At 61.6% G+C, this 113310-nt stretch carries 107 protein-coding genes and 2 tRNA genes (2 of these 109 running past the window's edge); 38 read left to right on the top strand and 71 right to left on the bottom strand.

Going from position 1 to position 113310, the window contains the following annotated elements; genetic code table 11:
• On the bottom strand, window positions 1-75 hold the 5' portion of the coding sequence (locus ACL9RI_RS04095; RefSeq protein ID WP_422725305.1) for a response regulator. It extends 666 nt beyond the left edge of the window; only the first 75 of its 741 coding nucleotides appear in the window; the start codon lies at window positions 73-75; its stop codon lies beyond the left edge, outside the window.
• Window positions 68-256: a hypothetical protein gene (locus tag ACL9RI_RS04090; RefSeq protein WP_422725304.1), complete on the bottom strand. Its 189-nt coding sequence runs from the start codon at window positions 254-256 to the stop codon at window positions 68-70. Before ACL9RI_RS04090 ends, ACL9RI_RS04095 begins: the two co-directional genes overlap by 8 nt.
• A 184-nt stretch (window positions 257-440) precedes the next feature.
• Here ACL9RI_RS04090 and ACL9RI_RS04085 point away from each other — a divergent pair, with 184 nt between their 5' ends.
• From ACL9RI_RS04085 to ACL9RI_RS04075, 3 genes are all read left to right on the top strand, one after another.
• Complete coding sequence (locus ACL9RI_RS04085; protein WP_422725303.1) at window positions 441-980, top strand: thioredoxin family protein; 540 nt, start codon at window positions 441-443, stop codon at window positions 978-980.
• Between the two features lie 131 nt (window positions 981-1111).
• Window positions 1112-1423, top strand: a complete 312-nt coding sequence (locus ACL9RI_RS04080; protein WP_422725302.1) for a type II toxin-antitoxin system MqsR family toxin — start codon at window positions 1112-1114, stop codon at window positions 1421-1423.
• On the top strand, window positions 1420-1821 hold the full coding sequence (locus tag ACL9RI_RS04075) for a type II toxin-antitoxin system MqsA family antitoxin (protein ID WP_422725301.1): 402 nt from the start codon (window positions 1420-1422) through the stop codon (window positions 1819-1821). The genes ACL9RI_RS04080 and ACL9RI_RS04075 overlap by 4 nt, the downstream gene beginning before the upstream one ends.
• 164 nt (window positions 1822-1985) lie before the next feature.
• Here ACL9RI_RS04075 and ACL9RI_RS04070 read toward each other — a convergent pair whose 3' ends face one another.
• A complete protein-coding gene (locus tag ACL9RI_RS04070) occupies window positions 1986-3197 on the bottom strand; it encodes an MFS transporter (protein WP_422725300.1) in 1212 nt (403 codons plus the stop codon).
• Window positions 3198-3326: 129 nt separating this feature from the next.
• Here ACL9RI_RS04070 and ACL9RI_RS04065 point away from each other — a divergent pair, with 129 nt between their 5' ends.
• Window positions 3327-4235: a LysR substrate-binding domain-containing protein gene (locus ACL9RI_RS04065; RefSeq protein WP_422725299.1), complete on the top strand. Its 909-nt coding sequence runs from the start codon at window positions 3327-3329 to the stop codon at window positions 4233-4235.
• A 548-nt stretch (window positions 4236-4783) separates the two neighbouring features.
• Window positions 4784-5284, top strand: a complete 501-nt coding sequence (locus ACL9RI_RS04060) for a VOC family protein (protein ID WP_422725298.1) — start codon at window positions 4784-4786, stop codon at window positions 5282-5284.
• A 65-nt stretch (window positions 5285-5349) separates the two neighbouring features.
• Here ACL9RI_RS04060 and ACL9RI_RS04055 read toward each other — a convergent pair whose 3' ends face one another.
• Complete coding sequence (locus ACL9RI_RS04055) at window positions 5350-7617, bottom strand: carboxy terminal-processing peptidase (protein WP_422725297.1); 2268 nt, start codon at window positions 7615-7617, stop codon at window positions 5350-5352.
• Window positions 7618-7950: 333 nt separating this feature from the next.
• Window positions 7951-8856, bottom strand: coding sequence for a LysR family transcriptional regulator (locus ACL9RI_RS04050; RefSeq protein WP_422725296.1), 906 nt, complete (start codon window positions 8854-8856; stop codon window positions 7951-7953).
• A 175-nt stretch (window positions 8857-9031) separates the two neighbouring features.
• Here ACL9RI_RS04050 and ACL9RI_RS04045 point away from each other — a divergent pair, with 175 nt between their 5' ends.
• Entirely contained in the window at window positions 9032-9688 is a 657-nt protein-coding gene (locus tag ACL9RI_RS04045; RefSeq protein WP_422725295.1) for a peroxiredoxin-like family protein, read from the top strand.
• Window position 9689: 1 nt separating this feature from the next.
• Here the strand turns inward: ACL9RI_RS04045 and ACL9RI_RS04040 are convergent, their stop codons facing one another.
• On the bottom strand, window positions 9690-10265 hold the full coding sequence (locus ACL9RI_RS04040; protein ID WP_422725294.1) for a hypothetical protein: 576 nt from the start codon (window positions 10263-10265) through the stop codon (window positions 9690-9692).
• A 118-nt stretch (window positions 10266-10383) separates the two neighbouring features.
• Here ACL9RI_RS04040 and ACL9RI_RS04035 point away from each other — a divergent pair, with 118 nt between their 5' ends.
• Complete coding sequence (locus tag ACL9RI_RS04035) at window positions 10384-10668, top strand: putative signal transducing protein (RefSeq protein WP_422725293.1); 285 nt, start codon at window positions 10384-10386, stop codon at window positions 10666-10668.
• Between the two features lie 13 nt (window positions 10669-10681).
• Here ACL9RI_RS04035 and ACL9RI_RS04030 read toward each other — a convergent pair whose 3' ends face one another.
• The 6 genes from ACL9RI_RS04030 to ACL9RI_RS04005 all read right to left on the bottom strand — a co-directional run bounded on the left by ACL9RI_RS04030 (window position 10682) and on the right by ACL9RI_RS04005 (window position 19743).
• A complete protein-coding gene (locus ACL9RI_RS04030) occupies window positions 10682-12130 on the bottom strand; it encodes an efflux transporter outer membrane subunit (RefSeq protein WP_422725292.1) in 1449 nt (482 codons plus the stop codon).
• Between the two features lies 1 nt (window position 12131).
• The gene (locus tag ACL9RI_RS04025) at window positions 12132-15302 is read right to left on the bottom strand and encodes an efflux RND transporter permease subunit (protein ID WP_422725291.1); all 3171 of its coding nucleotides are present in this window, start codon (window positions 15300-15302) and stop codon (window positions 12132-12134) included.
• Between the two features lie 70 nt (window positions 15303-15372).
• Window positions 15373-16458, bottom strand: coding sequence for an efflux RND transporter periplasmic adaptor subunit (locus tag ACL9RI_RS04020; RefSeq protein WP_422725290.1), 1086 nt, complete (start codon window positions 16456-16458; stop codon window positions 15373-15375).
• Window positions 16459-16734: 276 nt separating this feature from the next.
• On the bottom strand, window positions 16735-16965 hold the full coding sequence (locus ACL9RI_RS04015; protein ID WP_422725289.1) for a hypothetical protein: 231 nt from the start codon (window positions 16963-16965) through the stop codon (window positions 16735-16737).
• Window positions 16966-17063: 98 nt separating this feature from the next.
• Window positions 17064-18803, bottom strand: a complete 1740-nt coding sequence (locus ACL9RI_RS04010) for an outer membrane beta-barrel protein (protein WP_422725288.1) — start codon at window positions 18801-18803, stop codon at window positions 17064-17066.
• 388 nt (window positions 18804-19191) lie between these two features.
• Entirely contained in the window at window positions 19192-19743 is a 552-nt protein-coding gene (locus ACL9RI_RS04005) for a thymidine kinase (protein ID WP_422725287.1), read from the bottom strand.
• A gap of 318 nt (window positions 19744-20061) precedes the next feature.
• Between ACL9RI_RS04005 and ACL9RI_RS04000 the strand changes: the two genes are divergently transcribed.
• The gene (locus ACL9RI_RS04000) at window positions 20062-21453 is read left to right on the top strand and encodes a pyridoxal-phosphate dependent enzyme (RefSeq protein ID WP_422725286.1); all 1392 of its coding nucleotides are present in this window, start codon (window positions 20062-20064) and stop codon (window positions 21451-21453) included.
• Window positions 21450-22631 (top strand): trans-sulfuration enzyme family protein, encoded by a 1182-nt coding sequence (locus tag ACL9RI_RS03995; protein ID WP_300759672.1) that lies wholly within the window; start codon window positions 21450-21452, stop codon window positions 22629-22631. Before ACL9RI_RS04000 ends, ACL9RI_RS03995 begins: the two co-directional genes overlap by 4 nt.
• Before the next feature lie 58 nt (window positions 22632-22689).
• Here ACL9RI_RS03995 and ACL9RI_RS03990 read toward each other — a convergent pair whose 3' ends face one another.
• The gene (locus ACL9RI_RS03990; RefSeq protein ID WP_422725285.1) at window positions 22690-24897 is read right to left on the bottom strand and encodes an acylase; all 2208 of its coding nucleotides are present in this window, start codon (window positions 24895-24897) and stop codon (window positions 22690-22692) included.
• A 39-nt stretch (window positions 24898-24936) separates the two neighbouring features.
• Window positions 24937-25773 carry a hypothetical protein gene (locus tag ACL9RI_RS03985; protein WP_422725284.1) on the bottom strand — a complete coding sequence of 279 codons (837 nt, stop codon included), beginning with the start codon at window positions 25771-25773 and terminating at the stop codon, window positions 24937-24939.
• 117 nt (window positions 25774-25890) lie between these two features.
• Between ACL9RI_RS03985 and ACL9RI_RS03980 the strand changes: the two genes are divergently transcribed.
• From ACL9RI_RS03980 to ACL9RI_RS03970, 3 genes are all read left to right on the top strand, one after another.
• Window positions 25891-26334 carry a DUF2939 domain-containing protein gene (locus tag ACL9RI_RS03980; protein WP_422725283.1) on the top strand — a complete coding sequence of 148 codons (444 nt, stop codon included), beginning with the start codon at window positions 25891-25893 and terminating at the stop codon, window positions 26332-26334.
• A gap of 141 nt (window positions 26335-26475) precedes the next feature.
• On the top strand, window positions 26476-26991 hold the full coding sequence (locus ACL9RI_RS03975; protein WP_422725282.1) for a DUF2939 domain-containing protein: 516 nt from the start codon (window positions 26476-26478) through the stop codon (window positions 26989-26991).
• A 53-nt stretch (window positions 26992-27044) separates the two neighbouring features.
• Window positions 27045-27257, top strand: coding sequence for a hypothetical protein (locus ACL9RI_RS03970; RefSeq protein ID WP_422725281.1), 213 nt, complete (start codon window positions 27045-27047; stop codon window positions 27255-27257).
• Between the two features lie 4 nt (window positions 27258-27261).
• Here the strand turns inward: ACL9RI_RS03970 and ACL9RI_RS03965 are convergent, their stop codons facing one another.
• Window positions 27262-28668, bottom strand: coding sequence for an HD-GYP domain-containing protein (locus ACL9RI_RS03965; RefSeq protein WP_422725280.1), 1407 nt, complete (start codon window positions 28666-28668; stop codon window positions 27262-27264).
• A gap of 506 nt (window positions 28669-29174) precedes the next feature.
• Here ACL9RI_RS03965 and ACL9RI_RS03960 point away from each other — a divergent pair.
• Window positions 29175-31481: a TonB-dependent receptor gene (locus ACL9RI_RS03960; RefSeq protein WP_422725279.1), complete on the top strand. Its 2307-nt coding sequence runs from the start codon at window positions 29175-29177 to the stop codon at window positions 31479-31481.
• A 17-nt stretch (window positions 31482-31498) separates the two neighbouring features.
• Here the strand turns inward: ACL9RI_RS03960 and yqhD are convergent, their stop codons facing one another.
• The 3 genes from yqhD to ACL9RI_RS03945 are packed head-to-tail and all read right to left on the bottom strand — an operon-like array spanning window position 31499 to window position 37011.
• A complete protein-coding gene (gene yqhD / locus ACL9RI_RS03955; protein WP_422725278.1) occupies window positions 31499-32662 on the bottom strand; it encodes an alcohol dehydrogenase in 1164 nt (387 codons plus the stop codon).
• A 12-nt stretch (window positions 32663-32674) separates the two neighbouring features.
• Complete coding sequence (locus ACL9RI_RS03950) at window positions 32675-35845, bottom strand: efflux RND transporter permease subunit (protein WP_422725277.1); 3171 nt, start codon at window positions 35843-35845, stop codon at window positions 32675-32677.
• Window positions 35842-37011 carry an efflux RND transporter periplasmic adaptor subunit gene (locus tag ACL9RI_RS03945; RefSeq protein ID WP_422725276.1) on the bottom strand — a complete coding sequence of 390 codons (1170 nt, stop codon included), beginning with the start codon at window positions 37009-37011 and terminating at the stop codon, window positions 35842-35844. Before ACL9RI_RS03945 ends, ACL9RI_RS03950 begins: the two co-directional genes overlap by 4 nt.
• Window positions 37012-37130: 119 nt before the next feature.
• On the opposite strand from ACL9RI_RS03945, the gene ACL9RI_RS03940 reads away from it, so the two are divergent.
• Together ACL9RI_RS03940 and ACL9RI_RS03935 are read left to right on the top strand one after the other, a co-directional pair.
• The gene (locus ACL9RI_RS03940) at window positions 37131-38024 is read left to right on the top strand and encodes a LysR family transcriptional regulator (RefSeq protein ID WP_422725275.1); all 894 of its coding nucleotides are present in this window, start codon (window positions 37131-37133) and stop codon (window positions 38022-38024) included.
• A gap of 19 nt (window positions 38025-38043) precedes the next feature.
• Window positions 38044-38373, top strand: coding sequence for a hypothetical protein (locus ACL9RI_RS03935; protein ID WP_422725274.1), 330 nt, complete (start codon window positions 38044-38046; stop codon window positions 38371-38373).
• 105 nt (window positions 38374-38478) lie between these two features.
• On the opposite strand, the gene ACL9RI_RS03930 is transcribed toward ACL9RI_RS03935, so the two are convergent.
• From ACL9RI_RS03930 to ACL9RI_RS03845, 18 genes are all read right to left on the bottom strand, one after another.
• Window positions 38479-38565, bottom strand: a tRNA-Leu gene (locus ACL9RI_RS03930).
• Between the two features lie 52 nt (window positions 38566-38617).
• Window positions 38618-38863: a hypothetical protein gene (locus tag ACL9RI_RS03925; protein WP_422725273.1), complete on the bottom strand. Its 246-nt coding sequence runs from the start codon at window positions 38861-38863 to the stop codon at window positions 38618-38620.
• Window positions 38860-39186: a hypothetical protein gene (locus ACL9RI_RS03920; RefSeq protein ID WP_422725272.1), complete on the bottom strand. Its 327-nt coding sequence runs from the start codon at window positions 39184-39186 to the stop codon at window positions 38860-38862. Before ACL9RI_RS03920 ends, ACL9RI_RS03925 begins: the two co-directional genes overlap by 4 nt.
• Entirely contained in the window at window positions 39183-39698 is a 516-nt protein-coding gene (locus tag ACL9RI_RS03915; protein WP_422725271.1) for a glycoside hydrolase family 19 protein, read from the bottom strand. The genes ACL9RI_RS03920 and ACL9RI_RS03915 overlap by 4 nt, the downstream gene beginning before the upstream one ends.
• Window positions 39695-40123: a hypothetical protein gene (locus ACL9RI_RS03910; RefSeq protein ID WP_183677333.1), complete on the bottom strand. Its 429-nt coding sequence runs from the start codon at window positions 40121-40123 to the stop codon at window positions 39695-39697. Before ACL9RI_RS03910 ends, ACL9RI_RS03915 begins: the two co-directional genes overlap by 4 nt.
• A gap of 73 nt (window positions 40124-40196) precedes the next feature.
• The gene (locus tag ACL9RI_RS03905; protein WP_422725270.1) at window positions 40197-42041 is read right to left on the bottom strand and encodes a hypothetical protein; all 1845 of its coding nucleotides are present in this window, start codon (window positions 42039-42041) and stop codon (window positions 40197-40199) included.
• The gene (locus ACL9RI_RS03900; RefSeq protein WP_422725269.1) at window positions 42041-42871 is read right to left on the bottom strand and encodes a hypothetical protein; all 831 of its coding nucleotides are present in this window, start codon (window positions 42869-42871) and stop codon (window positions 42041-42043) included. Before ACL9RI_RS03900 ends, ACL9RI_RS03905 begins: the two co-directional genes overlap by 1 nt.
• A 73-nt stretch (window positions 42872-42944) precedes the next feature.
• Entirely contained in the window at window positions 42945-43907 is a 963-nt protein-coding gene (locus ACL9RI_RS03895; RefSeq protein WP_422725268.1) for a tail fiber domain-containing protein, read from the bottom strand.
• Window positions 43908-44762 carry a hypothetical protein gene (locus tag ACL9RI_RS03890; protein WP_422725267.1) on the bottom strand — a complete coding sequence of 285 codons (855 nt, stop codon included), beginning with the start codon at window positions 44760-44762 and terminating at the stop codon, window positions 43908-43910.
• Window positions 44763-44770: 8 nt separating this feature from the next.
• Window positions 44771-45520 carry a hypothetical protein gene (locus tag ACL9RI_RS03885; protein ID WP_422725266.1) on the bottom strand — a complete coding sequence of 250 codons (750 nt, stop codon included), beginning with the start codon at window positions 45518-45520 and terminating at the stop codon, window positions 44771-44773.
• A gap of 274 nt (window positions 45521-45794) precedes the next feature.
• Window positions 45795-47354 (bottom strand): hypothetical protein, encoded by a 1560-nt coding sequence (locus ACL9RI_RS03880; RefSeq protein WP_422725265.1) that lies wholly within the window; start codon window positions 47352-47354, stop codon window positions 45795-45797.
• On the bottom strand, window positions 47351-48820 hold the full coding sequence (locus ACL9RI_RS03875) for a hypothetical protein (RefSeq protein ID WP_422725264.1): 1470 nt from the start codon (window positions 48818-48820) through the stop codon (window positions 47351-47353). Before ACL9RI_RS03875 ends, ACL9RI_RS03880 begins: the two co-directional genes overlap by 4 nt.
• Window positions 48817-53397: a phage tail length tape measure family protein gene (locus ACL9RI_RS03870; RefSeq protein WP_422725263.1), complete on the bottom strand. Its 4581-nt coding sequence runs from the start codon at window positions 53395-53397 to the stop codon at window positions 48817-48819. Before ACL9RI_RS03870 ends, ACL9RI_RS03875 begins: the two co-directional genes overlap by 4 nt.
• A 72-nt stretch (window positions 53398-53469) precedes the next feature.
• Complete coding sequence (locus tag ACL9RI_RS03865) at window positions 53470-53709, bottom strand: phage tail assembly chaperone (protein ID WP_422725262.1); 240 nt, start codon at window positions 53707-53709, stop codon at window positions 53470-53472.
• A gap of 104 nt (window positions 53710-53813) precedes the next feature.
• Complete coding sequence (locus ACL9RI_RS03860) at window positions 53814-54257, bottom strand: hypothetical protein (protein WP_183677321.1); 444 nt, start codon at window positions 54255-54257, stop codon at window positions 53814-53816.
• 85 nt (window positions 54258-54342) lie between these two features.
• The gene (locus ACL9RI_RS03855; RefSeq protein ID WP_422725261.1) at window positions 54343-55548 is read right to left on the bottom strand and encodes a phage tail tube protein; all 1206 of its coding nucleotides are present in this window, start codon (window positions 55546-55548) and stop codon (window positions 54343-54345) included.
• 308 nt (window positions 55549-55856) lie between these two features.
• Entirely contained in the window at window positions 55857-56390 is a 534-nt protein-coding gene (locus tag ACL9RI_RS03850) for a hypothetical protein (protein WP_422725260.1), read from the bottom strand.
• A gap of 20 nt (window positions 56391-56410) precedes the next feature.
• Window positions 56411-56809, bottom strand: coding sequence for a MarR family transcriptional regulator (locus ACL9RI_RS03845; protein ID WP_422725259.1), 399 nt, complete (start codon window positions 56807-56809; stop codon window positions 56411-56413).
• A gap of 186 nt (window positions 56810-56995) precedes the next feature.
• On the opposite strand from ACL9RI_RS03845, the gene ACL9RI_RS03840 reads away from it, so the two are divergent.
• The gene (locus tag ACL9RI_RS03840; protein WP_422725258.1) at window positions 56996-57718 is read left to right on the top strand and encodes a S24 family peptidase; all 723 of its coding nucleotides are present in this window, start codon (window positions 56996-56998) and stop codon (window positions 57716-57718) included.
• A 52-nt stretch (window positions 57719-57770) separates the two neighbouring features.
• Here ACL9RI_RS03840 and prpF read toward each other — a convergent pair whose 3' ends face one another.
• The 6 genes from prpF to ACL9RI_RS03810 form a co-directional block, all read right to left on the bottom strand.
• Window positions 57771-58973 (bottom strand): 2-methylaconitate cis-trans isomerase PrpF, encoded by a 1203-nt coding sequence (prpF, locus tag ACL9RI_RS03835; protein ID WP_422725257.1) that lies wholly within the window; start codon window positions 58971-58973, stop codon window positions 57771-57773.
• A 101-nt stretch (window positions 58974-59074) separates the two neighbouring features.
• Window positions 59075-61672 carry a Fe/S-dependent 2-methylisocitrate dehydratase AcnD gene (gene acnD, locus ACL9RI_RS03830; RefSeq protein WP_422725256.1) on the bottom strand — a complete coding sequence of 866 codons (2598 nt, stop codon included), beginning with the start codon at window positions 61670-61672 and terminating at the stop codon, window positions 59075-59077.
• 23 nt (window positions 61673-61695) lie between these two features.
• Window positions 61696-62850: a bifunctional 2-methylcitrate synthase/citrate synthase gene (gene prpC / locus ACL9RI_RS03825; protein WP_422725255.1), complete on the bottom strand. Its 1155-nt coding sequence runs from the start codon at window positions 62848-62850 to the stop codon at window positions 61696-61698.
• A 25-nt stretch (window positions 62851-62875) separates the two neighbouring features.
• The gene (gene prpB / locus ACL9RI_RS03820; protein ID WP_422725254.1) at window positions 62876-63763 is read right to left on the bottom strand and encodes a methylisocitrate lyase; all 888 of its coding nucleotides are present in this window, start codon (window positions 63761-63763) and stop codon (window positions 62876-62878) included.
• 349 nt (window positions 63764-64112) lie between these two features.
• Entirely contained in the window at window positions 64113-64361 is a 249-nt protein-coding gene (locus ACL9RI_RS03815) for a hypothetical protein (protein WP_183745449.1), read from the bottom strand.
• Window positions 64362-64484: 123 nt separating this feature from the next.
• Window positions 64485-64721: a hypothetical protein gene (locus tag ACL9RI_RS03810; protein ID WP_422725253.1), complete on the bottom strand. Its 237-nt coding sequence runs from the start codon at window positions 64719-64721 to the stop codon at window positions 64485-64487.
• 190 nt (window positions 64722-64911) lie between these two features.
• Between ACL9RI_RS03810 and ACL9RI_RS03805 the strand changes: the two genes are divergently transcribed.
• Window positions 64912-65769, top strand: a complete 858-nt coding sequence (locus tag ACL9RI_RS03805; RefSeq protein WP_422725252.1) for an MBL fold metallo-hydrolase — start codon at window positions 64912-64914, stop codon at window positions 65767-65769.
• 42 nt (window positions 65770-65811) lie between these two features.
• Here ACL9RI_RS03805 and ACL9RI_RS03800 read toward each other — a convergent pair whose 3' ends face one another.
• Both ACL9RI_RS03800 and ACL9RI_RS03795 read right to left on the bottom strand, forming a co-directional pair.
• A complete protein-coding gene (locus ACL9RI_RS03800; RefSeq protein ID WP_422725251.1) occupies window positions 65812-66036 on the bottom strand; it encodes a hypothetical protein in 225 nt (74 codons plus the stop codon).
• 89 nt (window positions 66037-66125) lie between these two features.
• Window positions 66126-67583, bottom strand: coding sequence for a M20/M25/M40 family metallo-hydrolase (locus tag ACL9RI_RS03795; protein WP_422725250.1), 1458 nt, complete (start codon window positions 67581-67583; stop codon window positions 66126-66128).
• A gap of 160 nt (window positions 67584-67743) precedes the next feature.
• Between ACL9RI_RS03795 and ACL9RI_RS03790 the strand changes: the two genes are divergently transcribed.
• The 3 genes from ACL9RI_RS03790 (at window position 67744) to ACL9RI_RS03780 (ending at window position 69932) form a co-directional block, all read left to right on the top strand.
• Entirely contained in the window at window positions 67744-68286 is a 543-nt protein-coding gene (locus tag ACL9RI_RS03790; RefSeq protein WP_422725249.1) for a GNAT family N-acetyltransferase, read from the top strand.
• A gap of 119 nt (window positions 68287-68405) precedes the next feature.
• The gene (locus tag ACL9RI_RS03785; protein ID WP_422725248.1) at window positions 68406-68840 is read left to right on the top strand and encodes a glycine zipper 2TM domain-containing protein; all 435 of its coding nucleotides are present in this window, start codon (window positions 68406-68408) and stop codon (window positions 68838-68840) included.
• Window positions 68841-68987: 147 nt separating this feature from the next.
• Window positions 68988-69932: a PP2C family protein-serine/threonine phosphatase gene (locus ACL9RI_RS03780; protein WP_422725247.1), complete on the top strand. Its 945-nt coding sequence runs from the start codon at window positions 68988-68990 to the stop codon at window positions 69930-69932.
• A 4-nt stretch (window positions 69933-69936) separates the two neighbouring features.
• Here ACL9RI_RS03780 and ACL9RI_RS03775 read toward each other — a convergent pair whose 3' ends face one another.
• Entirely contained in the window at window positions 69937-70377 is a 441-nt protein-coding gene (locus ACL9RI_RS03775) for a DUF2177 family protein (RefSeq protein ID WP_422725246.1), read from the bottom strand.
• Between the two features lie 40 nt (window positions 70378-70417).
• Window positions 70418-70708: a hypothetical protein gene (locus tag ACL9RI_RS03770; RefSeq protein WP_422725245.1), complete on the bottom strand. Its 291-nt coding sequence runs from the start codon at window positions 70706-70708 to the stop codon at window positions 70418-70420.
• Here ACL9RI_RS03770 and ACL9RI_RS03765 point away from each other — a divergent pair.
• From ACL9RI_RS03765 to ACL9RI_RS03745, 5 genes are all read left to right on the top strand, one after another.
• Window positions 70707-72260, top strand: coding sequence for an FHA domain-containing protein (locus ACL9RI_RS03765; RefSeq protein ID WP_422725244.1), 1554 nt, complete (start codon window positions 70707-70709; stop codon window positions 72258-72260). The two genes, ACL9RI_RS03770 and ACL9RI_RS03765, sit on opposite strands and share 2 nt — an antisense overlap.
• Window positions 72261-72620: 360 nt before the next feature.
• Window positions 72621-73214 carry a metal-dependent hydrolase gene (locus ACL9RI_RS03760; RefSeq protein ID WP_422725243.1) on the top strand — a complete coding sequence of 198 codons (594 nt, stop codon included), beginning with the start codon at window positions 72621-72623 and terminating at the stop codon, window positions 73212-73214.
• Window positions 73215-73342: 128 nt separating this feature from the next.
• A complete protein-coding gene (locus ACL9RI_RS03755) occupies window positions 73343-73846 on the top strand; it encodes a sigma-70 family RNA polymerase sigma factor (RefSeq protein ID WP_422725242.1) in 504 nt (167 codons plus the stop codon).
• On the top strand, window positions 73846-74811 hold the full coding sequence (locus ACL9RI_RS03750; protein WP_422725241.1) for a FecR domain-containing protein: 966 nt from the start codon (window positions 73846-73848) through the stop codon (window positions 74809-74811). Before ACL9RI_RS03755 ends, ACL9RI_RS03750 begins: the two co-directional genes overlap by 1 nt.
• A gap of 114 nt (window positions 74812-74925) precedes the next feature.
• Complete coding sequence (locus ACL9RI_RS03745) at window positions 74926-77346, top strand: TonB-dependent siderophore receptor (protein WP_422725240.1); 2421 nt, start codon at window positions 74926-74928, stop codon at window positions 77344-77346.
• A 4-nt stretch (window positions 77347-77350) separates the two neighbouring features.
• Here the strand turns inward: ACL9RI_RS03745 and ACL9RI_RS03740 are convergent, their stop codons facing one another.
• From ACL9RI_RS03740 to ACL9RI_RS03725, 4 genes are all read right to left on the bottom strand, one after another.
• Window positions 77351-78238, bottom strand: a complete 888-nt coding sequence (locus ACL9RI_RS03740; RefSeq protein ID WP_422725239.1) for a pirin family protein — start codon at window positions 78236-78238, stop codon at window positions 77351-77353.
• On the bottom strand, window positions 78235-78633 hold the full coding sequence (locus tag ACL9RI_RS03735) for an OsmC family protein (protein WP_422725238.1): 399 nt from the start codon (window positions 78631-78633) through the stop codon (window positions 78235-78237). The genes ACL9RI_RS03740 and ACL9RI_RS03735 overlap by 4 nt, the downstream gene beginning before the upstream one ends.
• Window positions 78634-78775: 142 nt before the next feature.
• Entirely contained in the window at window positions 78776-81070 is a 2295-nt protein-coding gene (locus ACL9RI_RS03730; protein ID WP_422725237.1) for an SUMF1/EgtB/PvdO family nonheme iron enzyme, read from the bottom strand.
• A 19-nt stretch (window positions 81071-81089) separates the two neighbouring features.
• Complete coding sequence (locus ACL9RI_RS03725; RefSeq protein ID WP_422725236.1) at window positions 81090-83300, bottom strand: hypothetical protein; 2211 nt, start codon at window positions 83298-83300, stop codon at window positions 81090-81092.
• Window positions 83301-83624: 324 nt separating this feature from the next.
• Here ACL9RI_RS03725 and ACL9RI_RS03720 point away from each other — a divergent pair, with 324 nt between their 5' ends.
• The 3 genes from ACL9RI_RS03720 to ACL9RI_RS03710 all read left to right on the top strand — a co-directional run bounded on the left by ACL9RI_RS03720 (window position 83625) and on the right by ACL9RI_RS03710 (window position 85756).
• Window positions 83625-83882 carry a hypothetical protein gene (locus tag ACL9RI_RS03720; protein ID WP_422725235.1) on the top strand — a complete coding sequence of 86 codons (258 nt, stop codon included), beginning with the start codon at window positions 83625-83627 and terminating at the stop codon, window positions 83880-83882.
• Between the two features lie 133 nt (window positions 83883-84015).
• Window positions 84016-84597: a YXWGXW repeat-containing protein gene (locus ACL9RI_RS03715; RefSeq protein WP_422725234.1), complete on the top strand. Its 582-nt coding sequence runs from the start codon at window positions 84016-84018 to the stop codon at window positions 84595-84597.
• Window positions 84598-84733: 136 nt separating this feature from the next.
• A complete protein-coding gene (locus tag ACL9RI_RS03710; protein WP_422725233.1) occupies window positions 84734-85756 on the top strand; it encodes a transporter in 1023 nt (340 codons plus the stop codon).
• A 50-nt stretch (window positions 85757-85806) separates the two neighbouring features.
• On the opposite strand, the gene rnk is transcribed toward ACL9RI_RS03710, so the two are convergent.
• Complete coding sequence (gene rnk, locus ACL9RI_RS03705) at window positions 85807-86214, bottom strand: nucleoside diphosphate kinase regulator (RefSeq protein WP_422725232.1); 408 nt, start codon at window positions 86212-86214, stop codon at window positions 85807-85809.
• Between the two features lie 93 nt (window positions 86215-86307).
• On the opposite strand from rnk, the gene ACL9RI_RS03700 reads away from it, so the two are divergent.
• Both ACL9RI_RS03700 and ACL9RI_RS03695 read left to right on the top strand, forming a co-directional pair.
• Window positions 86308-86721, top strand: coding sequence for a hypothetical protein (locus tag ACL9RI_RS03700; RefSeq protein WP_422725231.1), 414 nt, complete (start codon window positions 86308-86310; stop codon window positions 86719-86721).
• Window positions 86661-88610, top strand: a complete 1950-nt coding sequence (locus tag ACL9RI_RS03695; protein WP_422725230.1) for a putative bifunctional diguanylate cyclase/phosphodiesterase — start codon at window positions 86661-86663, stop codon at window positions 88608-88610. The genes ACL9RI_RS03700 and ACL9RI_RS03695 overlap by 61 nt, the downstream gene beginning before the upstream one ends.
• 95 nt (window positions 88611-88705) lie before the next feature.
• On the opposite strand, the gene ACL9RI_RS03690 is transcribed toward ACL9RI_RS03695, so the two are convergent.
• Window positions 88706-90364, bottom strand: a complete 1659-nt coding sequence (locus ACL9RI_RS03690) for a peptide chain release factor 3 (protein ID WP_422725726.1) — start codon at window positions 90362-90364, stop codon at window positions 88706-88708.
• Between the two features lie 214 nt (window positions 90365-90578).
• Here ACL9RI_RS03690 and ACL9RI_RS03685 point away from each other — a divergent pair, with 214 nt between their 5' ends.
• Window positions 90579-92624 (top strand): methyl-accepting chemotaxis protein, encoded by a 2046-nt coding sequence (locus tag ACL9RI_RS03685; RefSeq protein WP_422725229.1) that lies wholly within the window; start codon window positions 90579-90581, stop codon window positions 92622-92624.
• 213 nt (window positions 92625-92837) lie between these two features.
• Window positions 92838-93647, top strand: coding sequence for a Crp/Fnr family transcriptional regulator (locus tag ACL9RI_RS03680; protein WP_422725228.1), 810 nt, complete (start codon window positions 92838-92840; stop codon window positions 93645-93647).
• Window positions 93648-93714: 67 nt separating this feature from the next.
• On the opposite strand, the gene ACL9RI_RS03675 is transcribed toward ACL9RI_RS03680, so the two are convergent.
• From ACL9RI_RS03675 to ACL9RI_RS03625, 11 genes are all read right to left on the bottom strand, one after another.
• A complete protein-coding gene (locus ACL9RI_RS03675; RefSeq protein ID WP_422725227.1) occupies window positions 93715-95148 on the bottom strand; it encodes a CHASE3 domain-containing protein in 1434 nt (477 codons plus the stop codon).
• 156 nt (window positions 95149-95304) lie between these two features.
• A complete protein-coding gene (locus ACL9RI_RS03670; protein ID WP_183745563.1) occupies window positions 95305-95937 on the bottom strand; it encodes a response regulator in 633 nt (210 codons plus the stop codon).
• Between the two features lie 186 nt (window positions 95938-96123).
• Window positions 96124-96537, bottom strand: a complete 414-nt coding sequence (locus ACL9RI_RS03665) for a MerR family transcriptional regulator (RefSeq protein ID WP_183745566.1) — start codon at window positions 96535-96537, stop codon at window positions 96124-96126.
• Between the two features lie 10 nt (window positions 96538-96547).
• On the bottom strand, window positions 96548-96895 hold the full coding sequence (locus ACL9RI_RS03660; RefSeq protein WP_010399205.1) for an integration host factor subunit alpha: 348 nt from the start codon (window positions 96893-96895) through the stop codon (window positions 96548-96550).
• Window positions 96896-97066: 171 nt separating this feature from the next.
• Entirely contained in the window at window positions 97067-99493 is a 2427-nt protein-coding gene (gene pheT / locus ACL9RI_RS03655; RefSeq protein ID WP_422725226.1) for a phenylalanine--tRNA ligase subunit beta, read from the bottom strand.
• 74 nt (window positions 99494-99567) lie between these two features.
• Window positions 99568-100584, bottom strand: coding sequence for a phenylalanine--tRNA ligase subunit alpha (gene pheS / locus ACL9RI_RS03650; protein ID WP_183677287.1), 1017 nt, complete (start codon window positions 100582-100584; stop codon window positions 99568-99570).
• A gap of 149 nt (window positions 100585-100733) precedes the next feature.
• Window positions 100734-101093: a 50S ribosomal protein L20 gene (gene rplT, locus ACL9RI_RS03645; protein WP_010399214.1), complete on the bottom strand. Its 360-nt coding sequence runs from the start codon at window positions 101091-101093 to the stop codon at window positions 100734-100736.
• Window positions 101094-101119: 26 nt separating this feature from the next.
• Window positions 101120-101317 (bottom strand): 50S ribosomal protein L35, encoded by a 198-nt coding sequence (gene rpmI, locus ACL9RI_RS03640; RefSeq protein ID WP_183677286.1) that lies wholly within the window; start codon window positions 101315-101317, stop codon window positions 101120-101122.
• Window positions 101318-101545: 228 nt separating this feature from the next.
• Window positions 101546-102091 (bottom strand): translation initiation factor IF-3, encoded by a 546-nt coding sequence (gene infC, locus ACL9RI_RS03635; protein ID WP_254926743.1) that lies wholly within the window; start codon window positions 102089-102091, stop codon window positions 101546-101548.
• A gap of 27 nt (window positions 102092-102118) precedes the next feature.
• Window positions 102119-104026, bottom strand: coding sequence for a threonine--tRNA ligase (thrS, locus tag ACL9RI_RS03630; RefSeq protein WP_422725225.1), 1908 nt, complete (start codon window positions 104024-104026; stop codon window positions 102119-102121).
• A 221-nt stretch (window positions 104027-104247) separates the two neighbouring features.
• Window positions 104248-104324, bottom strand: a tRNA-Val gene (locus ACL9RI_RS03625).
• 137 nt (window positions 104325-104461) lie between these two features.
• On the opposite strand from ACL9RI_RS03625, the gene ACL9RI_RS03620 reads away from it, so the two are divergent.
• The gene (locus ACL9RI_RS03620) at window positions 104462-104944 is read left to right on the top strand and encodes a hypothetical protein (RefSeq protein WP_422725224.1); all 483 of its coding nucleotides are present in this window, start codon (window positions 104462-104464) and stop codon (window positions 104942-104944) included.
• On the opposite strand, the gene ACL9RI_RS03615 is transcribed toward ACL9RI_RS03620, so the two are convergent.
• On the bottom strand, window positions 104941-106053 hold the full coding sequence (locus ACL9RI_RS03615) for an acyltransferase family protein (RefSeq protein WP_422725223.1): 1113 nt from the start codon (window positions 106051-106053) through the stop codon (window positions 104941-104943). The genes ACL9RI_RS03620 and ACL9RI_RS03615 overlap by 4 nt on opposite strands.
• 145 nt (window positions 106054-106198) lie before the next feature.
• Between ACL9RI_RS03615 and ACL9RI_RS03610 the strand changes: the two genes are divergently transcribed.
• Entirely contained in the window at window positions 106199-107152 is a 954-nt protein-coding gene (locus ACL9RI_RS03610) for a succinylglutamate desuccinylase (RefSeq protein ID WP_422725222.1), read from the top strand.
• On the opposite strand, the gene ACL9RI_RS03605 is transcribed toward ACL9RI_RS03610, so the two are convergent.
• Both ACL9RI_RS03605 and sugE read right to left on the bottom strand, forming a co-directional pair.
• Complete coding sequence (locus tag ACL9RI_RS03605) at window positions 107153-107482, bottom strand: SMR family transporter (RefSeq protein ID WP_422725221.1); 330 nt, start codon at window positions 107480-107482, stop codon at window positions 107153-107155.
• Between the two features lie 8 nt (window positions 107483-107490).
• Window positions 107491-107811 (bottom strand): quaternary ammonium compound efflux SMR transporter SugE, encoded by a 321-nt coding sequence (sugE, locus tag ACL9RI_RS03600; RefSeq protein ID WP_422725220.1) that lies wholly within the window; start codon window positions 107809-107811, stop codon window positions 107491-107493.
• Window positions 107812-108030: 219 nt separating this feature from the next.
• On the opposite strand from sugE, the gene ACL9RI_RS03595 reads away from it, so the two are divergent.
• The 3 genes from ACL9RI_RS03595 to ACL9RI_RS03585 all read left to right on the top strand — a co-directional run bounded on the left by ACL9RI_RS03595 (window position 108031) and on the right by ACL9RI_RS03585 (window position 109963).
• Complete coding sequence (locus ACL9RI_RS03595) at window positions 108031-108390, top strand: DUF1304 domain-containing protein (protein ID WP_422725219.1); 360 nt, start codon at window positions 108031-108033, stop codon at window positions 108388-108390.
• 162 nt (window positions 108391-108552) lie between these two features.
• Window positions 108553-108849 (top strand): ArsR/SmtB family transcription factor, encoded by a 297-nt coding sequence (locus ACL9RI_RS03590; RefSeq protein WP_183677278.1) that lies wholly within the window; start codon window positions 108553-108555, stop codon window positions 108847-108849.
• A gap of 58 nt (window positions 108850-108907) precedes the next feature.
• Complete coding sequence (locus ACL9RI_RS03585; protein WP_422725218.1) at window positions 108908-109963, top strand: alkene reductase; 1056 nt, start codon at window positions 108908-108910, stop codon at window positions 109961-109963.
• Window positions 109964-110071: 108 nt separating this feature from the next.
• On the opposite strand, the gene ACL9RI_RS03580 is transcribed toward ACL9RI_RS03585, so the two are convergent.
• Window positions 110072-110314: a hypothetical protein gene (locus ACL9RI_RS03580; RefSeq protein WP_422725217.1), complete on the bottom strand. Its 243-nt coding sequence runs from the start codon at window positions 110312-110314 to the stop codon at window positions 110072-110074.
• Window positions 110315-110624: 310 nt separating this feature from the next.
• Here ACL9RI_RS03580 and ACL9RI_RS03575 point away from each other — a divergent pair, with 310 nt between their 5' ends.
• Entirely contained in the window at window positions 110625-111233 is a 609-nt protein-coding gene (locus tag ACL9RI_RS03575; protein ID WP_422725216.1) for a 1-acyl-sn-glycerol-3-phosphate acyltransferase, read from the top strand.
• On the opposite strand, the gene ACL9RI_RS03570 is transcribed toward ACL9RI_RS03575, so the two are convergent.
• The 4 genes in view from ACL9RI_RS03570 to ureE are tightly spaced (at most 19 nt apart) and all read right to left on the bottom strand, a layout consistent with a single transcriptional unit that may run on beyond the window.
• Window positions 111230-111787 carry a HupE/UreJ family protein gene (locus ACL9RI_RS03570; RefSeq protein ID WP_422725215.1) on the bottom strand — a complete coding sequence of 186 codons (558 nt, stop codon included), beginning with the start codon at window positions 111785-111787 and terminating at the stop codon, window positions 111230-111232. The genes ACL9RI_RS03575 and ACL9RI_RS03570 overlap by 4 nt on opposite strands.
• On the bottom strand, window positions 111784-112422 hold the full coding sequence (ureG, locus tag ACL9RI_RS03565; RefSeq protein ID WP_422725214.1) for an urease accessory protein UreG: 639 nt from the start codon (window positions 112420-112422) through the stop codon (window positions 111784-111786). Before ureG ends, ACL9RI_RS03570 begins: the two co-directional genes overlap by 4 nt.
• Window positions 112423-112441: 19 nt before the next feature.
• Window positions 112442-113122, bottom strand: a complete 681-nt coding sequence (locus ACL9RI_RS03560; RefSeq protein ID WP_422725725.1) for an urease accessory protein UreF — start codon at window positions 113120-113122, stop codon at window positions 112442-112444.
• On the bottom strand, window positions 113122-113310 hold the end of the coding sequence (gene ureE / locus ACL9RI_RS03555) for an urease accessory protein UreE (protein WP_422725213.1). The gene runs 321 nt beyond the window's last position; only the last 189 of its 510 coding nucleotides appear in the window; its start codon lies beyond the right edge, outside the window; its stop codon occupies window positions 113122-113124. The genes ACL9RI_RS03560 and ureE overlap by 1 nt, the downstream gene beginning before the upstream one ends.

Genomic DNA, 113310 nt, shown 5'->3' with positions numbered 1-113310 from the left:
GCGCAAATAACTGGAGAGCAGGTCGCGGATTTCATGGTCGTCATCGACGATCAGGATGTGGTCGGGTTTATCCATCGCGGCGCTTGCCCGGCCGCAGGCGCGGCCCGCTGGCGTGGATGGTGGAACAGTTGACGGGATGGCTCACTTCAAAACCGATGCCGCCCAGCAGGAAGACGGAAGTGGCAAAGATACGCTTCACCGTACGTTTCAAAAAGCCTGGCTTGTGTAGCGGCGGCGAGGGAAGTTCTGTATGCATGACGCGCTCTCTGCGTTGGAAAGGCTACTTTATAGCGGAAGTCTAGCAAAGATTTATGTCCGACTGTATCTGCCAGCGCCGCCGATACATTCCGCCGCATCGCCATGCACAGGACGACACACGCCCGATACGCGGAAGAGGCTCAATACGGTCATCCACGCTTCCCCACTGAAAGGACATGACCATGATCAGCACCATCAAGAAATTGCTCATCGCCGCCAGCATCGTTGCCGGCAGCAGCCTCGCCATCACCGCCCACGTCACGCAGGCAGCGCCCCTGCAAGACCTGGGGCCAGCGCCCGCCTTGAGCGGCATCGAACACTGGATCAACAGCCCGCCTTTGACCATCGAACAATTGCGGGGCAAGGTGGTGCTGGTCGATTTCTGGACTTACACCTGCATCAACTGCGTCAACACCCTGCCCTACGTCCAGCAATGGCACGACAAATACAAGGGCCAGGGCCTGACCGTGATCGGCGTGCACACGCCGGAATTTCCCTTCGAGCGCTCGACCGGCAATGTGGAAGCGGCCACCAAGCGCCTGGGCCTGACTTATCCGATCGCGCAAGACAACCGCTATGCCACCTGGCGCGCCTACCGCAACCAATATTGGCCCGCGTTTTACCTGATCGATAAAAAAGGCCGCATCGTCTACCAGCACTTTGGCGAAGGGGATTATGCGGAAACGGAAAACACCATACGGGCCTTGCTGGCACAGCCTTGAGCGCTGTTTACCATCTGGCGCAAAGTGTGCCCAGCAGCAGGCGGCTACGCTAACTCATTATCCACATATTTTCATTAACCTACTTGCCAAATTTAACCAAGTAGGTTAAATTGATGAATAAGGAGCGCCCCATGGCCAGTTTCCTCAAAGCGACGCACAATCTGGCGGACATGCTGGTGTTGATACGACAGGGGCGCTACAAAACGACCAAAGTCGCCCGCGAAGGCGCTACCCGGCTGGGACTTGGCCTGGACGGCATGATCGCCATCGTGCTGGACCTGCCCCATAGCGGCTTCTTTTATAAAACCATGGAATCGGAGAAAAATCCCGGCCACTGGATGGATGTGTATCACGCGGTCACACCGAACGATGAGGACGTGTATTTGAAATTAATGATACAGAATGGCGTGTTGATCGTGTCCTTCAAGGAGTTATCACCATGAAATGCGAAATCTGCGGTGCCGGCGAACTGGTGCAGGATGTACGGGACCTGCCCTACACCTACAAGGGCGAGACGACGATACTGCCGCACGTCGAAGGCGAATTTTGCACGGCGTGCGATGAATCCCTGCTGGGGCCGCAGGAATCGCGCCGCACCATGGACCTGATGCTGGCCTTCAACAAACAGGTCAATAGCGCATCGGTCGATCCCCAGTTTATCCTCAGCGTGCGCAAGAAGCTGAACCTGGACCAGCGCCAGGCGGCGGAAATCTTTGGCGGCGGCGTGAATGCCTTTTCGCGCTATGAGAATGGCAAAACCAAGCCGCCGCTGGCCACCGTCAAACTGTTGAAACTACTCAACAATCATCCCGAACTCTTGCCCGAAGTCATCGCGGCCTAAGATGGCCAGACAAAAAAAAGCCCGCTATGGGAGCGGGCTGAATCTATTTCCTGTGAGGAAGTAGAGGAGACAGAAACATTATGCTGCGTTGCGCCATATCATTCCACTTTATCTTCATGATGATAGAAATACAGCGTGGTGATAATGCTATGGCGCAGCCACATTCAGGCCGTGCGGCGCGCCATCACGGGCAATAATTCTCCCAGCCAGTACAGCAGCGCCACACCGGGGAAAGCCATGCCCATCAGCAAGGTCGCCTGCCATCCATAGCTGGCATAGACCCAGGCGCCCAGCGCCGAACCGGCCGCGCCGCCGGCAAAGAACAAGGCGAAATACAAACCGTTCAACCGTCCCCGCACTTCCGCGCCCAGGCTGAAAATGGCGCGCTGGCCCAATACCAGGTTGGCCGCCACGCCCATGTCGAGCACGATGGACGCGGCGACCAGCAGGCCCAGCGCCACATGCTTCGAGGCGGGCACGAACATCGGCAAGGCAAAGGCGGCGATACCGAGCAGCAGCGCAATCGCCGTGGCCGGCAAGGTATGGCCCGCGTCCGCCAGGCGGCCGGCGATGGGCGACGAAACGGCGCCCGCCATGCCGACCAGCGCAAAGATAGCGATGCCCGTTTGCGACAAGCCGAATGCGGGGCTGGCCAACACCAGCGGCGTGACGGTCCAGAACAGGCTGAAGGCGCCAAACAGGCCCGCATGATACGCAGCACGGCGGCGCAGTACAGGCGTGCCCAGCAGCAAATGCCACAGCGAAGCCATCAAGGCTGGATACGACATCGTCGAGACGGGCACGCGCAGCGGCAGCGCGCGCCGCAGTACGACCGACAGCACCAGCATCAGCACGGCGGCGCCGCCAAACACGAGATGCCAGCTGGCGTGTGCAGCCACCAGCGACGCTACCGGACGGGCCAGCATGATGCCCAGCAGCAAACCACTGACGACCTTGCCCACGGTTTGTCCTCGCGTGGCTTCTTTCGACAAATGCGCGGCGAACGGCACGATCACTTGCGCGGCCACCGAACCGAGGCCGATGGCCAGCGCGGCGGCCAAAAAGACCACGGCGCCCGTGCTGAAGGCAGCCACGGCCAGCGCCACGGCCGTCACCAGCAAGGCAGTAATGATCAGGCGACGGTTTTCCAGCAAATCGCCCAACGGCACGACAAATAACAGGCCGAGGGTGTAGCCCACTTGTGTCAGGGTCACGATCAGGCCGGCCGCCTTGGCCGACAAGCCCGTGGCGGCGCTGATGGGCCCGACCAGGGTCTGGGCGTAGTACAGGTTGGCGACAATCAGGCCGGATGCCACTGCCAGCAGCAGCACCATGCCAGACGAGATGTCCGATGATTCTTGAGAGGCCTTGTTCATATTATTTCCTCGGTGATATAGCGATAAATAACGATGACGCCATTGTAGGCAAACGCGAGGCAAAGATAATTAGGGCATAATCAGCCTATACTTTTCACATTATATGAACAATCATAAGGGAGTGCGGCGATGGACAAGATCAAGGCCATGCAAACCTTTGTGCGCATCGTCGAGGCCAACAGCTTTTCCAAGGCGGCCGAAACCCTGAACCTGCCGCGTGCCGCACTGACGGCCACCCTGCAGAAACTGGAAGCCTACCTGGGGACGCAGCTGCTGCAGCGCACCACCCGCAAGCTGTCGCTGACGCCCGATGGGGCCGAATATTTCCGCCATTGCACGGCCATCCTCGGCGCCGTCGATGCGTCGGAGCTGGCATTCCGGGGGCCGGAAGCGAATAGAGCCAGGGGTGTGCTGCGCGTCAACCTGCCCAATACGGCGGGCCGCCGGCTGGTGTTACCCCATATCGCGCAATTTCATGCCGCTTATCCGGAGGTGGAACTGTTCTTGAGCCTGTCGGACCGCCTGGTCGACCTGACGCAGGAAGGCACCGATTGCGCGCTGCGCGTGGGAGAGCTGCAGGATTCCGCGCTGATCGGCAAACAGCTGGGCCTGATGCGTTTCGTCACCTGCGCCTCCCCTGCCTATCTGGCGCGCCACGGCACGCCGCGCACGCTGGCCGACCTGGCATCGCATCAGGGCGTGATGCATTTTTCCGGCCGGACAGGACGCGCCTTCGACTGGGATTTTGTGCAGGGCGACAAAGTGGTGCGCGTGCCGATGACGGGCCCGATCGCCGTCAACGACGCCGACGCCAGCCTGGACTGCGCCTTGCAGGGACTGGGGCTGGCACAGTCGGGCCTGTATCAGGTGCGCCCCTACCTGGACAGCGGCGAACTGGTAACCGTGCTCGACGATTATCCGCCTACGCCCATGCCGATCTCGCTGCTGACGCCCCAGGGACGCTTGAGCGCGCCGAAGGTGCAGGCATTCGCCAACTGGATCAGCGCGCTGTTCGCCGCCGATACGACTTTGCAATAGCGAGCAATAGCAAACACCTGCATTGCAGGCAAAAAAAAGCCCGCTACAGGAGCGGGCTGAATCTATTTTCTTGGAGGAGAATAGAGGAGACGGATCAATTATGCTGCATTGCGACATAGCGATCCAATTGATTGTTGGAATGAGAGAAATACGCACCACGCATAACTGGGACATCCCACCCGTGCCGCAGTTGCTGCTTGACGTGCGGTCCATCCAGCGCTAGACTCGGTTCATTGCATCAAGCAATCGTAAGCGTTTACGTCAACCAACGCGCAACCTGAATCCGCCCGGCTTATTGCCTGGTTTGTTCATAGCGCGTGGGAACGTTATGCTTGCCTCAACCGCCATCCATCGTGGCCGCCTTCTGCTTGCGCAGAGACCAGATACCCCTTGCTCCTGTTGCGCCACCTTCAATGGCCATGCCTTCGGCTTGACTGTTGCCTGGCTGCAGCCGCTCGCACGTGCGCCTCCTGCTCCTCCCGCTGGACATCCCTACTACCGCCATGGCGCCGCCTGGCACGATCCAACGCCTTCGACAGGAAAAAATCATGCATACCAACACCAACCCAACCTCAGCCCAGGTACCGCTCGGCATCAACCATCTGGTCCTCAACGTGCGCGACATCGACGAATCGCACGACTTCTGGTCCAATCTGCTGGGCTTTCGCCACGTCGGCACTTTCCGTCCGACCACGCCAGGCGCCACGCCGCCCATGCGTTTCTACAGCGGCCAGCGCGACGGCAAGCTGCACCACCACGACATCGGCCTGTACCAGCCACCCGGATGGCAGGCAGGCGATGGGCAACTGCTCAACCATATCGCCATCGAATATGCCAGCCGCGACGCCTGGCTGGCACAGATCGATTTCCTGACGGCGCATGGCGTCAAACTGCATCGCCGCGTGGAGCGGGCCGCCACGCACAGCATTCACCTGTTCGACCCGAACGGCGTCGAGATCGAGCTGCTGTTCGAACTGCCCCGTGCACAGTGGGAAGGCGATATCGACGCGGCGCTCAACTTCCGCATCGAAAAACCCATCACAGGCTAAGCAGCCATAAAAAAACCTGGCTGGCCCCATCGGGACCAGCCAGGTTCATGCCGGGCCTGAAACGCTTACTTGGCCGTGGCAGCCGTGGCCGGCGCACCCTTGGTATCGGTGGCGTATGGCAAGACCTTGGCCGCCAGGCGGGTGTCGGCCTTGATCAGCGCGACTTCATCGGCCAGGATGCGCGCCGTTTCATTCAACAGCACGTCCTTGGCGCTCTTCGCCGCCGTTTCAGCGTCGAGTTCGGTGCTCAGCGCGCGCTCGTCGCCCTGCAAGCCATCGTCGGTGCGCAAGGCGCCCTTCACGGCAGCAATCTGCTGCTTGGCGGTCTTGGCGGCAGCGCTCTTCACGTCTTTCGGATCAGGAATCACCACCAGATCGTCGCTCGGATTGGAAATCTGCGCGATCAGGCGTTTTTCACGCGCCTTGGCACGCGCATCCTGGGCATCGCGCTCCTTGCGGCGCACGGCTTCGTTCAGCGACAGCTGGTTATCCTTGCGCTGCTTGACGACCAGGGCGATGTCATCCTGCAGATACTGGAAGTCCTTGTCCTTGGCGACGCGCGCTTCATGTTTCTTGTCGAGCAGCGGCACGATGTCCTTCAGGTCGCCCGTCGGCGTGTAGTTCGCCGGCTTGATGGAGACCCATGGCAAGGCATTGTCATAACTCGATTCGCCAAAGTTTTCCGTATCCGACATGGCGGGCAGCTTGATGTCGGGCGTCACGCCGCGCAATTGCGTGGTGCCGCCGTTGATGCGGAAGAATTGTGCCACCGTCATTTTCAGCTCGCCAAAGCGGGCCTTGTCGCTGCCGCCGAAACGGTTCAGGTCGATCAGGGTTTGCACGGTGCCCTTGCCGAAGCTGCCCTCACCGATCACCAGGCCACGGCCGTAATCCTGGATGGCGGCGGCGAAAATCTCGGAAGCGGAGGCCGAGCCACGATTGATCAGCACGCCCATCGGGCCATCCCAGGCCAGGCCGGCGTTGGTATCGCTCTCAGTATCGACCTTGCCTTCGGCATTGCGCTGCATCACCACCGGGCCCTTGTCGATGAACAAGCCCGTCAAATCGACGGCTTCGTTCAGCGAACCGCCGCCGTTGTTGCGCAAATCGATGAGGACGTTGTCAACCTTGTCTTTCTTCAACTCGCCCAGCAGGCGGGACACGTCGCGCGTGGCGCTCTTGAAGTCTTTGTCGCCACGGCGGCGCGCATCGAAGTCCTGGTAGAAGGTCGGCAGCGAGATCACGCCGATGCGGCGCTTGACGCCATTGTCGCGCACTTCGATGATCGATTTCTTCGCCGACTGCTCTTCCATGCTGATCTTCTTGCGCACCAGCGCCAGCACAGTATGCTTGGCGTCCGGGCCGGCATCGGCCGGCAGGATATCGAGGCGCACGGTGGAATCCTTGGCGCCGCGGATCAGCTGCACCACGTCGTCGATGCGCCAGCCCAGCACTTCGGTGATGGGACCGCTCTCGCCCTGCCCCACTCCGATGATGCGGTCGCCCACTTTCAGCTTGCCCGACAGGCCTGCCGGGCTGCCCGGCACGATTTCGCGCACCACCGTGTATTCGTCGCGCGTTTGCAGCACGGCGCCGATGCCTTCCAGCGACAGGCGCATGGCGATGTCAAAGTTTTCCGAAGCGCGCGGTCCCAGGTAATTGGTATGCGGCTCGATCGACATGGCGTAGGCATTCATGAAGATCTGGAACACATCTTCGCTATTGAGCTTGCGCGAACGCGTGACATAGCTTTCATAGCGCTTGTCCAGCGTTTCGCGGATGGACTTTTCATCCTTGCCGGCCAGTTTCAGGCGCAGCCAGTCATTCTTGACGCGCTTGCGCCACAGGTCGCGCACTTCCTCATCGTTCTTCGGCCAGGCGGCCTTTTCACGGTCCAGCTGATAGCTTTCGTCTTGCGTGAAGTCAAATTTGGTCTTCAGCAGTTCGCGCGCATAGGCCATGCGTTCTTCAAAGCGCTGCTGGTACAGATTGTAGATGGCAAATGGCGCGCTCAGGTCTTCGCCATTGATGGCGTCATCGAGCTTGGCGCGCACGGGCGCGAAACGGTCGATATCGGCTTGCACGAAGAACAGCTTTTCGGCATCGAGCGACTTGAAGTAGCGGTCGAAGATCTTTTCCGACATCGCATCGTCGAGCGGCATGGCCTTGTAATGGTAGCGCGACAGCACGCGCGACGCCCACAGGGCGGCCTGCGTTTGCTGGGCCAGCGGCTTCATGGGGGGCGGAGGAGCGGCACTCTTGTCCGTCTGCGCTGCACCAACCTGGGCTGACAGGGCGAGCACCAGGGTGACCAGCATCATTTGCTTCTTCATCGGCTTCTCCGAAAATTATATAAATCAGTTACCGCCGGCGCCGGGGAACCGGGCGCCAGCCAGCACAACACGAAAGGGGACTCTATGACTGGTCTGAATATTATTCTACAGGGAACCACAGGGATCGTGTCCCATGTAGCCGCAGTTTCTGCCCGCCAGCTTAAGCGCTGATTAAAGGCCATGTCTGAAACTTTACAAAATAAAACATCGTTGAAGCCAGGGAAATCAGGCCAGGTTTTTAACAACATCCATACTATTTTCGCCAAGTCATTGTATTAATTCATGTTTCCCTGTGCAAGCAGGACTTTCCTGAGAGCACGCATTCCCCCGTCCTCACCCCGCCAGCGCTGGCGGCGGCGTCACCAGCAGTTGCTCGACAAATTCAATAAAAGCACGCGCCTTGGCGCTGGCCATGCGTCCGCCCGGATACACTGCCCATAAATCCACCATCGGCAAGCGCCAGTCATCAAGCACGCTGCACACCTGGCCATCGCGCAATTCCGGGCTGAACATCCATTCCGATACGATAGTCAAGCCCATGCCGGCCAGCACGGCGGCGCGCACGCCTTCGGCCGCATTGACCCGTAGCTTGCCGGTCAGGGCCACCGATGCTTCTTCCCCGCCGTGCGTAAAAGTCCAGGCCGTACCGCCGCCGGGCTGGGCATACACGATGGCCCGGTGCAAGGCCAGATCAGCTGGACTGGCCGGCACGCCGGCACGCGCAAAGTAGGCTGGCGTGCCCAGTACCACCCGGCGCGTCTGGGCGATGCGCCGCGCCGTCATGCCCGAATCGTTCAAGCCGCCCATGCGCAAGGCCACGTCGATGCCATGCTCGAGCATATCGATATGGCGGTCATCGAGCACCACATCGATGCTGACATCAGGATGCTGATCAAGGAATAGCTGCAGATGCGGCAAAATATGCAGCCTTGCAAACGTCACGCCGGCGCAGATGCGCAGCAGCCCGGACAGGCTGGCGCCGGCGCCGCGCGCCGCCAGTTCCGCGGCATCGGCCTCGGCCACGGCGCGCCGTGCCCGCTCGTAAAAGCGCAGACCCGCCTCGGTCGCGGTCAAACGCCGGCTCGAACGCAGCAGCAGACGCACGCCCAGTTGCTGTTCCAGCTGGGCGATGGTTTTCGACACGGCCGGCTGGCCTATGCCGAGCAGCCGCGCCGCCGCCGAAAACGAACCGGCATCGACCACGGCGACAAAATTCTCCATTGCATTCAAGCGGTCCATAAAGTGGCTTTTCTATTCCATATCGAGATGAATCATAGCACTTGAGTGAAATTAAATCCCTCATCCATTCCCATCTGGAATAGCTTCTAGTCCATCAGCCTGCCTGTCCAAGCCTGATCCACGACCCAATAATGACTGCAGCAGTACCACCTCATTCATAGACAGGAGCAAGACCATGACACTGCAAGCCAAACTCGACGCTTTCCGGGCCGACTTTATCGCCGGCAAACCGCCGTACAACACGCCACCGGAAATCCATCCCATCATGGCCCGCGCCACCGCCGAACTGATCGCGTCAGGCCTGGCCGAGCAGTCCTTGCAAGTCGGCGACCGGGCGCCCGCCTTTACCTTGCACGATAGCGAGGGCAAGCCGGTGGCTTCAACAGAGTTACTGGCGCGCGGCCCGCTGATCGTCACCTTTTATCGCGGCGTCTGGTGCCCTTACTGCAATATGGAACTGCAAGCCCTGCAAGACGAATTGCCTGCCTTCATCGCCGCTGGCGCCAGCCTGGTCGCCATTTCGCCGCAACTAGCCGCCAGCAGCCGCAAGTCGCAGCGCACCCATCACCTGACCTTCCCGATCCTGCATGATGCGGGTAACGAGGTGGCTGCCGCCTTTGGCGTGCGCTACAGTTTGCCCGATTATCTGGTCGAGCTATATGCCTCGCGCAAGAACGACTTGCCAGCCACCAATGGCGACGATAGCTGGAGCTTGCCGATGCCTTCGCGCTACGTGATCGCCCAGGATGGCACGATCATCTACGCGGAAGTCAATCCCGACTACACGCGCCGGCCGGAACCGCACGACATGCTGGCCGTGCTGTCACGATAAGTCAGAGCGGCAGCAAACGCGCCAGTTCCAGCCACTCGGGCCGGAACTGGCGCAGCAGCAAGAACAGGCCGGCGATGACCGGCACATACGGCCAGGAACGGAGCGCGATCTTCCAGTCGATCAAGGATGGCCAGCACGCCAGGAATTGCGGCGCCACCAGAAACGCCAGCAGCACATCGATCCACTGGAAAGTCCAGTCCGGATGCGTGCGCCAGGCCGCCACCGCAAACGGCAGCGCCAGGATCAAAAACGGCGCCAGCGCGACAGGCGCCGCGTTATACCAGCGCACGCTGCGCAAGGTCACCGACCCCAGCTCCCAGCCCTGCCCCACCCGGCGCGGCACGATGCTGAACGAGCGCGGCTGCGCAGCCGTCAGCAAGCCCATGCCAAAATGCGCCAGTTCATGGCAGACCGTGCCAGCCAGCGCAAAGACAAAAAAGAAGGGATGGCGGCCCGACAGGAAGCGGATCAGCAGCGCCAGCAGCAGCGACGGCGCCAGATACAGGCCGATATCAAGGTAGCGGCACAGCAAGGGGGACGCCAGCGCATGGCAATGGCTGTGGAGGATGCTCATCATGGTAGTCTCGTCCTATTCTATCCATGCTGGCCGATAAAGGTGTGACGCAATGCTAAGATGGAGCGAAATCGATACAGCACCTGGCCAATACAGCACCTGGCCTGCCGACGGAGGAACGATGGATAGCAATAACGACTATTGCCTGCTTGCCAGGCTGATGATTCCCACCGACGCCCATGTGATACGTGGCTGCCTGGAAGCGGCCGGCATCCCCGTGATCCTGACGGACGACCAGCACATGCAGGCCAACCTGCTGCTGGCGCCCGCCATCGGTGGCGCGCGCATCCTGGTGCGTGAAAGCGACGTGGCCAGGGCGAATGACATCCTGGCCGCCTACGAGCGGGGCGACCTGGCCCTGCCGGAAGATGCGGACGTGGGGGTTGCGGAAGACGACGTCCAATGAAGATGGCCGTCGCCTACTCCGCTTCCCAGCCGCCGCCCAGCGCCTGGAACAGCGCGGCCGTATCCGTGTAGCGCGTTGCCTGCGCCTGGATGCGTGCAATGCTGGCTTGCTGATACGCTTGCTCGGCATTGAGCAAGGCCAGGGGATTGACAAAACCCAGTGCCAGTTGCTGTTGCGTCATGTCCAGCGTTTTCCTGGCCGCCACTTCGGCCGCCACGGAGGCAGATAGCGACTGCGCGTCGGCATCGAGCGCATACAAGGTATCGGCCACGTTCTGGAAGGCGCCCAGGACCACGCTGCGGTATTGCGCGGCAGCCTGGTCCAGCCCGGCATCGGCAGCGCGTTTGCGATGCAACAAGGCGCCGAAGTCAAACACGGTCTGCGTGACGTTGCCCGTGAGTCCCCAAAACTTGTTATCGTCGGCAAACATCTTGCTGAACTGCGTGGCGCTGCCGCCGTACAGGGCGGAAATCGACAACTGTGGCAAGCGGTTGGCGACCGCCACGCCCACCTGCGCGCTGGCTGCATGCATCTGCGCTTCGGCGGCACGCACATCGGGCCGCTGGTCTACCAGCTGCGATGGCAGGCTGACGGGCAAAGTGGATGGCAATTGCAAGGTCTCCAGGGCAATATCGTCCAGCCCGCCCTGGCTGGGGAAACTGCCCGTCAGCACGGCCAGCAAATTGCGCGTCTGCTCCAGCTGTTTCAACAGCGGCGGCAAGGATTGCTGTGCCTGCGCCAGTGCCGTCTCCTGCGCGGCCACGTCCAGCCCCGACGCAAAGCCCAGTTCCGCCTGGCGATGCAGGGCCGCCAGCGACTGGGTCGCGGCCGCAATCACGGCTTCGGTGGCGTGGATTTGCGCACCCAGGGCCGCTTGCTGGATGGCCGCAGCCACCACATTCGAAGCCAAGGTCAGATAAGTCGCCTGCAACTGGTAGCGCTGGGTTTCTTCCTGCGCCGCCAGCGATTCGACCGTGCGCCGGTTCAGGCCAAACACATCGGGCGCGTAACTGATGGATAGTTGTGCCGTATGCAAGGTGTACAGGGGCGCGCCTGATGTCAGGGTCGGGGAAATCGTGCCGACGGCGTTTTTCTGGCGGCTCGGTGCATAGCCGGCCTGGATGGTAGGGAAGTAACTGCCCCATTGCGCCGCCGTGCTTTCCTGCGCCTGGCGCAAGGCCGCCTGCGCGCTGGCGATGCTGGGATTGTGCTGGAAAGCACGTTCCACCAGCGCATTCAGGGCTGGCGCGCCAAACGCGGTCCACCATTGGCGCTCCACTTTCGCCGCTGCCGAGGTTTTTATGGCAGGCAAGGGAGCACGCGTATAACTGTCCACGGCAGGCGCCGCAGGCCGCTGGAAGTCAGGCCCGACGGCGCAGCCGGTGCAGGCCAGCGCTGCCAGCAAGGCGGCCACGTGGCAATAAGAACTCCCTCCTGCCCGCTTCACACTTGATTGCTTCATATCAGGCTTCCTTTTCGTTTGATGGCGCACCCGCCAGGACGGGGCGCTTGCGCGACCATCCCAAAACCATCACTTGCAGCGCCGGCGCCACGATCAACAACATGATTGGCCCCAGCAACATGCCGCCCACCACGACGACGGCCAGCGGCCGTTGCACCTGGCTGCCGATGCCGGTCGACAGGGCTGCCGGCAGCAGGCCGATGCAGGCGGACAAGGCCGTCATCAGCATCGGCCGCATGCGCTGCTCGGCGGCGTCGCGCATGGCTTCGAGCGGCGTCTTGCCTTCCACGATCAGGTGATTGAAATAACTGATCACCAGGATGCCATTCATCACGGATACCCCGAACAGCGAAACAAAGCCGATGGCTGCCGAAACGCTCAGCGGCAATCCCGAGAAATACAGCGCAACAATGCCGCCCGCAATCGCGAACGGAATCGCCGCCAGGGTCAGCAGGCTGTCGCGCAGGGAATTGAACAAGGTGTACAGCAAGATCAAAATGGCCATCAAAGCGATCGGCAGGACAATCACCATGCGCTGTTTGGCTTGCTGCAATTCCTCGAATTCGCCGGCCCAGATGATGCGGTAGCCATTCGGCAAGGCAACTTTGGCGGCGACGCGCGCTTGCGCTTCTTCCACGGTGCTGCCCAGGTCGCGGCCACGCACGCTGAACTTCACGGGAATGAAACGCTCGTTGCGTTCATGGAAGATATACGAGGCGCCCGTGTCGAGCGTGATCGTGGCCAGTTCACGCAGCGCAATATAGGCCGTGCCGCCGCCATTGGTGGCATAGCCGACCGGGATATTGCGGATGGCTTCCAGGTCGGCGCGGTATTGCGGCGCCAGCCGGACGGTCAGGGCAAACTGGCGGTCGCCTTCCAGCACCGTGGTGGCTTGCGTGCCACCGGCAGCCGCTTGCACCACCGCATTGATGTCGCCCGTATTCAAGCCATAGCGCGCCGCCTTGGCGCGGTCGATCGTGATATTGAAATTCGGCTGGCCCAGCACGCGGAACACGCCCAGGTCTTCCACCCCCTTGACCTGCTTCATTTCATGCAAGACCTGGTCCGACAGTTTTTCCAGCGTCGCCAGGTCGGGACCGATGATCTTCACGGAATTGGCGCCTTTGACGCCAGACAAACCTTCCTCGATATTGTCCTGGATATATTGCGAAAAATTGAACTCCACGCCAGGAAACTCGGCCGCGAACTGATTCTGTACCTCCTTGACCAGCATGTCCTTGGTATAACCCTTGCGCCATTCGTCGAAAGGCTTGAGCGGCACGAACAATTCCACGTTGTAAAAACCCGAGGCATCGCTGCCGTCGTCCGGCCGTCCATGCTGCGAGACCGCCGTGATCACTTCCGGATGGGCTTTCAAGATACGGCGCATGCGGTTGACCTTGTCCATGCCCGCTTCCAGCGAAGCGGTGGCCGGCATGGTGGCGCGTATCCACAGATTGCCCTCTTCCAGCGCGGGCAGGAATTCCGTGCCGATGCGCGGCAGCATCAGGCCGGCGATCAGCAAAAAGCCCAGGCCGATGGCCACCGTGGTCTTGCGCTTGGCCAAGGCCCAGGCCAATACCGGGGTGTACACGCGGCGGATGGCGCGCACGACCATGGTTTCCGTCTCTTCCACATGTTTTGGCAACAGGATGGAAGCGAGTACCGGCGTCACCGTGAAAGTGGCAAACAAGGCGCCGATCAGGGCGTAGGCATAGGTGCGCGCCATCGGGCTGAAGATTTGCCCTTCGACCCCTTGCATGGTGAACAGGGGGATAAACGCCGCCACCGTGATGGCCGAGGAAAACAGCACGGCGCGGTCGACCTGGATGGCACTGATATACAGCAGGCGCAAACGGAAGGACCAGGCTTGCAGCAAGCCAAAGTTTTGCTCTTCCATCAGATCCTGCTGCTGTGACTGGGTTTTCTGGAAATTGCGGAACACGTTTTCCACCAGGATCACGGCCGAATCGACAATGATGCCGAAATCGACGGCGCCCAGCGACAACAGATTGGCCGAATCGCCCAGCAAGACCAGGATGATGATGCTGAAGAACAAGGCAATCGGAATATTGGCGCTGACGATGATGGCGCTGCGCAAATCGCCGAGGAAGATCCACTGGATCAAAAACACCAGCAGGCAGCCAAAAATCAGGTTGTGCAGCACCGTATGCGTGGTGACATTGACCAGGGTCGAGCGGTCATAGAACGGCTCCATCTTCACGCCCGGCGGCAAGCTGCCGTCAGTGTTGACCTTCTCCACTTCGGTCTTGATGCGCGCCAATACCTCGTTGGTTTGCAAGGTGCGGTTCATTACCACGATGCCCGTCACCACGTCATCCTGGTCGTCACGGCCCGCCTTGCCCAGGCGCGGTGCGGCGCCGATCGTGACCTTGGCCACGTCGTTGACCAGCACCGGCACGCCGTTAGCCTGCGACAACACGATGTTGCCGATGTCCGCCGTGTCCCTGATCAGGCCGACACCGCGGATATTGACCGATTGCTGCCCGATATTGACGGTGCGGCCACCCACGTTGGTATTGGCGTTGCCCACGGCAGTAATCAGTTGTGGCAAGGTGACGCCGAAACCTTGCAGCTTGTGCAGGTCGGCCTCGACCTCATATTCCCTGGTGGTGCCGCCCCAGGTGACCACTTGCATCACGCCGGGCACGGTCATCAAACGGCGCGTGACGACCCAGTCCTGCAAGGTGCGCAAATTCGTCAATCCCGTGTGCGCCGGCCCCGTCAGCTGATAACGCAGCACTTCACCGACCAGGCTCGAGGCCTGGATTTGCGGTTGCACGCCATTGGGCAGGCTGACATTCTGCTGCAGGTTCAAGGCCGCCTGGGTTGATGCAAAATAATAGTCGACGCCATATTTAAACGTCACGCGCACGAAGGACAAGCCATAAAACGAGGTCGAACGGATATTGTCCACGCCCGGTGTCGTGGCCAGGCCCACTTCCATCGCCCGCGTGTAGGAGCGTTCCATCTCTTCGGCGGACAAGCCGGGCGCCTGCGCCGTAATTTCCAGGATCACGGGCGCCGGATTCGGGTAGGCTTCAATATTGAGTTTTGAATACGCAAACAGGCCGGCGACTATAAACACCAGCAAGGCCAGCAGCACGATGGGCCGGCGCGACAATGCGAACGTGATGAGACCTCTAAGCACGATGTGCCTTCTTTCTTTCGACAGGATGCAGGATGGGAGTGGCAGGCAGATAGTGTCTGGCGGCGAGCCGCTAGCGCGATTGCAGGGACAACATATTGCTGAGGAACAAGGCGCCGTCTGCGGCAACCTTTTCACCGGCGGCGAGACCACCGGTGATCTGCATCAAGCCATTTTGCTGCAGCCCCAGCGTGACCGGGCGCCGGGTAAATGTGCGGGCGTCTTGCGTGACGAACACGGTCATGCCGCCGTCGCCTTCGCGCACCACGCTATTGACGGGCAGCGCCATCGCGTGCTGCGCGGCGCCCGTATGAATCGCATAGGTGGCCAGCATCTGCGGATGCAGCTGGTGCTGTGCATCCTTGATCTCGGCACGCACGGCTGCTTTATGGGTATTGGGATCGACCGCGACAGCAATATTGCTGATTTCGCCCTTGAAAGTCTGTCCAGGGTAAGCCATCACCGTGACCTCGGCCTGCTGCCCCACTTTGAGCTGCGGCAAATCGTATTCGGAGACATTGGCGACCATCCACACGGTCGACAGGTCGGCCACCGTAAACGGCGCTGGCGCCGTGCCTGGCTGCAGCAGCAAGCCGGCGCTGACATTGCGCGCCGTCACCCGGCCCTGCAGCGGACTGGTGACGGTCAGCTCGCCATCGATCTTGCGGCTGGCGACGATCTGGTCGATCTGCGTCTCGGACTTGCCGAAGATGCGCACGGCATCGCGCGCGGCGCGGTAATTGCCATCGGCCGTCTGCTGGTCGGACATGGCTTGCTCGACATCTTTCTGGGCGCTGACCTGCACGTCGAGCATCTTTTTTGCGCGCTCGAGCACCCGGCTGTTCAAGGCCAGCAGGCCGGCGGTGGACACCAGGTTCGATTCCGCCTGCAGCAGGTCCGGACTATCGAGGGAAAACAGTGGCTGGCCCTTCCTGACATCGTCGCCGGCCTTCGCAAACACTTGCCGCACCCGTCCCTGATAGGGCGCAAACACGGGCACCGTGCGGTCTTGATTGAAATCGATATAACCGACGGCCTCGCTGTGTGGCGTGAAGTTGCCCGACTGCGCGGTGACGATGTTGATCTGTTTGGCTTGTACCTCGGTCAAGGTGACACTGTTCTGTGCATCCTTGGCAGGCGCCGCCGTTTCTGATGGCAATGATGGACTCTTGGTCACTTCATGCTCAGTCTTGCTCGCAGACACAGCAATGGCAGCCAGCAGCGCACATCCAGCCGTGGCGCCGATTGCCACGTATTTCTTATTTCCAAACATGATCTACCCAAGTTGACAATGCAAACAAAGACTCAAGTTGCCAGGCAATACAGCTGCGAAAAAAAGCAACCGAAAGTATGCGACAGGATACCGGCTTATCAGCAAGCCCGGCACTATTTTTAGCGCTTCAAACTCAAAAAAAAAGCTGCCGTAGGCATCTTCTTAACTTTTATCCTGGGCTGCCGGTTTCGCCTTTTCTGCGGCTGCGGCGGCAACTGCCGCCTGTTGCCGTTTTTGCTGGTTGACCCACGGCGTGACTTGCGCGTGCGGACCATGGTCGAGTGGCAATACTTGCTGTTTGGCTGGTTTGGTGGGGGTGTCTTGCGCCATGGCCAGGCTGGCGTGAGCCATGCTGCCGGCGGCGATCAGGGCGGAAACAATCAGGTTTTTCATGTCAGTGATCTCTGTTAAGTTTAGGGAAGGGAAAATATGCTGGCGCAATAGTCCGGTAACCATGCGCCAGCGTGTGACAGGCAAGCTTGCAAGCCAGTTTAGAAGTGGATCACCGCATCCATGGCGAACATGACCTGGTGTTTCGATCCCGATGTGACGGTCGCACCGCAGCCAGCCGTGCCGGCAACCGGGCATGGATTGTTGTAGGCAGCCAGACCAGCGTGTTCATAGCGGATCTCCGGGCGAATGGTGATCGCCTTGCCGATCCAGTGGTTCCAGCCCAGCAGGAACTCCGTGTACTTGGTCGGGAAGCCCGTGCGCTGGCCATTCACGTCGTCCAGTATTTCGGAACGCAGGGTGATGAAATCGCGTGCCGTCGGCTGGTACACGATGTAGTTCACGAACGCCCATTCTTTCGAGGTGCACGTGACGCCATCGTTGGGACCGCAGCCGCTGCCGCCCATGGCGCCAAACGGGCCACCGACCGAATTGGTGCCGGCAAAATACGAGTTCCACAAGCCCTGGCCATCGGCGTTTTGCATGTTCGGCGTATTTTTTTCATACATATACCAGCCCTCGGTAGACATATGCCATTTGTCATTGAACTTGTGGTACCAGGTCAGCACTTCATGCTGCACATTGTTCCAGCCGTAATTGCCCTTGTTGGAAATGCCGGTGCCACCGTTCATGCATGGATAGAGCGCGTCATTGCCCGAATCCGAGGTCCAGTTCACGCAGACGGCAGGCGTCAGTTGCGCGCCGATTTTCTGGCCGGCATTCGGATTGGCCACCGTGTTGCCAGCACCATTGATGTAGGTGGCAGGCACTTTCGGGTGGTACCAGAGCGCCACGTCATTGCCGCCCGAAATTTCGCCCTGGACGGTCCAGTTCTTGTTGAGTTTGATGGTGGCCACTACACCCTCTTGCGTGTAGGGATCGTAGGTATACAACAGCGAGTGACTGTAGGTATAGTTGTTTGGCGCCAGCTGGGCTTCGATATCGGGAATCGAAATATAACGGCCGACACGCACGTTCATGCCGTCGGCGACGCCAGGGAAATAACCTTCGACATACGCCATCGGAATGTCATAGCCGTTCTTGGCCACCTTGCCATTCGAATTCGTATATTGATTGCTCCACAAGCCGCGCGAGAACGTATATTTGGCGTCCGCGCCCCACACGCCTGCCAGGCGGAAACCCCAGTCGAAATGATCGGTCTGCACCACGTCTGGCGTACGCTCGACGTACAAGGCGACCTGGTCCATCTGCACGGTGTTGGGTGCATAGGAATAAGCGGCCGGGAAATTGCCGCCGGTACCGTTCTGCGTGTTGTAGCCCGTATGCGAAGAGCTGCGGTTCATGCCAGGATTAATCCAGCCATACACGGTGACGCGGCTATCTTTCCAGGCCTGGCCATTCGGGCCGCTATAAATGGCGTCCATCAAGGCGCCATAATAGGTGTTGTCATAGCCGATGGTTTCGGAGCCGCCCAGCGGCCAGCCCGTAAACGGCATCGGTGGCGACGATTCAGGCGGTGGCTGATAGCCCTTGCGCCAGGTGGGTGCGGCATCCGCAGGATCGCCATTCCAGCTCAGGTAATCCTTGTAGGTATTGACAAACCGGTCTGCAAAGGACAGGTTTTCCGATCCTGCTGGACTGCCTGCGGCCGCACCACCGGTCGCTGCCGGCGTGCTGCCAGCTGCCTCTTGCGCAAACGCAGGGTTCGCTGCCGTCATTGCGAGCAATCCGAGACTGGCGCATGCCAATGCAAGCTGGTGGCGCACAGTGTTGATCTTGGGCACGGTGTTGATCTTAGCCACGGTGTTGATCTTAGCCATACTGTTACTTCCCTTTTATGTTGAAAACCGATTTTTTTAGCGATTTCTACCGGGCATTCCCGGGGCCTGCTCAGGCTCCGTATGTCTGTTCAGGACACGCTGGAACACGCGTTGGAATACAGACAAAGCTTAGCGATTCGAGTATAAAAAAATCAGAAAAAGAGAATGGCGATGTGTAAATTTTTCGTAAAATAATGCAGCAAAAACAAGGAAAATCGGCCAAATATGGTCTATTTCACATGTGTCGTGCGGCGTCAGGCAGGCGGATTTCTGACGTTGGAAAAGTGTGGGTGAGCAGGATGGGAAGGAAAAAGCAGAAGCTGGCGGCAAGTAGTACCCAGGCCCGCGGGTGGGCCTGGGTCAGCCTGACAAGAAATGAAGACAGCAGTTATCTGGAATAAAAACACCGCCCGCAAGCCTGCCGGTAAGCTTCGTTGCCGCCGATACTGATCTGTTCGCCTTCGCGGATGCGGCGGCCCTGCTCGTCCACGCGGATATTCATGGTGGCTTTCTTGCCGCAGGTGCAGATGTTTTTCAGTTCTTCGATATCGTCTGCCAGCGCCAGCAGGTAGGCCGAACCGGGAAACGGTTCGCCCTTGAAATCGGTGCGCAAGCCGTAGCAAATCACGGGCACGCCCTTGACCTGCGCCAGCTGGTGCAATTGCTGCACCTGTCGGGTCGTGAGGAATTGCGCTTCATCGATCAGCAAGCAAGCCACTTTGGGTATCTCGGCCAGGAAATCCGTATCGGCATCGAAGATATCGACCTGGCGCTGCGGCCCCAGCCGCGAAGTGACCCGGCCTACGCCGTAGCGGCTGTCGATGGCGGCCGTGTACAAACGCACCTGCTGGCCCTGCTCTTCATAATTGTGCGCGACCTGCAGCAAGGCCGTCGACTTGCCCGCGTTCATCGCGGAATACCGGAAATAAAGTTTTGCCACTGTCGCCGCCCTGTCTGAATAATATTTTAATATTGTTTACTGCGTTTTTGAGGCGTGATTATAAAGGGCATTGCCTGCTTGAGACAGCGCAATTGCACGCGGAAGTCGTCGCAAGGCGCGCGGCAAGGCCGTCAAAAACGGTGCATACTGGCACGGCGAAACCCGCGCATCCACTGTGAGTTGATATGCACAAAATGTATAAGCAAGCACATAAACATTCGTTCGCGCAATCTGCCGACGCGCCTACACTCCGCCCTTTTGCGCGAAAAGCGGCCCGGGACACAATCCTGCGCGGCTGTTTCGATGACAGGAGCCACCATGAATGACCGAATGCCCTCCCCTGCCGAACCGGCAGCACTCTTCAAGCTGATCGGCAACACCCCGCTGGTCGAAGTGACCCGGCTCGACACGGGTCCGTGCCAGCTGTTCCTGAAACTGGAATCGCAGAATCCGGGCGGCTCCATCAAGGACCGCATCGGCCTGTCCATCATCGAGGCGGCCGAAGCCGATGGCCGCCTGCAGCCTGGTGGTGTGATCATCGAGGCGACGGCCGGCAATACCGGCATCGGCCTGGCTCTGGTCGGCCGCATCAAGGGCTACCGCGTGATCCTGGTCGTACCCGACAAGATGTCGACTGAAAAAGTGCTGCATTTAAAGGCGCTGGGCGCCGAAGTGCATACCACGCGCTCGGACGTGGGCAAGGGCCACCCGGAGTATTACCAGGATTACGCGGCGCGCCTGGCGCGCGAACTGCCAGGCGCCTTCTTCGCCGACCAGTTCAACAACCCGGCCAATCCGCTGGCGCACGAAACGACTACCGGTCCTGAAATCTGGGAGCAAAGCGGCCACGACGTGGACGCCATCGTGGTCGGCGTGGGGTCCTCGGGCACGCTGACGGGCCTGACGCGCTTTTTCCGCAAGGCGCAGCCGAAGCTGGAATTCGTGCTGGCCGACCCGCAAGGCTCCATCCTGACCGAATACATCGAGTCGGGCAAGGTCTCCGACACCAGCGGTTCGTGGGCAGTGGAAGGCATCGGCGAAGACTTTATTCCCTCGATCGCCGACATGGACGGCGTGCGCCGCGCGTTTACCATCAGCGACCAGGAAAGCTTTGACTCGGCGCGCGCCCTGCTGCGCGCCGAAGGCATCCTGGGCGGCTCGTCGACCGGCACGCTGCTGGCGGCCGCCCTGAAATACTGCCGCGAACAGACCACCCCAAAACGTGTCGTCACCTTTGTGTGCGACACCGGCACGCGCTACCTGTCGAAAGTGTATAACGATGGCTGGATGCGCGACCAGGGCCTGCTGCAGCGCGCAGTATCGGGCGACTTGCGCGACCTGATCGGCCGCCGCTACGACGAAGGCGACGTGGTCAGCGTGGCACCCGGCGACACCCTGCTGACGGCGTTCAACCGCATGCGCTCGAGCGACCTGGCGCAACTGCCCGTGATCGACGACGGCAAGCTGGTCGGTATCATCGACGAATCGGACCTGCTGCTGCAAGTGTCGGGCGACGCCGCGCATTTTGCATCCCTGGTGGGCGCCACCATGACCACCCAGCTGGAAACCCTGGCGCCATCCGCCGGATTGCCTGCGCTACGCGCCACCCTGGACCGCGGCTTGACTGCCGTGGTGGCCGACGATGCCGTATTCTATGGCCTGATCACGCGTTTCGACCTACTCAACCACTTACGCAGGACACTATCTTGAGCAATCCAACTTCCCGCAAGAGCCAACTCGCTACCCGCGTCATCCATGCAGGCCAGTCGCCCGATCCCTCGACGGGCGCCATCATGCCGCCGATTTATGCCACCTCCACCTTCGTGCAGGAAAGCCCGGGCGTACACAAGGGCCTGGACTATGGCCGCTCGCACAACCCCACGCGCTGGGCGCTGGAGCGCTGCGTGGCCGACCTCGAAGGCGGCAGCGCAGCATTTGCCTTCGCCTCGGGCCTGGCGGCCATTTCCAGCGTGCTCGAATTGCTGGACGCGGGCGCGCACATCATCGCCGGCGACGACATGTACGGCGGCACCTACCGTCTGTTCGAGCGCGTGCGCCGCCGGTCGGCCGGCCACCAGTTCACCTATGTCGATCTGACCAACCCGGAAAACCTGCTGGCCGCGATCCGCCCTGAAACCAAAATGGTGTGGGTGGAAACGCCGACCAATCCGATGCTGAAACTGGCCGACCTGCGCGCGATTGCCGACATCTGCCGCGAACGGGGCATCATCGCCGTGGCCGACAATACCTTCGCCAGCCCGCTGGTGCAGCGCCCGTTGGAACATGGCTTCGATATCGTGGTCCATTCGACCACCAAGTACCTGAACGGCCATTCGGACATCATCGGCGGCATCGCCATCGTGGGCGCCGAAGAACGCCAGGCGGAATGGCGCGAGCAGCTGGGCTTCTTGCAAAATTCGGTGGGCGCGATCGCCGGCCCGTTCGACAGCTTCCTGGCCCTGCGCGGCGTGAAAACCCTCGCCATCCGCATGCAGCGCCACTGCCAGAGCGCCCTGGCGCTGGCGCAATGGCTGGAACAGCAAAAGGAAGTGCGCAAGGTGTTTTATCCAGGCCTGGAATCGCACCCGCAACACGCGCTGGCCAAGCGCCAGATGGATGGTTTCGGCGGCATCATCTCGATCGACCTGGACACCGACCTGGCCGGCGCTCGCCGTTTCCTGGAACGCTGCGAAGTGTTCGCGCTGGCGGAAAGCCTGGGCGGCGTGGAAAGTCTGATCGAGCACCCGGCCCTGATGACGCATGCCAGCATCCCGGCTGAACAGCGCGCCAAGCTGGGCATCGGCGACGGCTTGATCCGCCTGTCGGTCGGCATCGAAGACATCGAAGACCTGCGCCACGATTTGCGTACGGCGCTCGACGCGATTTAAACTGACAGTACCGGATGACGCGGCATGCCGCCGCTGATCCGGCACTGCGCTGGCGCCATCACTCCCCTGGCCGGTACCTGCGCTCCAGGTGCCGGTCCACCTCTTCCGGATAAAACAGCACGTCCTTGAATTGCCCGCGCGCGTACATCGCCGCCTGGTCGTCGAAGTGCGGCGACTTGGGATCGCCGCTCTGGCCGCCCGCGAGGATGCTTTTGGCCCTGATGCGCGGGCCGAACTCCACTGCCGCCACGAAGCTGTTACCGCGTTCGCCATAGATCCTGCGCGTGCTGCTCTTGCTGCTCTGGCCATACGCGGCCAGCGCGCCCCAGTTACCCGACGCATAAGGCACGGCCAAGCTGGGCTTTGCATCATCGAATGGCTGCACCAGGTCACCAGTCAGGCGCTGGAAGCGGTTGATCTCGCCCCACGGCGTTTGCCAGCTGCCGAAATCGCGCTGCAGCTTGTCGGCCGCCGTCGCCAGCGCGGCCAGCCGCTGCTGCGCACTGACCTGGTTCGTCGCCATGACATCGACCACCGGCACACCCTGCCCGCGCGCCTGCGGGCCGGCCAGTTCGGCCAGCTCCTGCCCCCAGAAGACGGCCAAGGAGGTGGCCGTGGACGTGAGCGAATAGTGCCAGTCCCAGTCCCGCAGCAGCGCGATCTTGCCGGCCAGCGCCAGCTTTTGCGCATCATCGGCTGGCAACGCATCCCAGGCCGCGAACAGCGGCGGCAGCAGCGATTCGAACGCCGTCAGTTCGCTGTCGTAGGCAGCGGCGATCAGGCTGTCGAGCGTAAAGCCAGTCCTGTTCTGGAAGACCTTCACGGCATGCAGGCCGCGCGCGTTTTCGCCATACACGGACATATAGGCCGGATAGTCCTGCTGGCGCGGGCTGTTGGCCCCGGCCGCTGAAAACGGCCAGTTATTGGTGTTCTGTATCCAGCCATTCTTCGGATTGAACAGGGTGATGGTTTGCGCCACCGTATGCAAACCTTTCCATTCGGTGGCCGGGTAGCTGCCGTCGACCGGCTGCTTCCAGTTGAAACGCGGATCGCGCACGGGAATGAAATTGCCGTGGAAATAGGCGATATTGCCATCCGCATCCGCGTATACCGTATTGTTCGATGAATTGGTGCGCAGCTCCATGGTCTTGTAAAACGCCGCATAGTCGCGCGCCTTGGTGCGCGTGTACGATTGGGTCAAGGCTTTCAACGGTTCGTTCATCAGGCGCACGGCCACCCATTTGCCATCCTGCGCGCGCACGATGGGGCCATGGTGGCTGTAGTACACGGTGATGGTTTTCGTGCCCATGCCACCGCCGGCCAGCCTGTAGGGCAAACTGATCGGCACGGCCTTCAAGGGCCGCAAGGCGCCGTCGTAGCGGTAGAACCAGGCGCCGTCCTTCCCGACGACGCTTTCCAGGTACTCGTCGATGACGTCGCCGCCGCCCGACGTATGCATCCAGCCCAGGCGCTCGTTGAAACCCTGGTAGACAAAGAACTGGCCCCAGGTGACGGCGCCATATGCATTCAGGCCTTCGCCGCTGGTGACCTGCACTTCGGGGCGGAAGTAGAACGAGGTATGCGGATTGATCATCAGCAGTGCGTGGCCATTTTGCGTGATGGCGGGCGCGATGGCGAAGCCGTTCGAGCCGCTTGGCTCGGGATCGAGGCCAGTCTCCACGCTGGCCAGCGCGATGGTGGCCGGCTTGGACGGCTGGCCATAAAACGACTCGAGCCGGGCCAGGTCGACCGATTCGATATCGCCGCCGATGCTGCCTTCGCTGAAACTGAGGGCCATCCATGGCTCGAAATGCGTGATCAATCGCGGCTTGACCTGCGGGTGGGTGGCCAGGTAAAAATTGAGGCCATCGGCAAACGCCGTCATCAACTTTTGCAGCCAGGGCGGACTGGCGCGGTACTGCGCCTGCAAGTTCCCGGGATTGATGAAGAGCTTCATGCGCAGGTCGCGATACAGTTCCTGCTCGCCCTCCACTTCCGCCAGCCGTCCCATGGCGTTGATGTAATTGCGTTCGATACGGGGAAAATCGTCTTCCGCCTGCGCATACATCAGGCCAAACACGGCATCCGCATCGCTCTTGCCCGTCACGTGCGGCACGCCCCAGGTATCGCGCGCGATGCTGACATTGGCGGCCTGCGCCTGCCAGCGCGCCATCTCGGCCGCAGCAACGGCGGGAACGGCCAGCGCAGGGACACTGGCAACGACGCCGCAGGCGATGGCGGCAAACAAGACACTTCGAGCTGGCATGCAATACTCCCTTTCAGGTCACATCGTCGGGTCACATCGTCAGGACGCGTCGATCAGCGCAGCGATGCGCTGGTTCAGCTCCGCATTTTCCGCCTGCAGCTGCGCGTTACGCTGTTTCAGGCTGGCGATCTCGCCGCGCAGGCGCTCCACTTCAGATGGCGTTTGCGCTGCATTCTCGGCCCACAGTTCATTGCCCGTTTCCGGCGTATCCTGAGATACAGGCACTTTCGGCTCGCGTGGCGGACGGGTCGCGGCACGCTGTTCGCGGATTTCCTTGGCCGCCTGGCGCAATAACTTCTTGCCGCCGGCAACGGCGGCCACCTGCTCGGCCTGCGGCAAGGACGCCACGGTGGCGGCCGCGTTGATGGAAATCGTGCCCGAACGGACCGCCTCCACCAGTTCCGGCGTGGCCGCCTTCTGGATCTTTTCGATCTGGCTGATCTGGTTGCTGCTCAGGCGCGCCACCTTGGCCACTTCTTCGCGCGTGCTCAGGGCCGGTTTCGGCAGGCTTTCACCCTCGGGCGCATCGACGGCGCTGGCGGGCGCAGGGCTGCGCGCAGCGACGATTTCCTTCTTGCGCAAGGCCAGCACGCCGCGCTGGAAGTCCGACACGCTGCGCCGCGCCAGGTGATTGTCGATCATCCACAGCATCACGTCGTCGATCGATTCGAAGCTGGTGTTCTGGATGGTCTTGAAGGGAATGTCGTGCTTGCGGCAGATGGCGTAGCGATTGTGCCCGTCGATCAGCACATCGTTCCACAGCACCAGCGCGTCGCGGCAGCCTTCGTTCAGCAGGCTGCGCTCGAGCGCCGCGTATTCGCTGTCGGTGAGCGGATCGATATAAGCCTGCAGCACGGCATTGATAGTGATATTCATGGTTGTCCTCAATATTGCGGTGCGATGGTCCGCACCGGCACGCATGCTACACCATCTGATGGCGCTGGCCGGGTAAAATCACGGCAAACAGAGATAGATCTTTCAACATCAGAGACCATGAAAAGAAAACACGCCGTCGCCGCCATTTTTTGCGTTGCCGCCATCGGCTTTACCTGGGTCAGCCCGTATATTGCCATGTACCGCATCAGCATGGCCGCCAGGTCCGTCAGGATGGCGGGACTGGAACAGCAAGCCGACCTGGCTGCCGTGCGGGCCTCGGTGAGGCAGCAATTGCAGGCGGGCGGCCACGTCCACGATGCCGAAGAACTGGCCGCCATGGTCGACACCATCGTCTCGCCACCGGGCCTGACGGCGCTGATCATGCGCGGCAAGGAAGGCGCGGACGGCAAGCGCCACGACTTCGGCATGGCGTACCGCTCATGGAAGCAAGTGGTGCTGCGCCGCGACGGCGGCCAGGATGCGAGCCAGTTCGTGCTGCAACGGCACGGCGTGTGGGACTGGAAACTGATCGCCGTCACCCTGCCTGCGAAACTACTCTAGCCTTGCCAGGAAAGCAAATCTGAAGGCCAGATATTTGATCTGCGGCAATAATTGCCTAAAATTCTATATTGTTTTGAGGCAATAATCTGTAAGATGCCAAGATTTGCGGCGCATCTGGGCGCCAGCTTTTCAAGAGGTAGCATGATGAAAAGAGGCATCTTTTTTGCGATGATGGCAGTGTTCGCGCTGGCCGGCCTGTTCTTTGCCAGCCCCTATCTCGCCATGCAGCAGATACGCGCCGCCATCAAGGCGCAAGACAGCGCGGAATTGTCCACGCATATCGACCTGCCCCTGCTGCGCGGCAGCCTGGAGCAGCAACTGCACGCCCTGTTTGCGGCGCCCGAAGTAGCGGCCGATATCAGCCCGACCGTCATCGCTCCCCTGCTCGACACCATGCTCATGCCCGAAGGGCTGATCTCGCTGGTGCAACTGAACGCGCGTTATGAAAGCCCGGCCTCCAAGGTCAGCGATGTCAGTGGCCGGCAGCGCAACGGCCAGGCCGACTACGCGCTGCATTACACGGCGTGGGACAGCGTGGTGGTCCAGCGCGCCCACAGCAAGAGCCGCATCGGCGAACTGACCCTCACGCGTGACGGCCTGTGGCGCTGGAAACTGACATCGGTCGCGCTGCCGAAAAACCTGCTGAGCGATGCGTAAGCACGTTTGCCCTCCTGCTATGATGCAGACATCAATCTATCAACGGAGGCAGTATGTCGGACCTGGTACAACAAGCACTGGCCCACGCGGGCAAATCGGCCACCACGCCCTGGGTCGTGACCCTGGTCAATGGTGAAAAATTGACGGGTCCCATCACGCCGCTCAGCGACGGCGCTTACGCCATCGGCCTGGGGCAAATCAAATACTTTTCCAGCGACAAGGTCGCCAGCCTGAACGTGTCGGGCGCGGGCGCGTTTCCTATCTGAACGATCATGCAGCCAGCGACTGCTGGCCTAGTTCCGGCAAGCGGGCCAGCGCCGCCTTGAGCGCCTCGAAACATTCGGCATCGATGGCCGTGCCCACCGTCCCGGCCATGATGTCGAGCGCTTTCGGGATTGGAATCGGGCCGCGGTAGGGACGGTCGGCCGTGATGGCGTCAAAAATATCGGCGGTGGTGATGATGCGCGTTTCCAGGCTGATGCCGTCGGCCGTCAAGCCGCGCGGATAACCCTTGCCATCGAGCCGCTCATGGTGGGCCGCGGCCACGATGGCCAGTTCGGCAAAGGCAGCGATGCGCGACAAAATCGTTTCCGTGTACTGGGCGTGCAATTGCACGGCTTGCCATTCTTCCGTATCGAGCTTGCCTGCCTTGTCCAGCACGCTGTTGCTGACACCGAGTTTGCCCACGTCGTGCAGCAAGGCGCCCCGCTTGAGCCAGCGCCGCCGCTCGGGCGACACACCCATGGCTTCGGCAATCATGTCCGTGTACAGCGCCACGCGGGCGCTATGGCCGCTGGTGTACGGGCTTTTCGAATCGACCACCTGGCCGAACGCTTCGGCGATATCATCCAGGTAATCCTCATCGACAGGCACCACCTTGTTGGCCGGCTCCAGCGCCGCCACGGCCGCGCCTATCTCTTGCGAGCGCAGCATGGACCAGAAGGCGCCTGAGCCGGCCACCCGCTCGAACGCCTGCACCAGTTGCGGGTCGAACCAGCTGCCGGCACGCTGGCGCACCTCGGCACGCGCCGCCCGCGCGCCATCGGCCGTATGAAAAACGTCGATCACCTGCGCCATCAGGGCGATGCGCGCAAACAGGGGAATCGCCTCGCCGGCCAGCTTCTCCGGCTTGCCCTGCCCGTTGAAATGCTCGTCGAGGCTGTAGATGCCGGCCGCCACTTCTTCGGGAAAACGCAGCAGGCGGGCGATGTCGGCGCCGCGCTGGCAGCGCGTGGCGATCAGGTCCTGCGCAATCTGCGGGCCGTCGCGCAAGATCGTCATGACGGCGCGGAAACGTTCGGCCAGGCCCGCCTTCAGCCCAGTGTGCTTGAGCACGAACTTCAATACCTGCGGCAGGCTGTCGCCCACCGTCTTGAAATCCTGCTTGAAAGCCAGGTCGTCCGTCAAATACAGCTCGCAGATGCGCGCCGCATTGCTGCTGCAGCCCAGGTCCTTGAGCAGCAAGGTGTAATACAGGTTCCACAACTGCTCGTCCGGCATGCCGATCTCGCGGCCCACGTGCATGCCGATCCAGCAGCAGCGGATGCAGTGTCCTTCAGGTTGCCCCTCGGTGATGTCGAGCGCCTGGCTCAAGGCGGCGATCAGTTCGGACAGGCGGATGCTGGTGGCGGCAGATCCAGCGGGGGCAGCGCGTGGCGATGTAGGCGACGTTGTCATTGCAGAAATATAAATTTCCAATATGTAATGGTTTGTATTCTACGCGATACGCCGGAAGCGGAGACGGAAGAAATAGTTAAATTCCAGTAATGATGCCAGGCATGGCATGCGCCCCATGCCGGCGCCCTTGTCGCATCACAACAACAAGCAGGGAATAAAAAGAGACTAAACCATATGTTGTTTTTTTGCCGACAGGCGGTACTGGCGGATGCCGGGGAAATCCCTGCGGATACCAGGCAGTACCGCGCCAAGGGGGCTGGCGCAATGCGCCGGGGCAAGCACGGCGAGCGCCTGCGCTCCCCACTATGCATCGCCGTCGCACAACCGGCAAATACGATTTTGTTTGCCTATTTAGTCGAAATAGAAATGAATAGTTCGCCTGATCAAATGCCATTTCGACTAAAAATTTCCGTGCTAGCATGACTTTTCGTCTAGCTGACCAGCCTCGCGCTCACAGCAAAACACCAGGCCACCCACAACAAATTCTGACAATAGGAGCCGTTTCCATGATGACACTGCATGCTGGTATGGTGCGCCGCACATTGATTGCCCTGGCAGTAACTGCCGCCTTCCCCTTGCAGGCGATGGCAGACGATCCAGCCCCGGCGCCCGATGCGCAGGCGGCAACACAGACTGATACGCCTGCCGCCGCCCCGGCTGCCTCCGGTCCGGGCCAGCTGGAAACGGTGATCGTCACGGCCCAGCGCCGCGCTGAAAACATCAAGGACGTGCCGATGTCGATCGCCACCCTGAAAGGCGAAAAGCTCGACGTGCTGACGGCCGGCGGCCAGGATATCCGCTTCCTCAGCGGCCGCTCGCCCAGCGTCTCGGTGGAATCCGACTATGGCCGTACCTTTCCGCGCTTTTATATCCGTGGCCTGGGCAATACCGATTTCGACCTGAACGCCTCGCAGCCGGTGGGCCTGGTGATGGATGACGTGGTGCAGGAAAACGCCATGCTGAAGGGTTTTCCCGTGTTCGACGTGGACCAGGTGGAAGTGCTGCGCGGCCCGCAAGGCACCTTGTTCGGGCGCAATTCGCCGGCCGGCGTGATCAAGTTCGATTCGGCCAAACCCGTGTTCAATACAGAAGGTTATCTGAGCGGCGGCTTCGGCAAGGATGGCGTGAAAAACCTCGAGGGCGTCTTCAATGTGCCGCTCAGCGACACGGTCGCCCTGCGCTTTTCGGGGCAGACCCAGCGCCGCGACAACCGCGTGCACAATCCGCGCCCCACCGGCACGCGCGACTTCGAAGGTTATGAAGACAACGCCGCCCGCATCCAGTTGCTGGTCAAGCCCTCGCGCGACTTCAGCGCCCTGTTCAATGTGCATGCGCGCGACCTCGATGGCACCGCCACCCTGTTCCGCGCCAATATCCTGAAACAGGGCACGAATGACCTGGTCGACAATTTCGATTACGGCTCCTACCCCACCGACGGCATCAACCGCCAGCACCTGAAAACCAAGGGCGGCAGCATGCGCCTGAAATGGGACCTCGATGGCGTGACGGTGAACTCGATCACCGGCTACGAAAAACTGGACTTTTACAGCCGCGCCGACGTCGATGGCGGCTATGGCGCCGTGTATGCGCCGCCGATGGGCCCCGGCTTCATCCCCTTCGTGGTCGAAACGGCCGACGTGATCCCGAACCACAAGCAGATTTCACAGGAATTGCGCGCCGAGTCGAACAGCAAGGGCCCATGGCAATGGATCGCCGGCCTGTTCTACTTCAAGGAAGACATCCAGATCGACAGCATCAGCTTTGACAGCCTGTCGCCCGGCAATCCGCAGAACCCGTTTTACTCCACGCAGAACCAGAGCTCCACTTCTTATGCCGCTTTCGGCTCGCTGAACTACACGGTTTCCGACGCCTTGAAGCTGCGCGGCGGCCTGCGCTACACCAGCGACAAGAAGGACTTCTCGGCCAAGCGCGTGGAACTGACCACGGCCGGCCCGTTCAATATCGACAATACTTCGCACAACATCAGCTGGGACCTGAGCGGCACGTACATTTTGACGCCGGCAACGAATGTCTACGCGCGCGTCGCCACCGGCTACCGCGCGCCATCGATGCAGGGCCGCCTGAATGGCCTGTCCGACCGGCCGTCGTTTGCCGGCGCCGAAAAAGCGCTGTCGGTCGAAGCCGGCATCAAGCAAGACCTGTTCGACAAGCGCGCCCGCCTGAGCCTGGCCGTGTTCCAGTACAGGGTGAAGGACAAGCAGCTGACGGCCGGCAGCGGCGCCGTCAACATGAACCAGTTGATCAACGCCGACAAGGTCACCGGCCAGGGCGTGGAACTGGACTTCCAGGCCAACCTGAGCGACTCGCTCAGCATGACCCTGGGCGGCAGCTACAACCACACGGAAATCCAGGATAAAAACCTGTTCGTGCAAAGCTGCGGCAATGCCCTGAACAACCCGGCCAGCGGCTGCACCGTCACCAACCCGGTCGGCCCTTTTGTCGGCACCGCCTACATCAACGACAACCCGCTGCCGCGCGCGCCCGAATGGCAGGGCAACTTCACGCTGAAATACAGCATCCCCGTCGCCAGCGGTGAATTCTTCGCCTACACCGACTGGTCTTACCGCACCAGCTACAACTTCTTCCTGTATGAAGCGAAGGAATACAAGGCCAAGCCCCTGCTGGAAGGCGGCCTGCGCGCCGGCTACAAATGGGACCGCTACGAAATCGCCGCCTACAGCCGCAACATCACCAACCGTATCCAGGCCGTGGGCGCGATCGATTTCGACAACCTGACGGGCATCCTCAACGAGCCGCGTACCTACGGCGTGCAGTTCAAGGCGACCTTCTGACCAGGAGCAGCTGAAGATCAGCGCGCGCCGTCGAGGATGGCCGCGCAGTCTTCCAGCCTGATGCCGCGCCGCTCGCCCAGCGCCGTCATGCCATGCTCTTCCAGCTTGGCGATGACGGCAGGAATCGAACTGCCGTCCAGCCCATATCCGGACAAACGGGTCGGCATCCGCATGCGTTCGAAGAACTGCTCGGTGGCGCGGATGCCCGCCTCGATCCGCTCATCTTCGGTGCCAGCCGTGATACCCCACACGCGTCCGGCGTATTGCAGCAGCTTGGCGTGCTTGGCCTGGCGCTGGTGGCGCAGCAGCGATGGCAGCACCACGGCCAGGCTTTGCGCATGGTCGATGCCGTGCATGGCCGTCAGCTCATGGCCGATCATGTGGGTCGCCCAATCCTGCGGCACGCCAGCGCCGATGGTGCCGCCCAGGGCCATGGTGGCCGCCCACATCAGGTTGGCGCGCACCGCGTAATCGTCCGGTTCGGACAAGGCGCGCGGGCCGTCTTCGATCAATGTCAGCAGCAAGCCTTCGGCAAAGCGGTCCTGCACCTTGGCATCGACCGGATAGGTCAGGTATTGCTCGGTGGTGTGGACAAACGCGTCGACCACGCCGTTCGAGACCTGGCGCTCCGGCAGCGAATACGTGGTGGCCGGGTCCAGCACGGAAAACTGCGGGATCACGTTCGGCGAATGGAAGTCCAGCTTGTCGCCGGTGGAACGGCGGCTGATCACCGCGCCGGCATTGAACTCGGACCCGGTGGCCGGCAGGGTCAGCACGCAGCCAAACGGCACCGCGTCGAACACCAGCCGTTCGCGCCTGGCCAGGATATCCCACGCATCGCCCGCATAGCGCAGCGCGCCGGCGATGAACTTGGTGCCGTCGACCACCGACCCGCCACCGACGGCAAGGATGAAATCAATCTGTTCGGCGCGCGCCAGCGCCACCGCCTGCATCAGCGTTTCATACGAGGGATTCGGCTCGATGCCGCCGAACTCCACGTAAAAGCGGCCAGCCAGCGCCGCATGCACCTGGTCCAGCACACCGTTGCGCTTGATGCTGCCGCCGCCGTAGGTGATCATCAGCCGGGCATCCGCCGGGATTTCATCGGCGATGGCGGCGATCTGGCCTTCGCCGAACAGCAGACGGGTGGCGCGGTGATAGATAAAATTATGGATACTCATTCAAACTCCTCATCAAGTGGATGTGCTTGCCGCGCCATTGCGCAGCAGTGGCCGGTTGCCGCCAAAGGCGCGCAACAGCACATAAAAAACCGGGGTTAAAAACAAACCGAAAAAAGTCACGCCCAGCATGCCGGAAAATACCGTCACGCCCATCACGTGGCGCACTTCCGAGCCTGCGCCGCTGGCATACACGAGCGGCAGCACGCCCATGATGAAAGCGAGCGACGTCATCAGGATCGGCCGCAGGCGCAAACGGCACGCTTCCACTGCCGCCTGCCATGGCGTGCGGCCGCCAAACTCCAGCTCGCGGGCAAATTCGACGATCAGTATCGCGTTCTTGGCGGACAGGCCGACCAGCACCATCAGCCCGATCTGGGTGAAGACATTGTTGTCGCCGCGCGTGAGCCACACGCCGGCCAGCGCCGACAGCAGCGCCATCGGCACGATCAGGATGATGGAAAACGGCAGCGTCAGGCTTTCATACAGGGCTGCCAGCACCAGCAATACCAGCAGCACCGCCAGCGGGAACAGCAGCAGCGCAGAATTGCCGGCCAAAATCTCCTGGTATGTCAGGTCTGTCCACTCATAACTGACGCCGGCCGGCAGGGTTTGCGCCGCGATACGCTCGATGGCCTCGCGCGCCTGGCCGCTGGAATAGCCGGGCGCCGCCGCGCCGCTGACGTCCGCGCTCGGATAACCGTTGTAGCGCATCACGCGTTCCGGGCCAAAACCTGGCTGCACGGTCAGCAGCGCCGACAGCGGTATCATGGCGCCGCTGGACGAACGCACCTTGAGCGCGCCGACATCCTCCGCATGGCCGCGGAATGGCGCATCGGCCTGGGCGCGCACCGTGTAGGTACGGCCAAAGCGCGTGAAGTCATTGACATACAGGCTGCCCAGGTAAATCTGCAGGGTGCTGAAAATGTCGCTGACCGGCACGCCCAGCTGGCGCGCCTTGACCCGGTCCACTTCGGCGTGCAATTGCGGCACGTTGACCTGGAAGCTCGAATACATGCCGCTCAATTCCGGCGCCCTGGCAGCGGCGGCGATAAAACTCCTGGTGGCTGCATCCAGCGCAGGAAACCCCAGCGCGCCACGGTCTTCCAGCTGCAGGCGGAAGCCCCCCGTCGCGCCCAGGCCGCGCACCGGCGGTGGGCTGAAAATCACCACCCGCGCTTGCGGGATCGCCGCGGCGAAGCGGCGCGTCAGTTCGGCGCTGATGGCGCGCGCGCCATGCTGCTCGCCCTTGCGTTCGGCAAACGGTTTCAGGTTGATAAAGGCGATGCCGGCATTCGAGCTGTTGGTAAAACCGTTCACCGACATGCCGGGAAAGGCCAGCGACGCCAGCACGTCCGGATGCTGCAAGGCGATCTCGCTGACCTTGCGCACGACCTTTTCCGTGCGGTCCAGCGTGGCGCCGTCGGGCAACTGCACCACGGCCAGCACATAGGTGCGGTCTTGCGGCGGCACGAAGCCGGACGGCACGGTCTTGAACAGCCATACCGTCAGGCCAGCCAGCACCAGGTACACCAGCAGCATGGCGCCCTTGCGGCCAAGTACCCGCGTCACGCCAACGCCATACGCCTGCGAACCGCGCTGGAAAAGGCGGTTAAAAGCGTCAAAGAAAGACCCGAACAGCCAGTCCATGGCACGCGTCAGCCGGTCTTTCGGCGCGCCGTGCGGCTGCAGCAGCAAGGCCGCCAGGGCTGGCGACAGGGTCAGCGAATTGAAGGCGGAAATGATCGTCGATATGGCAATCGTCAGCGCGAACTGGCGGTAGAACTGGCCGGTCAGGCCGCTGCTGAACGCCAGCGGCACGAACACGGCCGACAGCACCAGCGCGATCGCGATGATGGGCCCCGACACTTCGCGCATCGCCTGGTAGCTCGCTTCACGGGGGCTGAGGCCAGCGGCGATATAGCGCTCGACGTTTTCCACCACCACGATGGCGTCATCGACGACGATGCCGATCGCCAGCACCAGCCCGAACAGGGTCAAGGTATTGATCGAAAAACCGCAGGCCAGCATCACCGCGAACGTGCCGATCACGGACACCGGCACCGCCAGCAGCGGGATCAGCGAGGCGCGCCAGGTTTGCAGGAACAGGATCACCACCAGCACTACCAGCGCCACCGCTTCGAGCAGCGTCGAGACCACGGAATGTATCGAAGTGGTGACAAACTGGGTCGGATCGAACACGATGCGGTAGTCGACGCCTTGCGGCATGTCTTTTTTCAGCTCCAGCATGGTCCGTCTTACCTGGTTGCCGATATCGACCGTGTTCGAACCGGGCGCCTGCAGCACGAACAGGGCCGCTGCCGGCTGGTTGTCCAGCAGCGCACGGGCTGCATATTCGGCGCTGCCCAATTCGATGCGCGACACGTCGCGCAGGGTCGTCACGGCGCCATCGGGCGCGGTGCGCACGACGATGCTGCCAAACTGTTCTTCGTCTTCCAGGCGGCCCTGGATACTGACCGACATCTGCGTGCTGACGTCGGCCCCACTGGGTCCGCCGCCAATGATGCCGGCCGCCGCCGCGACATTTTCCTGGCGCACTGCCGCCACCACGTCGCTGGCGGCCAGGCCCCGCTCGGCCAGTTTTTGCGGATCGAGCCACAGCCGCATCGCATACTCGCCACCGCCGCGCACCTGCACATTGCCCACGCCATTCAGGCGCGCCAGCCGGTCGCGCACATGCAGCACGGCGTAGTTGCTCAGGTAAGCCATGTCGTAGCGCCCGCCCGGCGAATACAGGTGCACCACCAGGGTCAGGTCGGGCGTGCTCTTGACGGTATTGACGCCCAGGCGCCGCACGTCGTCCGGCAGGCGCGATTCGGCTTGCGAGACGCGGTTCTGCACCAGTTGCTGCGCCAGGTTCGGGTCCATGCCCAGCTTGAAGGTGACGGTCAGCGTCAGCAAGCCATCGGTGGTGGCCTGGCTGCTCATGTAGAGCATGTCTTCCACGCCGTTGATGGACTCTTCCAGCGGCATCGCCACCGTTTGCGCGATCACTTCCGGACTGGCGCCGGGAAAACGCGCCGTGACGATCACCGTCGGCGGCACCACTTCCGGATATTCCGACACCGGCAGCAAGGGAATCGCCACCAGGCCGGCCACCAGGATCAGGGTCGACAGCACCCCGGCAAAGACCGGCCGGTCGATAAAGTAAGACGAAATAGTCATCGTGCGGCCACCACGGCAACAGGATTGACGATGGCGCCCGGTTTCACTCGCTCAAAACCATCGAGTATCACCCGTTCGCCGGCCACCAGGCCGGATGTCACGATGCGCATGCCGCCGGCCATGCCGCCGAGCGTGATGTCGCGGCGCATAGCCTGGTTCCGGGTATCGAGCAGCATCACGTAACGGCGATCCTGGTCGGTGCCGATGGCCCGCTCGTCGACCAGCAGCACCTGGGCACTGGCCGCCTGGCCCAGGCGCAAACGCGCGAACTGGCCCGGCGTCAGGCTGCCATCCGGATTCGGGAATACGGCGCGCACGCGGATCGTGCCGCTGCGCGCATCGACCTGGTTGTCGACCAGCTGCAGGTGCCCCTGCCGGGTTTGCAGGCCGGCTCCCGTATCGACTTCCATCTGCACCGGCACCGCCGATACATCGGCATGCGGCGGCAGGCCGGCCAGCGCGCGCCGCACCACCTGCTCTGCCGCGTCAAAACTGGCGTAGATGGGATCGACCGACACCAGCGTGGTCAGCACCGGGCTGTTGCTACCCGCATCGACCAGATTGCCGACGGTGACTTCGCGCCGCCCTACCCGGCCATCGACCGGCGCGCGGATGCTCGCGTGCTGCAGGTCCAGGCTGGCCCGCTGCAAGGCGGCGCGGGCAGCGGCCAGCGTGGCGTCAGCTTCGCGCGCGGCGCGGCCGCTTTCATCGACCTCGCGCCGGGCCACCGCCTGCGACGACCACAGCACGTTGGAGCGGTCCAGTTCAATATGCGCATGGCTGGCGTTCGACTGCGCGGCGGCCACTTGCGCCGTCAGGCGCGCCACTTCGGCCGCGTAGGGGGCCGGGTCAATGCTGACCAGCAGCTCGCCGCGCCGCACGCGCTGTCCTTCCGTGAAATGGATGGCGGCAATGGCGCCGGCCACGCGCGAGCGCAGCTCGACCCGCTCGACCGCTTCGAGCCGGCCTGAAAAGGCGTCCCAGATGCGCGCTTCATGCAGGGCCACGGTGACGGCAGTGACTTGCATCGGTGCCGTGGAGGCCGCCGGGCCGGCAGCCGGCGCCGCCTGCAGACGCTTGCCGATGGCGACCGCCAGGCCGGCCAGGATCAGCACGGACAGGATCAGCCACGGATTGTTTAGCCGCCTTACGCTAGGTTTCTTCATCAACGGTCCTGAAATAATCTCCTGCGCAAAGGGCGCCGGACGTGGACGTTAATGTACGTTGTCGCGATTGCTGTGATAATACCAATAATTTCACAAGGGCTTATGAGCCATATTCACAAATGAAACGCATCACCCCGGCCGAACTGGCGCAGTTTCTCAGCATCGCCAAGCACCGCAGTTTTAGCCGCGCCGCCATCGAACTGGGCCTGTCGCCATCCGCCCTCAGTCACGCGCTGCGCAACCTGGAAGAACAACTGGGCCTGCGCCTGCTGAACCGCACCACTCGCAGCGTGGCGCTGACGGAAGCGGGCGAACGGCTGCTGTCGCGCATCGCCCCGGCCTTCCGCGACATCGACGACGCGCTGGAAGACCTGAACCATTTTCGCGGCAAGCCTTCCGGTTCGCTGCGCATCAACGCGGGACGCTCGGCCACGCAACTGGTGCTGCTGCCGCTGGTGACGCGCTTCTTGAAGCTGTATCCGGAAATCAAGGTGGAGATCGACGACGACGATGCACTGGTCGATGTGGTTTCCAGCGGATTCGATGCGGGCGTGCGCTTCGGCGAGCGCATCGAGGCGGACATGGTGGCGATACGGCTCGGCCCCGAGATGCGCTCGGCGGTGGTCGCCACGCCCGACTTCCTGGCGCAGCACGGCGTCCCGCTCCATCCGCACGACTTGCCGGGCCTGCCCTGCATCCGCCACCGCTTCCCCAGCGGCGTCGTGTACCGCTGGGAACTGGAACGCGACGGCGTCAAGCTCGAAACCCAGGTCGACGGCCCCCTCACCCTGCACGACGTGCGCATGATGGTCGACGCCGCGCTGCAAGGCGCCGGCCTGGCCTTCGTCTTCGAAGACATGGCCGCCGAACACCTGGCCAGCGGCCGCCTGGTGCGCGTACTGGAAGACTGGTGCCCGGCGTATCCCGGCCTGTACCTGTACTACCCGAGCCGGCGCCAGGTACCGGCGGCGCTGCGCGCTTTTATTGATTTTGTGCGCGAACGGGAAATGTAGGCCGAGGCTGGCGATTGGCGTGGCTGAAGCAGGCCGGATCAATGCCATCGTGCATAATGCCTGGGGTGTGATGTGCCAGCTGTGTAGCCAGGCTACGATGCCCAGGCCAGCGGCGTCCTCTGATGGAACTGTTTTTCAATCCCGGTGCAGCATTATTAAAAAACAATTACTGGATATCGTCTCGAGATTCTTTGATGTCGAAAAATATCCTCCAGAGTCTCATCCAATTGCCGTACTTGAGAACATGGAAATCAAAGCGCCAGCGCGCGCAGTCCAAGGCCTGCGCATGGCCGTCAATGATTGCCTAGAAATGTGCTCGCATTGGAATGCGCAAAGGTTGCGGTTTTAGATGCTGAACTTGGCTGGTGTATTTTTTGCGGAACGCATCCAGTTTTGCGGAACTGGAAAAATTGAAAAGATAGTGAACACTATCTCTGTAAATCGCATATGCGCTTGGTGCCCGGAGCCGGAATCGAACCGGCACGCCCTTACAGGCGGGAGATTTTAAGTCTCCAGTGTCTACCAGTTTCACCATCCGGGCAGCGCGGCAAGATTCTAGCACAGGTGATGCACATTACACCACCTCGCTGTCGTCAGGAAGACCCACCCGCGCACGCATCGACCAGCGCCTCCAGTTCCTGCTCATACGCGGCGCGCAATTTGTCACGGGCCAGCAAGGCTTGTACCTGGGGATAGATGCCCATTGACGGCACTACCGGCAAGGATGGGGCGGCGGGACGGCTGCTGATGCAGGGCACGGCCAGCGGCAGCATTTCAGGAAGCGGTGCGCGCGCCGCACAGCCGGCCAGCATGCAAGCCAATAGCAAAGCCGTCCTCATGGCATCTCCCTGGCGATCAATGCCTCCGCCGCACGGCAGGCGTCGCCGTCGGGCTGCAACGCCAGGATGCGGGCGGCGGACTGTTCACTGGCGGCTCTGCCCTCACGGGCGCCAGCCAGCGCCTGCCTGGCCTGCGCGGCGCGGCGCGCGCCCTCTTCCCGCATCAGGGTCAAGGCCTGCTCCTGGCGCCGCAATGCTCCCTGCGCCTCGGCCAGTTGCGCGGCGCAGGCGGCGCGGCCCGTTTCCCTGCCCCAGCGCTGGGCGCAAAACAGGGCCGCGCCCACGAGCAGCAAACCGGCCAGCACGCTCAAAGACGGCTTCATGCCAGCACCTTGCGCGCCTTCTGGTACAAGGCCAGACGGTCGGCCAGGCCGTTCAGGCCGCCGTTGACTCGGCGCGTCACCCTTTCCTGGTCGCCCGCATCGGCCAGGGCGTTCAAGCCGCGCGACTGCCAGAACCAGCCGGCCGAGCGGCAGGCGTGGAGGGTTTGTTCCAGCAGTTCGGGCCTGGCCAGCAAGTCCAGGCGCAGCGCCACGCCGCAGGCGGCATAATTGGCGCGCCCCGTCACCTGCAGCAAGCCGCGTCCCTTGAAGCGCACGCCGTCACCGGCAATCACGTTGCCCAGGTCAGCCCGCCCTTCATACGCGGCGCCGCTGGCCAGTTCGCGCACATAGCGCAGCTGGCCCGACTCGTGGCCCACCTGCGCCAGGAACGCCGCCTGGCGCAGCGGCGTGTTGATGCCGAATTCCGCCATCGTGGCGTTCAGGGGCGCCAGGAACAAGGCGGCGCGCTGACCGGCGAACGGCATGATGGCCATCAATTGCGCAAGCGTCACAAGCCGCCCCGCACATCCTTGACGACGGCAGCCGCATCGAGCGCCAGTTCGCCGATATCCTTGCCGCGGCGCTTGTCGAACCAGCGCACGCAGGCGCCCAGCACCCACCAGGCGGGCAAGCCGGCCGCCACCATCAGGGGCGCGGCGATAAACAGAAAGCCGGTGGCCGGGTCGCCGCCATACAGGCTGGCCACGACTTTTGCGCTGTCGAACAGGCTGGGCCACCACGACAGCACGGCCGCCACCAGCAGCGGGCCGAGGAAGGTGGAAATGATGATGCTCGAGCAAAAGCGGATAAACGCTTCGCGGGTAGAGCGGGGCCACATGAACATGAAGCCCAGCGAAGTGGCGGCGGCGCCGGCCAGCACGGGCACGCCAAACAGCTTGATCAATGCGCCGCCGGCGGCGGTGGTTTCAATGGCCATGATTGCCTTTCTGTTGGAGAAATAAAAAAACCCGCCGTAGCGGGTTGGAGAAAGAACGACTGCGTGACGACAGCTACACGGCCTTGACCATCACATAAGCCCGGCCGTCCGCTTCGATCGCAATCACGCGCCCGACGGCGCGCAGATACTGCTTCATGCTCAGCGCATCTTCGTGCACGGCGATACCCTTGATGCCGGCGCCGTCCTGCACCGGCACGATATAGTCACCAGGCTGGGCGCCCAGCACGTTCACGGGGACGCGGCCGGCGATGGCGATGCGATCGACTTTCTGGCGTGCGGCTTCCAGCGCGGCGTCGAAAGCGGCCATGGCGTTGGCATCCTGCTGCGCAGCGATGTTGTAAGCAGTCAGGGCGTTGGCGTAAGCAGTTTGTTTTTCTGCCCATTCAGCGTCGCTGTCACCCGGCTGCGTCACCACGTCTTCGTATGCGACAGGGTTGCTGCCAACGACAGCACGCTGCTCGACCTCATCTGCACGACGAACAGGCCGGGATGGCGCTGCCCCAGCTTTTGCTGTTGGCCGGGGGCCGACACAGGCAGACCAGCTATCACCGCCCACGAACGATGGCGCCGTGGATTTAATGGCAAACATCACGGCATCGTTCCATTGATCGGTAATCTTGTTGTCGGACGTGATGCCGATGATCTGCCCTGGAATCACGTCAGAGCAGCCAGCCGCCTTGACAACGTATTCGGCATAATCATTGCCCTGGGTGTTGACGGTGCCCGAAGCGTTAATGCTACGTGCCGTATTGGAGTTCCTTCCCACATACATAACACTCAACGATGATCCCCACGAGACTGTACCGTCTGATGCCAGCACTGCCACACAGGGTATCGCGTCTGTGCTGCGAGTGAAGTAAATAATCTCCTCGGACATCGCCGTACCCATCGAAATATGATGGCGCCTTGAATTCAGGTCATCATTTCCAGCTTTCAGCACTGGCATGGTCACAATACCATCACCCCGTACTTTCAACAGGTCAGGCGACCAGTTTGCCGACCCTTGATCCCATGCTCGAATACGCAATGAGTAATCAGTATGGTACAACTTCTGGCCAGGAGTGGTCATAAAGCCAAAACGACCTGGGTAAACACTACCAGGAACGCCTGTTACTCCTAAACCAAGTACCTCCGCCATATTGGAGCTATTTGGCTTTGTTGCAGAATTAATAAATGAATCCGATAGCTGGCCCGTACCAGAAAACAGGGGGCCCCGAAAAATCGTCGCATAAGTATCCCCCTCAACGTACGCACCTTGATACCGGGGCGGAATATGCCCAGGGCTACCGTACTGCTGTCCGGTATCAAATACAATCTCCCCATCAGGGATCGTTGTGGTAATCACAGGTTCCGCAAAGGTAGCGGCATCCATCCCAACCAGATCAAAAGAGATACTGGCAAATGCAGTGGGGACAAAGTAGGCGTAGACATGATAACTACCGTCTGATTTTTTCGCGACGATAAAGCGGGAATTGCTGACACGTGCCCCATCCATCGTCCACTCGACATGGAAGCCACCCCGTACACCCATCAAGATATTCACTGCGCTGGTCGTTGATGCGCCCCAGTTATTATTCAGAATGCCACGAATCAGCAGATTTTCATGGCCACCCAAGTTTTCTTCGGGAATGCGTGCGATCCAGATGCAGATCGGGGTTGCTGCACCTTGCGCCAAATAACTGTAGCCATACTTGGCCGTTGGCCCCGAACAAATCCTGGCGTTCGATTGAATCGGCAAGTTTGGATCCAGCCATGCCGGTGTAATGCGTCCATTCGGCCCACCCAGCGGCGACATGCCCACCTTGGGCGCATACGACGCCACTACCGCACCGCGGCCTGCCAGTTCGTTCAAACGCTGGATCGTGTCCTTCTGGCCATAGTAAAAAAATTCACTCATTACAGCTCCTCTACTTCAATGTTGGTGGCATAGGCCTGGAAAGATGGGGTGGTGATGGCTGCCAAATTAGCCAGGCGCCCGTACACCTGGTGCGCCTGCTCCAGTTCGACGTCGTCGCTGTCCGGGTACAGGCTGACGAAAAGCGGACGCGACAGGCCGTTGCCGTGCACGATGCGCCACAGCTCCGCACGGTCCAGCGGCGTCATGTGATCGAGGGACAGCGACAGCTTGCGGTACACCGCGCCGCGCGCCACCTTTTGTCCACCCGCGTCACTGCGGTACTGGCTGCTGGTATCGACCGGCGTGATACCGGCTCCGTACGAGGCATTCTGTTCCGGGCTCCAGTAAGCGCCAGCGACCAGGCGTGTGGCTTCGATGCAGGCAGCCGGATTGTCAGGGTCCGCCAGGTCGATGACGAGCTTCTTGATGCTGCGCATGGGGACCCAGCAGCGGGCGTAGGTGCCGCCGCCATAGCTGAAGGCATTCACCCCCAGCGAGATCGCGCCCCAGTCCCACATCCCCAGGCGCGCGTATTCGCAGGCCGGCACGATGCCGCTATCGAACGCGGCAGCCGTGTCGGATGGCTCGACATAGCCGCGCACGCGTATCAGTGCCAATGGCGTCAGATTGCAAAATGGCAGCGCCACGCCGCCGATGATTTCCGGCGCCGGCCAAATGGCGGTGATAGTCAAATCCGTGCCAACCGAGCGCAACAAGGACGATTTTCCGTCGCGCTGCAAGTTGGCCGGCCCCAGCGCGCCAGCCTGGCTCGATGCGCTCAGCACCGCGCGGTCGGCCGCGTTGTCGTAAATGATGCGTAGATTAGGCATGGACTCCTCGGAGTTGTTACTAAAATAAAAAACCCGCCGTAGCGGGTTGTTGAATGATGCTCAGAACTCAGGATCAGGGAATAGCTTCCAGCGCCGCCAAGCGGGCTTCCTGGCCGGCCGCGATAAACATGGCCAGTTCATCGTAACGGAAGGCATAGCGATCACCGGCCTCCAGGATCACCTCGGTGTAGGCTGCGCGCGCCTCGATGGCCGGATGTTCGATGGTTTCCTGCTCCCATTCGTCATGGCAGATAAAGCCATAGTTGAATGGGTCCAGACCGTGCGACTGCATGATTTCGATGGCGCGCTGCACGGTCGGGCCGATGTGCTCGCGCGCGTCAGCCCCCTTGCAGTCGACCGCATCGCGCCAGCGGTAGATGCCGATAGCGCGGGCAATGTCACGGGCGGCGGCAATTTCGGCGACACTCAGGTCGCGGAAATCGCATTTCAGGCGGGCATCGGATGTGTTGATGGTGCCGGTGGCCGCGTACACCGTCTGGAACCGTCTCGCGGAGGTGCCAACCGTAAAGGAATTGTCGGCTTTGGGGAGAAAATCATTTCCTATCACGCTGCGAGCGACTGTCAGATCACCCACACCCGAAATCACCAGCAGAGGGGCCGTAGCGATGCTCGCCGGGCTGACGTCCACTGCTCGCAGCATCATTTGGTACGACGTTGCGTACAAGCTGCCCAGCGCACCACCCTGTGTCGCCCAGTAAAATCGCCCGCCAAATGCCACACCATTGACACCTGCCACGCCCATTGCCGCGACTTCATAGGCTTGCCCGGCCACGCCAGCCTGGCTGTCGTTCGGCGCGCGGATGGCGCTGGCGGAGTTGAAGTCCCCCGCCCCTGCAATCACCTGCCTCGGTGAGGTGAGAGTATCTGCCGTAATGCGCGCCGTACTCGCAACCGCGCCGGTCAGATTGCCGCCCGTCAGCGGCAGCGCGTTATACGGCCCTTTCTCAAACGCCGCATTCATCTTGTTCAGCTCTTCGTTGACGTTCGGCATGCCGTCATAAAATGTATCAGCCATTTAAATTCCTTCGATTTGCAGTGGTGCGGAATAGGTTTCAAAATACGGCGTGGCCACCGCGTCGATATTGCTGGCCTTGCCATACAGCATGTGATCTTGCTCCAGCAGCGGGTCGGCATTTTCTGGAAACAGGCTGAACAGCATGGCCTTGCCCTTGCCGTTTTCGCGCAGGATGCGCATCAGGCGCGCGCGGTCCATGGGCGTCAGGTGCGACAGGTTGATGCTCAGCTTGTCGCTGGTGCTGCCCCTGGCGGTTTTCAGGTCGCCGGCAGCCGTACGGTAATCCTCGCTGCTGTCTTGCACCAATAACTGGGCGCCGTAGTCCGCGTTGGATTCAGGCGACCAGTGGTTGCCCGCCACCAGGCGCGATATCTCCAGATAGCCTTCCGGACACTGTGGCGCCGATACCTCGATCACCAGCTTGCGCACCCTTACCGGGGCGAACCAGGCCACGCCATCGGCACCGCCGCCCCGCGACCAGGTATTCACGCCGCCCGCCTGGTAGGCGTTCCATCCCAGTGGCAGCGCACCCCAGGGAAACGAGCCGTGCACGGCGGCGCGGCAAGGAAAGACGTTGCCGGTATCGAGCACAGGCACGCTATCGCCAGGCTGGGCATAGCCGCGCACCTGCATACGGGCACTGCTGGTCATATTGGTGAAGATCAGCGCCACGCAGGCGATCGATTCCTGTGTCGGCCAGGTGGCGGTGATGGTTTGCACCGTACCGGTGGCGCGCAGCACGGTAGACTTGCCGTCGCGCTGCAGGTTGGCCGGGCCCAGTGCACCGGCCTGGCTCGATGCAGTCAGTGCAGCACGGTCGGCTGCGTTGTCGTGGAGGATGCGGAGATTGGGCATAGGTCTCTCTAATAGTCATTGCCTTCAATAATGTAGGTTCGATCAGCCGCCAGCGAATTCCAGGCCGCTGGGCCGTCATCCCAATACTGGTAAGCCTGCGTCGCACGCGTCAGCCGAGATAACTGACCGTCGAAGTAGGTCCAGCCAAGGGAATAGACGGTGATACGGTAATTTGCAATACCGTTGATCTTCGCCGAATTACGGGCCGTAATGCCGCTGCTTGAACACGACATCAGATAGGGCGCAGTGATACCTGTCATCGCCTGGCTTTGCACCGCTGGCCCCGTTGAAGCATCACGGTAGCCAGGCCAGTCCAGTTTTCGGCGGATCACCAGCATTTTTTCCGTACTATCCCAGGTACGATTGCCTTGTGCGTCGCGGATACGTATACCGACCAGACCGGATTGCCCCTGTCCGCTCAATCTGCAAAAGCATTTAACGATAGGAATGACCGTCCAGTTCGCCCCGCTGACAACGATTTCCCAACTCCCGCCGCCGAGGCTCCGGATGGAGCAAATGGCGAACCGCTGCGGCGACAGCATCTGTAGAAATGCCATGGGCGGATATGCGCAATTGATACGATAAATGTAGTATGGATTGTCCGTGCCTGGTGTCGGAGTGTCCCCGCTGTTGGTAAGATAGGCGATCGGCTTACGTTCTCCGGTAAATTCGGCATTTCCTACAAACACCAACCCGTACTGCTGATTCGAAATCACCACGCGCTGCGCTGAATTTCTAATGGAAACACCTGTAACCATCGCTACTCCCTTGTGATGAGAATCCAGGCAGGACGGTCAGCCTGTATCGATATGATTTTGTCCGCCCCACTATCGGAAATAGATACATTGGTAGAGCTGCCCATGCTGTTGACCCCCAGTACAGTGACGCGTAATTCCACGCCCGCCATACCTGGATATCTTTTGACAACAGTCTCTGCGCCGATCGTGAACTGATCCAGGAATAACAGCCCGAGATCGTCGGACGACAGCAAAACCCGCCCGGTAGCGGGGTCACGCAATCGAAATCCCACCGTCATAACAGGACACCTAACTCAACCACCGGTAATGCACTGGCGTCAGCATAAAAATATAAACCGGTACTTGTCAGGTCGTACCCTGCGCCAGTTCCCGTGGCGAGTCGCGCCGGGCTGCGTACCAGACCAAATGAACCGTTCACACCAGAAAGCAGACCGGAAAAAGTGGCATTTCCATTCATTATCGTCAGCCCCGGCATGGAAACATATCCGCCGGCATTGAGCTCGACATGGCTACCAGCGTGCGGATTACCAATCAATAATCCACGCTCACTGAGGTGGAAGCCGCTACCGCCGTTAGTGGGCCAGGCATACGTATTGCTTGGGTAGCCTGTGCCACCATGCAACGTCGTACCGTATAAGTCGCCAGCGGTGACATTGCCCAGGTTGGCAGACACGGCAGATAACTTGTCTACCGCCAGCGCCGTTGCTGCCACCGTGCCATCCACCAGCAGATTACCGTTCAATACGGTACCCAGCGCAAGCCAGGCACCATCGACAAAGAATTTCGTCACTGCATTTTTAGCGTCGTACAGCGTCACCGTATCGCGGTTGATCGGCGCGCCGTAGCCGGCACGCCCCAGTTCGTACACGGCCGACGCATCCGACCAGGCTGAGTAACCCGGCGCCGTCACCGTCACGGTGCCGCGCTGGCCTGCAGCGCCATCGGCAGCCAGGCGCGCAGCGGCGGCCCACTCGCCAGGCTCGATATCGTCGGTGACGTCGCGCCCTGCCGCTGTGGCGCCAGAAGTGAACAGATAGCCACCGCCCGTAGCTGGCACCTGGGTCGACCAGCCGCCATTCAGGCCGGCCAAGGCGCCGGTGGCAAAAGTGAAGGTGCACCTTGCCGTGGGCAGAGCGGGGGCAATGTTGGTGGTACCGCGCTGGTAAATGCGTACTGACGCCACGTTCAAGCCATCCGAGCCATCCTTGGCCAGTTGCACGGCCGCCGTCCATTCATTGCCGGCGATACTGTCCGTGGCGTTGCGCGAACTGGCCGACGCCACGCGCACGTACAGCGGCGCCGTCCCGGCCGGTATGGTCTTCGACCAGCCATTGGCCAGGTCATTGCCGGCCGGCGTCGTGATGGCGGCGCTGGCGAAGGTAAAGATCACTTCACCCGGTGTATCGCTGGGCGCAACTGCGGCGCGCTTGTAGGCAAATACCTGGGCAGTATTCAGGCCTGGCAGGCCGGTGTCGCCGGCCACGCCGTCGAAGACTTTGCTGATCTGATAATAGGCAATGTAATCGACGCCGAATTCACGGATGCGCGCCTGCACCAGGGCTGTATCAGTGCTCATGCCGGCAAAGTCGACCGTGGCCACATTGCCATTGACGCTTAATCGCGTGCCTGCCGATACCGTAAAGACGATGTCGCCCACCACGTTCACCGGCTTGGCAGTGATTGCGATCGATGCCGGCGAAGCTGCCCCGCTGGTATTGACGCGAAATATGGGCGTGGCGCCGGACATCAGGATCGCCTTGCCGTCGGCCGTGGTGCTGAAACGCTCCGCCGTTGCCTGCAACAGGCTGTCGCGCTCTCCGATAATCGCGCTCATACCATCACCCCCACCGTCACGCGGCCCGTCAGCCAGAAGCGCGACAGCAGCACCACCACGCCGGGCACGCCGTCCTGCAAACCGAAGCGTTCATTGCGCAGCAGCACGGGCTGCCCCAGTTCCAGCATCATCATCTCGGGCTCTCCATCGAATTCATAAATGGTGCGCGGCACCTGGTTCAGGGCCAGGCGCCGCGCCGCTTCCCCCCTGGCGTCGGCACGCGTCTTGAGGCAGGTCTCGATCTGCACCGGATCCACGTTCAAGCGGTGACGCGCCCGCACCGCCTCGTCGACCACCGTTTCAGTCAGCCATTCGGTGGCGTACAGGTCGGCATGCGCCGGCGGAATGCTGGTCGTCAGGCCCGCCTGCACGGTCCAGTTGCGGTCAAAGGCGATCTTCACGGCCGCCACCACCGGCAGGCGCGCACCGGGATGCAGCGAACGCTCCTTCATTTGCTCGGGGCCGACCTCCACCGGCACGCCGGGAGCCGGCAGCGCGATCTGCACCAAGCGCAACTTGCCGGTGCGCGACATCAACGCCTGAGCGCCCACGCTGGCCGCCAGTTGCTGGATCGCCTGCGCCTGGTTCGTGCGGTCGGCTACATACAGGCCCACCGGCTGCGGGTGGGCCGCGTCGAAGGCGGCCAGGTTGGCCAGGTCAAGGTCCGTTTCCGTAAAGCGGTCCTCGGCCTTGCCGTACGCGGTAGCGATACGCCGCACCAGCGGAGCAATACGTGGCGCATAGCCACTCCCTTTGTCCCCCTGCACGCTGGCCGTGATCGTGGTGGAAAACGGATCGGTCGTCAGATTGAAGCGGCCCGCCTGCTCATTCAAGGCCACGGCAATCGGCTTGCCGTTGGTGCGCACCTCGAAGACCGATTCCACGGCGCCCAGGAAACCATATTCCAGCGTGACCGGGTTGGTCAGCAGCGGCGCCACGTTGTGGCATTCGCCGAACGGTATCGGCAGGATCGCATCCTTGTTTTGCGTCGTGCCGCCCAGTTTTTCTTCGCTGATCGGCGTGTTCAGGCGCTGCAGCTTGTCGCGCAATACCAGGTTGACCGACTCGCGGCCCGCACTGGCCACGTCGGCAATGATGCCGTCGAAGACCAGCTGGAAGTCCATGCGCGGCCAGGCCGGGTCCCCCACCCAAACCTTGATGGGCCGGTTCATCCAGACATCGTCCAGCCAGCCATCGAGCGCGCCGTCGGCGTTATCGAGTTCGATATCGCCGCCCGACAGGCCCGCCTCGCCCGTCAGGCTGACCTGCTCGGTGAAGGCCAGGCCGCCGGTGGCCAGCGGCAGGTACTCGGTATTGGCCGGTACCTCCTGTGCGCCAGTGACATACGGCCGCGAAGCGATATAACGCGTGACCTCATTGCCGGCCACGTTCACCTGCGCCTCGATCAGCACCATGCGGATGGCAGATGAACTTTGCAGCCAAAACATCCATTGTTCATCGCTCATGCGTACTCTCCTTTCACTGTATTGGCCCAGGCCGAAGCCCGGGCCGATTGATCGACACCATCGACCACCATGCGCGCGGCATTGGTGTTCGATTCGATGGTGGCCTGGATGGTGGCGCCCGTCTGCGCCCGCTGATCGGCACGCAAGCCTTCCAGCTCTTCGCGCATGGCCTGGTTGTCCTGGCGCAGGCCGCGAATTTCAGCGACCAGGGCGTCGGAACCCAGGTTGGCCGCCGCCGAATAGCGCCCGGCGTCAAATACCGCCGGCGTGGCAGGACCGGCCAAGGCAGCCAGCGCCGAACCGGCAGGCGGATGACTGAACTGCACGCCCAGACCGGTGGCACCACCCATCGCCGCCTGCAAGTTGGCGATGGCCTGGGCCACTGTCAGCACGCTGTCGTTGACAGTGATCAGCCCTGATACCTGGGCATTGAGCGCATCGAGACTGGCTTGCTGCACGTCGACCTGCGCCGAGGCCCATTTCAGTGCCTCGCTGTTGGCCGCCATCACGCGGGCATAATCGGCCGCGTACCTGGCATCGGAGGCGTTGACCACCTGCGACGCCGCCAGGAATGCCTGCTCGGCGGCGGACAAGCCCGATTGCGCCGTGGTGTCGCCCGCATTCGCCGCCGCCAGGGTTTTCTCGAACTGGGCGCGCGCTTCGGCATACTTCTGCTCCGGCGTCAGCGTGGACTGGGCGCCCAGGAGCATGCTGGAATTGAGACCATTGAGCGTGGCGACCCACGATTTCGATTTATCCAGCGCCGTCTTCGTGGCCGCCGCTTCAGTCTCATAGGCCTTGGACAGCGCATCCTTGGCAGAGACCACCGCCTTGGCCGCCTGGATCTGGTCGAACAAGGACTTGTTGACGTCGGCAATGCCCGCGCGCTGGCTCGCCAGCAGTTCGGCCGAGCTCTTCGTCAGTTCGTTCAATTGCTGTTGCAGGTCCTTGTGCTCGCTGGCGATTTCACTGGCGGTCTTGCTGACTGTGGCCAGCTCGCCCGTGGCAGCGGCCAGTTGCGCCGCATAATCGGCTGCCGTCTTGAACGGCTCGGCCAGGGCCAGCAAGGATGCGTACAATTCCGCAGCGCCCTCCCGGCCCGTCGCCACGCCATCGGCGGCAGACAATACCGCCGCCTTGAAGCCATCCATGGTCGTCACGCCAGCCAGATTCAACTTGCCCATGGCGTCGTTGACCGACTTGGTGATCGGCCCCATGCGTTCGGCTTCGGTGAGGAAGTTCTGCACGAAAAAGCCGGTACCGCTGGTCAGCTTGTCAATGCCGCCAGCGACTTCAATCAGGTGTTCGCTCAGCTTCACCGCGCCCAGGCCCGTCGTACTGAACGACTTGCCCAACACCGCCAGCACATCCGTCACCTGCATATAGTTGTTGGCGACGCGGGCCAGGGTTTCCAGGTAGCCTTCGCCCACCTTCTGGTATTTTTCCAGGCCACCCACGCCAAACTTGGCCATGTCGTCGCCCAGCTTGGAGAACGCGGCTTCCAGCGCTTTCTGGATTTCGTCCCCCTTCAGGTCTTTCAAGCTGATCTTGCCAAGATTGACGACAAAACTATTTAATCGGTTGGTAAATGCGTCGCCGCCCAGTCCTAAAGAGTCGGCAGCCGATACGATGGTCGTACGCAATCCCAGAATGATTTTGGTGAACTGGTCATTCGTCTCGTTGCCAAGTCCCTTGAGATCCGTAGATTTCTTATCGCTGGAGAACCAGCCACCAGACTTCTTGAGATCGACATAAGAATTCACATTCAGATTCGATGTCTGGAGCGCCCCCAGTGTCGATACATTGGTGACAATGCCCGAATCCTGTACCGTCGTCTTGCCGCCAAAAATGCCGCTAACGACACTTCCCAGCAAGCCGCCACTGGCGCTACCTTTCGTGGCCAGTGCGGCAGTCAGCGTATCGGATCGCACCAGCAAGCTACCTAATCCACCAATACCGGAAACGATCTGCTTGAGCGAGAGGGCCATCGAAGAGGAGTAAGCCAGACCCAGGCCACTGTTTTTCTCCATGATTTCCAGCGATTTCGCGATCGAATCGCTTTTTGCGGATGAATCGCCCAATACCGTGCCGGTACCATTCGCAGCCTGCCGGTCCTTGGCCGTCGTATCGGCGCCGCCACCACTAAATGCGCCGCCCAGCACGGCGGCGATCGCAGCTGCCGCTGCCGCCATACCCCATGGTCCCATCGCACTCATGAACGACATGAATACCCCGGGAACCTTGGCCGCATTCTGCGTAGCCTGGCCAGCCACTACCGCACCCGTTTCAACAGCCTGCCCGGTGACCACACCAGCGGCCGATGCACTCGAGACAAACAGACTGGTTGCCAGCTTTTCCAGTTGCCCAGCGATTTCGACGGCACGAAAAGCTTTCTCGGCCCCTTCCATCAGCTTGTAGCCGGTACTGTTTTCCTTGAAAAATCCCTTGGCAGCACTAGCCATGGCACCGTAACCCTTAACCTTGACTTGCATGGAGTCGGAGTCAGCCTTCGCTCGCGCTTCGGCGATTTTAGTTTCGTCCCCTCCCGCATCTTTCGTCGCATTCACCAAGGTTTTTTGAATATCGCTCTGCGCCTTGTTGTAGTCAACCAGGGCCATGCCCAGCTTGCCGATTGACGCACCCATCTTGCCAAAGGCCCCCTCCAGCGCGTCGCCCATGGCCTTGGCCCCATCAACTGCCTCTTTCCAGTACTTTTCGTCTGCCGCCTTGGCATCCGTACGTTTTTTTTCCTCGGCTGCGGCCGCATCCGCCTCCCGCTTTTTCGCCGCCTCGGCCTTCTCCTGGCGGGCAGCTTCTTCCAACTGTGCCAGATCGGCATCGACCTGCTGCTGCACCCGTACTTGTGCCGCGCCTGCTTCGGCAATCTTGTTAATGTTTTCCTGGCGCCCCTGCGCTGTTTTTGCCTGGAATCCTTTCAGGACATCCGCCTGTTTCTGATACGCCTCGACCTCGGCTGCGCCGCGTTCGCGGATCGCAGCCCAGCGACTTTCAAAATAAGCGTCCTCGCTCAAGGAGCCGTTCTTACGGCGCATTTCATCAAGTTTGGCAACCTGGGCGTACCCTTCAGTTTTCACCTTCAGTTCACTTTGAATTGCCTGGAGTTCGCCGGCCAGCTTGGCCTCGCGCGGGTCGGAGCCTGCAGCCGGTGGTGCGGCCACCTTCGCCGGACCGGCAAACGAGGCTTGCACTTTCTTGCGCAGGTCTTTTTCTTCGGTAGCCGATATATTGGCGCCACCGGCTCGGGCATTTGCCAGGGAATCATCGAGCTTTTTGATTTCTGCTGCTTCGCGCTGCGCTCTCGTGACATAGCGCTTTTGCATTTCTTCCAGATCCTTGAGACCCTGCTTGGCGTCGGCATTGCGTTTGGACTCGGCCTGCTCAGCCTTGGCCTTTGCCTCCGTCTGGGCCTTCTTGTTCATCGCCACTTCCAATACCTTGGCCTGTTCCTGCTCAAATTGCTGCAGTTGCGCATCCGTCAGGCGCGCAGCGGGGTGCGTACCAGGCACAAGCTGCCTGGTCATGCGCACTTCGGCGGTTCGTTTATTTATCTTCTTGATCTCATCGTCCGGCGTCTCTTCGCGGCCTATGGAATGCATGCCATCCATAAAGCTGGACCAGAGATTCTTGCTGCCTTGCAGCAAGCTACCGATCATGCTGAGCTTTTCAGCACGTTGTTGCAAGCCGGCGTTAATCAGGTCGCTGGCCACTACCATGGCTTCCTGCGTCTTGCCCTCTTTTTCCAGCGCATCGATATGCTGATACTGGGCGGCGGTTAAAATGTTGTACTTGCTTTCATGGGTATCAACCCACTTGACGACACCATCGGCCATGGTGGCAAAGTCTGCGGCTACCGCAGCGGCCGACTGGCCATTCATTTGCGACATGGTGAGCGCCGCTGCGCCCACAGAAGTCAGCGATTCGCTGGTGAACTGACCGGTTTCCACCAAGGTCTGCAAGGCAACACGGGCATCGCCCAGCCCCCCTTGTCCCGACTCGGCAACCGAAGCGACCATGGTATTGAACTGCCCTTCGGTGATGCCAGCAGCATTGCCCGTCAGCTCCAGCGCGCGCGCGAACTTGTCCGACTCCAGCTGGCCCTGGACAAAGGCATCGGCGACAAACGCCGCCACATCAGCGGCCATCTGCAACGCCAGCAATGGTCCCTTGCCCAAACGCGTCAATGCCATTTCCGTCAAGCCTGAGGCATTGGCCATCTCGCCCAGGCCGTCCTTGATTTTTCCGATATCGGCGTTCAGTCCAGCTTGACCGACCTTGATCGATGCCTTGGCAAATTCATTAACTGCAGTGAGTCCCTTGAACAAGGCTTCTGATGCATCATTACTCTGCTCACCGAGAGCTTTGAGCGCCTCCGCTGCTGCCTTGCTTGCTTCGGCTTGCGCGCGCAACAGAAGTTCCGCCGTACGAATCTTGGAGTTGGCAATCTGGACTTGATTGCCAGCTCCTCCGCTGGCGTCGGCCAGATCATTCAGCGCCTGCGTGCCGGCCCTCACTTCCGTCATATTCACGACAACTAATATTTCCCGTATCTCTGGCATGGTTGGCCTATAAAAAAAGCCGCGCATGGCGGCCTGGTTGGAAAATGCCAGCGCGGACGCTGGCGGCGTGCGCTAGGCTTTGGCATGCTGGTGCGACAGGAACAGCGCGTCGAGCTGGTCCAGCAGTGCATGCTCGAAAGGCTCGATGGCGATGCCGTGGCGCGCCTGCCAGGCGAGGATTTCGGTGCTGGCGATGGGGTTGACGGCCATGCCGTTCTGGCGCTTGCCATTGAGCTGGGCAAACCATTGCCACACGTGGGCCAGTTCGAACGGCAGCGCTGGCGCCTCCTCCTCGGGCGGCGCGCGATACAAAGGATGGCGCCGGGCGGCATCGATATGCTCGCCCTTGGCATGGCCGTCGGCCGCGCGCGCACCGCGTTCGAACTGGTGGCCCGCGTAGCGCAGCAGGCTGGCCGTCAGAGTTTCAAAAAATTCGACTCGTTTTCCAGCGCGTTGGTGACTTTTTCCTGCCAGGTCGGATATTTTTCAAAGGCCGCTTCCAGCAGGGCTGCGTCGAGCGGCACCGGTGCGCCATTGCTGGTGAAACCGTACCAGCCCGTGACCACGGCCAGCGCCAGGCGTTTCTGGTTGCCGTCGATGGCTTGCACCAGCAGTTCGGCGCCTTCGTCGGTCGAGGCATCGATGGCCGTCTTGCGACGCGCCGATTTCTTGTAGCCTTCGGCGCGCACGGCGTTGTTCGCCACGCGATACTGTTCGCTGTTCTTGCCGACGATGGTCAGGCCGGCAACCGCTTCGCCGTCGGCGTCGAAAATGACGGGTACGTCGAAGGTGACGGGAGCGGCCACCGCGTTGATGTTGCCGATGTCGAAACCTGCCTGGATTTTTTGTGCGTTATTCATGTGGTGTGATGCTTTCTGATGGAGTGAAAATAAAAAGGCCGCCACGCGGGCGGCCCTGGAACTGCCTTGACGCTGCGTCAGCCGCTTACAGCGCGCTGTCCTGGATGGTCAAGGTGGTCGCTTCATGCTGCGCGTCTGCGCCCTGGTAGCGCAGCACGTCGAAGGCGCAGGTGACGATCTTGTTTTTCTCGCCGTCGTCGATCTTGGCCGAAGTGATCTTGATGCGGCCCATGGCCAGCGCCAGCACGTCGGCGGCAGGCGCCGTGCCCGACGCCATGGCGTAGGCCAGCGGGATTTCCGTCTCGGACTTGAAGTAATCGAGATAGGTGGCGTCCTGCAGCAGCACCGTGAACTGGCCCGAGCCCAGCACCTTGCCACGCGAGGCGGCCGTGGCGTACTTGGAGCCGATCACGGGATCAACCTTGACCTGGCCATCGAGCGAGACCGACATGCCGGTGCAGATCTGCGATGGAATGCCATTCACCGACAGCAGCGAGGTGGCGCCCGAGAACTTGCCGGCGCCCGGCGCGGCCACCGGCGTCGGGAAGTACGGCACGGCCGTGGTCGGGCCTTCCGCCTTGCCCATCAGGGTGAAGTCCACGCTGGTGATGCCGTTCGGCTGCACCGCGATATCCATCTTGCTGACCAGTTGGTCGACGAAGCTGCGGTGCACGCCCACGCCCGGATCCTGCACTTCGACGGTGAACCAGTCGGTGGTATGGCCTTTCAACGGCGTGAAGCTGCGCTTGCCGACGGCGGCCACGCCAACCGAGTCACCGGCCGCCTTGACCACGATGGCCGAACCGTCCATGAACTGGCCATTCAGGTTGGTGGCCGTGACGGAGGTCACAAAAAAGTTCTTCGCGTTGTTGACGGCGGCCGGCGCCGTCATGCCGCTGATACGCACCACGCTGCCGGCGTGGAAGCCGTCTGCCAGCCAGGAACCTGCGCTGCGGGTCAGGCCGGTAGCGCCAGCGGCGATGGTGGTTTGCGCGGCGGTGACGCCACCTGCCGTGAAGTCGCGACGCAGCAGCGCAGCCATCAGCGGTGCGTAGGTGCCGCAAGCCGCTTCGGCCTTGATGGCGCCCGAGGTGCGGAAGTTACCCAGGCGGGTGTCGCCCTGCTGCTGGCTGGCGTCAATTTCGGCGCTCGCATATTTGTCCGCTTCGGTGTCGAAGGTGGCCGTGACGCGGGGATAAATCTGGCCGCCGCCGGCAGCGGCCTTGCTGCCTTCTGCTGCCTGTTTGCTGATAACGATCAAGCTGTCAATGCCGTTTGCTGTCGATGCCATAGGTAGTGCCTTTCATGGGATGAAAAAAAAGACCGCCGGGGCGGTCTTGGGATGGAACTGCAAAATGAGGAACCACAATGAAAAAGCCCGCGCACGGTGAGGCGGCGGGCTGGTGTCCGGTCCCAGGGCGTGAATGCGCCCTGCGGGACGATATGCTGGATCAGGTTCTCCTATCGGTGTCGCGCCGGAAGCGCGTCTATTACGAGTGGAGAAGCATGTGGTGCTGCTGTGCTACTGTGCTGCTGCGTTATCGAGACTCTATTATGCAGCTGTTTTTTTCCTGTCCGGGGATATTGCAAAAAACTTTTTCAGCGTCCCAGCCGGCGCATGGCGCGGGCGCCGTGGGACTGGAAAATGTTTTCCAGTTCACTGACCATATCCTTGATGCGCTCCAGTTCAAAACCGCCGGAGCAGCTGATGGCGGCCTCGCCGCTGCCACTACAAGCCTTGCAGATGCCGTGCACGCCAGCTGCTTCGACTCCAGTGCCACAGCAAGCCTTGCATTTGCTGTCCAGCCAGTGCGCCAGCGATACTTCGGCCACGCGGCGGTACAGGGTGTTGGCCGCCTGCGCATCCCAGGCCGTATTGGCCTTGACCCAGCGCCGCGCGCGGCCCTTGTCGGTCACGGCCGCGGTCCAGGCGCGCAGCAGCTGCGCCAGATTGGCAGCATTGCCTTCGAACAGGCGGCTGATGCTGCCGTCCGCATATTTGACGCGGCACAGCAAGGCGCCCATGTCGCCGGCCAGTGCCGCCGCCGCGAGCACGTCCAGGCTGTGGTGGTGGACATCGCCGCGCAGATTCTGCGATGACAGCGATGCGATATAGTGTTCAGCAAACCCCATGATTTCTCCTCGTTGATACTTTATTCTGCGACTGCCCGTTCTGTTTTCTGCGCCGGCCCAAACAGGGCTTCCACCAGCGGATCGCGGCCTGCCGCGCCGTGCGTCCAGTGCGATGTATGGCGCACCTGGGGTGGCAGTTCGGCCCAGCCGTCGCTCTCGTCGTCCAGCGCGCCGGGCCCATACAGGGCGGGACGCTGGCGCCCCGGTTCGGTGCAATGGCGCTGCGCCAGGTGGATCATGCCGCTGCCGCACATATGGCGCAGGTAGCGGCTCATGGTGCCCGCGTCCAATCCCAGTAAACTGGCCAGCTGGGCGGCACTGGCCTGGCCGTGCTCGGCGATGTATTGCACGATGCGGGCAATATGCAGCTGCGACTTCTTGCTCCGCCCCTTCAATTCGCGTGGCCCCCGCGGTGCCATGCTCCGTGTTCTCTGGCTATTACTCGTAATCAACATGCTCGACCTCCCCTTGTGCTTGCCCGGCGTGAGACGCTGTTGTGCGAATTTGCGACAGGCAACAAGTAGACTTTATCAATCGCTAATGTTAAAGTCAAGCATTTGGTAATTTATCAAACGGTAAATTTGGGGTCTAATATGGAGATGAATATGTATCAATACAGACGCGATCGCCTCCTGATGCTGATCGGGGAGCGCTACGACAACACGCGCAAGAAGATTTCCGACGCCAGCGGCTGGAGCGAGGCACGCATCTCGCAAATCCTCTCGCCCACCTACCGCGACGGACGCGCCTTCAGCGAAAAGATCGCCCGCAAGCTGGAAGCCGACCTGCAGCTGGACAGCATGTACTTCGACCAGGGTGCCGCGCCCGACCAGGAAACCCTGGCAGCACGCGCGCTGGCCGGTGGCCAGCCAGTGGTGGTGGCTGGCGGCACGGACGAGGAAGATGAACGGTTTTACGCCATCCGCAAGGTGAAACTGCGCCTGTCGGCCGGCATCACGGGCTTTGCCATCGAACCGGAAACCCATGACGGCAGCACCATCAGCGTGCCGCGCGGCTGGGTCGAACGCAATGGCTATCGCCCGGACAAACTGGTAGCCATCAAGGTCAAGGGCGAGAGCATGGAGCCAGCCCTCTATGAAGACGACGTGGTGATCATCAACACAGCCGATAACCGGCCCGTCGATGGCGTGGTATTTGCCGTCAACTATGAAGGCGAACCGGTGGTCAAACGCCTGGCGCGCGATATCGGCGAATGGTGGCTGACATCGGATAATCCCGACCAGCGCAAATACCACCGCAAAATGTGCCGTGGCAATGAGTGCCTGATCGTCGGCCGGGTGGTGCGCAAGGAAAGCGAGCGGATTTGAAGATGAAGTTTATCGAACGATAAACTTCATTTAAACATTTTTTTAAACTGCGCTACAAGACATCGCCCGGTATGCGCACCGCGCCTTCCATCAGCACGCGCGCACTGCGGCTCATGATGGCTTTCGTTACGCTCCAGTTTCCATCGGTTTGCGCCGCTTCCGCGCCCACCATCAGGGTGCCGGACGGGTGGCCGAAACGTACCGTGCTCTTGCCACGCCCTTGTTCGCCGCCGCCCGCCGCCAGGTTGACCAGGGTGCCGGGAATGGCTGCTGCCGTGCCGATGGCCACCGCCGCCGTGCCCATCATGGCGTGATGCAGCTTGCCCATGGACATGGCCCGCACCAGCAAGTCGATATCACCCGCATCCACCGGCTTGCCGCTGGACGAAATATAACTGGCCGGCCTGGCGACGAAAGCCACCTTCGGCGTATGCTGGCGCGTGGCCGCTTCATCGAGTTTGCTGATCAGGCCCATGCGCAGCGCGCCGTGCGCGCGTATCGCTTCAAAGCGGGCCAGCGCCTGCGGGTCGCCATTGATGGCGTCCTGCAGTTCCGTGCCCGTGTAGCCGATGGCTGCGGCATCGACGAAGATGGTCGGAATCCCGGCATTGATCATGGTGACTTTCAGGCTGCCGATACCGGGCACTTCCAGTTGGTCGACCAGATTGCCGGTCGGGAACATGGAGCCTCCTGCGCCCTCTTCTTCGGCTGCCGGGTCAAGAAACTCCAGTTTGACTTCGGCGGCTGGAAAGGTCACGCCATCGAGTTCGAAGTCGCCCGTTTCCTGCACTTCGCCATTGGTGATGGGCACGTGGGCGATGATGGTCTTGCCGATATTGGCTTGCCAGATGCGTACGATGGCCACGCCGTTATGCGGGATGCGCTCGGGCGCTACCAGGCCGCCGCTGATCGCAAACGAACCGACGGCCGCCGACAGGTTGCCGCAATTACCGCTCCAGTCGACAAACGGTTTGTCGATCGAGACCTGGCCAAACAGATAATCGACGTCGTGGCCGGGCCGGCTGCTTTGGGACAGGATCACCGTCTTGCTGGTGCTCGACGTGGCGGCGCCCATGCCGTCGATCTGCTTGCCATACGGGTCGGGACTGCCGATCACGCGCAGCAGCAGCGCATCGCGCGCCGCGCCGGGCACCTGCGCACTGGCCGGCAAATCCTGCAGGCGGAAAAACACGCCCTTGCTGGTGCCGCCCCGCATATAGGTGGCGGGGATTTTGATTTGGGGGGTATGGGTCATGGAAATTCCTGCCTTGAATGGCTGATTAAACCCAGCAGCGAAATACCGGGGTCGGACCCTGAGGGTCCGACCCCAGACCTTGCCGTTGGGGGAAATTGAAGTTACGCCACTGCCTTGGCCGACTCAAGGAAGTCTTGAGCAAATCGCTGAAGCACCCCTCCCGCCTCGTAGATCGACACCTCTTCCGCCGTATCGAGGCGGCAGGTGACGGGCACTTCGACCGTTTCGCCATTTTTCCTGTGGATGACCAGGGTCAGGGTCGAGCGTGGCGTGCGCTCGCCCACCACGTCATAGGTTTCGCTGCCATCCAGGCCCAGGGTCTTGCGGTTCACGCCCGGTAAAAACTCGAGCGGCAAGACGCCCATGCCCACCAGGTTGGTGCGGTGGATGCGCTCGAAGCCTTCGGCCACGATGGCTTCCACGCCAGCCAGACGCACGCCCTTGGCAGCCCAGTCGCGCGAGGAACCCTGGCCGTAGTCGGCGCCGGCGATGATGATCAGGGGCTGCTTGCGCTCCATATAAACCTCGATGGCTTCCCACATGCGCGAAATGGTGCCTTCCGGCTCGATGCGCGTGAGCGAACCCGCTTTCACCTTGCCGTCTTCGATCACCATTTCGTTTTTCAGGGTCGGATTGGCGAAGGTGGCGCGCTGCGCCGTCAGATGGTCGCCCCGGTGGGTGGCGTAGGAATTGAAGTCTTCCTCCGGCAAGCCCATTTTGGCCAGGTATTCGCCAGCCGCGCTGTCGAGCATGATGGCGTTCGATGGCGACAGGTGGTCGGTGGTGATGTTGTCCCCCAGTACCGCCAGCGGACGCATGCCTTTCAAGGGACGCGCGCCGGCCAGCGCGCCTTCCCAGTACGGCGGGCGGCGGATATACGTCGTCTGCGGGCGCCAGTCGTACAGCGGGCTGACTTTCAAGCCATCGTCGGGCTGGGCGGCAAACATGGGGATATACACCTTGCGGTACTGCTCCGGCTTGACGCTGGCCGCGACGATGGCGTCGATTTCTTCGTCCGATGGCCAGATATCCTTCAGCAGGATAGGCTTGCCGTAAGGGTCAAAACCCAGCACGTCTTTTTCAATGTCGAAACGGATGGTGCCGGCAATCGCATACGCCACCACCAACGGCGGCGAGGCGAGGAAAGCCTGTTTGGCGTACGGGTGGATGCGGCCATCGAAGTTGCGGTTGCCCGACAGGACCGCCGTGGCATACAGGTCGCGCGACACCACTTCGTCCTGGATCACCGGATCGAGCGCGCCCGACATGCCATTGCACGAGGTGCAGGCAAACGCCACCACGCCAAAGCCCAGTTGTTCCAGTTCCGGCATCAGGCCCGCTTCCTGCAGATACAGTTCCACCGTCTTCGAGCCGGGCGCCAGCGACGATTTCACCCAGGGTTTACGCGTCAGGCCCAGGCGGTTTGCATTGCGGGCGATCAAGCCGGCCGCGATCATGTTGCGCGGGTTGTTCGTGTTGGTGCAGCTGGTAATCGCAGCGATGATGACGGCGCCGTCCGGCATCTTGCCCGGCTCGTTTTCCACCACGCCCGAAATGCCGCGCGCCGCCAGTTCCGAGGTCGGCACGCGGTTGTGCGGGTTCGACGGGCCGGCGATATTGCGCACCACGGACGACAGGTCGAACGTCAATACGCGCTCATATTGCGCGTCTTGCAGGCTGTCGGCCCACAAGCCTGTTTCTTTCGCATACAGCTCGACCAGCTTGACCAGTTCGTCGTCGCGGCCCGTCAGTTTCAGATACTTGATGGTTTGTTCGTCGATGTAGAACATGGCGGCCGTGGCGCCAAATTCCGGCGCCATATTGGAAATCGTCGCGCGGTCGCCCAGGGTCAGGTGCGAAGCGCCCTCGCCAAAGAATTCCAGGTAGGACGAAACGACCTTCTGCTTGCGCAAAAATTCCGTCAGCGCCAGCACCGTGTCAGTGGCCGTAATGCCCGGCTGCGGCTTGCCCGTCAGCTGGACACCGATGATGTCGGGCAAACGCATCCATGAGGCGCGGCCCAGCATCACGCTTTCCGCTTCCAGGCCGCCCACGCCGATGGCGATCACGCCCAGCGCATCGACCATCGGCGTATGCGAATCGGTGCCGACCAGGGTGTCGGGATAGGCCACGCCGTTTTGCACCTGGATCACGGGCGACATGCGCTCAAGATTGATCTGGTGCAGGATGCCGTTTCCCGGCGGGATCACATCGACGTTCTTGAACGCCTTCTTGGTCCAGTCGATGAAGTCGAAACGGTCTTCGTTGCGGCGGTCTTCGATGGCGCGGTTCTTGGCAAAGGCGTCCGGGTCGAAACCGCCGCATTCCACGGCCAGCGAATGGTCGACCACCAGCTGCGTCGGCACGACGGGATTGACCAGCGCCGGGTCGCCGCCCTGGGCGGCGATGGCGTCGCGCAAGCCGGCCAGGTCGACCAGGGCCGTCTGGCCCAGGATGTCGTGGCAGACCACGCGGGCCGGGAACCACGGGAAATCGAGGTCGCGGCGGCGTTCGATGAACTGGCTCAAGGAAGCGTCCAGGGTCGCCGGATCGCAGCGGCGCACCAGGTTTTCCGCCAGCACGCGCGAAGTGTAGGGCAAGGTGGCATAGGCGCCTGGCTGGATGGCATCGACGGCGGCGCGCGTGTCGAAGTAGTCTAGCTGGGTGCCCGGCAAGGGTTTGCGGTGCAAGGTGTTCATAGTGAGGCTCTTTGCTGTGCTCATTAAGTGCGGTCTTTGATGGGGACAAATGCCAGGTCTTCCGGGCCGACATAATTGGCGCTCGGGCGAATGATCTTGTTGTCGATGCGCTGCTCGATGATATGGGCGGCCCAGCCCGAGGTGCGCGAGATGACGAACAGCGGCGTAAACATCGCCGTCGGCACGCCCATCATGTGGTACGACACCGCCGAGAACCAGTCCAGGTTCGGGAACATGTTCTTGATTTCCCACATCACCGATTCCAGGCGCTCGGCGATGTCGAACATCTTGGTCGATCCCGCTTCCAGCGACAGATTGCGCGCCACTTCCTTGATGACGACGTTGCGCGGGTCCGAGATCGTGTACACCGGGTGGCCGAAACCGATCACCACTTCCTTGTTGGCGACGCGCTCGCGGATGTCCGCTTCTGCTTCGTCGGCGTTGTCGTAGCGTTTTTGAATCTCCAGCGCCACTTCATTCGCGCCGCCGTGTTTCGGTCCGCGCAAGGCGCCAATCGCGCCCGTGATGGCCGAATGGATGTCCGAACCCGTGCCGGCGATCACGCGGCTGGTGAAGGTGGAGGCGTTGAATTCATGTTCCGCATACAGGATCAAGGACGTATGCATGGCTTTTTCCCACGATGCCGACGGCTTTACGCCATGCAGCAGGTGCAGGAAGTGGCCACCAATCGAGTCGTCGTCCGTTTCCACTTCGATGCGCTTGCCATTATGGCTGTAGTGGTACCAGTACAGCAGCATGGAGCCGAACGAGGCCATCAGGCGGTCGGCGATATCGCGCGCGCCCGGTGCGTTATGGTCGTCTTTTTCAGGCAAGGTGCAGCCAAGCACCGACACGCCCGTGCGCATCACGTCCATCGGGTGGGCGGCGGCCGGCAAGGCTTCCAGCGCCAGCTTGACGGCGGACGGCAAGCCGCGCAGGGATTTCAATTTGGCCTTGTAGCCTTTCAGCTCGGCGACGGTCGGCAGCTTGCCATGCACCAGCAGGTAGGCGATTTCCTCGAACTCGCAGCTGTCGGCCACGTCCAGGATGTCATAGCCGCGGTAGTGCAAATCGTTGCCGGTTTTGCCAACCGAGCACAAGGCCGTGTTACCGGCAGTGACGCCGGACAGGGCGACGGATTTTTTAGGCTTGAAAGTGGCGGCTTGTGGTGCGGTCATGGTCTTCTCCAAAATATAGTAATGATTACTTTTTCTGCGCGGCGAATAATGCGTCCAGCTTTTGCTCGAATTCGTGGTAATTGATCGATTCATACAGCTCCATGCGCGTCTGCATGGTGTCGACCACGTTCTTTTGCGTGCCGTCGCGGCGCAGCGAGGTGTAGACGTTTTCCGCCGCCTTGTTCATGGCGCGAAAGGCCGACAAGGGATACAGCGCCAGGCCCACGTGGGCGCTGCGCAGTTCGTCCAGGGTGAACAGCGGCGTGGCGCCAAATTCGGTGATATTGGCCAGGATCGGCACATTGACGGCCTTGGCAAACGTGGCATACATATCGAGATCGGTAATCGCTTCCGGGAAGATCATGTCGGCGCCCGCTTCGACGCAGGCGATGGCGCGTTCCAGCGCCGCGTCCAGGCCATCGACGGCCAGTGCATCGGTACGCGCCATGATGACGAAGTTCGGATCGGTGCGCGCATCGACGGCGGCCTTGATGCGGTCGACCATTTCTTCCTTGCTCACGATTTCCTTGCCCGGACGATGACCGCAGCGCTTGGCGCCCACCTGGTCTTCGATATGCAGCGCGGCCGCGCCAAACTTGATCATCGATTTCACGGTGCGCGCCACATTGAAGGCGGATGAACCGAAGCCCGTGTCGGCGTCGACCAGCAGCGGCAGGTCGCATACGTCGGTGATACGGCGGATATCGGTCAGCACGTCATCCAGGCTGGAAATGCCCAGGTCGGGCAAGCCCAGCGAGCCGGCCGCGACGCCGCCGCCGGACAGATAAATGGCCTTGAAGCCGGCGCGCTTGGCCAGCAGGGCGTGGTTGGCGTTGATGGCGCCGACCACTTGCAATGGGGATTCTTCCTGGACGGCCTTGCGGAACGCTGCACCTGCGGAGTATAGACTCATGTGTTCACCTATGGAATGTCGAATGTTTCATGGACTTGCTATATGGAACAGTATTGCAATTGCCGTGCCAGCCACTTGGCCGAACACTGCGCAAGTGGTGTCACAGAGGGAGAATAGCGCCAGCACGCACAAATACAAGGGATAGAGGCGGGATAAGTGCACACGGGCGATGTGACAATTCCATCGTCATGCATTTCAAAAATGTTTCATGGAGAAACATTGAAACACATTGAAACGTCGATTGAAATCAAACAGGAGACGCAGATGGCAGCGCGGCCAACAAAGTGCTGGCCGCGCAGGATGGCAGACAGGCGGCAAGCGCCGGCTGCCCCGGAGTCACTGAACCGTATCAGGCCAGCCGCACCAGCGGGTTGGCGATGATGTTATCGACCTGGCGGATCGCTTCGTCGCAGGCGGCAGCGATGGCCTCGTCCTCATCGTCGCGCACGAATTGCATGGTCGAGCCTTCGAACACTTCCACCCCGTCGGCGCCGGCGCGTTCGATATCGCAGCTGGCCGACCATTTGCCGTCACCGGTAGGCACGGCCAAAGGAACGATCTCCCAGCCTTTATAATGAATTTTGGAACTGTTGCTCATGGGTGGCCTCCTTGCGGGTAGTTGAATCAAGCTTCCTGGTGAGGGAAATCCTAGCATGAAGCACGGCCGGCCGCGATGTGTTTCAGCGGAAGCGCGCCAGCCAGCTAAACAATTTACACCAGATCAAGGACGCAGCAGATTGTCCACCTCGATTTTCGCCACTTCAAAACCGGCCACATAGGCCGCTTCGGGGTCGGCATGGCCGCCCAGGGTGCGGCTGCGACTCACTTCCAGTGCATCGGATTGGCCGTCGCGCTGCAAGCGGTAGCTGAAATCCCATAAATCGTCATTGTCCTTTTGCGGCGTCACTGAAATCGTAAAACCGCGGTACTGTTCGTTGCGTGCTGTGGTGTCAGGCATGGTTTTCCTCTTTCTCCTAAGCTGGTACAGACGAGATTAGCACGCGGCGCGGATCAGGGTGCGCACGACAGCTAGCCATCCCTTTATTTGCTTTTCGCATATCGAGAGCGCATTTTTAGCATTTTCTTATCCGGCTGTGGCGATATAATGACCATCCCTGTCACGGACCCAGCCTTTCCCTGCCGCCACGATGAATCCACAAATCCAAGCTTTCTTCGATCCTGCCACCGCCACCGTGACCTATGTCGTGTATGCGGCCGATGGCGGCGAATGCGCCATCATCGATTCCGTGCTCGACTACGACCCGAAAGCGGGCCGCACCTCGACCACTTCGGCCGACAAGGTAGTCGCTTTCGTGCGCCAGCATGGCTTGCAATGCCGCTGGCTGCTGGAAACCCATGCGCATGCGGACCACCTGTCGGCCGCGCCCTATCTGCAGCAGCAGCTGGGTGGCGACGTGGCCATCGGCGCGGCCATCCAGACGGTGCAGCAAGCGTTTTCCCAGGTCTATCACCAGGATGGCGCGCAGGCGGACGGCTCGCAGTTCGATCAATTATTTGCGCCCGACCAGGTCTTCCACATCGGCGAGCTGGAAGTGCGCGCGCTGCACGTGCCTGGCCATACGCCGGCCGACCTGGCGTACCAGATCGGCGACGCCGTCTTCGTGGGCGACACCCTGTTCATGCCCGACGTGGGTTCGGCCCGCTGCGATTTTCCCGGCGGCTCGGCGACCCTGCTCTATCGCTCCGTGCAGCGCTTGCTGTCGCTGCCGCCGCAAACGCGGCTGTTCATGTGCCACGACTATCCGCCCAACGGCCGTCCGCCGCGCTGGGAAGTGACGGTGGCCGAACAGCGGGCCAGCAATATCCACCTGCACGACGGCGTCACGGAAGCGCAGTTCGTGGCCATGCGCACGGCGCGCGACCGGACCCTGGACATGCCGACCCTGATCCTGCCCGCCATCCAGGTCAATATCAATGCCGGCAAGCTGCCGGAGCCGGAAGAAAATGGCGTGCGCTACTTGAAAATACCGCTGAACGCGATCTAGGCAAGGGCGCGCCCGCACCTTGCCAGCACAGGCGGTGCAGCGCTATGCCGGCTGCGCCCGCCGCCACAACTGGCGCTGGCCGATGCTCAGGCGTTCCATCTCGCCGGCGGCCAGCAGCCGCTCCAGCGCGGCCGCAATCACCGGCGGTGAAAAACTGCCATCGAGCCACCACTGCGCCACGCCTTCGAGCGTGTCGGCGCCGTGCGGATACGCGGCCAGGTGGGAACGGATCATACCGATGGCGATCTCGATGTCGTCTTGTGTCATATCCGTAAGATCATTGTTTGTTGGAAAAATGGCGAAGCTGCCCGCAGGCGGCGGGCCACGCCGGCCAGGCGGTGGCCCGTGCTGCAGTCTTACTCGTCCTGCGCCGGCGCGCGGCCGATTTCGCCATCGATATTGGCCAGGAACCAGGCCAGCGAAGACATCAGCGCCACGTTGCGCTTGAGGTTTTGAGGGTCGACCTTGTCCAGCGTATCGGCTGGCGTATGGTGGTAATGGAAGTAGCTATGGCTGTCGACCAGCGGCTCGAAGCTCGGTACGCCACCTTTTTCCAGGCGGTGCAAGTCGCCCGTTTCCAGCGCATCGCGGCGCGTAAAGGCATTCGCGCCGATCGGCTGCAGCGATGCCAGCAAGGGCGCGAACAGTTTTTCCGCTTTCGGGCCCACGCTGGCCTTGATGCCGAATGGCCGGCCGGCGCCGCTGTCCATCTCGATCGCCGCATACTGCTTGAGCAGGGCATTTTTATTCGCATCAAAATAGGCCTGGCCGCCACGGCCGCCGTTTTCCTCGTTCATCCAGGCGATCACGCGGATCGTGCGGCGCGGATGGTAATCGAGCTTTTTCAGGGTTTCCAGCACGCCCATGGCAGACATGATGCCGGCGCCATCGTCATTGGCGCCGGTGGCCAGGTCCCAGGAATCGAGGTGGCCCGACACCACCACCACTTCATCGGCCTTGTCGGTACCCGGCCAGTCGGCGATCACGTTGTAGCTATCGGCGTCAGGCAAGGTTTGCGGGGTCAGGGTCAGATGCATTTTCATGGGGCCGCGCGCGGCCAGGCGGCCGATCAGCAAGGCGTCTTCGACGGTGACGGCGGCGGCCGGAATACGCTTGCCGTCTTCCAGTCCCGTGGCGCCAGTGTGCGGAATGCGGAAATTGGCGCCGCCGATCGAGCGCACCAGCGCGGCGGCGGCGCCCAGTTCAGCGGCCGCCTTGGGTCCATTGAAGCGGAAGCGCGAACCCTGGCCATAGCTGACGCCAGCCAGGCCCCGGTCCGCCATTTCCTGGTCGAACGGCGTGTCGATCAGCACGATGGCGCCCTTCACTTCGGCCGCGCGCGCCTTGAGTTCTTCAAAACTCTTCACGATCACCAGCGGCGCCGTCAGGCCGGCCGCTGGCGTCGCGCCCGAACCGCCCAGGGCCGTCAGGACCACGCGCTGGCTGATGCCTTGCGGACGGCCTGCATAGTCGACGATTTCCGCCGTTTCCACGCCGCGCACCCAGTGCGGCACCTTGACCGGCTGCAGGGTGACGGTGGCGCCCAGCTTGCGCATGGTGTCCGCCACTTGCTGCACGGCCGCTGCTGCACCAACAGAACCGGACAGGCGCGGACCGATCAGGTCCGTCAGGTCGCTCAACTGGGTATAGGCCCAGTCGCTTTGCAGCGCGGTGTCGCGGATTTTTGCCAGCGCTTGCGGATCATTGCCAGGCGTCGCTGCCAGGGCGCTAGCGCTGACCATGCAGCCGAAGACGATGGTGGAAATGGAGCGGGACAGGATGGAGCGCGGCGCGCCAGTCAGGACGGTATGCATAAAGATAGGGTTCCAGTATCGAAGGGGAAACAATTGCGGTGCAGCCTGTCACGATAGCGTATTTATTCTGTCACTGCAGCAACTTTTGTCCAGCAGCGCCATTGCTTGCAACATCTTGTTTGGATTACCATGAAGTTCGTCCTCGCCACTGGAACCCGCCATGCTCAAGGGAACACTTTGCACCGTCCGGCATCTGCTCGCCGCCGATCTCAATGACTATATTGCGAAGGTCAACGACCTGCCCTCGCGCGGGGAATTCTTTTCCATGCAGTTCAAGTCGCCCGAAGCGATGCGGCGCGAATTCCTGCAGACGGGACTGGTCAGCGAAGACAGCGAGCTGTTTCTGATCGAGGACTTGCACCAGAACATCATCGGCACCATCACCCACTTCAAGAGCCGCACGCCGGCCGGGCGCGAAATCGGCTACCGCCTGTTCGACCCGCAAAGGCGCGGACGCGGCTACACCACCGAGGCGACGCGCCTGCTGATCAACTACCTGTTCATGGCCTACCCCTACCATCGGCTGGAACTGCTGATGGATCCGTTCAACACGGCGTCCGAACGCATCGCGCAAAAATGCGGCTTTACGCAGGAAGGCTTGATGCGGCAGGCGTTCTTCATCAATGGCGCCATGCACGATGTCAAAATGTACAGCCTGTTGCGCCATGAATGGCAGGCCAACCTGGCGTTGGCTCAAGGCTGAGTTGTTACCACCTTGCCTTGAATGTAATAAGTTGTATTAGACGTGGAAGCGGCACGAACGTGCGGATATAGTCCCTACATGCAGATCATTGTGATCTCGCCGAAATGGAAGGAAATGCCATGTTGAACAAAACACTCCTGGGTGCGGTAATGGTAGCGTCAGTGGCTGTCTCATCGGCCGCAGTCGCCGGCGACCGCGACTTCAATACTGTTGCAGGCGCCGTCGTTGGAGCGGCCATCGGCCACAGCACTGGCGGCCGTGACGGCGCGATCGTGGGTGGCGTGATCGGCGCCGCCGTCGGCAACAGCATCAGCACGAACGACCGCTATTACAACGGCGGCTACCGTGGCGGCTATTACCAGCCAGCGCCGCAGCCCGTGTATTACCAGCCTGCGCCGCAACCGGTCTACTACCAGCCTGCCCCGCAGCCCGTGTATTACGCGCCGGCCCCGCGCTACTACGGCCCGCCTGCCGTGATTTATGTGCAGCCGCGCGGCTACTACCATGACCGCGGCCGCTGGGAAGGCCGTGGCGGATACGGCTGGCGCCGTTAATCGGGCCCGGTTCTTCAGCAAAAACCTGCGCAGCCTGGCTGCCGCAGGTTTTTTTCATGTGGACGCAGTTGCTTTTACCATATCTCTTTCAGACAATATCGGCTAAGCTGTGCCCATGATCAATAGTGATACCCATGCAATTAATTCATGTATTTAATTAAGGATGGCCTGGATTTCGGTCCCTGGCTCGCTGCCGCCGCCGGCAGCAGCATCGGTGCAGGCCCGACACCGCGACGGGAAAACCAGGACAATTTCCTGCTGATCGACGGTAGCGGCAATGCCGTGTACCTGTCGCAGCAAGCGCCGCTGCGCTGCCAGGTCGCCAACTGGCCGGCCGGCCATGTGCGGGCAGCCGTACTCGATGGCATGGGCGGTCATGGACATGGCCGTGAAGCGGCCGAAGCGGCCGTGCAAGGCTTGCTGCAACTGCCCGCCTGCCGCGATTGCGCCACGCTGGCCACCGGCCTCGATGGATTGCACACCCGCCTGCAAACCAGTTTCGAGCTGCCGCCGCTGGTGGCGGCGCGCCCGCCCGGCACCACCCTGACCCTGCTGGAAATCGCGCCAGGCCAGGCGCCGCTGCTGTATCACGTGGGCGATTCGCGGCTTTACGAAATTGCCGATGGCACAGCCAGCAGTCTGACAGTGGACCACGTGCCGGCCACCGTGCACGCCATGCACGGCCGGCTCAACGAAGCGCAGTGGCGCTTGCGCGTGCATGGCGAACACCACCCGCAAATCTCGCAAGCTTTTATATTGGGCAATGCCATCGGCGACACGCAGCAACTCGACAAACCGCTGCAGGCGCTCGACGCCGGCAATTTGCCGCCTTTCCTTGCGCATCTGGCCGACCGCCGGGTGCTGCAGGTGCGCAGCGATGCGCTGTATCTGCTGGCCAGCGATGGCTTCTGGGCCTGCGCCGACCCGCAGGCGGCCGTGGGCCGCTGGCCAGGCTTGTGTGCAGGTAAAACCGCCGCACAGGCGCTGGCCGCCATCTTCGACGACTTCCTGGCCAGGCCGCCGCTGGGCATGCATAGCGATAACCTGACCATGCTGGCCCTGCGCTTTACGCCACCTGGCGCAACCGGCTGATCAATTACCTGGGCGCCGCCTGCAGCCGGCTGGCCGCCAGCCAGGCAGCCGCGCCCGTCACACCGGACAGCACGGCGCCCCAGGCGATATCGATGAACGTCAGCGCGAGCGGCCAGCCCTGCAAGGTGGCGTAATTGCTCAAGTCATAGGTGCCATAGGCCACCAGTCCCAGCAAGGCGGCCAGCCGGACCGCCGTGCGCCAGTTGCGTGCCCGCAAACCCGGCAGGATGGCAAATACCAGCAAACCCCATGCATACAAGAGGTAGAACAGGATCGCCGGCAACCAGCGCGGCTGCTCCAGCAGCAACGCCCCCAGATAGCGGGCGTACAGGGGGCCCATCAGCAAGCCCAGCCATAAACCATCGATCAGCAGCAGCACGCACAGGGCGCTGCAATAGGCGACGGCCAGCTGGGGCCAGCGGATGGCAAGTGGAGGATTGAGCATGATTGTTTTTCCAGGCAAGAAAATCGCAGGCGTATCAATGTCAGGCCAGCATACACCGGCTTGCCCGCGCCTGCCGTCTTGCTGGCGTTAAGCGGCGGGTCGAGCAGACAAAGACGAAGTTGTTTAAAATAGGTATCTGGAAATCCACAATATATGATTTAAAGCAATAGTTTCCGGGATGGTTAAAGGCATGACGGATTTTGCTGGTGTTTTTATCCAAAAAACACGGCACGGCTTGCTGTGCTGGTTGCCAAGCCAGCCCAAATGCGCGTAAGCTCTCAGGTATAACAGAGGGCGCCATGCCCCCACCCGGTTCGAGCCAGAATGTCATGAAAAAATGCAGTAATCCGGAGCACCCGCACTGTACGTTCTGGGTCTTGCCTGGTGACAGCGTCTGCGCGGGCAACCACCCGCAAGCAGCCGCTCCCGCCAGCAGCTATGACTTGTTGAACGCAGCGCGCAGCGCCCGTTCCGAGCAATCGGCAACGGCGCCTGTGCGTGCGCCCGTGCCTGCCATGACCCCGGCCATCACTGCGGCGTCCGCCGCGCCCACACCCTCTGCCACGGCGGCTAAGGTGGCGTACCAGCCCGTGCAAGCCCATTTGCATATCAGCGGCTTCGACCCGCGCGCCGCTGGCGGACGGCAAACCCTGAAAATGGAATTGCGCGGCATGGCCGCCAACTGCGCGCCACAACTGACCTTGCGCCTGCGCTCGGACCTGATCCCGCGTGGACAGGTGCAGCATGACTTCGTGCGCACCACGCGCGGCGACTGGCGCCCCGTCTTCGTTGAATTTTCTTCTCGCAACAAGGAGCATGGGCAATACCAGATCGACGTGGAAGTACAAAGCCACCTCGAAGGCGCGGTGGCGCAAAAATGGGTCTGCACCTTCGTCATCCTGGTGCCGCGCCGCGACGCCACCCTGACCGAAATCCACCAGATCTTCCTCAGCACGCATAAAAATGTGCGCGTGATGGCCGATGACGCATCGATTGCCCGCGTGCGCGGTGGCGATGGCTGCAATCTCGACGTGACGGCCCGCAATGCCGGCATCGCCCACGTGGATCTGTCCGCGCCGCAAGGCAAGATCGACATGGGCTTTACCACCATTGCCTGGGATGAAGAACTGATCGAAGTCGACTTGCCCGCCGACAGCCAGGTCCATCCGCATCCCAGCGACGCGGCATGCCTGGTCAACGCGGCGCCGGAAGCGGGCGCACAGCGCCAGATCCGCCTGTTTGCGCTGGCCGAATGCACCTTGGGCCGTTTCGAGCTGGTCGATCCGGAAGCCGATGTATTGCTCAGCCATTTCAGCCTGGACGGCCAGGACAACAATGGCTTGACGCGCCGCCTGTCCGGGCGCCACGCCGTCATCCGGCGCGGCCAGCAAGGCTTTGAAATCGAAGATGTGTCGCGTTATGGCTTGCTGCTCGACGGCGTCTGGCCTGGCAAGCACAAGCCAGTCCCCCTGCGCCTGGGCATGCGCATCGAAATGAGCGCCAGCATCAAGGGCATCGTCGTCCTCAGCGTGACAGCCTTGCTGCAGCATGGGGTAATCCTGCACCGCATCGACCAAGGTGCGCATGCGGAATGTTTTTACCTGCTGACGCCGGAAACCCAGCCTGTCTCGCTGCCACAGGCCAACGCATCGGCACCGAACGCGGCCGCCCTGCCCGTGCTGTTCCACCGCGATGGCGGCTTCTGGCATCTGGACCCGGCCAGCGGCAAGCAAACGCCGTTGGCGCCCGCCACGACACTCGACAAGCTCAGCGGTTTTGCGCGGCATAACCGCTTCGCCAGCGAACCATATCCGGAATGCTGGATCATCCGCACCGAAGGCGCCGGCCTGTGCGACAGCAGCAACGCCCTGCTGACGGCATAGGCTTGCCCTCATGCTGCAACGCTAACGCGGCGCCAGTATCAAAAACACCAGCGACAAGCCAATAATAAAGACCGCCTCCAGCGAAAAAACGATGGCCGGTATCTGCAATTCGCGCGGGATTTTCATGGCAACTCCCTTCTTGATCGTCTGCCTCTTATCAGCATAGCGCCCCTGTGGCCAACTGCATTAGCAGAGACACAACTCCCTTGCTGGCGCCACAAGCAGTGCCAGAAATGGATTTAACAAAATTTTTACATATATTCTGCAAATACCCTCGTCTGACGCCCCACGATACTGTATATTCATCCAGCTTATCTTTCCGACGTTTCACAATACGCCCGTCTGGCGTTTTACATTTCTATGGCTTCCAATAAAGCGCATCACGCGACTGGCTGGGCTGCCGGCGTGATCGCCGCAGCCGTGGTCGCGCACCTTGGCGCTGGCGGCCCCTATCAAGTGCTCAGCGTGCTCGCTTTTCTGATGGGCGCGCTGGGCGGCACGGCGCCCGACTGGATGGAAGTGGCCTGGTGGGCGCGCACGCATAAACTGTGGATCACGCACCGCACGTGGACGCACTGGGGCCTGGCCTGGATCGCCCTGCTCGCCTACAGCTACCTGCAATTGCCGCACCATCCCTGGGCGCCGCCCCTGTTCGGCTTTGCCGCAGGCGGCATCATGCACTTGCTGGCCGACTGGCCCAATCCGCTGGGCGTGCCATGGATCTTCCGCCGCCATTCGCTGCGCTGGTGGAAAAGCGGCCGGCACGACCTGATCGTCATCATCGCCGCCTGGCTGGCCGCCACCGTGGTGGCCGACCACGTCTTTTTCGACGGCGTCCACCTGCGCTACGCCAGCGGCGCCCTCGATAGCCTGCTGCATGGCGCCAGCGCCGCCTTGCATGCGACCTGGGCATCTCTGCAGCAGTGGCTGGCGGACTGGCGGCAAGGCGCTTGAGCTGAATTGACGTGGCGGCATAGTCAATGTGATAATGAGTATCATTCTCACACATCATCTTAACCAGCCCAGCCAGCCGGCACGCCGTGTTCCGTCAGCCCAGCTTATCCACTTATCCGGAGAACGCAGTGAGCAGCCACGTCCATGCCGCGCACCTGAAGACCTTGTACAGCGAACACCACGGCTGGCTGTATGGCTGGCTGCGCGGCAAGCTGGGCAATGCTGGCGACGCGGCCGACCTGGCGCAGGATACCTTCGTGCGCCTGCTGGGCAAACGCGATGCCGCGCCGCTGCGCGAACCACGCGGCTACCTGGCAACCATCGCGCGCGGCTTGCTGGTCGACCGCTACCGCCGCCAGGCGCTGGAACAAGCCTACCTGGAGGCGCTGGCCCGGCAAGCCGAACCGCAATCGATTTCCGCCGAAACGCACGCCATCATCATCGAAACCCTGCTGGCCATCGACCGCCTGCTCGACAGCCTGGGCCAGCGCACGCGCACGGTCTTCCTGCTGGCGCAAATCGAGGAACTGAGCTACGTGGACATCAGCGCCCGCCTCGGTATCTCGCTGCCCACCGTTAAAAAACACCTGGTGCGCGCCTATACGGAATGCCTGGTGCTGGCCGCCGCCTGATGTTTTCCCAGCGCGCCAACCGCCCCCGCATCGAGCGGGCCATCCTGGCCGCCGCCGCGCACTGGCATGTGGAATGCAAAAGCGGCACCGCCGACCCGGCCGCCCTGCAAAGCTGGCTGGCCGCCAGCGCCGAACACGCACGCGCCTGGACACTGCTGCAGCGCATGGATGGCCAACTGGGGGAGATTCCGGCCACCCTGGCCCTGCCCGCATTGCAGGCAGCCCAGGCGCGCCGCCGCGCTGCGGCCAAGGTGCTGGCGCTACTGGTAGCGGCCGGCGGCGGCATCTGGCTGGGCCAGGCCGGCCTGCCTGCCACGCCATGGCAGGCGTGGACGGCAGCGCTGCGCACGGCGCCTGGCCAGCGCCGCCATGTGCGCCTGGCCGATGGCGGCAGCCTGGAACTCAATACCGGCAGCGCCGCCGACATCGATTACACGGCCAGTAGCCGCCGCATCCGCCTGCACGAAGGTGAAATCATGCTGACCACGGCGCCCGACCCGCGCCCCTTCCTGGTCGAGACACAACACGGCGTGATCCGCGCACTGGGCACGCGCTTTGGCGTGCGCTGCGATGGCGCCAGCAGTATCGTCAGCGTGTTCGAGCATGCTGTGGAAGTGCGCTGCGCCAGCGCCAACGATGCGGTGCACCGTATCGAGGCGGGCCAGCAACTGCGCTTCTTCGCCAGTGGTGCAGAAAACACTACAACCATCGCAGCCCACCAGGATAGCTGGCTGCAAGGCATGCTGGTGGCCGCCGACTGGCCCCTGCAGCGCCTGGTCGATGAACTGTCGCGCTACCGGCGCGGCCACCTGGCCTGCGATCCCCTGATCGCGCACCGGCCCGTGACAGGCACTTACCGCCTGGACGATATCGACGCCGCTTTGGCCAGCCTGTGCGCTTCGCACCGGCTGCAAGTGACGTATTTCACGCGCTACTGGGCTACGGTTTCCGCCAGGCCGACATAATTTTGTCAGTTTTTTGTATTCAGGGGTTGCTGTTTCGGCGCCCTGCTTCGGCTTACTAGACAAACAGCCGATGCATATCGCCATACACCACCACCGAGAACAGAAAGACCGACCATGCACCTGAATCACCCTGTCCTGTCGACCATTGCCGTGGCGTGCGCCGCCGTCACCGCCGCGCCCGTGCTGGCGCAAAGCCAAGCTACCTACGCCATCCAGGCCGGCCCGCTGGCGAGCGCGCTAAACGACTTCGCCGTCGCCGCCGGCGTCAGCCTGTCGACCGATCCTGCACAAACGCGGGGCTTGCAATCGAACGGCTTGCACGGCAGCTACAAAGTGGCGCAGGGTTTCGCCCTGCTGCTGGCCGGCAGCGGCCTGGAAGCGGTGCAATTGCCGAACGGCGCTTATGTGCTGCGCCAGGCCAGCGTCACCGCGCCGCAGGCCGGCGGTGAAAAAGTCATGGCGCCCGTGCTGGTCAGCGCCAGCATGGAGCGCGACCCCGTCAGTGAACACAGCAACTCGTATGCGGCGCGCGCCGTCACCGTCGGCAAGGGCGTGCAAACCCTGCGCGAAATTCCGCAGTCAGTCAGCGTGATCACGCGCCAGAAGATGGACGACCAAAACCTCAACACCATCGATGCGGTACTGGCCAACACCACCGGCATCACCATGTATGACAGCCCGATGGGCGGGCGCTATGTGTATTCACGCGGCTTCATGATCGATACTTACCAGTTCGACGGCGTCAACCGCGCCATGTATTACCCGCAGGCGAACAGCTTTACCAGCAACACGGCGATCCTGGACCGGGTGGAAGTGGTGCGCGGCGCCACCGGCCTGCTGCAGGGCACGGGTGCGCCTGGCGCCGCCGTGAACATGGTGCGCAAGCGCCCGCTGGCCGACAAGCAGTTGCTGCTGTCGGCCAGCGCCGGACGCTGGAACGACTTGCGCGGCGAGATCGACGTCACCGGTCCCCTGAACGAAGCGGGCAGCATCCGTGGCCGCGCCGTGGCCGCACAGGAGCAGCGCGATTATTTTTATGACGTGGCCGACAGCCGTACCGACGTGCTGTATGGCGTACTGGAATTCGACCTGGCGCCAGGCAGCAAGCTGACGGCCGGCGCCAGCCATGAAAAACTGCACTCGCGGCCGTTCTTTTCGGGCCTGCCCCTGTACAGCGACGGCAGCGATCCGCATTTGCCGCGCTCGACCTTCATCGGCGCCAACTGGAACCGCTGGAACAGCCGCCAGAGCGCCGTCTTTGCCGAATTCGAGCACCGCTTCGACGCCGACTGGTCGTTGAAAGCCACCGCCAACTACACGCACGAGCGGCATGACGTGAAATACATGTTCAACCTGGGAGCGATCAACCCGGTCACCCAGGCCGGCATGATGCGTTATGACGGCGTGTTCGATTACGGCACCACCAACAAGGGCATCGACCTGTCGCTCGATGGCAAATTCGATGCCTTCGGCCGGCGCCATGGTTTCAGCGCTGGCGTGAACACCAACCGCCTGGAAAGCGACAGCGATTTCAGCCTGGCCATGCTCAGGCAGGGTATCAATCCCTGGCAGCCCGACCACGGCGTGGCCGAGCCAAGCGACGCCTGGCTGCGCGAACACAGCTACCGGGGCGCGCCCAGCCTGACCAGCATGCGCCAGACGGGCGCGTATGGCGTGGCCCGCTTCAGCGTCAGCGCCCCGCTCACGGTGGTGGCCGGCGCACGCGTCACGAATTACACATCGAGCAGCATCTACCGCGACACGGGCGCGCCCTACAGCGATCCGTACCGCGAAAACGGCGTCGTCACACCGTATGGCGGCCTGATCTATGCACTGGACCGGCAATGGTCCGCTTACGCCAGCGTGTCCGACATCTTCCAGCCGCAAAGCCAGCGCGACGCCGCCGGCGCCCTGATCGACCCACTGAAAGGCCGCAACCTGGAAGCGGGGATCAAGGGCGAACTGTTCGACGGCAAAGTCAATGCCTCGCTGGCGCTGTTCCGCATCGAGCAGAGCAACCGCGCGGAACTCGACCTGGTGAATGTCTGCTCATCGGGTTCGGAATGTTATATCTCGACGGGCAAGGTGCGCAGCGAGGGTATCGATGCGGAAATCAGCGGCGAAGTCGCGCGCGGCTGGCAGCTGTTCGCCGGCTATACCTTGAACAATTTCAAATACCTGGACCAGACCTCGAACGCGGGCATACAGTTTGCCAGCACCTTTTCGCCGCGCCACATGCTGCGCGCGTGGAGCGATTACCGCCTGCCAGGCGCCTTGCAGGCGTGGAGTCTGGGCGGCGGCGTGAACTTCCAGAGCGAAAGCTCGCGCATGACGCAAGCCATCACGGTGGCGCAGAAATCGTACGCGCTGTGGACGGCGCGCGCCGCTTACCAGATCGACCGCAACTGGAGCGCCTCGGTCAACGTGACGAATCTGTTCGACAAGCGCTACTACCAAACGGTGGGCGCGCCATCGTGGGGCAATTTTTATGGCGAGCCGCGCAAGGCCAGCATCAATTTGCGCGCCCGCTTCTAAGCGCCTAAGCCGAAGGACGCAGCGGCGCTTTCGGCAAGGGAATAAACTCCGTCTCGCCCGGCACTTGCCCCATGCGCTGGGCGCTCCAGTCGTCGGCCGCCTGCGACAGGCGCTCCTTGCTGGACGAGACGAAATTCCAGAACAGGAAGCGGTGGCCATCGAGCGGCTCGCCGCCGATCACCACGAACTGCGCCGGCCCGCTGCCCGCCGTCACAACAGGCGCCGTGCCCATTTCCAGCAAGGCCATGGTGTGCGGCGCCAAGGCTACGCCATCGACCAGCACGTCGCCGCTGATGGGGTAAATCGCCGCTTCCGCCGGCAAGCCGTCCAGGCGCAAGCTGCTGCCGGCCTGCAGCGCCACGTCGAGGTAGAGCGTCTCCATATACGTGCGCACAGGCGAGGTCTGGCCGAAGGCCGTGCCGATCAACACCTTCACCACCGCGCCGTCGAGCGATACGACGGGAATCTCCGCTTGCGGCGTGTGCGTAAAACTCGGCTCGTCTTCTTCATGCGCCTTCGGCAGCGCGGCCCACAGCTGCAAGCCATGCGTGCGGTGCGGCTGGCCCACCAGGTCGGGAGGGGTGCGTTCGGAATGCACGATGCCGCGCCCGGCCGTCATCCAGTTGATGGCGCCCGGTGCGATGCGCTGATACGAGCCGATGCTGTCGCGGTGGTCGATCGCGCCTTCGAACAGATAGGTGACCGTGGCCAGGCCGATATGCGGGTGGGGACGCACGTCGTGGTTGGCGTCGGGCGCCACGTCGATCGGGCCGAAATGATCAAAGAAAATGAAGGGACCCACAGCCTGTTTTACAGCCGATGGCAGCAAGCGCCGCACGACAAAGCCGCCGCCCAGGTCCTTTTCGTGGCTTTTCAGGATAGCCGCGCTCATGCCAGCACCGTCGTCACTTCAGTCGTCACGCTGGTCATCAGCTTGTGCAGCGGGCACTTGCCGGCCGCCGCCAATAATTCCTGGCGCTGGGCCTCGCTCAGCTCCCCCGTCAGGTGCAGGGTGGCGGCCAGGCGATACACGCCCTTGCGCTCTTCGCTGGCGTCGCGCTCGGTCGACACTTCCACGTGCTGCAGCGGGATGCCCTTGCGTTTCGCGTACCACAGCACCGTCAGCGCCTTGCAGGCTGACAGGGCCGCGTCATACAGGTCGTGCGGCGACGGTCCGGAGTCGCCGCCGCCCTCCTCGACCGAAGCATCGGCCGACAGGATGTGATCGCGGATGTGCACGATGTGGCGCATGGGCTGCGACTGGTCGCGGATGGCGGTGATGGTCATGGCTTTCCCTGGGGGTGTTTGAAAAACCACAATTTACACCGTTTGCCCGCTTTGCGCAGCCGCGCCAGCTATCGCTGCAACCCTGTTACTTGATGCGCAACAGCGCATCGACCGATAGCCGGGCGCATCCGCCAACAAGAAACTAGTCGAGGTTGCGCGCCACGCGAAAGCCCACGATATCATTCGACAGCACGATGGAAAAACCGTTGCGCAGGGCCGAACGCAGGTAGCGCGGGTGGTACAGCCATGAACCGCCGCGCAGAATGCGCCGGCTGCTGTCGCCGCCCTCTTCCCAGGCGCTGCCATCGACGGGCGCGCCTTCGTAATTGTCATGCACGATGTCCTGCACCCATTCCCATACATTGCCATGCATGTCGTACAAGCCCCAGGCATTCGGCGCAAACGTGGCTTGTGGGCTGGTGCCGCCCCGGTAGGCGCCGCGCGGGCCGCCGTTATAGATGTACAGGCCATCGTAATTGGCTTGCTCGGTGCTGATGGTATCGCCCACGTTGAAAGCCGTGCGCGTGCCGGCGCGGCAGGCGTATTCCCATTCCGCTTCGCTGGGCAGACGGTACACCTTGCCGGTTTTTTCCATCAGCCAGGCGATGTACAGCTGGGCGTCCTTCCAGCTGACGCCCACCACCGGGTGCAAATCGGTTTGCACGAAGCCGGGATTGTCCCAGTCCGTCTCCGCGCCGCCTTCCCAGCCGGTGGCCTTGACGAAGGCGCGCCACTCACCCACGCTGACCGGATGGCGCGCCAGCGCGAACGGCTTCGTGATGCCCACCCAGTGCTGCGGCGTTTCGCGTTCCAGCCAGGTCTTTTGCGAACCGGCCTTGATCGCCACCTGGTGTTCGGTCTCGTGCGCGCCCATCTGGAAACGTCCGCTGGGGATGCTCACCAGCTCCGGCCCCTGGCCCGAGCCATCGAGGAAAGCGTCGCGCAGCATGCCTTCGGCATTGACTTCCGGCGGTTCGGCAGCAGCTGTTTCTGCTGACTGTGGCGGCGGCTGTTCGCTGGCGGCAGGGCTGAGCGGCTTGGCCTGTTCTTTACGCGCCCGCTCCTGCTCGGCGCGGTAGGCCGCTTCGGCTTTCGCCTGGATCGCCTTGCGCTGCAATTCCTGGTGTGCCTGCAGGGCGGTGGCCGCATCGGCTTCGCGGCGCGCGCGCAACTGCCCGCGCAGCGCTTCCTTGCGCAGCTTGCGCGCTTCTTCCGCCTCGATTGCCCGCTGCGCTTCCTGCTCGCGGCGCAGCTTGTCCTGGCGCTGCTTTTCCTGCGCTGCCGCCTGGGCCTCGAGCTTGCGGCGCTGCTCCAGTTCTTCCTGACGCAAGCGGGCTTGCTTGCGTGCCTCTTCGGCCGCCAGCGCCGCCTGCTTTTGCTGTTCGGCCAGGCGCGACTGCTCCTGGCGCGCCAGTTCGGCCAGTTCTTCGGGCGTCGGTCCGGCCGCCCGCTCCAGCGCTTCGAGCAAGGCTTGCACCGATTGCGGGCGCAATTCCGGCGTCAGCGAAAAACCATTTTGCAGCACTTGCCACTGCGCCGCCTTGAGTGCCTGCGGCGCCGACGGCAAATGCTCCGCGCTGCGCGCATCGTCAAACGGCATGCGCCCTTCGAGCATCTGGTAAATCATCACGGCCACCGCATACACGTCCAGGCGCGGGCTGGGCTGGCGCTGGTGCGTGCCCGCCTCGGGCGGACGATAGCCGTGCGTGCCTGCGTTCGGCGTTTCCAGCCCCAGGCTGCTGCCCGCATTGCGCACGCGCGAAGCGATACCGTAATCGAGCAGCTTGACGTCGCCTTTCGCCGTCAGGAAGACATTGCCCGGCTTGATATCGCGATGTACCAGCTTGTGTTTTTCCCAGGCATACGACAGGGCCTCGGCCACCGGATGCAGCAATTGCTGCACGGTCGCCAGCGGCAGCGGCCCCTCGCGCGCCAGATAATGTTCGAGGTCTTCGCCATCGAGGCATTCCATGATGATGAAATAGCTGGCCGTGGCCGGATCCTGCGCCCATTCATACACGCGCACGATGTTTTCATGCGCGAGTTTCCTCGCCTGCGTGGCTTCCTCGATCAGCAGGCGGGCGTGCGTGGCGCTCTGCGTCAGCTGCGGCGGCAAAATCTTCAGGGCCACCATTTCGCTGCTGCCCAGTTCCGCATGCGTGGCCAGGTCGGTTGCCTGCCACACCTGCCCCATGCCGCCCGTGGCGATCAGCCGTTCGAGCCGGTAGCGGCGGTTTTGCGGACCGATTTCCTGGCCCGTCATGAAGCCCAGCTCCGTGCCCTGGCGCACCGGCACGGACGCGGCCACGCCACCCGGCGGCGCGTACTCGGCGTCGAGGATGGCGTTCTTGCGGTGCTCAAATTCCTGCTCGCTGAGCAGCCCGTCGTCGTGCAGGGCGCGCAGTTCCCGCAGTTTGTCTCGTGCTTTTTGCATCATCTCAGGTAAAAGGCTTCCTTCAAGGCTGCAGGGCTACGCCGCAGGTGGCGCAAAATTTATCGTCGGGATGGCCGCTGCGCTGGACATGGCCATTCTGGCAGCACGGCGTTTTCTGCGGCGAGACCGCCTCTTGCAACGGGCGCCGCTCTCGCTCGGCCTGGCCATCGCGGTAAGCGCGCTCCTGGGCCACGCTGTCTTGCGCCATGCGCATGGCGTCCAGCGGCGCGATGCTGTTCTCGGCCGCCGCCAGCGCCGCCAGCGCGTGGATCTGTTCGGCGCTCATGCCCGCCTGCAGCTGCGCCTTGAGCACTTGCGCCAGCGCGCCCGCATTCGGCCCGGCCGCCATCGCCAGCTTGCCCGTATCGCTCAGGGTGCCGATCTTTTCGATGCGGTCGATGTCGATACGCGCCAGTTCGGCGGCATGCGCCTGCTGCGCCAGCAGCGCTTCATATTCGCCCTTCCAGCGCGCATAATCGCTGTCGCGCTGCTGCGCCATGCCCAGCAGTTCACGCTGCCATTGCGCTTCGTGTTCCAGCTGGCGCAGTTGCTGGCGCTGTTCCTCCACGGCCAGCGCGTCGAGCTGCGCCAGGTGCGCCTGCTGCTGCAGCTGGCGCGCATGCACGCCGTCTGCCTCGATGGTGCGCAGCAGTTTTTCCTGCTGCGCGATGGCGTCCTCGCGCGCGCCGCCACGGCGCAGCGCCGCGACTTTTTCCGCCACTTCGGCCGCCTGCACCTGGGCCGCTTCGTCCTTGTGCGCTTCGGCGCGCAGCAGCTCGCGCTGGCGCGCCAGCTGCATCTGTTCTTCCCATTCCTGCACCCGCTCCGCTTCGCGCTGGCGCGCCGCGTTGGCCAGCACGGCCCCTTGCCAGACGGCCTTGTGCTGCTCCGCTTCCAGCTGCGCTTCGCGCTGGGCGGCGTCCGCCTCGGCCTGGCGCAAGCGCGCCAGCTGCGCGCGGCGGCCCGCTTCGTCATCGATCAGCAGCGCGCTTTCCACCTGCTGCGCGATCGACTGCAAATGCACCTGGTGCGTAAAGCGCTGCTGCGCCAGCTGGATCTGCTCGCGCCCGTTCAGCTGCGACAATTCCAGTTCGCTGCGCATCTTGATGGCGGCCAGCGCCCGCACATGTTCCCAGTGGGCCGCCTCGTCGGCGCGCTGCGCGCCCTTTTTCGCCAGCGCCTGTTCCAGCTCGCCCAGCGCCTCGGCCGCGCCATGGTCGAGCGCCTGGCGCCGCGACTTCGCTTCCAGGATGCGGCCATACAGGTCGATCTGGCGCCCGCGCAGCGCTTGCAGGCGCTCCGCTTCCTGGTGCGCCAGTTCGGCCCCCTCCACGGTCGCGTCCTGCCGCAATTCGGCGCGGCGGTGCGCATGGCGCGCCTTTTGTTCTTCGCTGCGGATGCGCTGCCACTCCTGTTCGTCGTACAGCTGGTCGAGCCGCTGCATCTCTTGCGCGCCCTGCTCCGGCGCGCCGCCCAGCCACAGGGTGCCGATGCTGGCGTCGCCAGCATCGAGTTTGTCATGGCGCAGGGCCAGTGTTTCCACCTGCGCCACGGCCAGGCCCGACTGGGCCAGGCGCTGCGTCAGGGACGATAACAGGCGTTCATTCAATTGCGGGCGCAGGTCGGCGTTGGCCTCCATCTCGCGCAGTGCGCGGCTGCCCGTAAATTCCAGCACGATCTGGCGCACGGAGGGCAGCAGCAAGGCGTGCAGGTGGGCGCGCGTGACGGCGCCCGGCGCGCGCATGAACTGGCGCGCAAACGCGTCGGGCTGGCCCAGGGTGACGCCGATACGGAAAGTAGCGGCAATATTCAGCAATTCGGTGCTGGCCAGGCCGGGCAAGTCGAACTCCAGCGACAGGCAATCAGCGCGGGCGATCAGCACTTCGGCCGGGCGCGCCGGCAGCAGGGCCGGCAAGCGCGCAAAAAAGGCCGCGCTGTCATAGTCGCCGGCAGGTATCACGGTAAAAGCATCCGATTGCACGATCCAGGCGCGCGACTCGGCAGGTACCTGCAGGCGCTTGGCCGCCGCGCCGAATAGCGAAGACAATTCGCGCACGCCGAAAAACAGGGCCAGCTGATCGTCCGCCAGGCGCCACTGGTTGGCGTGCAGCACCGTGTCGCTGCCGGGCGCGCCCAGCGACAGGCCGCATTGCGCGCAATAACCGGCGGCGGCGCCGTTCTTGTGTTCGCAGCGCGGACAGCGGGCGCCGCCAAAACCAAACAGTTGGAACATGTGTGACTCCTGAAGATATTGTTACGCCCACCTGACCAGGCTGCCATGCCGATTCTAGCAGGGTGGCCGGTCAAACACCGCCCTGCACCTTTGATCTGCAGCTTTAAATAATGCCATACAGCAATTGCATTCATATGACCGGATACAGGGCTATTTAGCCCTCAATTCGGCCGGTGGCGCCACTTGCCAGGCTTGCAAGCGTTTCAGCGCCGTTTTTTTGCAGGCTATCCCGCCAAAACCACGGCTGGTCGCAAGCGCATGGCGCCTGGGGCGGCAGGTGGCTACAGTACATTCATCCCCACCCGCCATCCGAGAGGAACGCTCATGAAAACCCTGAAAAACGCGCTGAACAGCATGGAACTCATCTTCACCGTGGCCGTCGCCGTTGCCTGCTCGGCCAGTTATGCCAGTTTCATGCAGACGCCAGCGGCTGACACGGCCAACACGGCCCAGTCCGCTTCCGCTGCCGCCATGCCCGTCGTTACCATCAGCGCCAGGCGCATGACGGCTGAAGAAAAACACATCTCGCTGATGCAGGAACGCCAGGCGCTGCTGGCCCGGCCTGCCGTGCATACGCTGTAGGGTGATCTTGTATCGGCAACGGATACATCGCTGGCAAGCATTGTGTCAGATGTAATAAGTTGCTTCAAAGACGAAATTACCGCCAGCAAATCGCTATAGTCCATTTCATGCCACCACCGAAATGGAGTCAACCATGAAAAGCCTCACGCAACCCCTCGCCGTCTATGCCGCCGCTGTCCTTGCCGTCAGCGCTTGCGCCTTCCTGCCTACGCAAGCCATGGCGCAAAGCCGGGTGGACGTGAGCATCGTCGTCAATAATGCCCCGCCGCCGCCCCGCTTCGAAAGCGTGCCTGCGCCGCGCCGCGGTTATGTCTGGGCGCCAGGCTATTGGGACTGGGATGGCCACCGCCATGTCTGGAACAGCGGCGTATGGGTGCGCGAACGGGGCGGCAACCAGTACCGCGGCGCCGTCTGGGTACAGCAGGGCAATGGCTGGCGCCTCGACCGTGGCGGCTGGGTCACGGTACAGCCGCAACCAGTCGTCTACGAGGAAATCGCCGTCGCCCCGCCACCGCCACGTTTTGAACGCCCGCCGCATCCGCGCTATGGCTATGTGTGGGCGCCCGGACACTGGGAATGGCGCGCCCGCAGCTACACCTGGTCGCCAGGCGTGTGGATCGCCGAACGCCCCGGCTATGTGTACGCGGCTCCGGTCTGGAGCCAGCGCGGCGGACACTGGCGCATGGAAGAAGGACGCTGGTCGCCCCGTGGCTAGCACCTGACAAGCCACCTAATAAGCTCATTTTTTAAATTGTGACAAGGCCGCCACACCGGGCGGCCTTTGTCATTTTCCTGTCATCTGGCTGTCATATAATCGCTGCAAGAACGCTTTGCGCAGAAAGTCAATCACGATGGCGATGGAAACTGCCGGTTTTACTTACGGCTCCGATACCTCAGGCCTGGTCTGGGGTTTTTTATTTGGCCGGACGGCGCAGCCGCTGGCGCTCGATTCCAATGCGGCGCAAGCCTGGCTGGACACGCCCCACCCGCCCCACGAATTCGTCTGGCTGCATTTCAACCTGTCGCACGCGGCGTGCGAGCGCTGGCTGCAAACGCATACCAGCCTGGCGGCGGAATTTTATGAAACCCTGCACCAGGGTTCGCGCTCGACGCGCATCGAGCAGGCTGAAAACACCCTGATCGCCGTGGTCAACGATGTGGTGCACAATTTTTCCTTCGAAGCGTCCGACATCGCCACCATGTGGTCCAGCGTGGCGCAAAACCTGGTGATCACGGCGCGCCGCGCGCCGCTGCAATCGATCGAGCGCCTGCGCCAGGCCGTGCTCAAGAATCACGAGCCGATACGCTCGTCGGTGGAATTGCTGATCCATCTGCTGCGCGACCAGGCCGACGTGCTGGTCAACATCGTGCGCGACGCCGTGGCCCGCGTCGATGATATCGAAGACCATTTATTGTCGGGACGTTTGACGCCCAAGCGCAGCGACCTGGGCGCCATGCGACGCGTGCTGGTGCGCCTGCAGCGGCTGCTGGCGCCCGAGCCGGCCGCCCTGTTTCGCCTGCTGCAACGCCCGCCTTCATGGATTTCGGAACTCGACAGCCTGGAATTGCGGCAATCGACGGAGGAATTTTCGGTGGTGCTCAGCGATATGTCGTCGCTGCAGGAACGCATCAAGCTGCTGCAGGAGGAAATCGCCGCCAGCGTCAACGAGGGCAATAACCGCAGCCTGTTCGTGCTGACCATCGTCACGGTGCTGGCCCTGCCGATCAACATCATCGCCGGCATGCTGGGCATGAACGTGGGAGGCATCCCGCTGGCCCAGCATCCGCAGGGCTTCTGGATCATCGTCGCCCTGATCGTCACGTTCACGGTGGTGGCCGGCTGGATCGTGGCGCGCATCCAGAGAAATAACTGACGATGGGACGGACAGGACGAACGGCCCGCGCCGTTCGTCCTGCGTTCACTTTAGCGGTGGAATTCGCCAGCGCGCTCGGGCTGGTAGACGATTTCCTCGATCTTCACCTTGACCACGCCGCCCGGCATCGGCCAGGCAATGCTGTCGCCCACGGACAAACCCAGCAGCGCGCTGCCGACCGGCGCCAGCACGGAAATGCGGTCAGCCTGGCCATCCACGTCTTTCGGGTACACCAGGGTCAGGCAAAACTCTTCCTTGTTCTCGACCGTGAAGCGCACGGTCGAATTCATCGTCACCACGGTCGGCGGAATCTCTTGCGGCTCCAGCACGTCGGCGCGGCCCAGTTCTTCCAGCAAGGCGGCCTTGTCGGGCGATAAGTTATTTCCCAAGGCATACAACAATGTTTCCAGTCGTTCCACGTCTTGTGATGACAACGTTATTTTTGGTTTCTTTTCCAAGATATCCTCACTGATCAATATTTACACCGCGCTTCAGGCGGCAATTCCAGCGGCGTCCGGTTTTGCAGGCGGCAAGGCGCACACGGCAAAACAATGGAAATCAGGACGCCCATTATCGGGGGATTATGGACGAACTCGCCGGGCAAGGCCATAGTGTTTGCCTATTCATTCTTAATATTTATTAGAATCAATGACTTGCATGATGCGATTTACGCAGAAAATGAAAAGAAAGCCGGAATAGGCGGCCCGAAGCACTATTTCTCTGGTGCCCGCCGCCAATTTTATTTACTGGAGGCATGCCTTGACACAGGAAAAAAACACCTGGATCAAAAGAGATTAGAATTGCCAGTGAATATTATTCAAAAGATATGGCTCGTTTTTTATGCGCTGGAAGTAACAAAAAACTTCAGACGCTCTCCGCAGCTTCATCGAACTGGAATGACAACATGGCAGGGCAAGCCCCGATTGAACAAGCTGGCAGCACGTTCCGGCAAGGTCACGACATGATGGCGCTGTTGGCGCAGCCATCGGCGCCGTGGCGTGGCGACCGGGTCGCCAGGCAAAACCTGCTGATCGCCGGCGCCACCTTGCTTGCCGCCAGCCTGTTGCTGGTGCTGTTCCAGGCCGTGGCGCTACATGCGGAGCTGCGGCGCGACCTGACGGTGCAAGCCGACATGCTGGCGCCCGCCGCCAGCCAGGCGCTGCGCCACTCCACGCACTTGGGCGCCGAACAGGCGCTGGCGCCGCTGGCCGCCGCACCCCACATACTACAGGCGCTGATCTACACGCCGAATGGCCTGCCCTACGCCCGCTATGCGCGCAGCAGCGCCGAGAGCACGCCCACGGCGCCGCAAGCCGGCATGCACACCGATTGGCTGGCCGGCAGCGCGAACATACTGAAAGAACTGCCCGGCGGCGGCGCGTTGCTGCTGCGGACCAGCCTGGCGCCGCTGTACCGCAGCCTGGCGCAATTTTCCGTCGTCACCCTGGCGATCGGCCTGTGCGCCTTCGGCATCACCCTGCTGATGATACGCCGCACGCGCGCCGCTGCCGAACAGGCGGAAAACCATTTTCACTACCTGGCCCATGTCGATCCCGTCACCACCTTGCCGAACCGGCATGAATTCAACGATGCGCTGGCGTATGCGCTGGCGCGCGCCGACCGCCAGGACAGCAGCGTGGGCCTGCTGCTGCTGGACCTGGATAACTTCAAGGTCGTCAACGACACCCTGGGCCACCACCACGGCGACCAGCTGTTGAAACTCGTGGCCGGGCGCCTGGTCCGCATCCTGCGCACCACCGACATCATCTGCCGCATGGGCGGCGACGAATTCGTGGTCATCATCGAGCCGGCCGACGACGCCCTGGAAATGACCAGCGTGGCGCGCAAGATCCTGGCCGCGCTGGCGGCGCCATTCACGCTCGATGGCCACCAGCTGCACCTGGGCGCAAGCATCGGCGTCAGCCTGTACCCGTTCGACGCGCGCGATGCGGCGACCCTGACGCGCAACGCCGATACGGCCATGTATCACGCCAAGCACCGGGGCAAGAACCGCTATGCCATCTTCCAGTCCGACATGGCGCTGCGCGCCCAGCGGCGCCTGCGCGTGGAGGCCAACCTGCGCAAGGCCCTGCAGGACGGCGGCCTGTTCCTGCATTACCAGCCGCAAATCGACTTGCGCAGCGGCCGCATCGTCGGCGTGGAAGCGCTGATACGCTGGCGCTGCCGCGAGATGGGCGACATCAGCCCCGGCGAATTCATTCCCATCGCCGAGGAAAGCGGCATCATCGTCGAACTGGGCCGCTGGGTACTGCACAGCGCCTGCCGGCAAGCGGCCGCCTGGCACAAGGCTGGCTTGCTCGACACCCTGGAACACGTGGCCGTCAACCTGTCCGCCTGCCAGGCGCGCGATGCGGAACTGATGAACGATATCCGCGCCATCCTGCACGAAACGCAGCTGCCGCATGGCTTGCTGGAGCTGGAAATCACGGAAGGCGTCATGATGGACAATGTGCAGACCAACGTGGAGCTGATGCAGCGGCTGCAGGAAACGGGAGTGCACCTGTCGATCGACGATTTCGGCACCGGCTATTCATCGATGTCTTATCTGCAGCGCCTGCCGATCGACCAGTTGAAGATCGACCGCAGCTTCGTGCACGACCTGCCCGGCGACGGCGAAGCCATCGTCACGGCCATCATCGCCATGGCGCACAGCCTGAACTTGAAAGTGGTGGCCGAAGGCGTGGAAACCTTGCGGCAAGTGGAGTTTTTAAGAAAGGCCGGCTGCGACAATGCGCAGGGCTTTTTCTTTGCCCGCCCGATGACGGCGGCGCAGTTGACGGCGCTGCTGCTGGAACGCAGGGATTGGAGCAGCCGGACGGTGATGTTGGCTTAGGTCAACTAGACGCACATGAAAGCTGGGGTCAGTCCCTGCGGGATCGGAACGCTCTCCATTGGAGAGCATTCCCCCGGCGGGTCTGACCCCGGTATTTAAGCCAATTTTGCCGAGTGCTCGCGCGTGGCGTGGAACTTCAGCTTCGGCCAGCGCTCTTCCGTCAAACGCAGGTTCACGCCCGAGGTCGCCAGGTAAGCCATATTGCCGGCCGCATCGTAGGCCACGTTGTGGCCCAGCGCGTTTTCGAAGTCTTGCAGGATGCGCTTGTCGTCGCAGCTGACCCAGCGTGCGCTGCTGATGCTGGTACCTTCGAATACGGCGTCGACGCCGTATTCGTTCATCAGGCGGCTGGCCACCACTTCGAACTGCAGCACGCCGACGGCGCCCAGCACCAGTTCGCCGCCCTGCACCGGCTTGAAGACCTGCACCGCGCCCTCTTCGCCCAGCTGCTGCAAGCCCTTGTGCAGCTGCTTGATTTTCAAGGGATTACGGATGCGGACCGAGCGGAAGAAGTCTGGCGCGAAGTACGGGATGCCGGTAAACGTCAGCATCTCGCCTTCGGAAAAACTGTCGCCGATCTGCATGTTGCCATGGTTGGGCAAGCCGATGATGTCGCCTGCATACGCTTCTTCCACCTGTTCGCGCGAAGACGCCATGAAGGTCACCACGTTCGACACCTTGATCTCGCGGCCCAGGCGCAAGTGCTTGACCTTCATGCCGCGCTCGAAACGTCCCGAGCATACGCGCAAGAAGGCGATGCGGTCGCGGTGGGCCGGGTCCATATTGGCCTGGATCTTGAACACGAAGCCGGTAAACGGCTGCTCGGACGGGGCCACCGCGCGCACGGTCGCATCGCGCTCGCGCGGCGCAGGCGCCCAGTCGACCAGTGCCGACAGAATCTCGCGCACGCCGAAGTTGTTGATGGCCGAGCCAAAGAACACGGGCGTCTGCACGCCGGACAGGAATTCGTCCAGGTTGAACGGGTGCGAAGCGCCGTGCACCAGTTCGACTTCCATGCGCAATTGGTCCATCTCCAGCGGGAACATCTCCTGCAGGCGCGGATTGTCGATACCCTTGATGATTTCAAAGGCGCCGTCGGCTTTTTCTTCACCGGCCTTGAACAGCATGATCTCGTCATTCAGGAGGTGGTACACGCCGCGGAAGTTCTTGCCCATGCCGATAGGCCAGGTCACGGGCGCGCACTGGATCTTCAGCACCGACTCGAGTTCGTCGAGCAGTTCCAGCGGATCGCGCGTCTCGCGGTCCATCTTGTTCATGAAGGTGACGATCGGCGTATTGCGCATGCGGCACACGGCCAGCAGCTTGATCGTCTGCGCTTCCACGCCCTTGGCCGCATCGATCACCATCAGCGCCGAGTCGACGGCCGTCAGCACGCGGTAGGTATCTTCCGAAAAGTCCTGGTGGCCGGGGGTGTCGAGCAGGTTGACGACGTGGTCGCGGAATTCGAACTGCATCACCGAGGAAGCGACCGAAATGCCGCGCTGCTTCTCGATCTCCATCCAGTCAGAGGTCGCGTGGCGGCCCGATTTACGCGCCTTGACGGTACCGGCCATCTGGATCGCACCCGAGAACAGCAGCAGTTTTTCCGTCAGGGTGGTCTTGCCCGCATCCGGGTGGGAAATGATGCCGAAGGTACGGCGGCGCTGCACTTCACGCGCGATCACGGCGGGCGCCTTGCTGCTGGGAGCCGCTGCTGCGGACTGCTCGGTATCGATGGTATCGTCGCTTGTCATGTCGTTCTCGTTGGCCATATTGGTGACCATGATATGGCCCTCGCAAAAAACCCTCGATTTTACAGACTCCCGGGCATTCCGTGTGAACTGTTCCACTCTTGCGCCTCCAGCAGCCTTGCCTTTGCGACATTGTTAAATCAGCACTTCATCAAGGTGTCACAATTCACAGGCAACATTGCGCTGCAGAAATACTGTGACTCTTCCTGGACATCTGATGAAAATTCTCCTGACGCCTGCCATCCAACTCATGCAGCGCCTGCGCCTGCTGCCCAAATTCATGCTCGTCTGCCTGGTCTTCCTGCTGCCGCTGGCGCTGGTGACGACCCTGCTGATTGCCGAGCTGGGCAAATCCCTGTCCCAGGCGCAGGAAGCGCAGCGTGGCGTGCGCTATGTGCAGCAGTTGCAGGAAAGCACGCGCTTGCTGCAGCAGCGGCGCGGCGAAGAACATGTGCGCCTGAGCATGAAACGCGCCGCCGATGGCGCCGCCACGGCGCTCAACGGCAAGATCACCACTTCCCTGCAAACCCTGCAAGACGCACCAGCGGCCGCCGGCCTGCAGCAAGTGGCCGAGCTGATCAAGCAATGGCAAGCCTTGCTGGCGGGTCAGGCCAGCCTGGGCGCCAAGGAGAGCTACACGGCCCACACGGCGCTGATACGCCAGGCCGGCAAACTGGTGCAACTGGTAGCCGACCGTTCGCACATGAACCTGGACAGCGAAGCAGGCGCCAGCCACCTGAGCAATGTCGTCACCGGCGCCTTGCCCGACCTGGCCGAAAGCCTGTCCGACATTGCCGGCCGGGGCGGCGCCTATATCGACACGGGCCTGTTCGAAGCCAATGAAGACCAGCTGGTCAACGCCACCGCACAGATCGCCCGCCATGAACTGGAACGCCTGCCGGCACGCTTTGATGAAATCAGCAGCAGCCAGCCGGCCCTGAAGGCGTCGCTGGCACCAGCCTTGAAGGCCCTGCCGGCTGCCCTGGCCTTTCTGGAGCGCACGAAAAACGAAGTGACCAATTCCTACGACCAAAGCTCGGGAGCCGCCTTCCACAAGGCGGGCATGCAGGCCATCGATGGCCTGTATGCGCTGGCGGTCACTTCCGGCAATGCGCTGCAAGCCGTGCTGGCCGAGCGCATCGCCCGCGACCAGGCGCGGCGCGCGCTGATCCTGGCCGCCATGCTGCTGGTGCTGGCGATTGCCGCCTATCTGTGCGCCGGCTTCTACGCTTCGTTTACACGCGACGTGGCGCAATTGCGCCTGGCCGTGGGCGCGGCGGCGGCGGGCGACCTGTCGCACCGCATCGAGTCTGCCGCACGCGACGAGATCGGCGACCTGGTGCGCGATTTCGGCGCCATGACGCGCGGCCTGGCCACCCTGGTGCAGGAAATCCGCAGCGGCGCCGCCGTCATCGCATCCGCTGGCGCCGATATGGCGCAAGGCAACCAGGCGCTGTCCGGCCACACCGCCACCCAGTCCGATGCGCTGGGCGCCACCGTCGATTCGATGCGCGAACTGACGGCCACGGTCGGGCGCAACGAAGCCCACGTGGCCCAGGGCAGCACCCTGGTGGCGTCGGCTGCCGACGTGGCGCGGCGCGGCGGCGAGACCGTCACCGCCGTGGTCGACACCATGGCCTCGATCAGGGCCAGCTCGCACAAGATCGTCGACATCATCGGCGTCATCAACGGCATCGCCTTCCAGACCAATATCCTGGCCCTGAATGCGGCCGTGGAGGCGGCGCGCGCCGGCGAGCAGGGACGCGGTTTTGCGGTGGTGGCGGCGGAAGTGCGCAGCCTGGCGCAGCGCTCGAACGAGGCGGCGCTGGAAATCAAGCGCCTGATCGGCGATTCGGTGGCGACAGTCGATGCGGGCGGCGAACTGGTGAACGCGGCCGGCAGCACCATGCGGCAAGTGGTCGAGGCAGTGCAGCAGGTGGCCGTGGTGATCGCCCGCATCAGCAGCGCCGGCGCCGAGCAGAATGGGGAAATCGCGCAGATCAATGGCGCGCTGGCGCAGATCGACGACATGACGCGCCAGAACGCGGCCCTGGTCGAAGAAGCCCGCATCGGTTCGCAGCGCCTGCATGAAGAGGGCGAAGCGCTGACGCAGGCCGTCAGCCGTTTCCGCCTGGCAGAGACAGCGCAGCCTGAACCCGGCAACCCGCGTGCAGGCCTGCCCAGCGTGCGGCCGGCCGGTTCCTGGAGCGCCAACAAGCCGCGCGTGCTATCACAAAATCACGAAAAGCGGCGCAAGGCTTGATACGTATCGGAGCAAGCCTAATGCAACGTAGGACTGGGACTACAATTCTGCCTCAATAGAGACTACAGAATGGCGACTGCTAATCTTATGTTCGCCAATGACATAAGCTTTTAAAGTAACTACATCGTGATCTGCGCGACAAGACTGGAAAAAGAATCACTTCCGCCGCGCAGCCATCGCACTCCGATGTAAAAAAAGCCTGTGAGGAATTATATGAACCATACCCAACTTAGCACCCCGGTCCTGAAAAACCAGTTGCCACCGCTTGCCATGCCGGCGGCCGGACGGGAAATCAAGCTTGCGTCGCGGATCAGCCTCAGCAGCGCACAACAAAATGAATTGCTGGCCGCCCTGCCCCGCGCTGCGCTCGAATCGCTGTTCGAACACCTGGAACTGGTGGAACTGCCTTTCGGCAAAGAACTCTACGCTTACGGCAGCCACCTCGAATACAGCTACTTCCCGACCACCGCCATCGTCTCGCTGCTGTACGTGATGGAAGATGGCGCCACCACCGAAATTGCCGTGGTGGGCCATGAAGGCGTGGTTGGCGCCTCGCTGGTGGTGGGTGAACGGGCCATGTGCACGGCTGTCGTGCAAAGCGCCGGCTACGGCTACCGCCTGAAAACGCAATGCCTGCGCGACGCCTTCAACGAAGGCGGCGCCCTGCCGCAACTGCTGATGCGCTACACCAATGCCCTGTTTGCCCAGATGGCGCAAAACGCCGTGGGCGGCCGCCACAGCTCGATCGAACAAAAACTGTGCCGCTGGCTGCTCGACCGCCTGGACCGCTCGCCATCGAATGAATTGAAAGTGACGCAAGAACTCATTTCCATCATGCTGGGCGTGCGCCGCGAAAGCATCACGGCCGCCGCCGGCAAGCTGCAGGAAGAAGGCTTGATTCACTATCGCCGTGGCAACATCACCGTGCTCGACCGCCTGGGCCTGGAAGCCTACGCCGGCGAATGCTACAAGGTGGCAAAAACGGAATACGATCGCCTGCTGCGCGACGTGGCGCGCTGCTAAGCGACGTCAGCCATACAAAAATGGCCGGGCATGATGCCCGGCCATTTTTCTTTGTTACTGATGAATGCTATGCATCGAGTTTTTCGCCTGCAACTGATAACTCATCATTAGCAGGCTGCTCTGGCGCCAGGGCCATCGGTATCAATGCTTCCACGCACGTGCCCTTGCCATCGGGCCCGGGCCGCACGGTCAGGGTTCCGCCCAGTAGCAAGGCGCGCTCGCGCATGCCCAGCAAGCCATGCGACATCGGCTTTTGCAGCGCATCTTCGGCAATCCCGATGCCATCGTCGATCACGCGCAGCACCAGGCCCCGCTCATTGCGCTTCAGGGTCACGCTGACCATGCCCGCGCGTGCATACTTCATGATATTGGTCAGTGATTCCTGCACGATACGGAATAGCGCGATCGTCAGGGTCGCCTCGCGGTTGTCGATATTGATCGCCACGTCGGTGACACAGCGCACCTCGCTCATGCGCGTAAAATCCTCGCAATAGCTTTCGATGGCGGCGCACAAGCCCAGATTGTCGAGCAAGCTGGGACGCAGGTCCTCGACGATGCGGCGCTTCAGCTCTACCGTTTCCAGCAAGGTCGCCTTGGCGCGGCGCAATTGTGCGGCCAGTTCCGGCGCCGTGTGCGTCAATTGCTGGGTGACGGCGCCCAGGTCCATGCTGATGGCCGTCAGATTGGCGCCCAGCTCATCGTGCAGCTCGCGCGCCAGGCGGGCCTTTTCCACCTCATTGACGCTGATCAAATGCCGCGACAGCACGGATAATTGCTCGGTACGCTTGTTGACGGTCGATTCCAGCGTGTCATTGGCGTTTTGCAGCGCAAACTCGACGGCAGTACGGTTCTGGAAGCTGCGCCGCACCAGTTGATAAAACATCACCAGCACCAGGATCGCCAGCGCATTGATCCCGATGCCCAGCATGACGGCTTTCTGGTATTCCTGGTAAAACGCGGCGCTACCGGCCGCCAGCGCTTCGTTTTGCTCACGCGTCATGATCACCACCTGCAGGCGGATTTCATCCATGGTGGAGCGTTCGTCCGTCACGCGCGAGATATTGACGATGTCGGCCAGCCCGCCCTGCCGGTAGACTTCGATCGACTGTTGCAACATCGACATCTTACGGCGGATCAGGTTCTTGAGCTGGGCCAGGTTTTTCAGCTGGCTGGGGCTGGACGCCAGCAAGGTTTGCAACTCGTTGAATTCGTTTTCAATTTCGGCGTTGACCGTCTTCGACGGCCCCAGATAGGTTTCCGAGCCGGAAATGTAATAGCCGCGCAAACTGCTTTCCGTATCGAGCACCAGGACATTCAGGTATTCCAGGCGGTCGGCCACGCGCGCGCTCTTGGTGAGCAAGGCATTGGTGGCCTTCAAGGATTCCAGATTATGGTAAAGACTGAAACCATTAAGTATCAGCAACAATGCACAAGTGACGCACAGGATCGTCTTGTACAGAGGCAAGGGCTGATTCGGGGCCGGTTCGACGGTGAAGTACATCCTGATGTGCATCCTTAGCGAGATTCGGCGCAGCAAGCAAGGCCGGCGCCGGCCAATTATAGTCTGCGCCACATACTGCAGCACCGCACAACATCAAGATTGTGCCTGACGTAGCGGACAGTTGGGCGATCATGGCTGCATGATCGCACCGCCTGGCTAGTCAAGCAAATTGTTTTTCATTGCGTAATAGGTCAAGTCGCTGTTCGATTGCAAGCCCATTTTTTCCATGATGCGCGTGCGGTAAGTGCTGACCGTCTTGATGCTCAGCGACAAGGCCACGCCGATGTCGGACACGGTGGCGCCGCGCGCCAGGCGCAGGAAGACCTGGAACTCGCGGTCCGACAGTTCCGTATGCAGGGCCGCGGTCGTATCGCGGTCGAACGACTGCGCCAGCAATTCGCCCACGGTGGAGCTGACATAGCGGCGCCCCTGGAACACGGTGCGCACGGCCGTCATCAGCTCGTCCGCCTCGCATTCCTTGTTCAGGTAGCCGTTGGCGCCCATCTTGAACAGATTGAGCGCATATTGCTGGGCGGGATAGCCGCTCAGTATCAACACGGGCAATTCCGGCTGGCCCTGGCGTATGGTGCGCAAGGTATCGATGCCGCTCTGATCGGGCATGGCAATATCGAGCAACAGCACATCGCATATCTCGCGGCGGGCGATATCGAGCGCTTCGCGCCCTGTACCGGCTTCCGCCACGACACTAAAATCGTCCGAGGACGAAAAAATCTGCTTGAATCCAGCTCGTACTATTTGGTGGTCATCACAAATGGCAACGCGTATCATTGTTTCCCCTTATATTTTCCTGGCCTGGGAAAGACTACCGGAACCTGAACACAGTACCGGCTCAGCGTCACTGACAAAAACGCAACATTAACATTATATTTAAAATACGGCACACCGTGCGATACCGGCTAGGCGTCATCGCATTTTAGTCAAAAAAGCAGTAGTACTGCTATATTGGTGCAAATCTTATTTTAGCAAGTTTAAAATCGCGATTAATTCCTCGCGTATCCAGGCGCGGTCCAACGGCGCCTCTTGCGGCGTGGCGGCGATCACCGGCAAGGCGGGCTGCAGCACATCCTCATCCAGCGGCAGATGCACCGCACCACGGCTGTCGAGCTTGTTGCGCGCACCGCTGATGGTAAAACCTTGCTCATACAGCAATTCGCGGATGCGCCGTATCAGCAACACTTCATGGTGCTGGTAATAACGGCGGTTACCTCGTCGTTTGACGGGTTTGAGCTGGGAAAATTCCTGCTCCCAGTAACGCAGCACATGCGGTTTGACGCCGCACAATTCGCTGACCTCGCCGATCGTGAAATAGCGCTTGGCCGGAATCGGCGGCAAAACGATCAACTCGGTTTTACTGATGCGCTCGTTCATCGCCACTCACTCAGGCAGCACGTGCCAGCGGACTGGTCTCTTCGACCATGCTTTTCAGCTTCTGGCTGGCGTGGAAGGTCACCACGCGGCGCGCCGTGATGGGGATCTCTTCGCCTGTCTTGGGATTGCGGCCCGGCCGCTGCGGCTTGTCACGCAACTGGAAATTGCCGAAACCCGACAGCTTGACGGCCTCGCCACGCTCGAGCGCATTGCGGATTTCATCGAAAAAGGTTTCGACCATATCCTTCGCTTCGCGCTTGTTCAGGCCCACTTGCTCGAACAACAGTTCGGCCAGTTCCGCCTTGGTCAAGGTGGGTAAATCTTTTTCCGCTTCCTGGCGCACTTTGGCAACCAGCATGGCCCGATGTAAATCGGCAGCCAATGCGGACTGCAGTACGGCGGAATCAACGTCGCTATTATTAATTTTGCTGCCCTGCCTTTTCTGTGCGCCCGAACCCGCCGCATGGCGGATCCGTACTCGGTTTTCGGCGAACCCGCCACCACCCGCAAGCGGTGGCTGGCCCGACTATTACGAACGCAGTTTAGCGTCGTGGCCCTGCTTGGCTGCGTCGATCAGCACGGCCATCAGGCCATCGACCACATCGTCTTGCAGGGTGTTTTGAGTATCTTGCAAGCTAATCCGGAAAGCAAGGCTTTTTTCATCCGCTTCCAGACCTTTGCCTCGATATTCATCAAATAAAACAATGGCTTGCACGATACGCGCCGCCGGGCTGGCCTTGGCGGCAGCGTGGAAGGAATCGAGCACATCCTGCACCGCCACCGATTGCTTGACGACCACTGCCAGATCGCGGCTGGCGCCCGGGAATTTCGAAATTTCCGCGTACACCGGCAAAGGACGCTGCTCCAGCGCCACCGCATCGATTTCAAACAGCACTGGCGCCAGCGGCAAGTCATACTTTTGCATCCAGCGCGGGTGCAATTCACCGATGAAACCGATCACTTTGCCGTCCAGCTCCACATTGGCCGAACGGCCTGGATGCAGCGCTGGATGTTCCGCCTTGGTGAAACGCAATGCCAGCGGCGAGAACAGCGCTTCCAGGTCCGCCTTGACGTCGAAGAAATCAACGGTACGGGCTGGCTGGCCCCATTGCTCGTCAGCCACAGGGCCATACGCCATGGCGCCCACGCGCTTCGGCTGGTCGTAGCCGGCCACCGTCACGGCGCCGTTTTCCACCGCCGCGTCGCGCTTGTAGATGGCGCCCACTTCAAAGATGCGGATGCGGTTGGTCTTGCGGTTCAGGTTATAACGCACCACCGACACCAGGCTGCCGATCAGCGACGTGCGCATCACGCTCATCTGGCTGGCGATCGGATTTTGCAGGGTGATCGGATGCGTATTGCCCGAGAAATCACGCTCCCACGCGGCATCGACAAAACTCATGTTGACCACTTCCTGGTACGCCAGGTCAGCCAGTTCATGACGCACGGAAAACAGCGAACGCGTGTTTTCCGGCGCGATCTGCATCACATTCGCGGCCACCGGCGGACGGGTCGGGATATTTTCAAAACCGTACACGCGCGCCACTTCCTCGATCAGGTCTTCCTCGATCTCGATATCGAAACGATAGCTGGGCGAGGTCACGGAAAACACGCCGTCGGCCACCGTGTATGGCAGGGCCAGGCGCGTGAAGATGTCAGCGACGAGTTCATCCGTCAACGGCACGCCGATGACTTTTTGCGCGCGCGCCGTGCGCATCGTCACCGGAGCGCGTTGCGGCAGGTTGACGATGTGGTCATCGACCGGGCCGACCGTGGTCGCTGCGGTGCCGCAGATTTCCACGATCAGCGCCGTGATGCGCTCGATATGCTCCACATTGGTGGCGAAATCGACGCCGCGCTCGAAGCGGTGCGCCGCATCGGTCGAGAAATTGAAATGGCGGGCGCGGCCACGGATGGCGTCCGGCCACCAGAAGGCCGCTTCCAGGTAAATGCTGTCGGTATCGTCGGACACGGCGCTGGCGTCGCCGCCCATGATGCCGGCCAGCGATTCGATTTCCTGCTCATCGGCAATCACGCCGAACCATTCGTTGACAGCCACCGTGTTGCCATTCAGCAGCTTGACGGTTTCGCCCGCCTTGCCCCAACGCACGTCCAGGCTGCCGTGGATCTTGGCCAGGTCAAACACGTGGCTAGGGCGACCCAGTTCCAGCATGACATAGTTGGAGATATCGACCAGGGCCGACACCGGGCGCTGGCCGCTGCGCTCGAGGCGCTGCTTCATCCAGTCCGGCGTGACCGCCTTGGTATTCAAGCCACGGATCACGCGGCCCGTGAAACGGCCGCACAGGTCCGGCGCGCTGATCTTGACTGGCAGCACTTCATTGCTGCTGACCGGCACGGTACGGAATTGCGGCGCCGTCAACGGCACCCCCGTCAAGGCCGACACTTCGCGCGCCACGCCCAGCACGGACAGGCAATCGGCCTTGTTCGGCGTCAACTTGATGGTAAATTTCAGGTCGTTCAACGCATAATAATCGCGGAAATTCTGGCCGATCGGTGCGTCGTCCGGCAATTCCATCAAGCCGGCGTTTTCTTCCGACAATTTCAATTCGCGCGCGGAGCACAGCATGCCTTGCGACTCGACGCCGCGCAGCTGGCCCACCTTGATTTCAAACGGCTTGCCATCGGCGCCAGGCGGCAGCACGGCGCCAGCCTTGGCGCACACCACTTTCAAGCCGGGGCGCACGTTGGGCGCGCCGCACACGATGTTGAGCATGGTGCCGGTGCCGACATCGACCTGGCACACGTTCAGGCGGTCGGCGTTCGGATGTTTCTCCATTGCCAGGACCAGGCCCACCACCACGTTCGAGAATGGTGGCGCGACAGCTTCGACGTCCTCCACTTCCAGACCGGACATGGTCAGCAGGTGGGACAGTTCGTCCGAAGTCATCTTCGGATCGACCATGGTACGGAGCCAGTTTTCGGAAAATTGCATAATCAAGCCTTCAAAGGGTCAAAGCTCACCGCGCGAGCACATGCTCAAGCGCGGCAAATCATACGGAACAACGCTTAGTTGAATTGCTTCAGGAAACGCAGGTCGCCTTCATAGAAAAGACGCAGGTCGCTGATGCCGTAACGCAGCATCGTCAGGCGTTCCAGGCCGGAGCCGAAAGCAAAGCCGATGAATTTTTCTGGATCGAGGCCAAAGTTGCGCACCACGTTAGGGTGCACCTGGCCCGCGCCCGACACTTCCAGCCAGCGGCCTTTCAGCGGACCGGAACCGAAGGCGATGTCGATCTCGGCCGAAGGCTCGGTGAACGGGAAGTAGGACGGACGGAAACGCACTTGCAGGTCGTCGGTCTCGAAAAATGCCTTGATGAAGTTCAGGTATACGCCCTTCAGGTCGGCAAAGCTGATGTCTTCGGCGATCCACAGGCCTTCAACCTGGTGGAACATCGGCGAATGGGTGGCGTCGCTGTCGACGCGATAGGTGCGGCCAGGCGCGATCACCTTGATCGGCGGCGTATGCGTGCGCGCATAACGCACTTGCATCGGGCTGGTGTGCGTGCGCAGCAGCAAAGGCTTGCCATCGCTGTCATTGCCATCGATGTAGAAAGTATCCTGCATGGAACGGGCCGGATGGTTTTCCGGGCTGTTCAGCGCCGAGAAGTTGGTCCAGTCGGTTTCGATCTCCGGGCCGTCGGCCACGTCAAAGCCGATCGAGCTGAAGATGGCTTCCACGCGCTCCCAGGTACGCATCACCGGATGGATGCCGCCTGGCATGCGGCCACGGCCTGGCAGGGTCACGTCGATCGCTTCGGCGTTCAGACGGCCTTGCAGTTGGGCATCGGCCAGTGCATCACGGCGCGCCGTCAGCGCGTCTTCGATCTGCACCTTGACGGCGTTGATCAGGGCGCCCTGCGCCTTGCGCGCATCCGGGTCCAACTTGCCCAGGCCCTTCATCATTTCAGTAATCTGGCCAGTCTTGCCCAGGTAGCGGGCTTTGGCGTTTTCAAGGGCGGCAGCGTCTGCGGCGGCGATAAAGTCAGCCTGGGCCGAGACGACGAGTTCTTCTAAGGAGTTCATGCAGCTTTTCCTGTTTTGGACATCTATCCTGAAATCAGCGCTCTGGCCTAAATCGAGGAATCAAAAACGGAAACGGGGCATAAGGTGTTAAGACCCCTGCCCCGCTCTTTATAACGCCACCCTACGGATGACGCTTTGCAATACCGTGCTTACGCAGCGATTTTTGCTTTAACTGCGTTGACAATCGCAGCGAATGCTGGCTTGTCCATCACAGCCATATCGGCCAGGACTTTACGGTCCAGTTCGATATTTGCTTTTTTCAAGCCGTTCATGAATACGCTGTACGTTACGCCATGCTCACGGGAAGCAGCGTTGATACGGGCGATCCACAGGCGGCGGAAAACGCGTTTCTTGTTGCGGCGATCGCGGTATGCGTATTGGCCAGCGCGCATAACTGCTTGCTTGGCAACACGGTATACACGGCTGCGGCGACCACGGTAGCCTTTAGCTTGAACAAGAATCTTCTTATGACGGGCACGAGCTGTAACCCCACGTTTTACTCTAGGCATAGTAACTCCTTAAATTGAGTGTGAGATTAAGCAGTCGGCATCATACGCAGTACGGACGTGACGTCCGAAGCGTTGATGTTACGTGTACCGCGCAACTGACGTTTGTTTTTGGTGGTTTTTTTGGTCAGGATGTGGCGTTTGAACGCGTGACCCGACTTCACAGTACCACCTGGACGCACGCGAAAACGTTTTTTCGCGGAGCTTTTGGTCTTCATTTTAGGCATAGCAATCTGTCCTCTTACGGACAGCTCCATTTATAACAGGATTGCAGGTGGCAACACGACGCTGCGCTTAGATGCCTGCTTTCACATGTTGTGCAGCGGATGCGAGTCCACTACAGTTTTAAGCGGCCCGGACATTACTGGCCGGGCCGCTCAAATTCTGCCTGGGGTAGAGTGCCGCATCAAGCTTGATGCATGTCAGTTCCACCCACAGTAAAACGCTATCGTATCTTACTTTTTCTTCTTAGGCGAAAGGACCATGATCATTTGACGGCCTTCCATCTTCGGAAACTGCTCAACCTGGCCAAATGGCTCCAGGTCAGCCTTCAGACGCTCCAGCATGCGGAAGCCAATATCCTGATGCGCCATCTCACGACCGCGGAAACGCAGCGTGATCTTGGTTTTATCACCATCCTCGAGGAACTTGATGAGGTTACGCAACTTGATATTGTAGTCACCATCATCAGTCCCCGGACGGAATTTGACTTCCTTCACGAGGATGATCTTTTGCTTCAATTTGGCTTCGTGAGCTTTCTTTTGCTCCGAATACTTAAATTTGCCGTAGTCCATCAAACGGCATACCGGTGGCTGCGCAGTAGGCGCAATTTCCACCAGATCAACGTTTGCCTCTTCCGCCAGGCGGAAGGCTTCAGCCAAACTTACGATACCGAGTGGCTCGTTATCGACCCCACTTAAACGCATTTCAGGGGCAGTGATTTCGCCATTGATGCGATGTGACTTGTCAGTAGCTATTGTAATTTCCTTTAAAAATCTTATAAAACGGTCGTGCTGCGAGTTTCCTCGTCAGGCCTTGGTGTCGACTTCAAGTTTGAGTCGCTCTATCAGGGCATCGACGGACATGACGCCCAAATCGACATTACCCCGCGCCCGCACGGCCACCGTATTTGCATCCCGCTCCTTATCGCCAATCACCAGGATATACGGCAATTTTTGTACGGAATGTTCACGTATTTTATAGGTAATCTTCTCGTTACGCAAATCAGCCTGTACGCGCAGCCCCGCTTTGCGCAGTTTTGTTGTAACTTCCTGTACATAATCGGCTTGCGCGTCGGAGATGTTCAATACCGACACTTGCACCGGCGATAACCACAGCGGCATGGCGCCCGCATAGTGTTCGATCAGGATGCCGATAAAACGTTCCAGCGAACCGACAATCGCGCGGTGCAGCATGATCGGAACCTGGCGCGTGTTGTCCACCGCCACATATTCCGCACCCAGGCGACCCGGCATCGACGGGTCGATCTGCACCGTGCCGACTTGCCATGCGCGACCCAGGCTATCCTTCAGGTGGTACTCGATCTTCGGACCATAGAAGGCGCCCTCGCCCGGCAATTCCGTCCATTCCACGCCGCAGGCGCGCAGGGCCGAACGCAGCGACTCTTCCGCCTTGTCCCACGACTCCTCCGTACCGATGCGGCTATCCGGACGCAAGGCCAGCTTGACATCGATATTGGTGAAGCCGAACGCCGTATAAACATCCATCGCCTGCTGGTGGAAAGCCGTCACTTCTGCCGAAATCTGCTCTTCGGTACAGAAAATATGACCGTCGTCCTGCGTAAAGCCGCGCACGCGCATCATGCCGTGCAAGGCGCCCGACGGCTCATTGCGATGGCATTGACCGAATTCGCCGTAGCGCAGTGGCAAGTCGCGGTAGCTGCGCATGCCGCTGTTGTAAATCTGCACGTGACCAGGGCAGTTCATCGGCTTCAAGGCATAGGAACGGTTTTCCGATTCCGTGATGAACATGTTTTCACGGTAGTTATCCCAGTGGCCGGTTTTTTCCCACAGGCCGCGATCGAGAATTTGCGGCGCCTTGACTTCCTGATAGCCATTGACCTGGTACACATTGCGCATGTATTGCTCGACTTGCTGCCAGATCGACCAGCCCTTTGGGTGCCAGAAGATCAGGCCCGGCGCTTCTTCCTGGAAATGGAAGAAATCGAGCTGCTTGCCCAGCTTGCGGTGATCGCGTTTTTCCGCCTCTTCCAGATTGTGCAGGTATTGCTCCTGATCTTCCTTCTTGGCCCAGGCCGTGCCATAGATACGCTGCAGCATCTCGTTTTTCGAGTCGCCGCGCCAGTAGGCGCCCGCCAGCTTCATCAGCTTGAAGACTTTCAGCTTGCCCGTCGACGGTACGTGCGGACCACGGCACAAGTCGGTGAACTTGCCCTCGGAATACAGCGACACTTCCTGGTCGGCAGGAATCGCGCCGATCAGCTCAGCCTTGTAGGCTTCGCCGATACCCTTGAAATACTCGATCGCTTCATCGCGCGCGACCACCTTGCGCGTGACCTGCTCATCCTTCTTGGCCAGTTCCGCCATTTTCTTTTCGATCGCCGTCAGATCTTCCGGCGTGAATGGACGCTTGTAGGAAAAGTCGTAATAGAAACCATTGTCGATCACGGGACCGATGGTCACTTGCGCTTCAGGGAACAATTCCTTGACGGCATACGCCAGCAAGTGCGCCGTCGAATGGCGTATCACTTCCAGGCCATCGGCATCCTTGTCCGTGATGATCGCCAGTTCGGCGTCTTGCTCGATCAAATGCGAGGTATCGACCAGCTTGCCGTCGACCTTGCCGGCCAGCGCGGCCTTGGCCAGGCCGGTACCAATATTGGCCGCAACCTGGGCCACGGTGACCGGGCCGTCAAATTGACGGGCGGAACCATCGGGAAGTCGGATTGTAAGCATATTGATCTCCATGTCGGCGCTGGCGCCAGGTAAAACTGCAATGTGTGGAATGGACTGAAAAAAAGCGGGAGGAAAACGCAGACGCAAAAAAACGCGGACTAGCCGCGTTTTTCACTTTTTTGAGACAAAGGAAACCCGTTCGACTAGCGTCACTCCCAAAGCTTGGTAGTAGTTCGCGGTGTCATAACCGGTTTACCCTTTCTTTCTCTCTAACTGCATTCTGGTGGGCGGTGAGGAATTCGAATCCCCGACCCCTTGGATGTCGACCAAGTATTCTAACCAGCTGAACTAACCGCCCCGAAGACCAGCATTATAGAGAGGCTTTCCCGTAAATACAAGGGCTGTTTTACAGGAAACTTTAATCATTTCCCCGGGCGTCAGCCCCTTTTATACAGGGCGGGTCCGCCATGCATGGAATGGCGCTAGAATCGCAACATGAACTCGACCTTATTATCCACCTTGCTACGCTGGTTAAAAACCCTGAGCCGCGTTTGCGGTTTCGAAACGGCAGACTCCTTCCCGCCCGGCCACCCGTATGCGCGCACGCACTGGGAAGCCGCTTATTTCGATATCGCGTCCGATGTGAAGCCGGACGAAATCGAACGGCGCCTCTGCGCGGCGATCAGCAACACGCCGAGCGTGTTCGCCTACATCACCAATCCCACGCCGCGCATGCAGCGTGCCTTGCTCAATACCATCCACGAACGGCTGCGCCGCCAGCCAGGCGCCGGCGCCACCGATCTTGTACTACTACTGATCAACGCCTACCAGAGCCCGCACATCACGGAAGCCGTACCCGGCTTGCGCAACGTGATCCGCGAAACACAGCATGAAGAGACCAATCTGCGCGTGCATGCGGTGCTGGAGTTGCTGATAGGTACGCCACGCGGGCTGGACGTGATCGATATGCCGGCTTAGGCGTGGTTGGCCGGCACATGGCGCGCCCGCAGCCGCATGAATGGCGTTTCCACCAGTACATATAAGAGCCAGCCCGCAGCGATGCTCGCCACCATGCTGGCCAGTATGGCCGGCACGCTGTCCGCCCCGTAGCCCAGTCCCTGCCAGACGGGCTTGAGCAAGATGCACAGCTGCTTGTGCAACAGATAAATTGCATACGACCACAGCGCCAGGCTGGCCGCGCCCGGCACGCGTATTTGATACAGCACGCTGGCGGGGCTGAGCGCGGCGATCAGCAGCAGGGTAAAACTGGCCGCCAGGGCGGGATAGCCGACCACCGTCACCCAGTAAGCATAGTGATTAGTAAAGAACACAAACAGCATCAACGCCGTGCCCGCCAGGCCAGCTAACAGGGTGCGGTTGCCATACGAGGTGATGCGCGACCAGGCGGCCGGATGGTAATTCTTCAGCAGCGCCAGCGCCACGCCCAGCACCAGTTCGTCGAAGCGGCACCACGAGGCGTAATAAATGTATTTGTAATAGCCGAGGCCACCGTGCGGCACGTGCACATATTCATTCCACAGATAGGAACGCGCCAGCATGCCGGCCATCACACTGGCCGCTACGGCAACCCACGCCCACCGCAAGGATTGGCGGCAAGCGGCGATCAGCATCGCCACGGCGGGCAGCAGCACATAAAACTGCTCTTCCACGCACAGCGACCAGGCATGTGAAAACGCCGTGCCTGGCGTCAAATTGATATTTTGCGTAAAGGTCAGGAATTTCCAGATGGGCAACAGCGCATTGTCGCCGCGAAAGCCCGGCCACCAATAAAACAGGGCCAGTACCACATAGAAATTGGGCAAGGTGCGCAGGAAACGCCGCGCATAAAAATGCCTGAGCGAAAAACCTTGCTCACTGCGCAGGGCGGCAAAAATCTGGTTGCCGATCAGATAGCCACTCAGCGCAAAGAACAGGTCCACGCCGGTCCAGCCGATGTCTCCCCAGAAAGCAAAAGAGTCGCCATCGCTGACGAACAGCAGATAATGGTTCATGAAGACCAGCACGATGGCCAGCGCGCGCAAGGTATCGAGGCCGTACAAACGGGAAGAAGGCGAATGGCTGGACATGAAAATCAAGAGGGAAAACAAGGCTGGCGCCGATCATGCCATGCCGGACGCTGCCATGGCCAGATTTTTACGGTAGGGATAAAGAATGCCGCTAAAATATGCCGAACCCGCCTTCCCTTCTGACACAGCATAGGATACGACCCGCATGAGCAGCGCACTCCACTTCAAATCCATCAACTACACGGGCCAGGGCAGCGGCCCGCGCCTGATCGTCACCGGCGCCGTGCACGGCAATGAAACCTGCGGCACCAAGGGCATCCAGCGCGTGATGGCCGAGATCGACAGCGGCGCCCTGCCCATCCTGGCCGGCAGCGTCACCTTCGTGCCGATCACCAACCCGCTGGCCTACGCCAAGGGCGTGCGCAGCGGTGACCGCAACCTGAACCGCAACCTGTTCCCGAACGACAATCCGCAAGATTTCGAAGACCGCATCGCCAACTGGCTGTGCCCGCTGCTGGGCCAGCACGACGTGCTGCTGGACTTGCACTCATTCAATGCCGACAGCCAGCCGTTCGTGATGGTCGGCCCGCGCAACAACGAGGGCCCGCTGCAAGCTTTTAAACATGAAGAAAAAGAACGCGCGCTGGCGCGCCGCCTGGGCGTGCGCCGCTTCGTCGATGGCTGGCTGCAAACCTATGGTTCTGGCGTGCAACGCCGCCTGGGTAGCAGCGACCAGGTCGGCATGGTCTTGCGTTATGGCGTGGGCACCACCGAATACATGCGCTCGACGGGCGGCTACGCGCTGACCCTGGAATGCGGCCAGCATGCCGACCCGGCCGCACCGGACGTGGCCTACCGCGCCATCATCAACACCCTCACCTTTTTGGGCTTGATCGACGCACCGCAACCGGAACCGATCAAGGATGCGGACATGGAAGCACTGAATATGGTGGTGGTGCACGACAAGCTGCACGCCGATGACCGCTTCATCAAGACCTGGTCCAGCTTTGACAAGCTGAAACAGGGCGAGCAAATCGGCGTGCGCGCCGACGGCACGCCCGTCACGGCTGAATTCGACGCCTATATCCTGTTCCCGGACGTCAACGCCGCTGCCAATGCGGAGTGGTATTACCTGGCGCGGGTAGCCGCCAGTTTCTGATCAATGCCCGACGGACTTTGAAAAGAGATTAATCACCAGCACGCCGGCAATGATCAGGCCCAGGCCGATCAGCGCCGGCACATCCAGGCTTTGCTTGAACCAGAACCAGCCGACGGCGGAGATAAGCACGATGCCGACGCCGGACCAGATCGCATACACGATGCCGGTAGGAATCACCTTGATCGTCAGAGACAGGCACCAGAAAGCGATGCAGTAGCCGGCCACGGTCAGCAGGCTGGGCCACAGACGGCTGAAGCCATCGGACGCCTTCAGCGCGCTGGTGGCGATCACCTCGGCGACGATGGCGATTGCCAGATAAAGGTAGGTCATGGCCAGGCTCATTGCGGACTCAGCAATTTCAAGCCGAGGATGCCGGCCACGATCAGTGCGATGCAGACGATGCGCGCGGCGCTGGCCGGCTCGCCAAACATCATGATGCCGAAAATGGCCGTACCTACCGTGCCGATGCCGGTCCAGATCGCGTATGCGGTGCCCAAAGGCAAGTTGCGCAAGGCCATGCCGAGCAAGACCACGCTGCCCAGCATGGCGATGGCCGTCAGGACGGCAGGAATGGGACGGGTAAAGCCGGCGCTATATTTGAGGCCGATGGCCCAGCCGACTTCCAGCAAGCCGGCCAATACAAGGATAATCCAGGACATCATTTCTCCCGATGGGCAGGGTCGTCCCCGCCATGCAGCCCCATCGATTCAAGCGGGGTCGTCCCCGCAGGAGCAAAAGGCGGCGAGTATAGCATCGGCTAAAAAATCTTGCCGGATACACACTAGTTACTAGTACACCTGCTCTAATCAAAAACTGCCGAAAACACGGGGCTGGCCTGATAATTACTGTATCTATATTAACTATTTCCAGGAAACCCAATGCTTATCTTAGCCCAGGCCCTTACCGCGATCATCTTGCTGCTGCACGTGTATATCGTTTTGCTTGAAACGGTGCTGTTCGACTCGCGCGGGCGCAAGGTATTTGGCCTCAGCAAGGAAAAGGCCGACATCGTGCGGCCCGCCATGTCCAACCAGGGTTGCTATAACGGTTTCCTGGTGGCAGCGCTGGCCTTGGGCTTCTTTTACCCTGACGCTGCCATCGCGCATGCCTTCACCATATTCGGCCTGGTCTGCATCGCCGTGGCCGGCATCTGGGGTGCCGCCACCGTCATGACGCGCATCCTGTATCTGCAAACCGTGCCTGCCGTGCTGGCCTTGCTGTTGTTCCACTTCGCCTGATTTTCCTTCCGGGCGGCCAGCCAGGCCGCCTGCCCCCACGTTTTCTGCAAGATACGAGCCCGCCAGCAGACTTTTTATTTATATCGTATTATGACGATATTAGAATTGAAGAAACCCGATATAAATATCGCCTTCGGGCGAACATCGAACGAGGTAGACACCATGGACATCGACGCCATCCACAAGGCGCTGGCCAATCCGGTACGCCGGCAAATATTGCAATGGCTCAAGGAGCCGGAGCAGCATTTTATCGAGCAAGACCATCCGCTCGATTTCGGCGTGTGCGCTGGCTTGATCGGCGGGCGCCTGGAACTGTCGCAGTCCACTGTGTCAGCCCATTTGGCCACCTTGCAAAAGGCGGACCTGATTTCTCCCAGAAAAGTGGGGCAATGGAGCTTCTTCAAGCGCAATGAAGCCACCATCCAGGCTTTTCTGGAGCATATGCAGCAAGGTTTGTAATCGCAGTCTCAACAGCAAGCAGTACTTCCCCATACTCGACAGAAAAGACATTCATATCATGGCAACATTATTCGACCCTATCACCATCGGCAGCCTGCAATTGAAAAACCGCATCATCATGGCTCCGCTGACGCGTTCGCGCGCCACCAATCCTGGCCGCGTGCCGAATGCCCTGATGGCCGAATACTACGCCCAGCGCGCTACGGCCGGCCTGATCATTTCGGAAGCAACCGCCGTCACCCCACAAGGCGTGGGCTACGCCCATACGCCAGGCATCTGGAGCGATGAGCAGGTAGAAGGCTGGAAACAAGTGACCAAGGCCGTGCACGATGCAGGCGGCAAGATCGTGATGCAACTATGGCACGTCGGCCGCATTTCCGCGCCCTTGTTCCTGAATGGCGACCTGCCTGTCGCGCCTAGCGCCATCAAGCCGGCCGGCCACGTCAGCCTGGTGCGTCCGGAACAGGAATTCGTGACCCCACGCGCACTCGATACGGAAGAAATCCCCGGCATCGTCGCCGCTTACCGCCTGGGCGCGGAAAATGCGAAAAAAGCCGGTTTTGATGGTGTGGAAATCCATGGCGCCAACGGCTACCTGCTGGACCAGTTCCTGCAAGACAGCACCAACAAGCGCACCGACATCTATGGCGGTTCGATAGAAAACCGTGCCCGCCTGATGCTGGAAGTGACCGACGCCTGTATCGCCGTATGGGGCGCCGACAAGGTCGGCATGCATCTGGCGCCGCGCCGCGATAGCCACGACATGGGCGACTCGACCCCGCGCGACACCTTCGGCTACGTGGCCCGTGAACTGGGCAAGCGCAAGATTGCCTTCATCTTCACGCGCGAATCACAAGGTGAAGACAGCCTGAGCCCATACCTGAAGCAGGAATTCGGCGGCGTGTATATCGCCAATGAAAAAGTGGACAAGGCCGCCGCCGAAGCGCTGCTGGCCAGCGGCGCGGCGGACGCCATCGCCTTTGGCAAGTGGTTCATCTCCAATCCGGACTTGCCAGGCCGCTTGCACAGCGATGCGGAACTGAACCCGCTGAACCCTGCAACGATCTACTCGCCTGACAGCACCGGCTACACGGACTACCCTGCCTTGGCGTAATCCGCGCTACACGCCCGAATCGCGGCGGGCGCAACGACACATTGCAGACAACTGCAGATAGTCGCTGCGCCCACCGCCATGATGCTTCCTGCAGCCCCCTCAACGCGATCAACGCCATCGCCGCCGCGCCGGCCGCGCAGGACGGCGCGCCTGTGCGCTGCTGAATACGCGGTAAATCACGTCTGCCGGCACGGCGTTTTCGCGCAGATAGGCCGTTGCCACCGTTCGCCCCAAGGTATGATGAAACGCCACCCCGCGTTCCACCAGGTTGGCCATGGCCTGGTCCGTACGGGCATTGCCGCTACACGAGCCACTACCCGAGCCACTACCCGCTTGCATATTGTTTTTCATGCATTGCTCCCTGTCAGATAAAGTCAGCCCTGCGGCTTGATCCCGGCAACCGCTTCCGTGATTACCCCATGCAAATCAAGCCGCATGCAAATAAGACAGCAGCCGCCAGCATTAGTGCCCGCCCAGCAGCAAAGCATCGCTAAAATAACAATAAACCTCCCCCCGGTACCGCATGAATGGCGGACTGGGTAATAAGGTCTATGCTTGTCGCCACCGCCAGCCCCGTATAGAATGCCTGCGCACATTTTTTGCCGCATGAGCAACACTGCGGCGCCATCGCATCACCGACAAGCACACGAGAGGGTTATCCATGGACGATTTATTTGTACAGCCGCGCGACCTGCCGACCTGGCACCAGCGCAGCGCCATGCGCGTGCTGCACCTGTTTGGCTGGCGCATGCGCTTTCGCCCGCTGCCCGGTCCGCGCGGCATCGCCGTCGTCTATCCGCATACCTCAAACTGGGATTTCATGGTGGGCCTGTTTGGCAAATGGGCGCTGGCCCTGCCCTTCCGCTGGCTGGCCAAGGACTCGCTGTTCCGCGGACCATTGGGAAAGATACTGCGCTACCTGGGCGGCGAGCCGGTCGACCGCTGCACCACCTGCGGCACGATCCAGCGCCAGGCCGAACGCATGCTGGCTGCCGACTGGTACTGGCTGGCGATCACGCCTGAAGCCACGCGCAGCTACCGCCCCAGCTGGAAGAGCGGCTTTTATCACCTGGCGCTGGAAGCCAGGGTGCCGTTGCTGCTGGTCTACATCGATTACCCGAACAAGATACTGGGTGTGGTCGACCATTTGCACCTGACGGGCGACAAGGAAGCCGACATGGCCGCCATCGCCGCCGCCTATGCCGGCCACCAGGGCTTGCACCCGGAAAATGCTGCGCCCATCGTGCTGTCCGACAGGCGTCCCAACTAATTCATTCCCATCAGCACCAGGCCCACGGCCGTGATGGCCGCGCCGGCCACGCGCACGACACGTTCGGCCACTACCTGGCCGATAAAGCGGCCACTCAGCAGCAAAATAGCCGAGGCCAGCATGAACCCGAAAGTAGCGGGCACGGCCGACAACTCCTGTCCATGCGCATTGCCATGCGCCAACGCAAACACGCCCACCAGGCCCATCGCCAGCCAATTGGGCATGCTCAGGGCCAGCGCAATGGCCAGGCCCGTCAGCGCCACGGTGGCGGCGATGCCCATTTCCAGCCCCGGCATGCCCAGTCCCGCCATGCCGGCCAGGGCGCCGATCAGCATCATGCCCAGGAAGGTCAAGGGCTGCTCCAGGCCCCGGCGCTGCTGGGCGCCCCAGATGCCCACGCCCAGCATGGCCAGCAAATGGTCGATGCCGGTAAACGGATGGATAAAGCCGGCCAGAAAGCCCGTGCCGTTGTCGTGGCCGGGATGGGCCATGGCCGGCAAGCTGACCAGCGCCAGCGCCGCCAGGGCGCCCAGGTGTTTCAATCGTACGGTCATGCCATCTCCTTGCTGTGTTGATCGAGCAAACCCTGCTCGCGGATAAAATCGATTACGGCCTGCACGCCATCGCCGCTGCGCAGGTTGGTAAACACAAACGGCCGCTCGCCGCGCATGCGCTTGGCGTCCTGCGCCATGATGTCCAGGTTGGCGCCCACGTACGGCGCCAGGTCCGTCTTGTTGATGATCAGCAGATCGGAGCGCGTGATGCCGGGCCCGCCCTTGCGCGGGATTTTCTCGCCGCCCGCCACGTCGATCACGTAGATCGTCAGGTCCGACAATTCGGGACTGAAGGTGGCGGCCAGGTTGTCGCCGCCCGACTCCACCAGGATCAGCTCCAGCTCGGGGAAATCGGCCTGCATGCGGGCGATCGCTTCGAGGTTGATCGAGGCGTCTTCGCGGATCGCCGTGTGCGGGCAGCCGCCCGTCTCCACGCCCATCAGGCGTTCGGCCGGCAAGGCGCCGGCGCGCAGCAGGATTTCCATGTCTTCGCGCGTGTAGATGTCATTCGTGATGACGGCCATGTCGTAGCGTTCGCGCATGCCCTTGCACAGCATTTCGCACAGGGCCGTCTTGCCGGAGCCGACCGGCCCGCCGATGCCCACGCGCAGCGGGTTCGATGTAATGGATGTCATGTCATGCCTCTTTCAAATGTCAGGAACGGTAAAGGCGGCTGTATTGCAGCTCGTGCCGCATCGACAGCAGCGACAGGCCCGGCGTCCAGTTGCCGATCTCATCGTCGACCAGGGTGCGCGCCAGCTGCGCCGCCGCTTCCAGCTCGGGGCGCAGCGACAGCAGCAAACGCTGGCCCGCCACCTGCCCCAGCGGCACCGATTTCACGCACACCAGCACCTGGTTTTCCGCCCAGGCGAACAGCATGGCCAGCAGCGCCTCTTCATGCGGTATGGCCAGCGCCGCCACGGCGCAGGCATAGGCGGTCGGCAAGGCCACTTCCGGCTCGCCCTGCAGCATGTCGAGCAAAATGCCATCGGCCACGCCCAGTTCGGCCAGCAGCCTGGTCAGGGAATAGCCCATCTGGATGGTCTCGGCGCGAAACTCCGCCGTGTCGCGCGAGGCGATAAAACGTTCGCTCCACAGCCGCACGGCCGACAGGTCCTGCCGTTCGAACGCCTGCATCAGGCGCCAGCACACCGGCGCTTCCCAGCGCGCCACCACCTCAAGCAGATGCTCCGCTATCCACGCGCGCGCCGTGGGAGCATCGCGCACCAGCCCCTCTTCCAGCGCCGCTTCCAGCCCTTGCGAATAGCTGTAGGCGCCGATCGGCAAGGCCGGGCTGGCGAACTGCAGCAAATGCAGCAGAGCCGCCGCCTGCATCATGCGGCGTCGCCGGGACGGTGGATTTTTTGCCGCAGCGGCACGGGCGCCAGCAAATGCTGGCCATCGTGGTGGCCATGGCCGCCGCCGTAGGCGCCCGCTTCCGGCTCGAACGGCGCGCTTTCCTCGGTGACCGTAGCCTGCAAACCTTCCAGCATGTCTTTCAGGACGGGATCGCGGCGGATGCG

Origin of the sequence: Janthinobacterium sp. Mn2066, from assembly GCF_049319705.1 — a bacterium.
Classification (GTDB): Bacteria; Pseudomonadota; Gammaproteobacteria; order Burkholderiales; family Burkholderiaceae_D; genus Janthinobacterium.
The sequence above is the reverse complement of the archived record's forward strand: the minus strand, read 5'-3'. Positions and strand labels throughout refer to the sequence as shown.

Excerpts from the sequence above, each read along its gene's own strand:
- ACL9RI_RS04090 (WP_422725304.1), bottom strand. The coding sequence starts at position 256 with ATGCATACAGAACTTCCCTCGCCGCCGCTACACAAGCCAGGCTTTTTG.
- ACL9RI_RS04085 (WP_422725303.1), top strand. The coding sequence starts at position 441 with ATGATCAGCACCATCAAGAAATTGCTCATCGCCGCCAGCATCGTTGCC.
- ACL9RI_RS04080 (WP_422725302.1), top strand. The coding sequence starts at position 1,112 with ATGGCCAGTTTCCTCAAAGCGACGCACAATCTGGCGGACATGCTGGTG.
- ACL9RI_RS04075 (WP_422725301.1), top strand. The coding sequence starts at position 1,420 with ATGAAATGCGAAATCTGCGGTGCCGGCGAACTGGTGCAGGATGTACGG.
- ACL9RI_RS04070 (WP_422725300.1), bottom strand. The coding sequence starts at position 3,197 with ATGAACAAGGCCTCTCAAGAATCATCGGACATCTCGTCTGGCATGGTG.
- ACL9RI_RS04065 (WP_422725299.1), top strand. The coding sequence starts at position 3,327 with ATGGACAAGATCAAGGCCATGCAAACCTTTGTGCGCATCGTCGAGGCC.
- ACL9RI_RS04060 (WP_422725298.1), top strand. The coding sequence starts at position 4,784 with ATGCATACCAACACCAACCCAACCTCAGCCCAGGTACCGCTCGGCATC.
- ACL9RI_RS04055 (WP_422725297.1), bottom strand. The coding sequence starts at position 7,617 with ATGAAGAAGCAAATGATGCTGGTCACCCTGGTGCTCGCCCTGTCAGCC.
- ACL9RI_RS04050 (WP_422725296.1), bottom strand. The coding sequence starts at position 8,856 with ATGGACCGCTTGAATGCAATGGAGAATTTTGTCGCCGTGGTCGATGCC.
- ACL9RI_RS04045 (WP_422725295.1), top strand. The coding sequence starts at position 9,032 with ATGACACTGCAAGCCAAACTCGACGCTTTCCGGGCCGACTTTATCGCC.
- ACL9RI_RS04040 (WP_422725294.1), bottom strand. The coding sequence starts at position 10,265 with ATGATGAGCATCCTCCACAGCCATTGCCATGCGCTGGCGTCCCCCTTG.
- ACL9RI_RS04035 (WP_422725293.1), top strand. The coding sequence starts at position 10,384 with ATGGATAGCAATAACGACTATTGCCTGCTTGCCAGGCTGATGATTCCC.
- ACL9RI_RS04030 (WP_422725292.1), bottom strand. The coding sequence starts at position 12,130 with ATGAAGCAATCAAGTGTGAAGCGGGCAGGAGGGAGTTCTTATTGCCAC.
- ACL9RI_RS04015 (WP_422725289.1), bottom strand. The coding sequence starts at position 16,965 with ATGAAAAACCTGATTGTTTCCGCCCTGATCGCCGCCGGCAGCATGGCT.
- ACL9RI_RS04010 (WP_422725288.1), bottom strand. The coding sequence starts at position 18,803 with ATGGCTAAGATCAACACCGTGGCTAAGATCAACACCGTGCCCAAGATC.
- ACL9RI_RS04000 (WP_422725286.1), top strand. The coding sequence starts at position 20,062 with ATGAATGACCGAATGCCCTCCCCTGCCGAACCGGCAGCACTCTTCAAG.
- ACL9RI_RS03990 (WP_422725285.1), bottom strand. The coding sequence starts at position 24,897 with ATGCCAGCTCGAAGTGTCTTGTTTGCCGCCATCGCCTGCGGCGTCGTT.
- ACL9RI_RS03985 (WP_422725284.1), bottom strand. The coding sequence starts at position 25,773 with ATGAATATCACTATCAATGCCGTGCTGCAGGCTTATATCGATCCGCTC.
- ACL9RI_RS03980 (WP_422725283.1), top strand. The coding sequence starts at position 25,891 with ATGAAAAGAAAACACGCCGTCGCCGCCATTTTTTGCGTTGCCGCCATC.
- ACL9RI_RS03975 (WP_422725282.1), top strand. The coding sequence starts at position 26,476 with ATGATGAAAAGAGGCATCTTTTTTGCGATGATGGCAGTGTTCGCGCTG.
- ACL9RI_RS03970 (WP_422725281.1), top strand. The coding sequence starts at position 27,045 with ATGTCGGACCTGGTACAACAAGCACTGGCCCACGCGGGCAAATCGGCC.
- ACL9RI_RS03965 (WP_422725280.1), bottom strand. The coding sequence starts at position 28,668 with ATGACAACGTCGCCTACATCGCCACGCGCTGCCCCCGCTGGATCTGCC.
- ACL9RI_RS03960 (WP_422725279.1), top strand. The coding sequence starts at position 29,175 with ATGATGACACTGCATGCTGGTATGGTGCGCCGCACATTGATTGCCCTG.
- yqhD (WP_422725278.1), bottom strand. The coding sequence starts at position 32,662 with ATGAGTATCCATAATTTTATCTATCACCGCGCCACCCGTCTGCTGTTC.
- ACL9RI_RS03950 (WP_422725277.1), bottom strand. The coding sequence starts at position 35,845 with ATGACTATTTCGTCTTACTTTATCGACCGGCCGGTCTTTGCCGGGGTG.
- ACL9RI_RS03945 (WP_422725276.1), bottom strand. The coding sequence starts at position 37,011 with ATGAAGAAACCTAGCGTAAGGCGGCTAAACAATCCGTGGCTGATCCTG.
- ACL9RI_RS03940 (WP_422725275.1), top strand. The coding sequence starts at position 37,131 with ATGAAACGCATCACCCCGGCCGAACTGGCGCAGTTTCTCAGCATCGCC.
- ACL9RI_RS03925 (WP_422725273.1), bottom strand. The coding sequence starts at position 38,863 with ATGAGGACGGCTTTGCTATTGGCTTGCATGCTGGCCGGCTGTGCGGCG.
- ACL9RI_RS03920 (WP_422725272.1), bottom strand. The coding sequence starts at position 39,186 with ATGAAGCCGTCTTTGAGCGTGCTGGCCGGTTTGCTGCTCGTGGGCGCG.
- ACL9RI_RS03910 (WP_183677333.1), bottom strand. The coding sequence starts at position 40,123 with ATGGCCATTGAAACCACCGCCGCCGGCGGCGCATTGATCAAGCTGTTT.
- ACL9RI_RS03905 (WP_422725270.1), bottom strand. The coding sequence starts at position 42,041 with ATGAGTGAATTTTTTTACTATGGCCAGAAGGACACGATCCAGCGTTTG.
- ACL9RI_RS03900 (WP_422725269.1), bottom strand. The coding sequence starts at position 42,871 with ATGCCTAATCTACGCATCATTTACGACAACGCGGCCGACCGCGCGGTG.
- ACL9RI_RS03895 (WP_422725268.1), bottom strand. The coding sequence starts at position 43,907 with ATGGCTGATACATTTTATGACGGCATGCCGAACGTCAACGAAGAGCTG.
- ACL9RI_RS03890 (WP_422725267.1), bottom strand. The coding sequence starts at position 44,762 with ATGCCCAATCTCCGCATCCTCCACGACAACGCAGCCGACCGTGCTGCA.
- ACL9RI_RS03885 (WP_422725266.1), bottom strand. The coding sequence starts at position 45,520 with ATGGTTACAGGTGTTTCCATTAGAAATTCAGCGCAGCGCGTGGTGATT.
- ACL9RI_RS03880 (WP_422725265.1), bottom strand. The coding sequence starts at position 47,354 with ATGAGCGCGATTATCGGAGAGCGCGACAGCCTGTTGCAGGCAACGGCG.
- ACL9RI_RS03875 (WP_422725264.1), bottom strand. The coding sequence starts at position 48,820 with ATGAGCGATGAACAATGGATGTTTTGGCTGCAAAGTTCATCTGCCATC.
- ACL9RI_RS03870 (WP_422725263.1), bottom strand. The coding sequence starts at position 53,397 with ATGCCAGAGATACGGGAAATATTAGTTGTCGTGAATATGACGGAAGTG.
- ACL9RI_RS03860 (WP_183677321.1), bottom strand. The coding sequence starts at position 54,257 with ATGAATAACGCACAAAAAATCCAGGCAGGTTTCGACATCGGCAACATC.
- ACL9RI_RS03855 (WP_422725261.1), bottom strand. The coding sequence starts at position 55,548 with ATGGCATCGACAGCAAACGGCATTGACAGCTTGATCGTTATCAGCAAA.
- ACL9RI_RS03850 (WP_422725260.1), bottom strand. The coding sequence starts at position 56,390 with ATGGGGTTTGCTGAACACTATATCGCATCGCTGTCATCGCAGAATCTG.
- ACL9RI_RS03845 (WP_422725259.1), bottom strand. The coding sequence starts at position 56,809 with ATGGCACCGCGGGGGCCACGCGAATTGAAGGGGCGGAGCAAGAAGTCG.
- ACL9RI_RS03840 (WP_422725258.1), top strand. The coding sequence starts at position 56,996 with ATGTATCAATACAGACGCGATCGCCTCCTGATGCTGATCGGGGAGCGC.
- prpF (WP_422725257.1), bottom strand. The coding sequence starts at position 58,973 with ATGACCCATACCCCCCAAATCAAAATCCCCGCCACCTATATGCGGGGC.
- acnD (WP_422725256.1), bottom strand. The coding sequence starts at position 61,672 with ATGAACACCTTGCACCGCAAACCCTTGCCGGGCACCCAGCTAGACTAC.
- prpC (WP_422725255.1), bottom strand. The coding sequence starts at position 62,850 with ATGACCGCACCACAAGCCGCCACTTTCAAGCCTAAAAAATCCGTCGCC.
- prpB (WP_422725254.1), bottom strand. The coding sequence starts at position 63,763 with ATGAGTCTATACTCCGCAGGTGCAGCGTTCCGCAAGGCCGTCCAGGAA.
- ACL9RI_RS03815 (WP_183745449.1), bottom strand. The coding sequence starts at position 64,361 with ATGAGCAACAGTTCCAAAATTCATTATAAAGGCTGGGAGATCGTTCCT.
- ACL9RI_RS03810 (WP_422725253.1), bottom strand. The coding sequence starts at position 64,721 with ATGCCTGACACCACAGCACGCAACGAACAGTACCGCGGTTTTACGATT.
- ACL9RI_RS03805 (WP_422725252.1), top strand. The coding sequence starts at position 64,912 with ATGAATCCACAAATCCAAGCTTTCTTCGATCCTGCCACCGCCACCGTG.
- ACL9RI_RS03800 (WP_422725251.1), bottom strand. The coding sequence starts at position 66,036 with ATGACACAAGACGACATCGAGATCGCCATCGGTATGATCCGTTCCCAC.
- ACL9RI_RS03795 (WP_422725250.1), bottom strand. The coding sequence starts at position 67,583 with ATGCATACCGTCCTGACTGGCGCGCCGCGCTCCATCCTGTCCCGCTCC.
- ACL9RI_RS03790 (WP_422725249.1), top strand. The coding sequence starts at position 67,744 with ATGCTCAAGGGAACACTTTGCACCGTCCGGCATCTGCTCGCCGCCGAT.
- ACL9RI_RS03785 (WP_422725248.1), top strand. The coding sequence starts at position 68,406 with ATGTTGAACAAAACACTCCTGGGTGCGGTAATGGTAGCGTCAGTGGCT.
- ACL9RI_RS03780 (WP_422725247.1), top strand. The coding sequence starts at position 68,988 with ATGTATTTAATTAAGGATGGCCTGGATTTCGGTCCCTGGCTCGCTGCC.
- ACL9RI_RS03775 (WP_422725246.1), bottom strand. The coding sequence starts at position 70,377 with ATGCTCAATCCTCCACTTGCCATCCGCTGGCCCCAGCTGGCCGTCGCC.
- ACL9RI_RS03765 (WP_422725244.1), top strand. The coding sequence starts at position 70,707 with ATGAAAAAATGCAGTAATCCGGAGCACCCGCACTGTACGTTCTGGGTC.
- ACL9RI_RS03770 (WP_422725245.1), bottom strand. The coding sequence starts at position 70,708 with ATGACATTCTGGCTCGAACCGGGTGGGGGCATGGCGCCCTCTGTTATA.
- ACL9RI_RS03760 (WP_422725243.1), top strand. The coding sequence starts at position 72,621 with ATGGCTTCCAATAAAGCGCATCACGCGACTGGCTGGGCTGCCGGCGTG.
- ACL9RI_RS03750 (WP_422725241.1), top strand. The coding sequence starts at position 73,846 with ATGTTTTCCCAGCGCGCCAACCGCCCCCGCATCGAGCGGGCCATCCTG.
- ACL9RI_RS03745 (WP_422725240.1), top strand. The coding sequence starts at position 74,926 with ATGCACCTGAATCACCCTGTCCTGTCGACCATTGCCGTGGCGTGCGCC.
- ACL9RI_RS03740 (WP_422725239.1), bottom strand. The coding sequence starts at position 78,238 with ATGAGCGCGGCTATCCTGAAAAGCCACGAAAAGGACCTGGGCGGCGGC.
- ACL9RI_RS03735 (WP_422725238.1), bottom strand. The coding sequence starts at position 78,633 with ATGACCATCACCGCCATCCGCGACCAGTCGCAGCCCATGCGCCACATC.
- ACL9RI_RS03730 (WP_422725237.1), bottom strand. The coding sequence starts at position 81,070 with ATGATGCAAAAAGCACGAGACAAACTGCGGGAACTGCGCGCCCTGCAC.
- ACL9RI_RS03725 (WP_422725236.1), bottom strand. The coding sequence starts at position 83,300 with ATGTTCCAACTGTTTGGTTTTGGCGGCGCCCGCTGTCCGCGCTGCGAA.
- ACL9RI_RS03720 (WP_422725235.1), top strand. The coding sequence starts at position 83,625 with ATGAAAACCCTGAAAAACGCGCTGAACAGCATGGAACTCATCTTCACC.
- ACL9RI_RS03715 (WP_422725234.1), top strand. The coding sequence starts at position 84,016 with ATGAAAAGCCTCACGCAACCCCTCGCCGTCTATGCCGCCGCTGTCCTT.
- ACL9RI_RS03710 (WP_422725233.1), top strand. The coding sequence starts at position 84,734 with ATGGCGATGGAAACTGCCGGTTTTACTTACGGCTCCGATACCTCAGGC.
- ACL9RI_RS03700 (WP_422725231.1), top strand. The coding sequence starts at position 86,308 with ATGGAAATCAGGACGCCCATTATCGGGGGATTATGGACGAACTCGCCG.
- ACL9RI_RS03695 (WP_422725230.1), top strand. The coding sequence starts at position 86,661 with ATGGCAGGGCAAGCCCCGATTGAACAAGCTGGCAGCACGTTCCGGCAA.
- ACL9RI_RS03690 (WP_422725726.1), bottom strand. The coding sequence starts at position 90,364 with ATGACAAGCGACGATACCATCGATACCGAGCAGTCCGCAGCAGCGGCT.
- ACL9RI_RS03685 (WP_422725229.1), top strand. The coding sequence starts at position 90,579 with ATGAAAATTCTCCTGACGCCTGCCATCCAACTCATGCAGCGCCTGCGC.
- ACL9RI_RS03680 (WP_422725228.1), top strand. The coding sequence starts at position 92,838 with ATGAACCATACCCAACTTAGCACCCCGGTCCTGAAAAACCAGTTGCCA.
- ACL9RI_RS03675 (WP_422725227.1), bottom strand. The coding sequence starts at position 95,148 with ATGTACTTCACCGTCGAACCGGCCCCGAATCAGCCCTTGCCTCTGTAC.
- ACL9RI_RS03670 (WP_183745563.1), bottom strand. The coding sequence starts at position 95,937 with ATGATACGCGTTGCCATTTGTGATGACCACCAAATAGTACGAGCTGGA.
- ACL9RI_RS03665 (WP_183745566.1), bottom strand. The coding sequence starts at position 96,537 with ATGAACGAGCGCATCAGTAAAACCGAGTTGATCGTTTTGCCGCCGATT.
- ACL9RI_RS03660 (WP_010399205.1), bottom strand. The coding sequence starts at position 96,895 with ATGCTGGTTGCCAAAGTGCGCCAGGAAGCGGAAAAAGATTTACCCACC.
- pheT (WP_422725226.1), bottom strand. The coding sequence starts at position 99,493 with ATGCAATTTTCCGAAAACTGGCTCCGTACCATGGTCGATCCGAAGATG.
- pheS (WP_183677287.1), bottom strand. The coding sequence starts at position 100,584 with ATGAACTCCTTAGAAGAACTCGTCGTCTCGGCCCAGGCTGACTTTATC.
- rplT (WP_010399214.1), bottom strand. The coding sequence starts at position 101,093 with ATGCCTAGAGTAAAACGTGGGGTTACAGCTCGTGCCCGTCATAAGAAG.
- rpmI (WP_183677286.1), bottom strand. The coding sequence starts at position 101,317 with ATGCCTAAAATGAAGACCAAAAGCTCCGCGAAAAAACGTTTTCGCGTG.
- thrS (WP_422725225.1), bottom strand. The coding sequence starts at position 104,026 with ATGCTTACAATCCGACTTCCCGATGGTTCCGCCCGTCAATTTGACGGC.
- ACL9RI_RS03620 (WP_422725224.1), top strand. The coding sequence starts at position 104,462 with ATGAACTCGACCTTATTATCCACCTTGCTACGCTGGTTAAAAACCCTG.
- ACL9RI_RS03615 (WP_422725223.1), bottom strand. The coding sequence starts at position 106,053 with ATGTCCAGCCATTCGCCTTCTTCCCGTTTGTACGGCCTCGATACCTTG.
- ACL9RI_RS03610 (WP_422725222.1), top strand. The coding sequence starts at position 106,199 with ATGAGCAGCGCACTCCACTTCAAATCCATCAACTACACGGGCCAGGGC.
- ACL9RI_RS03605 (WP_422725221.1), bottom strand. The coding sequence starts at position 107,482 with ATGACCTACCTTTATCTGGCAATCGCCATCGTCGCCGAGGTGATCGCC.
- sugE (WP_422725220.1), bottom strand. The coding sequence starts at position 107,811 with ATGTCCTGGATTATCCTTGTATTGGCCGGCTTGCTGGAAGTCGGCTGG.
- ACL9RI_RS03595 (WP_422725219.1), top strand. The coding sequence starts at position 108,031 with ATGCTTATCTTAGCCCAGGCCCTTACCGCGATCATCTTGCTGCTGCAC.
- ACL9RI_RS03590 (WP_183677278.1), top strand. The coding sequence starts at position 108,553 with ATGGACATCGACGCCATCCACAAGGCGCTGGCCAATCCGGTACGCCGG.
- ACL9RI_RS03585 (WP_422725218.1), top strand. The coding sequence starts at position 108,908 with ATGGCAACATTATTCGACCCTATCACCATCGGCAGCCTGCAATTGAAA.
- ACL9RI_RS03580 (WP_422725217.1), bottom strand. The coding sequence starts at position 110,314 with ATGAAAAACAATATGCAAGCGGGTAGTGGCTCGGGTAGTGGCTCGTGT.
- ACL9RI_RS03575 (WP_422725216.1), top strand. The coding sequence starts at position 110,625 with ATGGACGATTTATTTGTACAGCCGCGCGACCTGCCGACCTGGCACCAG.
- ACL9RI_RS03570 (WP_422725215.1), bottom strand. The coding sequence starts at position 111,787 with ATGACCGTACGATTGAAACACCTGGGCGCCCTGGCGGCGCTGGCGCTG.
- ureG (WP_422725214.1), bottom strand. The coding sequence starts at position 112,422 with ATGACATCCATTACATCGAACCCGCTGCGCGTGGGCATCGGCGGGCCG.
- ACL9RI_RS03560 (WP_422725725.1), bottom strand. The coding sequence starts at position 113,122 with ATGCAGGCGGCGGCTCTGCTGCATTTGCTGCAGTTCGCCAGCCCGGCC.